This is a genomic window from Acidovorax sp. Root402, assembly GCF_001425125.1.
Lineage (GTDB): Bacteria > Pseudomonadota > Gammaproteobacteria > Burkholderiales > Burkholderiaceae_C > Acidovorax > Acidovorax delafieldii.
In genome coordinates this window covers 1-111,215 of the sequence record NZ_LMDQ01000017.1, presented here as the reverse complement: position 1 = coordinate 111,215, position 111,215 = coordinate 1, and the positions used below count along the sequence as shown (strand labels likewise).

Below are 111,215 nucleotides of genomic sequence, written 5' to 3'. Positions count from 1 at the left end.
GCGGCAGTGCGCGGGTGAAAAACCGGTGATTCTAGGCGCAGCGCTGTGGCGCCCGTGTCAGACAGTGGCCGATCCGTGGGAGGTCTCTATTTTTCCGGAACCGGTGTTTTCTATTCACGTAGCGGGGGTGCGGGAATAACCCCACCGCCTATAATCCCATTCCCGTCGAGCCGGCTACCCACCCTAGCCGGTTTTCTTTTTCCAGATGCGCCTTCACGGGCGCACCTCCCGCACTCTCTCTGTGGGGAGTCTTTAGGTCAGGTCACCCATGTCTGATTTAAGTCTTCAACTGCAGCAGGCCGCAAGCCAACTACCAGTTTCGAGCTACTTTGATGATGCGCTGTTCCAGCGCGAGCTGGAGACCATCTTCCAGCGCGGGCCCCGCTATGTGGGGCATCAATTGGCTGTGCCCAACGCGGGCGACTACTACGCACTGCCCCAGGAGGGCGAGGGCCGCGCGCTGGTGCGCAACGCCCAGGGCGGTATCGAGCTGGTCTCCAACGTCTGCCGCCACCGGCAGGCGGTCATGCTCAAGGGCAAAGGGTCGCTAAACACCCAGCAAAAGGGCAGCGCGGGCGGCAACATCGTGTGCCCACTGCACCGCTGGACGTACAACCCCAAGGGCGAGCTGCTGGGCGCACCGCATTTCGCGCACGACCCGTGCCTGAACCTGAACAACTACAAGCTGCGCGAGTGGAACGGCCTGCTGTTTGAAGACAACGGCTACGACGTGGCTACCGACCTCGCCCAGATGGGACCACGCGCCGACTTGGACTTTGACGGCTACGTGCTCGACCACGTGGAGCTGCACGAGTGCAACTACAACTGGAAGACCTTCATCGAGGTCTATCTGGAGGATTACCACGTGGGCCCCTTCCACCCGGGCCTGGGCAGTTTTGTCACCTGCGACGACCTGCGCTGGGAGTTCGGCAAGAACTACTCCGTGCAGACCGTGGGTGTAGCCAACCGCCTGGGCAAGGCCGGCAGCCCCGTGTACGAACGCTGGCACGAAGCCTTGCTGGCCTACCGCGAGGGCAAGCCGCCCGAGCATGGCGCCATCTGGCTCACGCTGTACCCGCACATCATGGTGGAGTGGTATCCGCATGTGCTCACCGTGTCCACGCTGCACCCCATCAGCCCGACCAAGACGCTGAACATGGTGGAGTTCTACTACCCCGAAGAAATCGCTGCGTTCGAGCGCGAGTTCGTCGAGGCGCAGAAGGCCGCCTACATGGAGACTTGCATCGAGGACGACGAAATCGGCGAGCGCATGGACGCGGGCCGCAAGGCCCTGATGGCACGCGGCGACAACGAGGTGGGCCCCTACCAAAGCCCCATGGAAGATGGCATGCAGCACTTCCACGAGTGGTACCGTGAGGCGATGGGCTCGGACACCGTCGACCCGACCACGCCAAACCGCTGAATACGGCGGCAAAACCCTGCCAATCTGCAGGCCCGCCGTGGTCTGCTCTCATTACAATAGCTGCCAGTGCTTAAAAAATAAGCGCTGGCAGCTATTTTCGTTTTTGCGCCCCACGGCGCGCTTCAAGAGATCACAACCCGATGCAAGCCCTCTGGATGGTGTTGGCCGCGTTCCTGTTTGCCAGCATGGGCGTGTGCGTCAAGATCGCCTCGGACTTCTTCAACTCCGCCGAGCTGGTGTGTTACCGGGGCCTCATCGGCATGTTGATTCTCTGGCTGCTGTCACGCTCGCAAAAAGTGACGCTGTCCACGCGGTACCCCGGCATGCACGCCTGGCGCAGCCTCGTGGGGGTGGCGTCGCTGGGCGCCTGGTTCTACGCCATTGCGCACCTGCCGCTGGCCACCGCCATGACGCTCAACTACATGAGCAGCGTGTGGATCGCGGCCTTCCTGGTCGGCGGCACGCTGCTGGCCTGGCGGCCCTCCGCCGCCGCGCCCCGGCCTGCCCTGCAAGGCCCGCTGGTGCTGACGGTGCTCACCGGGTTCGTGGGCGTGGTACTGATGCTGCGCCCCAGCCTGGACCAGAACCAGGCGTTCGCCGGGATGATTGGCCTCATGTCCGGCTTGTCAGCCGCATTTGCCTACATGCAGGTGGTGGCGCTGTCGCGCCTGGGCGAGCCTGAGTCGCGCACCGTCTTCTACTTTGCGGTGGGCTCCGCGGTGGCGGGCGGCTTTGCCATGCTCTTCACCGGCATGTCGGACTGGCCGGGCTGGCAAGCGCTGTGGCTGCTGCCCATCGGGGTGCTGGCGGCTGGCGGGCAACTGTGCATGACCAAGGCTTACGCCAGCGCCAAGACGCAGCGCGGCACGCTGGTGGTGGCCAATCTGCAGTATTCGGGCATCGTGTTTGCCGCCGTCTACAGCGTGCTGTTGTTTGGCGACAAGATCCCGCCCATCGGCTGGATCGGCATGGCCCTCATCGTGGGCAGCGGCATTGTGGCCACCATCTTGCGGGCCCGGGCCGCGCCCGGCGCACCGGCCGAAGAACACTGACCGATACAAAAACCAATGCGCGCAGGCGAGGACAGTCCCCATCGGGATGGCCACAATGGAGGCCTCCCCGCCCAACCGGTTGCTTTGCACCTGATCTGCCGATGACCACCTACACCACGCTCATCTCCGCCCCCGACCTGCAAGCCCTCATCGCCAGCGGTGCGCCGCTGATGGTGTTTGACTGCAGCTTCGAACTCATGCAACCGACCGCCGGCGCGCAGCAATATGCGCAAGCCCATATCCCCGGCGCCGTGTACGCCAACCTCGACAATGACCTCAGCGCCAAGCATGGCGCACCTGGGGCCACCGGCACTGTGACGGCGCAGGAGGCTGACCAGCCCGCATCCGGCGGCCGCCACCCGCTGCCCAGCCGCGAACGTTTTGCCATGTGGCTGTCCAGCGTGGGTTTTGCCAACAACATGCAGGCCGTTGTCTACGACCGCCAGGGCGCCAACTACTGCGGCCGCCTGTGGTGGATGCTCAAGTGGGCGGGCCATGACGCCGTGGCCGTGCTCGACGGCGGGCTGCAGGCCTGGCAGGCCGCAGGTGGTGCAGTCCACAGCGGAGAAGAGCCGTCGCACTTCCAGTCCCACTTTGCACTGAACGAGCCCTTGCGCCAGCTGGCCACGGCCAGCGATGTCCTGGCCCGCCTGCAGCGCCCCGCAGACCAGACCGTGATCGACGCCCGCGCCGGCGCCCGCTACCGGGGCGAGGTGGAGCCGCTGGACCCGGTGGCCGGCCACATTCCGGGCGCGCTCAACCGACCCTTTGCCGAAAACATCGGAGCTGACGGCCGCTTCAAACCCGCAGCCACGCTGCGCGCAGAGTTCGACGCCCTGCTGGCGGGCCGTGACCCGGCGACCGTGGTGCACCAGTGCGGCAGCGGTGTGAGCGCCGTCCCAAATCTGCTGGCCATGGAGATTGCCGGCCTGGGGCACACCGCGCTGTTTGCGGGCAGCTGGAGCGAGTGGTGTTCAGACCCCACGCGCCCGGTCGAAAAGGGTTGAAACACCCCACTTGCGGCGTCTAACGAACGCCGCCAGTTGCAAAAGCGCAAAAAAGATGGTTTTGCAGGCGCTATCAAAACCATGAGCAGAATTCCGGGGTGGGTGTCTGTCAATGCAGCAGACATGGCCCCCTGAAAAGCCAGCCGGCGCCTGATCTGCGCGTAGGGCAAATTCCTACACAGCCCACCGCGAAACCAGACACGCGGCACAGCCAAACCCCGACTTAATTTCTGATTGGGGCGGTTTCACAATCCATTTCAACGGATCACGCAAAACCTGCAGTCAGCAGGCCACGCAAGACCCGGTACTGGAAAAAAGGAAGCCGCCATGACCAACGAACAAATCCTCGCTGAAATCCGCGAAGCCAACCTCACCTACCTGATGCTGGCCCAAACCCTGATCCGTCAGGACAAGGCCGAAGCGGTTTTCCGTCTGGGCATGAACGAGGAGTCTGCCGATATTCTCGCTTCGCTGTCGGCTGCGCAAGTGATGAAACTGGCCTCCCGCAACACGCTACTTTGCAGCTTCCGCGTGGACGACAACCTGGTGTGGAGCTTGCTGACCAACCACTCGGCCAAGAAGGTGGGCAACGACGCCACCAACACCCTGCACGCCAACATCCTGATGGCCAGCCGCGTGTCGGAAGTGCTCTGAAGCACTAGCCCGCAGCGTTGTCCAGTTCTCACCGAAAGCCCGCCATGTCCTCCACCACCACCGCCGCCGCCAAAGCCCCTGTCAAAAGCGTTCTGAACGAATCCAAGCAGATCGAACGCGCAGCCATGCTGATCCAGATGGGCGCCCGCATGCAGGTGCTGGAGTCCGAGACCACGCTGTCGTATGAACGCCTGATCCGCCTGTACAAGGAGATCGCGGGCAAGTCGCCCTCCAAAGGCCAGCTGCCCTTCTCCACCGACTGGTTCCTGACCTGGCAAGAGAACATCCACAGCTCGCTGTTTTTGAACATCTACGAGTACCTGTCCAAGGGCGTGGACCTGGATTCGGTGGAGCTGCTGACCAAGGCCTACCGCCTGTACAACGAACAAGTCGCCACAGCCGAGATCGAACCCCTGCTGTCCTTCACCCGCGCCTGGCGCCTGGTGAAATTCGTGGACGCCGGCATGTTGACCCGCACCAAGTGCAGCCAGTGCAGCGGCCAGTTCGTGACCGAGCTGTACGAAAACCGCCATTTCACCTGCGGCCTGTGCAACCCGCCCGCCCGTGCCGGCAAGAGCAAGACCGCCGGCGCGCTGATGTTGCATTGACACCTTGGCTTGTTTTTTGAGCCAAAAGCGCCCGATGCGCTAGTGCATATTGCCGCTCTAGCTATTGATTAGATAGCAAACAAATAAGGCCCTATTCGGGGCCTTTTTGCTGTCTGCTGTCTGCCGATGGAATGTGGTGCGAGGGAGAACGCCGAGCCAGCCATCAACGCCCCGCAAGCAAGGTGCGCACGTTCTCGTCCACGGGCACCGCATAGTTGTGCGCCGCCATCACATGGTTGCCCACCGGGTTCACCAGCTTGAGGCTGATGTACACCACCGAGGCCGACACCGCGTACGTGCCCACGACCACGGCCTGCGCGTTCTGCGCCTGGCTGACTTCCCGCACCTCGCGCGACAGCAGCAACTCGCCCTGTTCGCGGTGCAGCACCAGGTTGTCGCGCAGCTTCACTTCCGTCACGCGCAGCCCGCGCTGCACCATGCGTCCCGCGATCTGCTCCGAAAAGATGCGCCCCAGCCGCGACGACTCGTTGAGCCGGTCCACATTGACCAGGGTGGCCACCAACAGCGGCTGGCTCGCGTCCAGCGGCGCGTTGAGGAGCAAGGCATCCGTTGCCCGGTCGTTCACCTCGATCAGGTCGGTGCGCGACACGCCACCCGCACTGTTGCCGTAGTAATAGCTGTGGACCGGGTTGGTCGAGCAGCCCTGCACCGCCAGGGCCGACACCACCACCATGCCCAAGCACCACGCGGACCTGAGCTTGCCGGGATGGAAACGGCGCATCATGGTGCCACCACCCGCCAGGTTTTAACGGGGGTGGGTGGGGGGGGCGGTGGTGGCGGAGGCGGTGGTAACTGCGTTTTGTACAGCGGCGAATCATCGGGCTCGACGTAGTACACGTCTGCGGTACTCGCCAGATAGCGGTCACCGCTTTCGAGTGACGTCGTGATGAGCACCTCTGTGCGCGTCGGCCCGCCTGCGGCAGATCCGTCGATGGCGTATTGCGTGAGGTCCGTCACCGCGCCAAGGGTGGCAACGCCCGCCAGCATCGACCCGACGCCCTGGCGGAACAGATACCAGTCTCGCGCCACACCGACGCCCAGCGCCAGACGCGTCCAGGGCATGGGCCCCCAGGTTTGCACGCGAGCATTGTGCTGGACCACCTGGGTCTCAAACGTGAGGGTGACCGCCGTGGGTTGTGTGGACAAAACGACCCCGCGATCCAGCAGGCGCGTGATGAGCAGCTTGCGAAAGCCGTTGTTGAAACTGGTGTCGCCAGGGCTCGGCGCCAGGTAGATGGGGTACTCGCCGGCTGGCCAGGCACTGATCTTGCCCGCGATGCGGCCCGCCACGTCGTCGGCCAACACATCCCAGTGGTGCACGGCGCGTGCTTTTTTCTGGTCGGTGGCCGGATAGTTGTCGGCACGCGGAACATCCAGCGACGAGCATCCGCCCAGCAACACCGCCAGTGCTGCCGTCGCGAGTACGCGCCCAGGGAGGGAGTGTTGAGGATTCATGCGCACACGCCCCTTGTCATGTTGTGATGCCGTCCAATTGCATCGCATCATCCTAATGGCCTCAGCAAAGCACCATCGCGGGAACAAAGCCCGTTTTCCGTCGCACTTTGCCAACGCCGCCGGCGTTGGGATGGCCACCTACAAAGCACGTACCCGGCCTGCCGCACAATCCGCGCATGACCGCGCCCTCTGCTGCTCCTTCCGCACCCACCAGCCCAACGACAGCCGCCGTTGACGATGGCAGCCCCGACCAAGCGGTGACCAGCCAGGTCGCAGCAGATGCCAGCCACACTCCAATCGCCGACGCGCACGCAGACGCACCCACAGTCCCTGCGCCTCCGGTTTCAGCACCAGCGCCTCACGCGCCCCTCATGCTCCACATGCCTGTGGACGTGCGCAACCTCTCCCTCGCCCTGCTGGCACTGTTCGCCAGCGTGGCGCTGCTGCACTGGGCCAGTGCGGTGTTCATCCCGATCATGCTGAGCCTGCTGCTGACCATTGCACTGCGGCCAGCGGTGGAGATGATGGCCCGGTGGCATGTGCCGCGGGCGCTGGGGGCGGGCTTGTTGCTGGTGGCCATCGTCGCCGGGCTGGCCAGCACGGCCTGGTCGCTGAGTGACGGGGCGGCCCAGCTGGTGGACTCGGTTCCTGTCGCCGCCAAGAAGGTCCGCGACAACCTCAAGGCACGCGCGGGTGGCAGCAGTCCGCTGGACACCGTGCAGAAGGCGGCCACCCAGATCGAGCAGGCCGCCAACGAAAACAGCGCCGCCAGCGCAGCGCCCCGCCGGGGCGTGCAGCGGGTGATCGTGGAGCGCCCGCCTTTCAACATCCGCGACTACCTCTGGAGCGGCACCATGGGCCTGATGTCGGCGCTGGGGCAGCTGATGGTGGTGGTGTTCCTGACCTACTTCGCTCTCGCCTCGGGCAACCTGTTCCGAGACAAGCTGCTGCGCATTGCGGGCACCAGCCTGGAGCGGCGCAAGGTCACCATCCATGTGCTGCAAGACATCACCCAGCAGATACAGCGTTATCTGCTGCTGCAAGTGTTCACCAGCGTGCTGGTCGGCCTGGCCACCGGCGCGGCCTATTGGGCATTGGGGCTGGAAAACGCCGCCGTATGGGGGGTGGTGGCAGCTGTGCTCAACCTCGCGCCATACATCGGCTCGGCGCTGGTCACAGGGGCCTCGGCCCTGGTGGCTTTCTTGCAGTTTGGCACGCTCGACATGGCCATGGCCATTGGCGGTGCCTCGCTGGTCATCCACACGCTGATCGGCAACCTGCTGACCCCCTGGCTCACCAGCCGCACCAGCAGCATGAGCCCCGTGGCCGTGTTCATCAGCGTGCTGGCCTGGGGCTGGCTGTGGGGCCTGTGGGGACTGCTGCTGGGCATCCCGGTGATGATGGCCGTGAAGGCCGTGTGCGACCGGGTGGAAGACCTGAAGGCGGTGGGCGAGTTGCTGGGCGACTGAGCGACTTGGCCACCGAGCGACGCAGCGTCTGCCACTGACGCCGTCACTGCGGCTCGGGCAGTCCGTATCTCTGCACCTGTTCCACACGTGGACTCTGGCCTCGCACCAGAGATGCAGCTCCCCGAATTACCGAACACCAGGGCGCAACTGCGCCACCCAACTGTCGTTGACGATTGTTTCCAACACTGGAACAGTTAGTTCGCGACTGAGTGGTTTTTTCCTGAACACCATCGGCGTACAGTTCATTCCATCGATGAGCCGAACCCGCAAGGCGACTCACCGAACCCGGTTCAGAAATGGTTTTTGACCCGGCTTTTTTGAGACGCTTTTTAACTTTCAAGGATTTTCGCCCGTTTCCTCTCCGTCGCCGCTGTTGCCGCTTTCGCCGCTTTTGGCGCCCATGCCGATGAAGCCGATGGCTCGCAATTTGCCCTGAAGTTCGACACGAACCGCACCCGCGCTGAAGTGGCTGCCGAAGCCGCTACCGTGGCACAAACACGCAGCATCGAGCCTGCTGGATCGCGTGTGGTGACCTATAAATCCACCGCTGACCGTGCTGCCGTGCGTGCCCAGGCTGCTGAAGCTGTGCGCACCGGCCAGATCCCTTCGGGCGAATTCAGCGCCATGTAATCGCATGACCGATTGACGCAGTTGCGGGACTTCCCATGGTGGTGGCACTTCGCGCGGTGCAGATGCTGCTGCCATGGGAGGTGTTTTAGACACACAGTTCCACACTGGCCAAACAAACTGGGCTCCCATTGGGAGCCCTTTTTGTTGTGGGTGCCTGCGATGGCAGCGAGCCGGAAAGTGAGGGTCCGGACCGCTGTGCCTGCGGATCAGCCCGTATTGCGCAGCCCCGCTGCAATCCCGTTGATGGAGATGTGAATCCCGGTCTGCACCCGCTCGTCGCCCTGCCCTGCGCGCCAGCGGCGCACCAGCTCGACCTGCAAGTGGTGCAGCGGATCGATGTACGGGAAGCGGTGCTTGATGGACCGCGCCAGCGCCGTGTTGTGCGTCAGGCGCTGCTTGTCGCCCGTGATGCGGGTGAGTGCATCGGCCGTGCGGTGCCACTCGGCCTCGATGCTGGTGAACACCTTCTTGCGCAGGCGCGCGTCGGTCACGAGTTCGCTGTAGCGTGACGCCAGGGCCAGATCACTCTTGGCCAGCACCATGTCCATGTTGGACAGCAGGGTGCGGAAGAATGGCCACTGGCGGTACATCTTCTGCAGCAGCGCCAGCTGGGCCTTGGGGTCCTTGCCTTCGGTGTTGATGAAGGCTTCCACAGCCGAGCCAAAACCGAACCAGCCGGGCAGCGTGAGGCGGCACTGGCCCCAGCTGAAGCCCCAGGGGATGGCGCGCAGGTCTTCGATCTTCTGGCTGGCCTTGCGGCTGGCAGGGCGCGAGCCGATGTTGAGCTCGGCGATCTCGCGGATGGGCGTGGAGTTGAAGAAGTAGTCGGTAAAGCCCGGGGTCTCGTACACCAGCGCACGGTAGCTGCCCATGCTGGCCAGCGAGAGCTGCGCAGCAGCATCCAAAAACGCCTTGGTGGCGGGCTTGGTGGGCTGCAGCAAGGTGGCTTCGAGCGTGGCGGCGACCAGAGTTTCCAGGTTGCGTCGGCCGATTTCGGGGTTAGCGTATTTGGAGGCGATGACTTCGCCCTGCTCCGTCAGACGGATCTGGCCGCGCACGGTGCCGGGCGGCTGCGCCAGAATGGCCTGGTAGCTGGGGCCACCGCCACGGCCGACAGTGCCGCCCCGGCCATGGAACATGCGCAGCTGGATGCCGTGGGTGGTGGCGAGTTCATCGAAGAGTTCGACGAGGGCGATCTCGGCGCGGTACAGCTCCCAGTTGCTGGTGAAAATGCCGCCATCCTTGTTGCTGTCGCTGTAGCCCAGCATGATGTCCTGCTCGCCGCCGCTGCGCTGCACCAGAGCTGCCACACCGGGCAGCGCATAGAACTCGCGCATGATGGGCGCGGCATTGCGCAGGTCTTCGATGGTTTCGAACAGGGGCACCACGATAAGGTGGTTCTTCGACTCGGCATCCAGCGTGCCGTTCATCAGCCCCACTTCCTTTTGCAGCAGCAGCACCTCCAGCAGGTCGCTCACCGTTTCGGTGTGGCTGATGATGTAGTGGCGAATCGCCTCATGCCCGAAGCGCTCGCGCATCACACGGGCGGTTTCAAAGATGGCCAGCTCGCCCTGGGCGTGCGCGGAATACTCGGCGCCTACCACGCGCAGCGGGCGCGCGTCGTTCAGCAGCTTGATCAGCAGTGCGCGCTTGGCGGCCTCTTGCAGGTTGGCATAGTTGGGCTCGATACGGGCCTTGGCCAGCAGCTCGGCCACCACCTCCTCATGCTTGTCGGAGCTTTGGCGCAGGTCCACCGTGGCCAGGTGGAAGCCAAACACTTGCACGGCGCGGATCAGCGGGTGCAGTCGCTCGGCAGCCAAGGCTTGGCCATGGTGGGACTGCAGCGAGGCCTCGATCACCCGAAGGTCGGCCAGGAACTCCTCGGCACTGGCATAGGCGTTTTGTGGCGCCACCGCATGGCGCGCGGCTTCGCCACCGGTCAGATCCTTGAGCGATGCGGCAAGGCGCGCGTAGATGCCAGTCAGCGCACGGCGGTAGGGCTCGTCCACGCGGTGTTCGTTGGTGTCGGGCGAGCGCTGGGCCAGGGCCTCCATCTCGGCCGACACCTGCACCAGGCGGGCCGACAGCGACAGCTCGCCGCCCAGGTAGTGCACCTCGGTCAGGTAGTGGCGCAGGGCCACTTCGGCCTGGCGGCTCAGGGCATATTGCAAGGTCTGCGCGGTGACGTTGGGATTGCCGTCACGGTCGCCACCAATCCACTGGCCCATGCGCAAGAAGCTGTGCACAGGGTACTGGCCCAGCTCGTTTTCCAGGTCCGCATAGATCTTGGGGATCTCACGCAGAAAGGTGGCTTCGTAATAAGAAAGCGCGTTTTCGATCTCGTCAGCCACCGTGAGCTTGCTGTAGCGCAGCAGGCGCGTCTGCCACAACTGCGCCACACGGGCACGCAGCAGGGCTTCGTTGGCAGCCAGCTCGCGCGGGGTGAGTGCGTCCTTGGCACTGTTGTAGAGCTGGGCGCGCACCTGGATGTCGTCGCGTGTGGCCAACAACTGGGCGATGTCGCGCTCGGCGTCCAGAATGCTCTTGCGCTGCACCTCGGTGGGGTGAGCCGTGAGCACGGGGGCCACGTAGCTGCCCGCCAGCGTCTGCGAAATCGTCTTGGGCGCAATGCCTGCCCAGCGCAGGCGCGACAGGGCGACCTCGATGCTGCCCTCTTGCGTGTCGCCTGCGCGCTCGTGCACAGCGCGGCGGCGGATGTGGTGGCGGTCTTCGGCCAGGTTGGCCAGGTGGCTGAAATAGGTGAAGGCGCGGATCACGCTCACCGTCTGGTCGCCCGACAGGGACTTGAGCAGCTTCTTGAGCGCGCGGTCGGCCTCCTGGTCGGCGTCGCGGCGGAAGGCCACGGAGAGCTTGCGGACCTGCTCGACCAGCTCATAAGCCTCCACCCCCTCCTGCTCCCGGATCACGTCGCCCAGAATACGGCCCAGCAGGCGGATGTCATCAATCAGGGGCTGGTCCTTGTCGGATCGTTTCATGCAGGAGTCTCCGGGATGGGTGGGATGGCCTGGCGCGTTGAGCCCGCATGGCCGCAGGCCGCACCAGCCCCAGTGCGGGCGCATGCTAGCATCCTGCGCCGCTGAATAATTACAAACAGGTTACGAACTTGAGCCCCTCGCCAACGCCCCTCATCGTCATCGCCACCCGCGAAAGTCGCCTTGCGCTGTGGCAGGCCGAGCATGTCAAAGCGCTGCTCGAAGCCCGTGGCCACAGCGTGCAACTGCTGGGCATGACCACCAAGGGCGACCAGATTCTGGACAAGTCCCTCAGCAAGGTGGGCGGCAAGGGCCTGTTTGTGAAAGAGCTGGAAGTGGCGCTGGAAGAAGGCCGCGCCCACATTGCCGTGCATTCGCTCAAGGACGTGCCCATGGAGCTGCCCGAGGGCTTTGCCCTGGCCTGCGTGATGGAGCGTGAAGACCCGCGCGATGCCTTTGTCTCCCCCCGCTACGAGAACCTGGACGCCCTCCCGCAGGGTGCCGTGGTGGGCACGTCGAGCCTGCGCCGCCAGGTGCTGCTGCAGGCTCTGCGGCCTGACCTGAAGATCGAGCCCCTGCGCGGCAACCTCGACACCCGTCTGCGCAAGCTGGACGAAGGCCAGTACGACGCCATCGTGCTGGCCGCCGCAGGCCTCAAGCGCCTGGGGCTGGAAGCCCGCATCCGCACCACGTTCGAGCCTAGCGCCATGCTGCCTGCTGCAGGCCAGGGCGCGCTGGGCATCGAGGTGCGCAGCGACCGGCAAGACCTGATCGACGCGCTGGCACCGCTGGCCCACCAGACCACCTGGCTGACCGTGGCCGCCGAGCGCGCCGTGAGCCGCGCCATGGGGGGCAGCTGCTCGATGCCCCTGGCAGCGCACGGCACCTTCACCCAGGGCGTGCTGCAGCTGGACGCCGCCTGGGGCGACCCCGAGGACAAAGCCCCGCTGGTGCGCGCCCAGGCCTCTGCCCCGGTCACCACACTGGCGCAAGCGGAAGCACTGGGCGACGCGATTGCGCAGCGCCTGCGTGCTGGGGGTGCGCGCGGCGTCACCCCGGCCTAAGAGCCTGAGATGGGCACCTCAGCGCCCCGGGTCATCGTCACACGCCCTGCCCGCGAAGCGGCGCATTGGGTGGCGCAACTGGGCGCACACGGCATACAGGCTGTGGCGCTGCCCCTGATTGCGATTGGCCCCTGCACGGACGCTGCCCTGCGACAGGCGCTGGACGAGGCCCGCGCCAACGTCGGCACCTACCGCGCTCTGATGTTTGTCAGCGGCAACGCCGTGGCGCACTTCTTTGAGCCAAATCACCCTGTAGTGCTGGATATTCATGCCCTGGCAGCTACAAAAACAAGAGCATGGGCGCCCGGCCCAGGCACCACCCGCGCGCTGGAGCAGGCGGGCGTGCCGCGCAGCGCCATCGACGGGCCCGCGCCCGACGCGCCGCAGTTCGACTCGGAAGCGCTGTGGCGCCAAGTGGCCCCCCAGGTGCGGCCTGGCGACCGCGTGCTGATCGTGCGCGGTCGCTCCGCCACGCCGCAGGGCGCACACGAATCGCCCCAGGGCAATGGGCGCGAGTGGCTGGCCCAGCAGATCGAGGCGCAGGGCGGTCAGGTGGAGTTTGTGGTGGCCTACCAACGCGGCGCGCCCCGCTTCACGGCCCAGGAGGTGGCGCTGGCGCAACAGGCGGCGCACGACGGCGCTGTCTGGCTGCTGAGCAGCTCCGAGGCGGTGGCCCACCTGGCCGAGGCCCTGCCCGGCCAATACTGGGGCGCAGCACAGGCGCTGACCACCCACCCGCGCATCGCCGAAGCGGCCCGCGCAGCGGGCTTTGGCACCGTGCGGGAATGCCGTCCGGCGCTGGAAGACGTGGTGGCCTCGATAGAATCGGCCGCATGAGTTCTGCGCCCCCCGACGATCTGCCCTCCACGCCCCCTGCAGCCCCTGTGGCCGCCGCTGTGGGCGCGCCAGCAGTGAGCCCGGCCCCCTCGGCCGCTGCGCCAGCCGCTGCCACCGGCCGCAGTGGCGCCATGACCTTGCTGTTGGGCACGGTGGCGGTGGCCGCATTGGTCAGCAGCGGCCTGCTGTGGCAAAAGCTCAGCGCCATTCAGGAGCAACTGGCCCGGCAGTCCGCCGACTCGGGCGCCCTGGCCATCGAGGCCCGCACCATGGCCCGCCAGGCCGAAGAGCTGGTGCGCGACACGGCGGCTCGCCTCTCGGTGGCTGAAGCCCGCGTGAGCGAGGTCGCCCTGCAGCGCAGCCAGCTCGAAGAACTCATGCAAAGCCTGTCGCGTTCGCGCGATGAAAACCTGGTGGTGGACATTGAGTCGGCCATCCGCCTGGCGCAGCAACAGGCCCAGCTCACCGGCAGCCTGGAGCCGCTGGTGGCAGCGCTCAAAAGCGCCAACCAACGCATCGAGCGCTCTGCCCAGCCCCGCCTGGCCCCCGTGCAGCGCGCCATCGGCCGCGACCTGGACCGCCTGACCCGCGCCACCGTGACCGACACCGCCGGCCTGCTGGCCCGCCTGGACGACCTGGTCCGCCAGGTGGACGACCTGCCCGTGCTCAATGCCGTGGCCCAGGCCGCCTCGACCAAGCGCCTGTCCGCCGGCCCCGCAGCCCCTGGCAGTGCCCCCGCCCCCACCGAGGGCCTGGCGTGGTGGCAAGCGGCCCTGCAGCGCAGCTGGGAGGTGGTGCGCGACGAGGCCCGCAGCCTGGTGCGCGTGAGCCGCATCGACCAGCCCGAAGCCATCTTGCTGGCCCCTGAGCAGACCTTCTTTTTGCGAGAGAACCTCAAGTTCAAGCTGCTCAATGCACGCCTGGGCATCCTGGCACGCCAGTTCGAGTCGGCCCGTGCCGACCTGACCGCGGCCACCGTGGCGCTCAACAAGTATTTCGACCCCGCATCGCGCCGCACCCAGAACGTGGCCTCCACCCTGCAGCAGGCCCAGGCCAGCATGAAGGCGGCCGAGCTGCCGCGCCTGGACGAAACCCTGTCGGCGCTGGCCACCGCCGCTGCGGGACGTTGACGATATGCGTGCTGCACTTTGGCTTTTGGCGTTGTTTGGCGTGGCGGTGGCGGCTGCGCTGTTTGCGGGCAACAACCAGGGCACCGTCACCCTGTACTGGCCGCCTTATCGCATCGACCTGTCGCTCAACATGGTGGTGTTGCTGTTGGTGGGCGGTTTTGTCACCGTGTATGCGGCGCTGCGGGCCCTGGCGGCGCTGCTGGCGCTGCCGCACCAGGCACGCCGCTGGCGCGTGCAGCAAAAAGAGCGTGCCATGCACGGCGCACTGCTCGACGCCTTGACCCACATGCTGGGAGGCCGGTTCATCCGTTCGCGCAAGGCCGCTGTGGCCGCGCTGTCGCAAGAACACGCGCTGGAGGCCAGCGGCGAGGCCGTGCCCCACGGCAAGCAGCTGCGTGCCCTGGCCCACATGATTGCGGCAGAAGCGTCTCACGCACTGCAAGACCGCGCAACGCGCGAAAGCCACTTGCAGGACGCACTGCAGGAAGCCCCCATGCGCGGCTCCATCAACGAGCAGGAAATGCACGAAGGCGCCCAGATGCGCGCCGCCCGCTGGTCGCTGGACGACCGCGATGCCAACGCGGCGCTCGACCGCCTGGCAGCCCTGCCCCAGGGAGCCGCGCGGCGCACCCTGGCGCTGCGCATCAAGCTCAAGGCCACCCGTCTGGCGCGCCAGACGCAAGAGGCGCTGGACACCGCACGCCTGCTGGGCAAGCACCGTGCGTTCTCACCCAATGCCGCACAGAGCATCGTGCGCGGCCTGGCCACCGAACTCATCAACAGCGCGCACGATGTCGCTCAGTTGCAGCAGATCTGGCTGTCGCTGGAGACCAGCGAGCGCAACATGCCCGAGCTGGCCATCCACGCCGCCCAGCGGCTGGCTGCACTGGGTGGCGATGCCACGCAGGTGCGTGCCTGGTTGCTGCCCGTGTGGGAACGCATGGTGGAGCTGCCCGATGCCTTGGCCGAGCAACACGCCCTCAAGCTGGTGCGTGCGCTGGAGGCGGGGCTGGATGCGCTCGACGGGCCCTGGCTGGCCCGCATCGAGTCCGCCCAGCAAGCTAACCCACGCGACGCCCGCCTGCAATACCTGGCGGGCATGGCCTGCCTCAAGCGCCAGCTGTGGGGCAAAGCCCAGCAGCTGCTGACCCAGGCAGCCCAGCAGCTCAACGACGCGCCAATGCGCGCCAGCGCCTGGCGCCACGTGGCTGAACTGGCCGAGCAACGCGGCGACGACAGCGCCGCCGTCAGCGCCTGGAAACAGGCCGCGCTGGCCCGATAACCCGGGCATTGCGGGGTGCGCCCGCCCCCGTACCGCCCGCCATCGCTGCACTTGATGCGGCCACCTCCCCCATTCGCCAAGGTGTCTCCACAAGGGCACCGGCGCACCAGCAAGGTTCAGGCAGGCGCCGCGCCGGTGCCCCGCAGATGCCAGCAAATAGCCGCTCCGCAGAAATTGCACAGCATTGGGGAACTTTGAGCGCTCAAGGCATATCGATTCAATAAATTTGAATCAAGGCATCAATCTGCCTGAAGCAGATCACGGCCAGCGCTTCCTACACTGCGCCATCGCCCAGCGCGTTGTGTCGCCAAGTCCGGCGGACCTTGCAGCCTTCGCTCACCTCATTTTTGCCCCGACCTCCAGATTCGCTGATGACAGCCACTTCCACGACGACCCTCGACACCCCGCGCCGGTACACGCGCACTGCCATGCTGTTGCACTGGGTGCTGGGCCTGGCGCTGATCGCTCTGTTTGGCGTCGGCGTCTACATGGCCGACCTGCCCTTTTCGCCCCAACGGCTGAAGCTTTACAACTGGCACAAATGGGCCGGTGTGACTATCCTGGTGCTGTCGGCGCTGCGCCTGCTGTGGCGCGCCACGCACCGCCCACCGGCGCTGCCCCAGGCGGTCGAAAAGACCATGCCCGGCTGGCAGAAGCTGGCACACCACGGCACCCACCACTTGCTGTACGTGCTTTTCTTCGCCGTGCCCCTGATTGGCTGGGCCTACAGCTCGGCGGCGGGGTTCCCCATCGTGTTCCTGGGCCTGTGGCAGCTGCCCGACTTTGTGCCGGTGAGCAAGGACCTGGCCGAGGCCATCAAGCCCTGGCACCAGTACACCGCGTTTGCATTGGCCGCGCTGGCGCTGCTGCACATCGCCGCAGCGCTCAAGCACCAGCTGGTCGACCGTGATGGCCTGCTGAACCGCATGCTCCCCGGGAAATAACCAGCCTCCACCTGCGGGGCGCCATGGCAACCCCTGGTGGGTGCCTTGCCCACCTCAAAAGTCGCTCGCCCCCCTGCGACCACCGCATCCACCTTTTTGTGAATTGAACGGAGTTTCTGCATGCATCTGTCTTCTACCTTGTCCCGCATCGTGATCGGCGCTGCCCTCGTTGCGGGCGCGCAAGCCGCCCTGGCCCAGCAGCAGCTGGTGCCCGCACAGAGCGAGGTGCAGTTCACCGCCCGCCAGATGGGCGTGCCACTGGAAGGCCAGTTCAAGAAGTTCAGCGCCCAGGTAGCGTTTGACCCGGCCAAACTGGCCACCAGCAAGATCGCCTTCACGGTGGACACTGGCAGCGCCACGCTGGGTTCGCGCGAGACCGATGCAGAGCTGCCCAAGCCCGCGTGGTTCAACGTGCCCAAATTCCCGCAAGCCCAATTCGTGTCGTCCAGCATCAAGGCGCTGGGCGGCGGCAAGTTTGAAGTGGCGGGCGCGCTCACCATCAAGGGCAACAGCCAGAACGTGGTGGTGCCCGTGACGCTGACCCAAAGCGGCCCCACCACCACCGCCACAGGCGCGCTGCCCATCAAGCGGCTGGCCTTCAAGATCGGCGAAAACGAGTGGGCCGACACCTCCATGGTGGCCGACGACGTGCAGGTCAAGTTCAAGCTCGCACTGACCGGCGTCGGCAAGCTCTGAGCGCCGCCCCTCTGCCCGGGCCCCACCGGCCTCCGCCTGCCGTCCGGGCACGGTCCCCGCGGCTGGTGCCTTCCCTTTTTCCCTTGTCCTTTCCTTTTTGATCTATCAGGAGTTTCCATGCGCAAGTCCCTCTTCGCCCTGGCCGCCGCTGCCACCCTGTTCGCCGGTGCTGCCCAAGCCCAATCGGCCAACTACGCCATCGACCCGACGCACACCTTCGCCTCGTTCGAGATCAGCCACTTTGGCGCTGCCGTGAACCGTGGCCGCTTCGACAAGAAGGAAGGCACCGTCCAGTTCGACAAGGCCGGCAAGTCGGGCAAGGCCGAGATCACGTTCGATGTGACCTCGGTGAACACGGGCACGCCCGCATTTGACAAGCACCTGCAAAGCGCCGACCTGTTCGACGCTGCCAAGCACCCCACGATGAAGTTTGTCTCCAGCAAGTTCGTCTTCAACGGTGACAAGGTCGCCAGCGTGGAAGGCCAGCTCACGCTGCTGGGCAAGACCGCCCCCCTGACCCTGAAGGCCAACCAGTTCAACTGCTACGACAGCCCCATGCTCAAGCGCGAAGTGTGCGGCGGCGACTTTGAAGCCAACATCGACCGCACCCAGTGGGGCATGAACTACGGCGTGGAATGGGGCTTCCCCAAGAACGTGCGCCTGGTGGTGCAGATTGAAGCCGTGAAGCAGTAAACCAGGCCGAGCGGACCTGGGGTGCAGCGGGCTGACTTGCTCCGCCCTGCCTCCGGCGGCTTGCGACCAGCCACCCGTGCGCCTTGCGCCGGGTGGCTTTTTCTTTGGGCCAGCCCGTCCTCATCTGCCAGCCTTCTGGGTATAAAAAATTAACTTAACGTAAATCAATTACGAATAGTAGAATTACGTTCACCGATTTGAGGAGACTCTGCATGAACGCCGTTCTGAACCCGACCGACCTGGCCAGCCTGCCGGCACCCGCCGCCATCCAGCAGTTGCACCACTACGCCTACAAGGCCCGCGACGCTGAGGAAACGCGCCAGTTCTATGAAGACATCCTGGGCTTGCCGCTGTACCACATCATCCAGAGCGACTATGTGCCCAGCACCGGCGAGTACTGCCCCTACACCCACTTCTTCTTCCGCCTGCAGGACGGCTCGTTCATCGCCTTTTTCGACCTGGGCGACGACGTGAAGGCCGAGCCCTCGCCCAACACGCCCCTGTGGGTCAACCACATCGCGTTCCGCGTGAACACCGTGCAGGAGCTGGAGAACACCAAGCAGCGCCTGGAGGCGCATGGTGTGGAAGTGCTGGGCGTGACGGACCACCACATCTTCAAGAGCATCTATTTCTTCGATCCCAACGGCATTCGCCTGGAGCTGTCGGCCCAGCTGGCCAATGGCGAGCAGATGGAAAAAGACAGCACCGTGGCCCACGCCCGCCTGCGCGAGTGGACAGCCCGCAAGGAGCAATGGCGCAAGGAACGCGCCGAAGGCAAGGTGGACGCGCCGCTCAAGCCCCAGCAAAACGACCGGCCGGAGTTTGTGCGCAAGTAAGCCGACCTGACCCCAGGCCTCCACGATCCACGGGGTCGGCTGCACTGGCTGTGGTGCGCAGCCCCGTCAAACGGCCCTCCCACCGCTTTGCGATGGGATTTTCGGCCCTACAGCGCTGAAGCGCTACATCCTATTGCCTCAGCAGCTATACAAAATATAGCAATCATCCCGCTGCCTGTTGCTGCGCACGCATGATCTGGTGGCGCTGCCAGTAGTGGCTGACCACCGCGTTGAACTGGTCCTTGTCCTTCTTGAGGCCGGGCAGCTTGATCTTGCTGGTCTTGGCGCCCAGGCCCAAGGCGTTCTTCTCGGGGTGGGTCACGATCAGCGCGTTGCCAAAGCTGCTTTCCTTGAATTCCAGCCCCTTGATGGCGTCCCAGAACACCGTGGTCTCATCGGCCGAGGTGCGGATACCATCGATACTCACCTCCACCGTCGTATCGCCCTTGAGGGCAAACACCACGGGCGGGAAGTACTGAAGCACCAGGGCACGCTCCTCGTCGTTCGCGGGCTCGTAGCGGTAGGCCAGGCTGCGCTCGTGGTCTTGCGCAAACTGCTGCTCGTAGGCGCTCCACAGCCGCTGCTCGATGGCGTCGGCGGTCAGGATCTCCTGCACCCAGGTGGTGGCAGGCACGCGCACGGCGATGGCGCCGTAGTCGCGCTCTTTCAGGGCCATACCCACGTTGCGCAGGCGCTCGGGCATGGCGGGGTGTGAGTCGAAGGGGTGCGGCACATTGGCCGTCTTCATCGCATCCACAAAGTCGGGCGATGCCGCGTACGGCGCCAGCCCCTGGGCCACAAAACTGGCAATGCCCAGCGTGCTGTTGTCGTGCCGCTCGTTGCGGCCAAACAGTTCATCCTCAATGCGGTAGCGGTACTGGGCATAGGCGGCAATCTTCACCAGCGACTGTGCAATCGCCGCCGGGCTCACCAGCTTGGCCGCCAGGCGGTCGGCCTTGAACTCACGCTCGCGGCTATCGCTGGCCAGGGCGATTTCGAAAATGGTGCGGTACAGGTCCAGCAGCGGCGACGCCATGGCCGACAGCCCGCCGGTGCGGATGGCGTGGCGGTAGTGGTCAAACTGCACCAGCTTGGGCCCCAGCTGCGCGCTGCGCCGCGTGTCGCCCCCGCGCAGGTGGGCCAGTTCATGGCCCAGCACGGCGTCGGCCTCGGTCTGGTCCAGGATGCGCAGCAGTGGCAGGCTCACAAACAGCGTGCGGCCCGTGAGGGTTTGCTGGCCCACGGTGATCGGGGCCTCGGTCACAAAGAAGTTGGCATCAATGCCAGCCACGATGTGCCGGGGCGGCTCTGTCTTCAGGCGCTGCGCCAGGTGGCGGATGCGCTGCCACAGCAGCGGCGCATCGGCCTCGGCCACCAGCTCGCCCACCACCTGGTTGCTGGACTGCACCCGCTTGAAGATGCCCGCCACCGCCACCAGCACCCCCGCCGCCACGGCAAACCCCACAAACAGCACCAGCTTGGGCGAGTACTTGTGGAAGAAAAACGCCGTCACCCAGAACGACAGCCACACTGCCATTGCCCCTTGCACCACCAGCGCCGTGGCGCTGGCCCAGGAGGTCAGGCGCCAGCCCGCCACAAAGCTCACGTACTGCAGCGTGCGGTCGGCAAACGCCAGCGCCCCCAGCCCCAGCACCGCCAGCAGCAGCGCCGCGCTGGCCACCAGCGTCCACAGCGACAGCTTGCGCGCCATGTGGAACTGCCAGACATCGGAGAAGGTGTCGCACAGCGCATCGCGGTACTCGCGGGCCTCGGGGTCTGCATTGCCGCAGATGGTGGACGGCGGGTTGCTGCGGTAGTAGTCCTTGCGCGCCTGTTTCTCGTCGGCGGGCAGGCCCTTTTCGGCATCGATGCGCTGGCTGATGCCAGCCACAAAACGGGTGTCCTGGTCGGTCTGAACATGGCGGGTGAACACGTAGGTCACCGCAGGCACCAGAAACAGCGCCAGCAGCGCATAGGCAAAGACCTTGACCAGGCCCAGGCGCCAGGCAGATTGAAACGTCATAGGTTCGGATGGTTGTGACGGCCCGGCACCGTGGCACCGGAAGGCTGAACGCCCCCGCAAGCCACCGCACCAGTCCTTGTTGTAAATCGTGATCCGTAGAACTTGGTCCGCGTTGCCGCGCCCTCCTCGCTCTGTGGGGCGGGATTATCAGGACGCATTCACCCGCGCACCCAGGCTCAAGGTAACCATTGGAAAGAATCGGCCGACAGACGGCGCGCAATGGCCAAACGGCCCAAGCCCCCGCGGGGCCAGCGCCGGGGTGGCGGTCCCTTAAAATGTGCGGTTCACCCTCTTGTTCGTCGGAGCGCTCCCTGCGGCCGCTCCGCCCCACTGCCCCCACTGCGACACCCCATGAGCACGCCCCAACCACAACCCGGCCTCGAAAGCCTGTCCAAGTCGTTTGAACCTGCCGCACTGGAAGCCCACTGGGGCCCCGAATGGGAAAAGCGCGGCTATGGCACCGCAGGCCACCGTGGCACGGGTCAGCCCCAGGCGGGCGAGCCCGCCTTCTCCATCCAGCTGCCCCCGCCCAACGTCACAGGCACGCTGCACATGGGCCATGCATTCAACCAGACGATCATGGACAGCCTCACGCGCTACCACCGCATGCGCGGCTTCAACACGGTGTGGGTGCCGGGCACCGACCACGCGGGCATCGCCACGCAGATCGTGGTGGAGCGCCAGCTGCAGGAGCAAGGCATCAGCCGCTACGACATGGGCCCCACCCCGCCCGAGGCGCGCAAGAACTTTGTGAGCAAGGTGTGGGAGTGGAAGGAAAAGTCCGGCAACACCATCACCACGCAGATGCGCCGCATGGGCGACAGCGTGGACTGGAGCCGTGAATACTTCACCATGGACGACAAGCTCTCCAAGGTGGTGACCGACACCTTCGTGAAGCTCTACGAGCAGGGCCTGATCTACCGCGGCAAGCGCCTGGTGAACTGGGACCCGAAGCTGCAGTCCGCCGTGTCCGACCTGGAAGTCGAGAGCGAAGAAAAAGACGGCTCGCTCTGGCACATCGCCTACCCGCTGGCCGATGGATCGGGCAGCCTGACGGTGGCCACCACCCGGCCTGAAACCATGCTGGGCGACGTGGCGCTGATGGTGCACCCCGAGGATGCACGCTACACCCACCTCATCGGCAAGATGGTCAACCTGCCGCTGTGCGACCGCCAGATCCCGGTGATCGCCGACGAGTACGTCGACAAGGAATTTGGCACGGGCGTGGTGAAGGTGACGCCAGCACACGACCAAAACGACTACGCCGTGGGCCAGCGCCACAAGCTGCCCATGATCGTGGTGCTGACCCTGCAGGCCACCATCAACGAGAACGCCCCCGCCAAGTACCAGGGCATGGACCGCTTCGTCGCCCGCAAGGCCGTGGTGGCCGACCTCGAAGCCCTCGGCGCGCTGGTCGAGGTGAAGAAGCACAAGCTCATGGTGCCGATCTGCACCCGCACCGGCCAGGTGATCGAGCCCATGCTGACCGACCAGTGGTTCGTGGCCATGAGCAAGGTGAGCGACCAGGACCCCACGGGCAAGAGCATTGCGCAAAAGGCCATCGACGCGGTGGCCAGCGGCGAAGTGACCTTTGTGCCCGAGAACTGGGTGAACACCTACAACCAGTGGATGAACAACATCCAGGACTGGTGCATCAGCCGCCAGCTGTGGTGGGGCCACCAGATTCCGGCCTGGTACGACGAAGAAGGCAACGTGATCGTGGCCCGCGACGAAGCCGAAGCCCAGGCCAAGGCGCCCGGCAAGAAGCTGCGTCGCGACGAGGACGTGCTGGACACCTGGTACTCGTCCGCCCTCGTGCCCTTCAGCACCATGGGCTGGCCCGACCAGGGCGACAGCGCCACCGACGACTTCAACCTGTACCTGCCCAGCACCGTGCTGGTCACGGGCTACGACATCATTTTCTTCTGGGTCGCCCGGATGATCATGATGACCACGCACTTCACGGGCCGCGTGCCGTTCAAGCATGTGTACATCCACGGCCTGGTGCGCGACGCGCAGGGCAAGAAGATGTCCAAGTCCGAAGGCAACGTGCTCGACCCGGTGGACCTGATCGACGGCATTGCGCTGGAGCCCCTGCTCGACAAGCGCACCACCGGCCTGCGCAAGCCCGAGACCGCGCCCACCGTGCGCAAGAACACGCAAAAGGAATTCCCCGAGGGCATTCCGGCCTATGGCGCTGATGCGCTGCGCTTTACCTTTGCCGCACTGGCATCGCTGGGCCGCAGCATCAACTTCGACAGCAAGCGCTGCGAGGGCTACCGCAACTTCTGCAACAAGCTCTGGAACGCCAGCCGCTTTGTGCTGATGAACTGCGAAGGCCAGGACTGCGGCCTGAAGGAGCACACCAAGGAAGAATGCCAACCCGGCGGCCCGGCCCACGGCTACATGCAGTTCAGCCAGGCCGACCGCTGGATCAGCTCGCTGCTGCAAAAGACCGAGGCCGAAGTCGCCAAGGGCTTTGAGGAATACCGCCTGGACAACGTGGCCAACACGATCTACGACTTTGTCTGGAACGAGTACTGCGACTGGTACCTGGAGATCGCCAAGGTGCAGATCCAGAACGGCACCGAAGCGCAGCAACGCGCCACGCGCCGCACGCTGATCCGCACGCTCGAAGCCATCCTGCGCCTGGCCCACCCCATCATCCCATTCATCACCGAGGCCCTGTGGCAGGTGGTGGCACCTGTGGCCGGCATCCCGGGCGAGTCGGTCAGCATTGCGCGCTACCCCCAGGCCCAGCCCGAGAAGATCGACGAGGCCGCGATTGCCCACATGGGCCGCGTGAAGGGCCTGGTGGACGCATGCCGCGCGCTGCGGGGCGAGATGAACGTGTCCCCCTCCACCCGCCTGCCCCTGTACGTGGTGGGCGACACCGAGTTCATGCGTGGCGTGGGCCCGGTGCTACAGGCGTTGGCCAAGCTCAGCGAGGTGAAGGTGTTCGACGACGAGTCCGCCTGGGCCGCCGCCGCGCAGGCCGCGCCCGTGGCCGTGGTGGGTGACGCCCGCATGTGCCTGTACATGGAGATCGACGTGGCGGCCGAGAAGGCGCGCCTGTCCAAGGAAATCGCCCGCATCGACGGTGAGGTCACCAAGGCCAACAACAAGCTGTCCAACGAGGCTTTCGTGGCCAAGGCCCCTGCGGCGGTGATCGAGCAGGAGAAAAAGCGCATTGCCGACTTCGGCGCCACGCTGGGCAGATTGCGCGATCAGCTGACACGGCTGGGCTAAAACCCGGGCCATACTGCGCCATGGCAGCCCGTCCCGTAGGGGCTGCCCGCCTCGTTTTCATGTTTTGCCGGTGTGGGTTGCGGGCTGCAGCGCAGCCCGGGCACACCGCCACCCATCCGTCCAGAGGAGCCCCATGACTGTTGCCACGACCGTTCGCAAAGCCGTTTTCCCCGTTGCCGGACTGGGCACGCGTTTTCTGCCCGCCACCAAGGCCAGCCCGAAGGAGATGCTGCCCGTGGTGGACAAGCCACTGATCCAGTACGCAGTGGAAGAGGCCTACGCCGCCGGCATCCGCCACATGATTTTTGTGACTGGCCGCAGCAAGCGCGCCATTGAAGACCACTTCGACACCGCCTACGAGCTCGAGGCCGAGCTGGAAGCAGCCGGCAAGAAGGAACTGCTGGAGCTGGTGCGCTCCATCCAGCCCAGCGACATGGACTGCGCCTTTGTGCGCCAGCCGCGCTCGCTGGGGCTGGGCCACGCGGTGTTGTGCGCGGAGCCTCTGGTGGGCAAGGAGCCCTTTGCCGTGCTGCTGGCTGACGATTTGATGGTGGGTCCCCAGGGCGGTCAGCCCGTCCTGGCGCAGATGGCGACCGCGTTCCGCCAGCAAGGCCGCTCGGTGATCGCCGTGCAAGAGGTGCCCGAGGACCAGGTGCACAAGTACGGCATCGTGGCGGGCGAGCCTGCCGGTGGCCCGTTGATCCGCATCCAGCGCATTGTCGAAAAGCCCAAGGCGGCCGATGCCCCCTCGCGCATGGGCGTGGCGGGCCGCTACATCCTCACGCCCGGCGTATTTGACGAGATCCGCAACCAGCCACGGGGCGTGGGCGGCGAGATCCAGCTCACCGACGGCATTGCGCGCCTGATGAACAATGAAGCCGTCTACGCGTTCCAGTACGAAGGCAAGCGCTACGACTGCGGCAGCAAGGAAGGGTTTCTGGAAGCGACGGTGGAACTGGCCCTACAGCACCCGCAGGTGGGGGCGCACTTCCGGGACTACCTGAAGAACCTGGCGCTGTAAACGCAGTCGGCCAAGCCCTCTAAAACTTCATAATCGATAGCTGCCCGTGCTTATTGGATAAGCGCTGGCAGCTATTTTTACGTTCAACGGCGGCGCAGGATGTGGATGAACTCCTCGCCCACGGTCTGTTGCTCCACCAGCTCGTTGCCGGTCTGCTTGGCAAACGCCTGAAAGTCGCGCAGCGATCCGTTGTCTGTCGCCACCACCTTGAGCAGCTGGCCGCTGGCCATGTCCGACAGCGCCTTCTTGGCCTTGAGGATGGGCAGGGGGCAGTTCAGGCCCCGGGTGTCGATTTCTTTGTGAATGTCCATGGTCATCAATCCTTTGGCGGCGTCGCGGCCGGGGCTTGTTCGTCCAGCCCACGGCGGCGTTCTGCATTTTCTTCGGCCGTGAAAAACACGGGCTCGTGGCCCCGTGTGCGCAGCCAGTCGGCCAGCGCGTAGCCCGTGCCCGCAGGCCAGCATTTGAGGTCTGGCAGATCGTACAGTCGGTAGTCCACCAGCTCCGGCGACAGTTGCACCTGCCCGGTGGCCACCACGTGGTAGGCAATGATGACCTGGTTCATGCGCAAAAACTCGTAGGCCCCCACCAGGGTGGCGGACTGCACATCGAGGTTGGTCTCTTCCTTGACCTCGCGCGCAATGCCCTCCTGGGGCGACTCGCCCGCCTCCATGAAGCCGGTGATCAGCGCAAACATCTTGCCGGGCCACGCCGCATTGCGCGCCAGCAGCACCTTGCCGTCGATCTCCACAATGGCAGCCAGCACGGGCGTGGGATTGTTCCAGTGCGTCCAGCCGCAGGCGGGGCAGCGCAGCCGCTCCTTGTCGCCGCCATCCTCGGCCAGCGTGATGGGCTGCAACTCGGTGGCACAGTGGGGGCAAAAACGAACTTCGTAGGGCATACGCTATCTTTTATGTAGCTGCTGAGGCATGTTCAACTAGCACAAGCAGCCATTCTGATTCAAAAACCTGCGAGGAGGCACCCGGCAATGCCCATGGAGCCCATTGCGCAGGCCATTCCACAGGTCACGCAGGAAACACCCCGGTCGACAAATACCGGTCGCCCCGATCGCACACGATGAACACGATGGTGGCATTGCTGTCGCGCGAAGCGATCTGCTGCGCCACCCAGCACGCGCCTGCAGCCGAGATGCCGGCAAAAATGCCCTCTTCGCGCGCGAGGCGACGGCACATGTCTTCGGCGCTGTCCTGGCTCACATACACCAGCTCATCGACCGTGCTGGCGTCATAAATCTTGGGCAGGTACTCCTGCGGCCACTTGCGGATGCCCGGGATGCGCGAGCCTTCTTCGGGCTGTGCACCAATGATCTGGATGGCAGGGTTCTTCTCCTTGAGAAACCGCGACACGCCCGTGATGGTGCCCGTGGTGCCCATGGCGCTCACGAAGTGGGTGATGCGCCCGCCGGTCTGCTCCCAGATCTCGGGGCCCGTGGTTTCGTAGTGAATGCGGGGGTTGTCGGGGTTGCCAAACTGGTCCAGCACCTTGCCCTCACCACGCTTTTGCATGGCCTCGGCCAGGTCACGGGCGTGCTCCATGCCGCCGCTCTTGGGCGTGAGTACCAGTTCTGCACCAAAGGCCTTCATGGTCTGGGCGCGTTCGATGGATAAGTCCTCAGGCATCACCAGCACCATGCGGTAGCCCTTGATGGCCGCGGCCATCGCCAAAGCGATGCCGGTATTGCCCGACGTGGCCTCGATCAGCGTGTCGCCAGGGCGGATGTCGCCACGCTCTTCGGCGCGGCGGATCATCGACAGTGCAGGCCGGTCCTTGACGGACCCCGCCGGGTTGTTGCCTTCCAGCTTGCCGAGCACCACATTGCCCCGCGCGGCGTTGTCCTGGGCCCCAATGCGCTGCAGCGCCACCAGCGGCGTGTTGCCTACCGCGTCTTCAATCGTCGGATATTTCATACGCCCTACTGTGCCATAATTCAGGGCTTCACATATTCCGCCCGGGTGGTGAAATTGGTAGACGCAGGGGACTCAAAATCCCCCGCCGCAAGGCGTGCCGGTTCGATTCCGGCCCCGGGCACCATAGCTTTCTAGCTATATTTTTTGCAGCATGTTCCGCGTTCGTTCGCCGGGGCGTTCCGCAAACGAAAGACAAAGGCCTCCAGGCATCAGCCTCGGGGCCTTTTTTCGTGGTGCCGAGCACGCCTCAAATCGCGCGAAGCTTGAGTCAGCTACCCGCCGCTTACACTGGCACAACGGAGGTCCAGATGTCATTTTTGGAGATGATTGCTGGTTGGGTTAGCCAAGCAGCCGGAGTGGTTGGCGGCATAGCGCGCAAGGTTTCTGCCGTTGCAGACGCTGTCACAGATATCGCTGATGCTGGGAGAAGCCTTCCAAATGGGGCGCTCCACTATCGTTCACCAACGTATCCTACCCAATCAAGGCAAATACCAAGGTTTCCGGAACGCATGGCTGGTGCTGCGACAGCTCTTCGTGTAGATGAAATATTGGAACGAGTAACTGCACTTGAAAGTGACACCAGTTTCAGAACCCAAAATCAGTCCATCGAGCTGGAATTCGTTGCATTGATTCTTGGCATGCAGTCACAGAATCGCTACGCCTCGAACATTCGACTGCACTCGGCGAACCTTCAAATCCATCTTCAAACCATACGAAATGTGACAGGCTTGCTGGATGACGTGAATCGCCAACGCCTTGCACTCAAGCGACTCATGCGTACCGTAAACCATCTGATCAACGTACAAGGTCTAAGAAGCAGGGTAGAGCCAATCGAAGGGGTAGATGTTGAGATGCGACGTGGCGCCATCTCGCTCAACAGCGCTTACCAAGCGTTCGAAAAAACACAAGAACTTCTGCGAACCGAGTTGCTCGCTTTTGGGCACTCAAACAATGACTTAACAATCAAAGCACAAACCCTTCTGAAGCAGGCAACTCCAGATCAGCGTCAATGGCTTACTCACGCTGTGCTTCCGGCAATGTCGAAAGCAAATGAGGCGGCAAAAAATCTGTATGACGAATTGCGTGACATGCCCCATTTGGAAAAAGAAACGCGCGCCGAACTGAGTGAGATTTAGCGCTGCACACTCTGATGGAGGACAGAGTCACTCGCCGAGCTTTTGTCGTGCCAAAAGATGGGCGCACTCAAAAAATACTTCTTCTGGAATCTCCCACTCGTCATTGCCGACTTTAGCTCCAGCAGTCGAGTCGCCGAACTCGATACGGAAAATTGCGTATTTGAGCGCGACAGGTAAGACGTCTAACTTCTGTGTCTGAATCTCAGCTCCAGGCATGCAAATGTCGACGGAAAAAGATCCAGAAGGCGTCCTTTTGATTGTGTAAGTGCCGGCCATGCGCTGCCCGTACGCCCTTATGGGTTCATGGCTAAAAAGCAAAAGCCCGAGACTTTCAACGCCACGGCCAGGAAGGGCCCCTCCTTGCGCACGGTGCCCGTGGCGGTGGAACTCACGGCATAGCCATCGTCTAGCGCGGCGAAGGTAAGGGGCTGGTCAGCCCAGGCGGGAATGCAGGTTGTCAGGATGGCGGCGGCCATGACATGGCGCATGAGGTCTCCAGTGCTGAATGTGCACCGATTCTCTACGGTGGCGACGGAAACTCATCTTCCACCAGTCCAATCATCTGAAGCTGCGAGCGGATCATGGAGAGATCACCCAGCGCGAAGACGATTTGAGCATCCTCCTCGAAGCTGCTGCGTTGCTGAATCCGGGAAAGTTGCTTGCAGGCGTCTTGCAGCTTCGCAAGACGGTCGAGGACGTAGGCATCAGACTGGCTGGCGCTAACCACAGCCAGTCGAATCCGAGTCAACAGAGGTAGAAGATCCCTGCGCCCTGCTTGCGTGCTATTCCTGAAGTTCGACCAGAAGGCTTCAAGATCAGACATCGCCTTCTCGGCGCGCGACTTTGTTTCATCAGGCCATTGCTTTGGGGTCATCGGTCACTCCTTGGTCGGGATGACGAATGATGCCCCCTGAAGGCCGAACAGCGCCTGCGGCCAAATTTCGCAGTTCGGCGCCCATTGCAGCAGGCGTGAGAAAAGCCCGCGCGGGGCGGGGTGCAAACCCCAGTGTGGGCGACTGGCACAAGCAATATCGCCTGCTAGAGTGCTGTATGGAGGTATTTCAATGAACCCAGCATCTCGAATAAGCGCAGTGGTGGAAGCATTCTTGCCGTTGTCCCACGGGGAAGCGCAGGTGTCCGGCTGGCATCGGTGGCTCTCTTCAGTAGGTGTGGATGTGTCCGACGACAGCGTGATACTGGCTCTACGTGCTATCCGCAAAGAACTCCGAACCCTCGAAACCAAGCTCAAGCTGTTGGAAGTCCCTGAGGCCCTTTATGCGAGGACGTTAACTGGTCTCAATGACGTTTTCCAGACCACACACCTTCATCAGGGATGGGGGTCTGTCCACGCCAAAGTCACCTCTGCGGAGGTTCGGGCAAATCTTGCCTGGATGGAGTGGACCCTTTCCAAGTTCGACGAAAACGACATTGACGCAGATGCTCTGGCAGCACTGATTCAAGCGATTGCTGATCAGGAAGACCTGCTCCGAAACGCAGATTTGCCGGATGGATTGAGAGACTTATTGGAAAGCCAAATAGAAGAGTTGCGCATCGCACTCATGCTCTACCGCCTGAACGGTGTCCAGCCCATCGTCGATGCCGTGAATAAGCAAGTCGGCGAAATGACAAACGCCCCTGAAGAACTGGTGACGGCCGTCGCACAGGCGGGGCCAGAAGCACAGAAGGCCGTATCTAAGGGTATGGACCTGATCTCCAAAGCCGCAAAGGTGGCGGAAACCGGATCCAAGATCGTGAAGTTTGGGAAAGATCTTTACGAACTTGGAGCGTCAGGATACGCAGCTTTTGGTCAGCTCTTTCTCCAAGGGCCGACCACAGGAGGAAGCTGAACAGCAAGCTTCTTCATCCCCCTGCCAGGCTGGTCATCTTCTGGATGATGTACGAGTCGCCCTCACCTCCTGCCAAGATCGCAAAGCGAACGGGAGGAACCCGAGGCATTTCCTTTCGCCCGAAGGCCGTGCTCTCGCGAGTGGTGTAGTAGAAGGCTTCGAGATCGAACAGCGCCTGCGGCCAAGTTTCGGAGATCCGTGCCCTGCCCAGCTGACTTGAAAAAGCCCGCTTGATAGCGGGCTCTACTTGCCTGACTTCTGCGACTCTTTCGATTGACCGTTAGGAAAAAGGCCCCGGATGACCCCGAGGAACGCAGCGAGAACGCTGACAGTGACCCCGGTTGTTACCGCGATGATGACCTTGTCACTCCAGAGATCTTGTCCTCGGACACCGTTAACTACTCCAGTAGCCAGGAGCATCATTCCCCACCCCCACAAGCATGCTGAGGCAAGCCAATGAGCCTTCTCTGCATATTTCTCACGCAGAAGCCGATTTGCCTCCATATCAGCTACGACCTGATCTTTGATTACATCAGCATCGCTTCCAGAGGGCGGAGTGTCTACCTTCGGAGGTTGTTCGCCTGCGCGAACCAATGCGTCATCAATCGCACTCGTAGGTGCAGATAGCAAAAATGTGCGCCAATCCGGGCTATCCAACGCACTCGGGACCGGTCCTTTTGGAGGCTCTTCGTCAACCATTACTGAATAGTTGGGTCAGCCAAAATCTCATCGGCAGTAATGGGCGACCCGTCAGCCGGCTTAGCAGCCCAAGCTGAATTCGGTTGATGCGTCAGAGCTGACAATGCAGGCCCATCAAGATGCCCGTATTTGGCAATGACTGCGTCAATCAGCGCCCAGGTATCCAAATCTGTTGGAGGGACAGTCGGAACATTCATTGCATAGCCATTTGGACTAAGCGATAACGTCGTGGCCAGCTTATCGATTGGTCGATAACCATAGGCCTTGAACTCATGGTAAATCGAAGGAATAACTGGTCCATGAGTCCAGCGCGCAAAACTGTCATCCAGAAGAGGCACTCTTCGCCCCTTCAAGTACCACGCATGCGCGAAAAACATCAGCTTCTGCAGCTTCATCGGGGAGAGATTGCGCAAATATCCCCCAGTCGCCCGCTGGACGAAAGCGTTAGCGACTGCATAAGCAGAATAAGCCATAGCAACTCCTCCAGTTGGTTAAAAGCTGTACAAATGCACAGTAGACAGCCTCAGATTCTAGCAGTATGGCTCATATTTGGGTAACCTACCGTGACATACAAGGGTGATGGCATCTTGCCGCATCGAACTAGAGGAGGCCCACTATAGGAACATTCAGCCCAACACACTGAGTCATCGTCTTGGTGATGATCACGCCGCTGCTGGTGGTGACCACCTCTGGCGCATCCTGCAGCGCGCCAACTTCACCGGTGCGCGGACTCTGTTGAGTCTCGGAGGGCTTCTCGCGTTCTACCAATCTGATTGCGAGGCGAACGCCGCCAATCGCTTGCTGGATTCTGCTGGTGAGTGGTTGCCTGGCCAAGCGTCAGTAGCATGAACGTCGGAGAATCACACCATGACACCCGAAAAGGAAATTTTCACCTCCGCAGAAGTCGCCCAGATGATGGGCTGTGCGACTTCTACTATTGATGAGCATGCCCGCAACCGCGTGTTACCAGGCATACGAATGGGGCACGAATGGCGGTTCCAGCGTGAGGCCTTCATGAAGGCCATCAACACCCTGGCCGTCACAGGGGAGCTGCATCGGGAGTCGCCAAAGCGCAAAGCCAAGGCGAAGGCCGCGGACAGAGCCAAGGGAGCAAAGCCCAGTCGCCGCAACCTCATCCCCGAACTACCTACACTGAGTTCAGTCGGATAGACAGATCCTCGCCTCTCAATGAGGCGTAGCGCAGCACCATGCAGAAGCTGTTCCAGCTTGGCACCGGTGGTGCTGGGGAATACGGTGGTGGATAGCCCCGCTGACCCGACCTCGCCAATCACAAAGCCATGCTCTGACATCGACGTATTCTTAGGCGGCCGCAAGAATGAGTCAGAACCCCAAACCCTCATAGAATCGAGAAACCACACCGGACTCAAAATCCCCCGCCGCAAGGCGTGCCGGTTCGATTCCGGCCCCGGGCACCACAGTCAACAAGGCCGGTAGCTTCCACGAGCTATCGGCCTTTTTGCTGGGCCAGCCGCTGTGGCGGCGGCATGTGATTTCTGCACACCTCCACACCCAGCCACCGCCATGACCGCCCAGGATCTGATCGCGCACGCCACCGTGCTGGCCTACCGGCTGGCGGGTTATGCCCTGCAGAACATGGCCGAGGATGCAGCCCTGCTGGCGATGATGTTCTGCTGACCTTCGCGTCGCGGCGGCAGCCTCTGCGCTTCGCCCCACCCTCGCGCTGCACCTCAGCGCGCAGCCAGCAACAGGAAGTCCTGCTCATAACCCTTGAGGGATTGCGCCGCACGCAGCCGGTGCGCAGGTGTCATGGCGTTGTGCAGGCGCGCAAACCCCTCGCAGCCCTCGGCCACCAGCGCTTGTGCGTAGCGCTGGTAGGCGCCATCCGGTGACGTCACCACGCGGTCCAGAAAGCCGAGCATCAGCGTGCGGGCCTGGGCGGTGTTGCCACGGTCGGCCTGGATGCTGCGCAGCACCTGCACCAGGTCTTTTTGCCGGCGTACGCGCTCGGCATAGGTCCGCTGCGGGTCGAAGGCCGACTGGGCGATAAAGGCGCGCAGCACGGCCTTCTGGGGCTCGTCCAGCGCGCCATAAAAGGTTTCGAGCCGCGACGAGAGGTCCTTGAAGCGGCGCTCGCGCATCTTGTCGGGCGATGGGTCCAGCCATTCGGATTTCCAGTCAGCGTTGCTGTCGGCCTGCTTGCGCTCCAGATTGCGGATCTGCGCCTCGGACAGCTGCGAGGCCAGCCACACCACCTTGGGCTCGGCATGGGCCAGCACCTTGTCCAGCTGTGTACGTGCCTCGTCATAGATGCGGCAGGCCTGCTCGGGGGTGATGGTCGCAGGCAACTGCTGCTGCACCTTTTGCAACAGCTCGGCATGCTGGGGCAGCATGGTGTCGCGGTGCCAGCGGTGCAGGTCGCCCAGGTCGCCCCGCACGCGCTCCGTCTGCGCGTCCGACAGGTCAAGGTAACGGTTCAGTTGCCAGTACGCCAGGTGGGGCACCTGGTTGTACGCCAGCCGCACTGTGCTGCAACCCGCCAGCAGCACACCGGCAACGGCCAGCGCGGCGATGCACAGGGTGGTGCGCAAACGGGACATAGCGGGCACGGCGGCTCCAGACAAGGGGAATGGCACAGGATAGGCCCAACGCTGCACACGGCGGGCACAGGGCCCGGATACCCCAGCCCGCGCACCAGGATTTAGCCAAAGGCACCCACCCGCACGGAGGTCCCACGCCACACCCTGCGACGGATGCGCACAAGGGGCCGGCCGACGCGCGGGGTCAGTTGTCCTGTCGCCGGATCAACTGGCGGCCACTGGCAGTGATGGCCAGCTCACCCCCCGTCCCCTTGGTGATGAAGCCCCATTCGAGCAGTCGCCCCGACACATGGTCCTTGAGCGCGTGGGGCAGCGTGATGACTTCGCCCATCTCCAGTTGCTTGAGGGTCTCGATCTCGTCCACGGTGGGGTCGAAATGCGGAGCGTGGTAAGTGGTCATGGTGGTCGCTCTCCAACAAGGTTGCTGAATGAAAGACAGACTTCCGCGCGGCCAGATTAGTTCACAGCCCCCGTGGGCGCAAGCGCGTCATCCCGCAACCGGCGGGCTACCCACCTCGGCCATGTTCTGGAGCCAGCGCGCAAACGTGGCCAGCACCGGGGGCTGGGCCTGTGCGGGGCTGATGAGGTAGTACGCCCGCTCGCCGCGCAGCGGGCGGTTGCAGGCCACCACCAGCTCGCCGCTGGCGAGTTCGGCCTCGATGAGCAGCGGCGGGATCAGCGCCACGCCCATGCCATGCGTGGCGGCCACGGCCAGCATGGAGAACAGCTCGTAGCGCGGGCCATCCAGCGCGTGCGGTGCCTCCACCCCCATCGCATCGAACCACTGGCGCCAGCCGTACGGGCGTGTGCTTTGCTGCAGCAGCGGCAGCTCGGCCAGCGCCTCGGCGGCCACGGGCTGGTGGGCGCGGCCCCGGCCCCGGGGCGCGGCCGATTCGAGCAGGCGCGGGCTGCACACGGGCACCACGTCTTCGTGCATCAGCAGTTGCGCCTGTACGCCGGGCCAGTTGGCGACCTGCTCGGGCGTGCCGGCATACAAGGCGGCATCGAAGGTGGTGTCGGCAAACAAGAAGGGGCGTGTCTGCGTGTCGATGTGCACCACGATATCGGGATGCGCCTGCGCCAGGTGCGGCAGGCGGGGGATGAGCCACCGCGTGGCAAAGGTGGGCACCGCGGCCAGCGTAAGGGTGCCGCCCTCGCCCTGGTGGGCCATCACGTCCAGCGTATCGCGCTCCAGCCCCTGCAGCCAGCGCGCCACCTGGCGGCCATAGTGCGCGCCCGCAGGCGTCAGCACCACGCCGTGGCGCGTGCGGCGAAACAGTGCCACGCCCAAAAACTCTTCCAGCGCCTGGATCTGGCGCGAGACGGCGCTTTGGGTGAGCGACAACTCCTGCGCGGCGCGGGTGTAGCTCTCGTGGCGGGCGGCCACTTCAAAACAGGCCAGGGCCTGGGTCGATGGAATGTTGCGGCGCATGATGAAGAGGAATTTTTAAGTGACCAGCCACGCCTTGGCTTAGCGAGCCGCCAGTATTCCATACATTCCATAAACGCATGTCTGGATGAAAAGAACTCGCTTGCGGGCCACCACCCCAAGGCCTACGATGCGTCCCATATTCGTTTTTTTCTTCCCCCACTTTCCGACCTGGAGACACACATGGCCCACGCCGCTTTTCAATGGGATGACCCGTTCCTCCTGAGCCAGCAACTGACCGACGACGAGCGCGCCATCCGCGACGCCGCCGCAGCGTATTGCCAGGACAAGCTGGCACCCCGCGTGCTGGACGCCTTCCGCCACGAAAAGATGGACGTGAGCATCTTCCGCGAGATGGGCGAAGTGGGCCTCTTGGGCCCCACCATCCCCGAGCAATACGGCGGCCCCGGCCTGTCGTACGTGGCCTATGGCCTGATCGCCCGCGAAGTGGAGCGTGTGGACTCGGGCTACCGCTCGATGGCCAGCGTGCAGTCGTCGCTGGTGATGGTGCCCATTTATGAATTCGGCAGCGAAGCCCAGCGCCAGAAGTACCTGCCCAAGCTCGCCAGCGGCGAGTGGATCGGCTGCTTTGGCCTGACCGAGCCCGACCACGGCTCCGATCCCGGCAGCATGGCCACGCGCGCCTACAAGGTCGACGGCGGCTACAAGCTCAAGGGCAGCAAGATGTGGATCACCAACAGCCCCGTGGCCGACGTGTTCGTGGTCTGGGCCAAGGAAGTGTCCGAAGGCGGCGCCGTGGGTCCCATCCGCGGCTTTGTGCTGGAAAAGGGCATGAAGGGCCTGACAGCCCCCGCCATCCACGGCAAGGTGGGCCTGCGCGCCTCCATCACCGGCGAGATCGTGATGGACGACGTGTTCGTGCCCGAAGAAAACGCCTTCCCTGAAGTACAAGGCCTCAAGGGCCCCTTCACCTGCCTGAACAGCGCGCGCTACGGCATCGCCTGGGGCGCCCTGGGTGCGGCCGAGTTCTGCTGGCACACCGCCCGCCAGTACACGCTGGACCGCAAGCAGTTTGGCCGCCCCCTGGCTGCCAACCAGCTCATCCAGAAGAAGCTGGCCGATATGCAGACCGAGATCGCCATCGGCCTGCAGGCCTGCCTGCAGTTTGGCCGCATGAAGGACGCGGGCACGGCCAGCGTGGAAGGCACTTCCATCATCAAGCGCAACAGCTGCGGCAAGGCGCTGGACATTGCCCGCCTGGCCCGCGACATGATGGGCGGCAACGGCATCAGCGACGAGTTCGGCGTGGCCCGCCACCTCGTGAACCTGGAAGTGGTGAACACCTACGAAGGCACGCACGATGTGCACGCGCTGATCCTGGGCCGCGCCCAGACGGGCATCGCCGCGTTCGCCAACTGATCGGCCTGCGCTCCGAAAACCGGCAAAAACACCGCCTTTGCGGTGTTTTTGCCTTGTAGCGCTAGTCAATCATGCGCTGACAGCTATCAATTTCATAGTACACCACACCATGACCACCCCCTCTACCTCCCCCGGCGCCCTCGCAGGCATCAAGGTGCTCGACCTCTCCCGCGTGCTGGCCGGGCCATGGTGCACGCAGGTTCTGGCCGACCTGGGCGCGGACGTGGTCAAGGTGGAGCGCCCCGGCGTGGGCGACGACACGCGCCAGTGGGGCCCGCCCTTCTTGAAAGACGCCGAGGGCAACGACACCAACCAGGCCAGCTACTACACCGCCTGCAACCGCAACAAGCGCTCCGTCACCATCGACATGGCCTCGCCCGAGGGCCAGGCGCTCATCAAGCAGATGGCGCAAGAGGCGGACATCGTGGTGGAAAACTTCAAGGTCGGTGGCCTCAAGCAATACGGCCTGGACCACGAGAGCCTGCGCGCGCTCAACCCCCGCCTCATCTACTGCTCCGTCACCGGCTTCGGGCAGGACGGACCCTACGCCGAGCGTGCGGGCTACGACCTCATGGTGCAGGCCATGACCGGCCTGATGAGCATCACCGGCCAGGCCGACAGCCAACCCGGCGGCGGCCCGATGCGGGTGGGCGTGGCCGTCATTGACCTGTTCACCGGCCTGTATGCCAGCAACGCCATCCTGGCCGCGCTGCACGTGCGCGACAACGCCACCAATGGCACCGGCCAGGGCCAGCACATCGACATGGCGCTGCTGGACGTGGGCATGGCGGTGCTGGCCAACCAGGCCTCGGGGTTCCTCGCCACCGGCAAGGCGCCTGGCCGCATGGGCAACAGCCACCCCAGCCTCGCGCCCTACCAGGACTTCCCCACGCAGGACGGCAACATGCTGCTGGCCATCGGCAACGACGGCCAGTTCCAGCGCTTTTGCGCCGCCGCCGAGCAGCCCCAGTGGGCCAGCGACCCGCGCTTTGCGACCAACACCCTGCGCGTGCAAAACCGCACCGCGCTGATCCCCGCCATGGAAGCCGTGACCCGCACGCGCACCACAGCCGACTGGATCGCGCTGCTGGAAGACAAAGCCGTACCCTGCGGCCCCATCAACACCATCGCCCAGGCGTTTGACGACGCGCAGGTGCAGGCCCGTGGCCTGGCCGTGACGCTGCCGCGATGGAAGGACGGCGAGGCCGCCACCGACAACGTGTTGCAGATCACCGGTGTGGCCAGCCCGCTGCGCCTGTCGGCCACCCCACCCGTGCTGCGCAATGCGCCGCCGGCACTGGGCCAGCACACCGACGAGGTGCTGCGCGAGATGGGGCTGGACCCAGCGCGCATCGCGGCACTGCGGGCCAGCGGGGTTTTGTAGCCAGACCCTCGCGGCATCGGCCTGCGCCATGCCCTGACCACTGCACGGCCTTGCCCTCACCGGCAAGGCCGTTTTGTTTGTGCTGTCTGCATTGCATCGGCCCCTGGCGCTTATCTGGCTCGCGCTATGCGCTATTCGCTATCCATCGGATGACAAAGCGTGCGACTGACGGAGCCCGCTTGCCTCGGCCCACGGCAAAAAAGACATGTACAAAAAATTACATCCGTCTCCATAATCCCAAAGACACCCTGTCTGCGGCCCCGCGCACGGCGCGCCGCTGGACCAGGGTGCTGGGCCCATGGCCCAGCACTGCGGCGTTTCTGGACCCTCAAGGAGTTCCTCATGAAGCTCAGCCTCAAGCTCCCCCTGGCCTTCACCGTGTCGCTGCTATTGCTGTTTGCAGCGGCCCTGTTTGGCATCAGCCGCCTGAACCAGGCGCTCGACACCTATCAGACCACCGTGGCCCAAAGCTTCGAGCACGAGCGCATGGCGGCGGGCATGCTCAACAACTTCAAGGTGCAGGTGCAGGAATGGAAAAACGTGCTGCTGCGCGGCAAGGACCCGGCCCAGCTCACGCGCTACTGGGCCGCGTTTGAAAAGCAGGAACAGGCCATCAAGGACGAGGCGCAAAAGCTCGTAGCCGCCCTGCCTCCTGGGGAGGGCCGCGAACGCGTGTTGCAGTTTGCCCAGGCCCACGAACGCATGGGCACCGCCTACCGCAAGGGGTTTGAAGCCTTCAAGGCGGCCGACCACGACCCGCAAGCGGGCGACAAGGCCGTGGCGGGCATGGACCGCGAGCCCTCACAACTGCTGGACCAGGCAGGCGACCTGATCGCCAAGGCCAGCAGCGCCGTGGCCGAACGTGCCGCCGCCACTGCGCAGCGGGCCACCACCATCAGCCTGGTGGTGATGCTGGTGGTGTGCGCGCTGGGCATAGCAGGCGCCATTGCCTTCAGCCGCACCGTGGTGAACCCGCTGGACAACGCGGTGCGCGTGTCGCAGGCCGTGGCCAGCGGCGACCTGACGGTGGCGCGGCACGTGCAGGGCAAGGACGAGATCGCACTGCTGCTCAATGCCTTGCACGACATGCAGATCAGCCTGTCGCACGTGGTGAGCAATGTGCGCAACAACGCCGACAGCGTGGCCGCCGCCAGCACCGAAATCGCACAGGGCAACAACGACCTGAGCGCCCGCACCGAACAGCAGGCCAGCGCGCTGGAGCAAACATCGGCATCGATGGAAGAACTCAGCTCCACCGTGCAGGCCAACGCCGAAAACGCGCGCACCGCCAACCAGCTGGCCGTGAGCGCCAGCACCGTGGCCGTGCAGGGCGGTGATGTGGTGGGGCATCAACGACAGCAGCCGCAAGATCGCCGACATCATCAGCGTGATCGATGGCATCGCCTTCCAGACCAACATCCTGGCGCTGAACGCGGCTGTGGAAGCCGCCCGCGCCGGCGAACAAGGCCGGGGCTTTGCCGTGGTGGCGGGCGAGGTGCGTAGCCTCGCGCAGCGCAGTGCCGAGGCCGCCAAGGAGATCAAGACCCTGATCCACGCCAGCGTGGAGCGCGTGGAACTGGGCACCACGCTGGTGGACAAGGCAGGCGCCACGATGAACCAGGTGGTGAGCGCCATCCGCCGCGTGACCGACATCGTGGGCGAGATCAGCGCCGCGAGCAGCGAGCAAAGCGCAGGTGTCGCCCAGGTAGGGGACGCCATCACCGAAATGGACCAGGCCACGCAGCAGAACGCCGCGCTGGTCGAACAGAGCGCCGCCGCCGCCGACAGCCTCAAGGTGCAGGCGCAGCAGCTGGTGCAGGCAGTGGCGGTGTTCCGGCTGGCAGACACCGACGCCAACACCCCCAGACAGGCCAGCATGCCCACGCCGGGCCATCACCAGCCCCGGTTGGCCGCAGGCTGAAGCGGAGCAGCCATTTCAAGCCTAATCGGCTTGAAGCGCTAGTGCATCATGTGCCAACAGCTACATAAATAGTAGCAACTGGCGCCTTCTCAGGCTTCAGCCAGCGCAGGGGTTGCCTGCTGCACGGTGGCCAGCGTGGGCGAGGCCAGCTTGCGCAGGTAGGCCATGGTCTGCAGGCAGGCCTGGGCCACCTCGGTGCCCTTCTTCACAAAATGCTCGCGGAAGAAGCGCACGTGGTCCTCGTGGTCGTGGAAGTCGCGCGGCGTGAGCACGGCCGACATCACGGGCACCTCGGTGTCGAGCTGCACGCGCATCAGGCCGTCGATGACAGCGGTGGTGACGAACTCGTGGCGGTAGATGCCGCCGTTGACCACCAACGCACAGGCCACGATGGCGTCGTAGCGCCCGCTGCGCGCGAGCTTGCGTGCCAGCAGCGGAATCTCGAACGCACCGGGCACATCGAACAGCGCCACCTGCGCGGGGGGCAGGCCGTGGCGGTCAAACTCGGCCAGGGCCGCGTCGCGGGCCTGGTGCACGATGTCCTGGTGCCAGCTGGCACTGATGATGGCCACGCGGGCGCCACGGTGGGCGGCGACGGGAGCCAGGGGGGAAACGGAAGGTGAAGAAGACTGATTCATGGGTTCCTCAAAACAGGTCATACCAGAATCAGGGCGCGCGCGAACACGGCGCCTGCACAGGGCGGCGCAGGCCCTGCGCCACGCCAGCGTGCGAGTAAACACGAAGGCAAACGCCGAGGGCCCAGCCACCCATGGCGGGAGCTGTGGGTTTCGCGATCTCTTTCATCCGGACTGTGACCGTCGGCTCTGGTTTCGCACCAGATCTGCTGACCCTGCAGGCCGATCCGAAGAACGGCACCGCAGGCGCTCGCGGGCTCTTGCGGGCTTTTCAGCCAACAAATACCGCCGGTGGGGAATTCCGCCCCGCCCTGAGAACGCTGTCGGCCCCGAAGGTCATCCGGGGCCGACGGGTGGGATTTTAGGCGGCGGGCACGCAGTACGCCGTCGCGCAGGCGATTGCCTGCACTGGCAGTGCCGGTTTCTGCGGCTGTGGGCTGTATTGAATGCCGAAGTCTGCTCAGCGCACGCGCTGAAACCCGCCTTCGGCCCAGGCCGCTGCGCTGGCGGGCGTGAGCTTGAAGGTGGGCGGCGCGGACGCACGGGCAACCTCTTCACCCAGCTCGTCCTGCGCGCTCAGCGTGGCCGTGGCGCCTTCCTCATCGGGCACGATGGCCAGCGCCACGCGCAGGCGCTGGCCGTCTGCGGTGGTGATGTGCACGCTCTTGTTCAGCTGCGCATGCAACTGCTGCTCATGGCGGCGCACCACTTCGCTCGCGGTCTTGACCAGGGTGTGGAAGGCCGACACATCGAGCGGCTTGGGGTTCTTCTTGTCGCGGCCCATGGTCCAGGGGCCCACCAGTGCGGGTTCGGCCTCGCCCTTCAGCGTCATGGACACGGCCCAGCCATCGTCGTCTTCGTTCTTGATGACCTGCGCCATCCAGCGCCCATCGCTCCAGCAGCGGGGTTCCTGGATGGTGTCGGGCGTGTCGGGTGCGTCGGTCATGGAGAAAAAGGCCTGGGTTGCGGGAAAGGGCGCAGAGCATAACGGCAGGGCCTGGCCGCCCCAATTTCCAATAACCATTGGTTATCGAAAGAGGCCAGGCATAGCGCGGGCCTGGTCACTCCCCCACAACGTCCGGCGCCACACCCGCCGTGTCGCGCAGCACGTCGATAAAGGCCTGTGCCGAGGGTGTGGGCGGCTCGCCCAGGCGGGTGATGAGGCCATAGCTGGGCATGCGGTTGGGCAGCTCGACGGGGATGCGCGAGAGCAGCCCCCGGTCCACATATTTCTGGATCAGCGCGGCGGGCTGCAGCGACATCATGTGGGTGGTGTTCATCAGCTCCAGCGCAAACAAAAAGGAAGGCGTCTCCACCACCCCCGCCGTGAGCGCCAGGCCCGCGCCACCGAACAGGTCGTCCGACACCTTGCGCACCGCCGTGGAGGCGGGGTACAGAATCCAGGGCCAGTGCGCCAGCTCGGTCAGCGACAGGTCGGTGGCGCCGCGCAGCGGGTGGTGCTGTCCGCCCACCACATGCAGCGGCTCGGCGGACAGGTGCTCGTAGTGGAATTGGCTGCGCTGGTCCTCGGTGGTGAAGCGGCCGATCATCAGGTCGATCTTGCGCTCGGCCAGCCAGGCGATGAGCTGGTCGCTGCTCTGCTCCAGGATCTTGATGACCAAGAGGGGCCGCAGGCGGTGGATCTCCACCACCGAGGCCACCAGCACATGCGCGGCCGAGCCGGTGATCGCCCCCACCGTCACATGGCCATGGCCGCCCTGCTTGAGGGCGTTGAACTCGTCGACAAACTTGCGCTGCCCATCGAGCGCCGCGCTGGCGTAGCGCAGCGTAAAAAGCCCCAGCTCGTTGGGCCGCATGCCGCGCGAAAGGCGGTCGAACAAGCGCGCCTCCAGGATCTCCTCGATGTCCATGAGGATCTTGGTCGCCGCAGGCTGCGTGACATGCATCTGCTCGGCCGTGAGCCGCAGGTTGCGCGTACGGCCCAGGATGTCCAGAAACTGCAAATGCCGAAAGCGCAGCCGCGCGCAGGCCTGCGCCAAAGACAAGGGTTTACCCGGAAATTCGTCTGGACTCATAAGCGTTTGGAATGGATTGTCGCAAAACATTCAGTGGACCCGCAGGGGCGCGAAACCTAACCTTCGCTTTGCGTTCATGACGGCTTGCCAAAAAGCTGCATACGCCGACGGCCTCGCCAGCGGGGTCCCGCCATTCCAACGGAGACAAGACACCATGCAATTCCATTCCCTCGCCAAATCCTTGGCGCTTGCCGCCACGCTGCTGGCCGCCCTTACCGCACCCGTCGCGGCCCAAGTCAAGGAACACACCTTCAAGGTCGGCATCGGCCTGAGCGACGACCACCCGCAGGCCCAGGCCGTGCGCCACTTTGCCGAGCGCCTGCAGGCCAAGAGCGGCGGCAAGATGAACGCCAAGCTGTTTGCCAGCGGCGCGCTGGGCAACGACGTGAGCATGACCTCGGCCCTGCGCGGCGGCACACTGGAGATGACGATTCCGGACTCGTCCACGCTGATGTCGCTGATCAAGCCCTTTGGTGTGCTGAACCTGCCGCTCACCTTCAACACCGAGGCAGAAGCCGACGCCTTGCTCGACGGCCCCTTCGGCCAGAAGCTGCTGGCCATGCTGCCCGACAAGGGCCTGATCGGCCTGGGCTTCTGGGAAAACGGCTTCCGCCATGTGACCAACTCGCGCCGCCCCATCAACAAGGCGGACGACCTGGCGGGCCTGAAGCTGCGCGTGATCCAGAGCCCCCTGTTCCTGGACACCTTCAACGCACTGGGCACCAACGCCACGCCCATGCCGTTCACCGAGCTGTACACGGCCATGGAGCAGTCTGCCGTGGACGGGCAGGAAAACCCGCCCGCCACCATCCTGGCCAGCAAGTTCTATGAGGTGCAAAAGCACCTGGTGCTGTCGCGCCACATGTACAGCGCCTGGGTGCTGCTCATCTCCAAGAAGACCTGGGACGGCCTGTCGGCCGACGAAAGGAAGATCGTGCAGGAGGCTGCGCGCGAGGCCACGCTGTTCGAGCGCAAGACCATCCGCGCCTTCAGCGAAACCGCCCTGGGCGAGCTGAAGAAGGCGGGTATGCAGATCACCGAGCTGCCCGCCGCCGAGCAGGCCAAGCTGCGCACCAAGCTGCAGCCCGTGCTGGCCAAGTACGGCAAGGAGTTTGGTGAAGAGACCACCAGCGAAATGATGGGCGAGCTGGCCAAGGCGCGGGGCAGCAAGTAAGCGCTTGGTTCGTTCCCCTGGGCGCAGCTTCCAGCTGCGCCCAGCCCCTCTTTTGCGACGCCCCGACCCCATGACCCAAACACCCCGCCGCCCCTTCCGCTCCCGCGAATGGTTTGCCGCCCCCGAGCGCTCGGACATGACCGCGCTGTACCTGGAGCGGTTCATGAACTACGGGCTCACGCCCGAAGAGCTGCGCTCGGGCCGGCCCATCATCGGCATTGCGCAGACGGGCAGTGACCTGTCGCCCTGCAACCGCATCCACCTGGACCTGGCGCGCCGCGTGCGCGACGGCATCCGCGATGCAGGTGGCATACCGATGGAGTTCCCCGTGCACCCCATCTTTGAAAACTGCCGCCGCCCCACCGCCGCGCTGGACCGCAACCTGGCCTACCTGGGGCTGGTGGAGATCCTGTACGGCTACCCCATTGATGCCGTGGTGCTGACCACGGGCTGCGACAAGACCACGCCTGCGGGCATCATGGCCGCGTCCACGGTGGACATCCCGGCCATCGTGCTCTCGGGCGGGCCGATGCTCGATGGCTGGCACGAAGGGCAACTGGTGGGCTCGGGCACCGTGATCTGGCGCAGCCGCCGCCAGCTCGCGGCGGGCGAGATTGACGAAGAAGAATTTCTACAACGCGCCTGCAACAGCGCGCCCTCGGCCGGGCACTGCAACACCATGGGCACGGCATCGACCATGAACGCGGTGGCCGAGGCGCTGGGGCTTTCGCTGCCGGGCTGCGCGGCTATTCCTGCGCCCTACCGCGAACGCGGCCAGATGGCCTACGAGACCGGGCGGCGCATCGTGGAGATGGCGTACGAAGACCTGCGCCCCTCCCGCATCCTGACGCGGGAAAGTTTCTTGAACGCGCTGTCAGTGGTGAGCGTGGCGGGCGGCAGCAGCAACGCGCAGGTGCACATCATGGCCATGGCGCGCCACGCGGGCGTGCAGCTGGACGCGCAAGACTGGACCAACCACGCCTACGACCTGCCCCTGCTGCTGAACATGCAGCCTGCGGGGCAGTTTCTGGGTGAACGCTTCTTCCGCGCAGGCGGCGTGCCCGCGCTGATGTGGGAGCTGCAGCAGGCCGGCAAACTGCATGCCGACTGCGCCAGCGTGACCGGCAAGACGGTGGGCGAGAACCTGCAAGGCCGCGAGACCCACGACCGTGAGGTGATCCGCCCCTTCAGCAACCCGCTCATGCACAAGGCGGGGTTCATGGTGCTCAGCGGCAACCTGTTCGACTTCGGGATCATGAAGACCTCGGTGATCTCCGAAGCCTTTCGCCAGCGCTACCTCAGCCAGCCGGGCGCGGAAGGCATCTTTGAAGCCCGTGCTGTAGTGTTTGAAGGCGCGGACGACTACCACGCCCGCATCAACGACCCGGCACTGAACATCGACGAAGGCTGCATCCTGGTGATGCGCGGCGCGGGCCCCATCGGCTGGCCGGGCTCGGCCGAAGTGGTGAACATGCAGCCGCCCGATGCGCTGATCCGGCGTGGCATCAACACCCTGCCCACGCTGGGGGACGGACGCCAGTCAGGCACGGCAGACAGCCCTTCCATCCTCAACGCATCGCCCGAGAGCGCCGTGGGCGGGGGCCTGTCCTGGCTGCAAAGCGGCGACACCATCCGCATCGACCTGAACACCGGTCGCTGCGAGGCGCTGGTCGCCCCCGAGGAAATCGCGCGCCGACAACGCGACCTGCCCGCCCCACCCGTGCCCGCGAGCCAGTCGCCCTGGGAGGCGCTGTACCGCGAGAAAACGGGGCAACTGGCCGATGGCGCCACGCTGGACTTTGCGCTGGAATTTCAGCGCATTTCCGAAAAGACGCCACGCCACAACCACTGACAACGACCAGGTGGGGCACTCGCGCTCACCCGGCTTTTTTCAAAGGACTTTCCATGAACAACATGACGGCAGCGGCAGTTGCCGAACGGGCCCGTGCGCCCCAGGCCGCATTGCAAGTGCTTCCCGACGACGGCCTGCAAGGCACGCTGGTGGGCCGGGTGTGGGTGCCCAATGGTGCCGTGCCCGGCCCGGCCGTGGTGGCACTGCGGCCCGAAGGTGTGTTTGACCTCAGCGCGCACTACCCCACCATGAGCACGCTGCTCGACACCCTGGCGCCGGCAGAGGCTGTGCGCAGTGCCACCGGCCAGTACCTGTGCAGCGTGGAAGACCTGCTGGCGAACAGCCTGCCCGGCACGCGTGACGCCAGCCGCCCCTGGCTGCTGGCCCCGTGCGACCTGCAGGTGGTGAAGGCGGCGGGCGTGACGTTTGCGGCCAGCCTCATCGAGCGCGTGATCGAAGAGCAGGCGCGCGGCGACGCCACCCGCGCGCAGGGCCTGCGCAGCCAGGTGATCGGCCTGATTGGCGAGAACCTGGCGGACATCCGCCCGGGCTCGCCCGAGGCCATGCGCCTGAAAGCGCTGTTGCAAGACAAAGGCCTGTGGTCGCAATACCTGGAGGTGGGCATTGGCCCCGATGCCGAGGTGTTCACCAAGGCGCCGGTGCTGGCCTCGGTGGGCTGCGGCGACGACATCGGCATCCGCTCCGACTCGGCCTGGAACAACCCCGAGCCCGAGGTGGTGCTGGCGGTGAACAGCCGGGGCCAGATCGTGGGCGCCACGCTGGGCAACGACGTGAACCTGCGCGACATCGAGGGCCGCAGCGCCCTGCTGCTGGGCAAGGCCAAGGACAACAACGCGTCGTGCGCCCTGGGCCCATTCATCCGCCTGTTTGACGGCAGCTTCGGGCTGGAGCAGGTGCGCAATGAAACCGTGCACCTGCGTGTAGCTGGCGCGGACGGCTTTGAGCTGCGCGGCATCAACACCATGGCCAGCATCAGCCGCGACCCCACCGACTTGGTGGCACAGACCCTGGCCGCGCACCAGTACCCGGACGGGTTCGTGCTGTTCATGGGCACGCTGTTCGCCCCCATCGAAGACCGCGACCAGCCGGGCGGCGGCTTCACCCACCACCTGGGCGACCTGGTGTCCATCCAGAGCGCCTGGCTGGGTGGGCTGCACAACCGCGTGGCGCACAGCGAGGCCGCGCCGCCCTGGCGCTTTGGCCTGCGCGCCTTCATGGCCAACCTGGCGCAGCGCGGGCTGCTGCAGGGCACAGCGCTCTGAGTCAAAAGAAAACAGGAGACAACCCCATGCTCAATGCCTTCATCGACCGCTGCTGCCGCTGGATCAACCTGCTCATTGCCCTGGCGCTGGCCGCGATGGTGGTGATGGTGTTTGGCAACGTGGTGCTGCGCTACGCGTTCAACTCCGGCATCGCCATCAGCGAGGAGGTGTCGCGCTGGCTGTTTGTGTGGATCACCTTCCTGGGCGCCATCGTGGCGGTGCGCGAGCGGGGCCACCTGGGCACGGACTTTCTGCTGGCGCGCCTGCCGCCGCTGGGTCAGCGCATCTGCCTCGCCATCAGCTACGCGCTGATGATCTGGTGCACCTGGCTGCTCTTCAGCGGCGCGCTGGCACAGGCGCGCATCAACTGGGATGTGGATGCACCAGTCACCGGTGCATCCATGGCCATCTTCTATGCGTCGGGTGTGGTGTTTGCCGTGGCGGCGGGGCTGCTGCTGGCGCTGGACCTGTGGCGGATTGTGTCGGGGCAGATGCCGGACAGCGAGCTGGTGCAGATCTCCGAATCCGAAGAACTGGCCGCCGTGGGCAGCCAGTTGCCGCACACAGCCCCCGCGCCCATGGCCTCACGCCAGTGAGCCCCCCACCGCAATGACCTGGAGCGCTCTTTCATGACCGTTTTTATCTTCCTCGGCTCCCTGCTGGCCGCCATGGCCATCGGCGTGCCGATTGCGTACGCGCTGCTCGTGTCCGGCGCGGCCCTGATGTGGCACCTGGACCTGTTCGACGCGCAGATCCTGGCGCAGAACGTGATCAACGGCGCGGACAGTTTTCCGCTGCTGGCCGTGCCCTTCTTCATGCTGGCGGGCGAGATCATGAACGTGGGTGGGCTGTCGCAGCGCATCGTCAAGCTCGCGCTCACGCTGGTGGGGCACAAGCGGGGCGGGCTGGGGTTCGTTGCCATCCTGGCGGCCTGCATGCTGGCGGCGCTGTCGGGCTCCGCCGTGGCAGACACGGCGGCACTGGCAGCACTGCTGCTGCCCATGATGGTGAAGGCCGGGCACGACAAGGCACGAGCGGGCGGGCTCATCGCTTCAGCGGGCATCATCGCGCCGGTGATTCCGCCCTCCATCGGCTTCGTGGTGTTTGGCGTGGCGGCCAACGTGTCGATCAGCAAGCTGTTCCTGGCGGGCATCGTGCCGGGGCTGCTGATGGGAGTGGCGATTGCCATCACCTGGTACTGGGTCTCCCAGCGCGAAAACGTCACACCGCCACCCAAAGCCTCCACCGCCGAAAAGCTGCAGGCGCTCAGGGAATCGACCTGGGCACTGTTCCTGCCGGTGATCGTGATCGTGGGCCTGAAGATGGGCGTGTTCACCCCCACCGAAGCGGCGGCGGTGGCGGCGGTCTATGCGCTGCTGGTGGCCACTCTGGTCTACCGCGAGCTGCACTGGCGCCAGCTCACCGACGTATTCATTAGCGCCGCCAAGACCACGGCGGTGATCATGTTCCTGGTGGCGGCCGCCATGGTCAGCGCCTGGCTCATCACCGTGGCGGATATCCCGCGTCAACTGGTGAGCCTGCTCAAGCCCTTGATGGAACACCCCACGCTGCTGCTCATCGCCATCATGGTGCTGGTGATGGCCGTGGGCACCGCCATGGACATGACGCCCACCATCCTCATCCTCACGCCCGTGCTGATGCCGGTGGTGAAGGCGGCAGGCATCGACCCGGTCTACTTCGGCGTGCTGTTCATCATCAACAACGCCATCGGGCTCATCACACCACCCGTGGGCACGGTGCTGAACGTGGTGGCGGGCGTGGGCAAGATGCGCATGGACGACGTGACGCGGGGCGTGATCCCGTTCATGGTGGCGCAGTTCGCGGTGATGTTCCTGATGGTGCTGTTTCCATCGATCGTGCTGGTGCCGATGCGGTGGTTCATCGGGTGAGAGACCCCGCCCAACGCGCCTGCAGATGTATCTGTGGGGCGCGTTGGGGACTATTTCACGCCCAGGCGTTTGGCGATGCGGCTGGACCATCCAGCTGAGGAGAAGATGATCCTCCCCGCATCGGTCAACGTTTTCCGAGACAGGTGAGCGGGATGACCAACTACCAGCATCCCGGAGAGGCGCTTGATCTCGACATTGAAACGGCCGTTTTTTCTCACTACCAGGCAACAGCTGCTCGTGGGCAGGTCCCTGATCCCGGTGCTACTCGTCTGGCAACTCAATGGCTTTTACTTACCGGCCCTGGGAAGCAGGGGAGCACCGATCTTCTGGGCGGTTGACGGGCTTCAATGGGTAGTGCTTCCGGCTCTCTTGCTGGGACTGCTCGCCCACAAAGCCGCATTACACCCACCACACTACGGACTCGTTCCGCCCGGAAAAAACCTGTGGCCCCTTGCAGGACAGGGGCTGATGGTGTTCGTCACCGCAGGGCTGGCCTTTCTGGTGGCGAGAAACTTGTCGTGGCGGGTACTCGGCCCGTCGCCTGGCAGCTTCCAGTTGGTGCAACTTTTCCCTCAGGGCCTGGCGGGTGTGGCGGTGCAAATCTATGCGGCAGTCAGCGCCGGGCTGGTGGAGAGCATCTTTTTCATTGGGCTGCCATGGCTGCTGTACGCCAGTGCACGCCAACATCCTTCAGAAATGCGCTTCACACTCTGCGTATCAACCATCTTTGCGCTGGCGCACTGGGAGCACGGCAGGCACGGCGTGATCGCGGCCTTCTTTGCGCATGGGGTGATGTGCCGCTGGTTCCTGCACTGGAGAACCCTGTGGCCCATAGTGCTGGGCCACACACTGATCGACCTGGCGGCTTTTTCCTGAAGTCACAAAGAAAAGGGCTGCGCCCACTGGACGCAGCCCCTGTCAATCCGAAAAGGCTCAGTTCGCCACCGTGAACCGCTTTTGCACGTGGCGCGGCGTTTCCAGCTCGTCCACGATGGCCACGGCCAGGTCCGCCACGCTGATGCTGCCGGGCTGTTCGCCGTTCATCAGCGGGGCTTCGTCGCCCAGGCGGTACTGGCCGGTGCGCTCGCCAGGCTGCAGCAGGATGGGGGGCGAGAGGAAGGTCCAGTCCAGCGTGTTTTCGGTACGGATCCAGTTCAGCGCCTCGCGCGCGGCCAGGGCGCCCTGCTTCCATTCGGCCGGGAACTGGGGCGTGTCCACCAGCTGCACGCCGGGCGCCACGAACAGGCTGCCTGCGCCGCCCACCACCAGCAGTCGGCGCACACCGGCGGCCTTGGTGCCGTCGATGATGGCGCGCGTGCCTTTCAGGAACTGGTCGTGGATGTCTGGCACTGTCCAGCCGGGGTTGTAGGCGCTCACCACCGCGTCGTGGCCCGCAACAGCCTGGGCCACCTGGGTGGCGTCCTGCGCGTCTGCGGCGACCACCGTCAGCGCCTCGCGGGCAGCGAGTTTGCCCGGGTTGCGGGCCAGCACGGTCACACGGTGGCCGCGTTGCAGCAGTTCGTTCAGCACGGCCGAGCCGACAAAACCGGTGGCGCCAATCAGGGCGATGTTCATATCGATGTCCTTGGGGTCAAAGTTGTGATGTAGTGAGAATAGGAGCTTGTCAAAACAGGCGGTAGATGGCTAAAACTGCCTTATCTTTGAAGCTGTGCTTCACAATCAAACGCATGGAAGACCTCAAACGCATGGCTGTTTTTGCCTCGGTGGTACAGCACGGCTCGATGAGCGGCGCCGCGCGCGCACTGGGCATGAGCACTTCGGCGGTGAGCCAGCAGGTGCGCAAGCTCGAAAGCGACGGCGGCGTGACGCTGCTGCACCGCTCCACGCGCAAGTTGGCGCTCACCGAGGCGGGCCAGCGTTACCACGCGCGCTGCGCTGCCATGTGGGCGGCGGCGGAGCAAGCGCGCGCCGAGCTGGCCGCCTCCCGCGATGCGCCCAGTGGCGAATTGCGGATGTCGGCCACCGTAGGGTTTGCGCGGCACATCGCACCCGCCCTGGGTGAACTGCTGGCCGCGCACCCGGCGCTGCGCCTGCGGCTGCTGGTGGACGACTCCACCATCGACCTCATCAACGCACGCATCGACCTGGCCGTGCGTTACGGGCGCCTGGCGGATTCGACCTGGGCGGCCCGGCGCCTGGGGGGCATGAGTTGGTACCTGTGCGCATCACCCGAATGGGTGGCCGCACACGGCGTGCCCCAGCACCCGGATGCGCTGCTGTCCCATAGCTGGCTGGGCTTCGCGCGAGAGGGGGGCGGGTTGCTCATCGACCTGCGCAGTCCCAGCGGCGAGCCGCGCGCACTGCGGGTGGAGCCGCGCATTGCCAGCAACAACCAGCTCTCGATCCAGCAGATGTGCGAGGCCGGGCTGGGCCTGGCGCTGGTGGGCAGCATGGATTCGCACGAAGCACTGCAGGCCGGCCGGCTGGTGCGCCTGCTGCCCGACTGGTCGTTTGGCACGCTGGACATCTGGGCCGTCACGCCCCAACGCGATGCCCAGCCCGCCAAGGTGCGCCAGTCGATTGCGGCACTGCACACCTACCTGCGGCAGGTGCCCGGTATTTCGGACTGAAAGCGACCAACAAAACGCTTCTGGCGTCGTTGCCGCATCTTGTCGTACTGCTCGCACTGCCTGCGACGCAGCGCCTGGCCAGAACCGCTACGCTGGGTTTTGTGAGCCGCTCCGAGCCTTGCTCGTCGGCACCCATCGATTTTTTATCGCACGGACCCACAAATTCCATCGTTGTGTGGGCGCCGTGCTCTGCCTACAGTTGCGGCTCCCTGGCCAGGGTTTGTTTGATGGATTGACCCCACCACCCACCGGAGACCCGACATGACGACCAACCCGCCACTGATCTTCCCCATCGACCGCGTGCTGACCGCCTTCGAGCAGCAGGACGTCCCCACGCTGCTGGCCACCATTGCCGACGATGTGGACTTCCGCATCGACCACTACCGCGACGATGCCGACACCAGCTGGCAAATCGCCCGCAACAAGGCCGAGGCGATGGCCGTGGTGCAGCGCTTGGGGGTGGAGGTGTTCCCGCGCGGCACGGAAATCCTGCACACCCACAGCCAGCCGCTGGGCAATGACTGGGTGCTCACGCACTTTCACCAGCGCTTCTTTTATGCGGTACAACAGCGCGAGGTGGAATCCGTGACCTGGATCACCAGCCATTCGCAGAACGGCCAGGTGGACTATTTCCGCGAGACCGTCACCACCATCACCCCGGTCTGACAACCTGATCCAAGAAAGGCTCCGTCACCATGCTGTTTGACCTGCGCGCCCTGGGCTACTTTGTAGCGGCCTATGAAGAGCGCTCGGTCACTGCCGCCTCGCGCCGCTGTTTTGTGGCGCAGCCGTCCATCAGCATGGCCATCAAGGGGCTGGAGGATGCGCTCGAAACCACCCTTTTCGAGCGCAGCCGCCAGGGCCTGGCGCCTACGCCCGCCGCGCACCGGCTGTACCCCCGCGCCTGCAGCCTGCTGGCCCAGTCCAGCGCCATGGTGCGCGACTTTCGCGATGCACCACGTGAAACCCTGGGCATCTTCCTGCAGGACGACCTGATGGTGCAGCAGGCCACGCCCCTGTTCGCACACATCGCGCAGGAGCTGCCCCACACCATGGTGCGGCTCACCGCCAGCGCGCAAGAGGCGCGGCTGCGCATGGTGGCCGAGCACTGCAAGCCGCCGGGCGACACCTTTGTGCCGCTGTGGCACGAGCCCTATGTGATGCTGGTGCCCGAGCAGCACCCGCTGCGCTTCAAGAAGCGCTTTGGCCTGGCAGACATTGAAAACCTGCCCCTCATTGAGTGGCCCTATTGCCCGCTGCACCAGTCCTTCATCCGGCTGCTGGCCGAGCGGGGGATTGCGCTGCAGATGCAGGCCAGCGCCGCGCGCGAGGAGCTGCTGCTGCACATGGTGGACGCGGGCATGGGCCTGGCCGTGGTGCCGCAGTCGCATGCAGCCCAGGCGCGCCGCGCGCTCACCCGCCCGCTGGACGGGCCCCTGGCCTTCTCGCGCAACATCGGCCTGGCCTGCGACGCGTCGGACGCGCCCCTGCTCGGTCTGCTGCACCGCCTGGCGGACGGCATGAAGGCCACCGCAGCCCAGCCCGAGCCCACGCAGCGCAGCAATGTGGTCTGATCCCCTGCCCCATCCACCCCTCTGGCCACCCCCATGATTCTGGAAATTGCCCACCTCACCATCCGCTCCGGCCAGAACAGCGCGTTTGAACAGGCGTTTGCCCAGGCGCAGCGCATCATTGCTTCCATACCCGGCTACCTGTCCCATGAGCTGGGGCATTGCATGGAGCGACCGCAGGACTATGTGCTGCTGGTGCGCTGGGCCACCCTGGCCGACCACGAGGTGGGTTTCCGCCAGTCCGCCCAGTACCAGGAGTGGAAATGGCTGCTGCACCATTTTTACGATCCGTTCCCCACCGTTGTGCACTTTGAGCCGGTCACGCCGGACAGGGTGTGACGGCGCCGCCACGCACGGATGCTGCAGCGCACTATTCGGGTATTGCCTGAAGATTTAGCGCACTGCGCGTGCCGTTTGGGTCCTAGAATTTGTAAAAGCGCGTATCTTCGTATCTTCATTACCGCGCGAAGGATCCAACATGAAAGCCATCCAGCAGGACATCGACGAGCGGACCAACCTCACCAGCACCAACAAGTTCGAGCTGCTGCTGTTTCGCCTGGGCATCGACAGCGCCTTGGGCAAGTCCGAGCTGTTCGGTATCAATGTCTTCAAGATCCGCGAGATCGTGGCCATGCCCAGCATCACGCCGATTGCGGGCACCACGGCCCATTCGCTCGGGGTGGTGAACCTGCGCGGACAGGTGATTCCGGTGCTGGACCTGCCCTCCATCGTGGGTTGCAAGCCACAGACGGGCCTGAACATCATGCTGGTGACAGAGTACGCGCGCACCACCCAGGCGTTTGCGGTCGAGTCGGTGGAAGACATCGTGCGCCTGGACTGGAAACAGGTGCTGTCGGCGGAAACCAGCGGCGCTGCTGGCAAGCTGGTGACCAGCATTGCCCGTCTGGACGGCAACACCGACGAGTCCCGCCTCGCGCAGGTACTGGACGTGGAAGCCATCCTGCAGATGATCTCGCCCTCTGACGGTCACGAGGTCACAGAGGAAAAGGTGGGCGCCAAGCTCAAGCTCAAGCCTGGTTGCATCATCCTGGCGGCGGACGACTCGTTCGTGGCCCGCTCGCTCATCGAGCAAGAGCTCAAGGTGCTCAACGCGCCATATGAAATGGTGAAATCCGGCAAGGAGGCCTGGGACCGGCTCAATGCCATCGCCAAAAGTGCCGAGGCCGAGGGCAAGACGGTGCTTGACCGCGTGGCCATGGTGTTGACCGACCTGGAAATGCCGGAGATGGACGGTTTCACGCTGACGCGCAACATCAAGCAGGACGCCCGCTTTCATGGGCTGCCGGTGGTCATCCACTCCTCGCTGTCGGGCTCGGCCAACGAAGACCATGTGCGCAGCGTCGGGGCCGATGGCTATGTAGCCAAGTTTGTGGCGGAAGACCTGGCGGAGACCATCCGCCGCGTACTACCCAAGTAAACCAGCGCCCTATCCGCTAGAACACAACGGCCTTGCGGGGCCGTTTGTTTTTTGCGGGTCCGTTTTTTTGGTTGAATCAGTTGATTGCGTCCGTCAAACGTACTCTGATAGCTATCATTTTTGACGATATCAAGCAGCAGGCGTGCCCCATATTCACGGGTTGTTACAGCCTCCATCGGCACCTGTGCATGCGCCGAGTCAACCAAAAGCCGTCCCCGCGCGCTAAAGTGATTGGCCCCCTGTGCCAGACCCCTGAAATTTGTAACGCTCCACCGGAGCGCTTTTCATGGGCTTTACGGACAAGGCGGAACGCGCCCACCCGGCCGGAGTCTGATCACCATGACCTACACCATCACCCGCATTCTTTCCGCCACGGTCCTGGGGGCCCTGGTGACGGGGTGTGCCACCGTGCCGGGCGACCCTTATTACGACTCTCCGCGCTACCCGGTGTACGAACAGCCAGGCTACATCTACAGTGCCCCGCCGCCGGTGTACCAGGCGCCGCCTGTGTACCGTGCGCCTGGCGTGATCTATTCGGCCCCGCCGCCACCGCCCGCCATCTACTACGGCGGACGTGACCGCGACGACAACCGGTGGGACAACGACCGCAACCGCAATGACTGGCGCGAAAGAGAGCGTGACCGTGACCGCGCTGAGCGCGACCGGGCAGCACGCGAACGCGAACGCCGCGACCAGCAGGCCCGTGAACTGGATCGCCGAGCCCGAGAACAGGACCAGGCCCGCCGGGAGCAGGCCGAACGGGATCGCCGCGCTGCCGAAGACCGCCGCAACCGCGAAAACCGCCCCGGCCGCCTGGCACCCGACAGCTACACCCCGAGTCCGTACGACTGGCGCTCCCGTCAGCAGTCCAACAGCCCGGACAAGCCGTGATGGCCTGGCGCTGACCCCGCTACCCCCCACAACTCTCCAGCCACCATGAAACCACGTACCCATACCCTCATCGCTGGCCTGTGCGTGGTCTTTCTGGGCGCACTACCTCCATTGGGTGCCCAGGCGCAGGTGGTGCGCTGCACCGACGCTGCCACGGGCAAGGTCACCTACACCGACGGCAAATGCGCCAGCGGCACCACCGTGCGTGAGGTGGAGGCCCGCAAAACTCCGCAGGAGATCCAGCAGGAGCGCGAAGAAGCCGCCGAGGCGCTGGCGCGCAAACAGCAGCGCTTGCAGGCCGAGGCGACCGCCGCCGAGACCGAATCACGGCGCAATACACAACGCGACCAGACCGCTCCTGCCAAAACCACAGACTACGCACGCTCCCCGGAGTGCGCCCGTTCACGGCGCAACCTGGATGTGGTGTTGAGCAGCGTCACCGGCGGCGGCTACGAACAAAACCTGCGGGTGGAGGCGGCGCAGCGGCAGGTCGACCTGGACTGCCTGGGCCCTCAGGGCTATGCGGAGGTGGAGAAGTCCCGCCCACGGTCAACTAGCACCACGACGCCGGTAGTCGTCGTGCCCCCACCGCATTACCCGGTGCGGCCTACGCCCGTGCAGCCGCCGGCGCCCACCCCCAAAAAATTCACGCAGTGCAACGTGTTCCGCTGCTACGACGCCCAGGGCAATAGCTACCCCCGCTGATCGGGCGCCCATGTGGGCAAGGTGAGGAGAGCGCGGATTTCTCCAGCCTCTCAGGCTCGCAACCCCTCGGCCACACTGGGGTAGCGCAACCGCAGACCCAGCTCTCGCAGCATGCGCTGGTTGTCCAGCCGGCGCGATTCGCTCATGAAACTCAGCAGCATCAGCGACAGCTGCTCTTGCGCCGTGCTGCGAGGCACGCGCGGCGGGCGAGGCAGGTCATACAGATCAGCCGCCAGATCAAAGTAGTCGCCCATCTTCATGTGGGTGGAGTCGCTCACGTTGTAGGCGCGCTGCGGACGCCCCTTCCACACAGCCGCCATGCAGGCGCGCGCCAGGTCTTCGGCATGGATGTGGTTGGTGAACACATCGTCCTCGGCCACCAGCACGGGCGTGCCCCGGCGCAAGCGGGCCTCAGGCGTACCGCCCTCGCGGTCGGGGGCGTAGATGCCCGGAATGCGCAACACGGTGGCCCGCACGCCGGCACGGCCCAAGTGGCGCACGGCGCGCTCGGCATTCACACGGCGCTGGGCGCGAGGTGTGCCGGGGGCCACGGCCCGAGTCTCTGGCACCAGGGCCCCCTGGCAGTCGCCATACACACCGCTGGTGGACGCGTAGGCCAACGACATTGGCAAGGTGCGCAGCCGCAGCGCGCGGGTCAGCGCCACGGTACGGGGGTCACGCCACCAGGCATCGCCCCCTGCGCCCTCCCCCGGCGGGGGCGCCAGATGCAGCACCCGCGTCGCCAGGCCGGACAGCCTGCGCAAGGTGCCCGCATCGTCCAGATTGCCCACCAGAGGCCGGGCCCCTTGTGCCCGCAGCTCCGCCACCCGCCCAGCGCTGGAGGTCAGTGCCAGCACCTGCATGCGCCCGGCCCCGGGGCCCGTCTGCAGATGGCGCAGCACCCGTTGACCTACATCACCACAGCCCACGATGAGCAGGCGTTCGCGACGAAAGCGCGCTGGCAGCGCGCCGAGGGGGTTCTGGTTTGAGGGCAAAATCGGGTCCGTTTGCTTAGCTAGAGACGACTCCAAGGATACCCACACATGACCAGCGCCGAGGCTGCCACCACCGCAGCGTTTCAGATCACCGTGCAGCCCAGTGGCCGCGCTTTCAGTGCCAATGCGGGCGAAGCCATCCTGGCCGCCGCCATCCGCAGTGGCGTGGGCCTGCCCTACGGCTGCAAGGACGGCGCCTGTGGCTCGTGCAAGTGCAAAAAACTCAGCGGCACCGTGCAGCACGGCGCCCACCAATCCAAGGCCCTCACGGCCGATGAAGAGGCCGCAGGCCTGGTGCTGACCTGCTGCGCACAGCCACTGTCCGACGTGGTGCTCGAATCGCGCCAGGTCACCGACGAAAGCGCCTACCCCGTCAAGAAGATGCCAGTGCGCGTGGCCTCGCTCCAAAAGAAATCAGACGATGTGATGCAGGTGCGCCTGCAGCTGCCTGCCGCAGACACCTTCCGATACCACGCGGGCCAGTACATTGAGTTCATCCTGCGCGACGGCGCCCGACGCGCTTACTCGATGGCCAACGCGCCGCACACCCAGGCAGAGGCACCGGGTGTGGAGCTGCACATTCGACACATGGCCGGCGGCAAGTTCACCGACCATGTGTTTGGGGCGATGAAGGAGAAGGAAATCCTGCGTGTCGAAGGTCCGTTTGGCAGTTTTTTCCTGCGCGAAGACTCCGACAAGCCCATCGTTCTGCTGGCATCCGGCACCGGCTTTGCCCCCATCAAGGCGCTGATCGAGCACCTGCAGTTCAAGGGCATCAGCCGCCCCACCGTGTTGTACTGGGGCGGCCGTCGCCCTGGCGATCTGTACCTGGCCGACTGGGTGCAGGCCCGCGTGGCCGAATTGCCGTGGTTGCGCTACGTTCCGGTCATTTCCAACGCACTGCCCGAGGACGGCTGGACCGGCCGCACAGGCTTTGTGCACCAGGCGGTGCTGGACGACTTTACGGATCTCTCAGGTCACCAGGTCTATGCGTGTGGCGCGCCCATCGTGGTCGAGTCCGCCCGTGACGCCTACAGCGCCCAGCGCGGCCTGCCGTCGGAAGAGTTTTTTGCCGACGCATTCACGTCGGAAGCCGACAAACACGGCGGCTGACACGCCCCCGCAAGGCCGATAAAGACACCTGGACCACGACCCATGGTGCGTGCAGCGCCCGCCCCGCCAGCCCCGCAGGGCGCGCCCCGCCGCTGGCATCAAGTCCGGCGCGGAGGCTTCATTGCCACGCTGCTGTGCCTGGCGGCCCTGCTGGTGTGGGGCGCGGGCGAATGGGCAGAACAGAGCGAACGCGACGCCCAGTGGGACAACCTGCGCCGCCTGGGCGAGGTGCAAGCCCTGGCGCTGCGTGGAGTGGCCACGCGCTACAACTACCTGCCCTTCACCACCGCGCAGCACCCGCTGGTGCGCCAGTTATTGCAGGAGCCTTCATCGCAGGCCGTACGCGACGCAGCCAATGTCTACCTGCAGGCGGTGAACCAGCATGCGGGCTCCGACATGCTGTATGTGATGGACCCGCAGGGCCTCACCCTCGCGTCCAGCAACTGGGACACCCCCAACAGCTTTGTGCACCAGAACTACGGCAACAGGCCGTACTTTCGCGATGCCCTGGCGGGCCAGACGGGCCGCTTTTATGGCGTGGGCAAGACCACGGGCGAACCCGGCCTGTTTGTCTCGGCCCCCGTGGTCGATGCGGGCCGCGTGATCGGCGTGGTGGCGGTCAAGGTGCGCATGGAACCCATCTCGGACCCATGGGCCCAGCTGCGCGATCCAGTGTTCGTGACGGACGAGCGGGGCATCGTCTTTCTCGGCTCCGTGCCCGGCTGGCTCTACCGCACCAGCCGGCCCTTGCCCACCCCACTCGTGCAGCAGCTGCAGCACAACGAACAGTACGGCACAGGATGGACCCCGCGCGCCGTGCCCTGGACCCTGCGCCCCCAAGACGACCCGCCCGGTGCCGAACTGCGCCTGGACGGCACGGGCGGCAAAAGCTACCTGGCGTTCGAAGAGAAGCTGCCCGACCTGGGCTGGACCCTCACCGTCACTGCCGACAGCCGCGTGGTGGCCCTGGCGCGGCAACAGGCCTGGGCGCTGGCCACGCTGGCGTCGGGCCTACTGGTGCTGGGTGCGCTGTACTGGCAGTTGCGCGAGCGGCGCCTCGCCGAAAACCGGCTGGCCCGCATCGAACTGGAGCAGCGCGTACAAGAGCGTACCCACGCGCTGCAGCAGGCACAGGCGTTCCGCCAGTCCATGGAGGACTCGCTGCTGGTGGGCATGCGCGCCCGCGACCTCGAAGGGCGCATCGTCTATGTCAACGCGGCCATGTGCGATATGGTGGGCTACCGGGCCGACGAACTCATCGGCCAGCTGCCGCCCTACCCGTACTGGCACCCTGACGAGCTGGACCGACACTGGAACGACAGCGACACCGTGCTGGCTGGCAACGCGTTTCCGCAGGGGCGGGAGAACCGGCTGAGGCACCGTGACGGGTCGGACGTGTACACGATGTTCTACACCACACGCCTGATCGACGGCAGCGGCCAGCACATCGGCTGGATGAGTTCGGTGGTCAACATCACCGCGCAGAAGCGGGCCGAAGAGCAGCAGCAGCAGCGCGAGACCCAGCTGCAGCGGGTACAGCGCGTGATCACTGTCGGCGAGATGGCATCCACCCTGGCCCACGAGCTGAACCAGCCGCTGGCCGCCCTGGTCAACTATGCGGCTGCCGCACGGGCGCTGGCCGCCCAGGGCAAGACCGGCCCCCTCCACGACAGCCTGGAGGCCCTGTCGGCCCAGGCGCTGCGGGCCGCCGACATCGTGGGTCGTATCCGCCGCTGGGTGCGCCAGCACCCTGAAAGCCGCGAGCCTTGCGATCTGTCTGCCATCGTGGAGCAGTCGCTGGAGCTGCTCTTGCGCGCCGAGGCTCGCCGCCAGGGGATCCCTGTGCGTGTGGAACAAGCCGGCGCCCCTTTGCCGGTGAACGCAGACCGCGTGCTGTTGGAGCAGGTGGTGATCAACCTGGGCCTGAACGCCCTGCAGGCCATGCAGACCCACCAGCCCCCGCCCGGCGGGCACGAATTGCGGCTGCGCATAGCCGCAGACGATGGCCAAGCGCTGGTGCAAGTGCTGGACCGGGGCCCAGGCCTGCCGCCCGGCATCGCAGAGCGCCTGTTCGAGCCTTTCTTCACCACACGTTCCGACGGTCTCGGCCTGGGTCTCAACATCTGCCGCTCCATCATTGAAAGCATGGGGGGCCAACTACAGGCCCGCAATCGCGAGGGCGGCGGCGCGGTCTTCGAGATCCGCCTGCCCTGCCCCCCCGCCACCGAGAATGCCACCGCGCCATGACCTACGACACAGCCCCCATCGCCGCTGACTCGCTGGACCCCACTGTGGTCTACATCGTGGACGACGACGAAGGCGTGCGCCAATCGCTGGCCGCACTGCTGCTCGCACGCGGGTACACGGTGCGAGCCTTTGACGGCGGCGAGGCCTTTCTGGCGCAAGCTGCAGTGGACCACCCCGGCTGCGTGCTGCTGGACCTGCGCATGGAAGGCTTGAGCGGGCTGCAGGTATTCCACGAACTCGGCCAGCGCCACAGCGCGCTCAAGACCGTGTTCCTATCGGCCCACGGTGAGCTGTCCTCCGCCGTGGCAGCCGTCAAACAAGGGGCGGTGGACTGGCTCGAAAAACCGTGCAACGAAGCCACCTTGCTGGCCGCTGTCGAAAAGGCATCCACGCTGTCGCAAACGCAGGCACGGCAGACACAACGGCAGCACCAGCTGCGCGAGCGCTGGAACGCCCTGAGCCCACGCCAGCAAGAGGTGGCCCAACTGCTGGGCACGGGCCTCAGCAGCAAGGAAGTGGCCCGTGCGCTGGCGCAGCGTGACCCGGAGCGCCCCATCGACCCGCGCACCGTGGACACGCACCGGTCCGCCATCTTCCTGAAGCTAGACATCCGCTCGTCGCACGAACTGGGCATGCTAGTGGAAGACCTGGGCGTGGCGCTCAGCGCGCCTCGCACGGCATGAACGTCCCCGCCTAACCATCACCCCCTCAGGGCTTCATAAGCTTTCTTACGATTTTTTTGCACAATGGCGCCCATGAACCGCAGAAACCTCCTCCTCGCCACCGCCGCTGCTACCGCAACGGCTTTTTCGTCCCCGGCCGTCTGGGCTCAGGATGCCGGCCAGCCCATCCGCCTGATCGTGCCGTATGCCCCGGGCGGCCCCATCGACGTCACGGCCCGCGCACTGGCCGAGCGCGTGCGCGAATCGCTGGGCACGGTCATCATCGACAACAAGGGCGGCGCGGGCGGCAACATTGGCGCCGACGCGATTGCCAAGGCTGCACCCGATGGCCTGACCATTGGCATCGCGGCCACCGCCACCCACGCAGTCAACCCCTGGCTGTATGCCCGCATGCCCTATGACGCAGGCAAGGACTTTGCCGGCATCACGCAGATGGTGCGCGTGCCCAATGTGCTGGTCATGAACGCCGCCAAGGCCGAGCAGCTCAAGATCCACACCGTGACCGACCTCATCGCCTACGCCAAGGCCAACCCCGCCAAGCTCAACTACGGCAGTGGCGGCAACGGCAGCGCGGGCCACCTGGCGGGCGAGATGTTCAAGCAGCGCGCCGGCATCTACGCACTGCACATCCCCTACCGGGGCGCCAACCCGGCCCAGCTGGCACTGCTGTCGGGCGAGGTGGACTTCAACATCGACAATCTGGCCGCCGCAGCGCCCAACATCCGCGCGGGCAAGCTCAAGGCGCTGGCCGTGACCTCGCTCGACGCCTCGGCCTCGCTGCCAGGCGTGCCACCGCTGTCCGCGACTTTCAAGGGTTTTTCCATCGACACCTGGTGGGGCCTGGTGGCGCCGGCCGCCACGCCCAAGCCCATCATCGACAAGCTGAACAAGGCTTTTGTGGCGGCACTGAACGCGCCCGAAACGAAGACCCGCTTTGCCGCATTGCTGGCGGAGCCCGTGACCACCACGCCGCAGCAGTTCGACAGCTTCATGGCCAGCGAGCGTGCCAAGTACCAGCAGGTGGTGAAGGCGTCCGGGGCAAAAGTCGATTGACTCTCTGAGACGCAATCCGCTCGGTGCTGCCGCCTGAGGCGGCACCTCTTCGATGCCGTCCACGCCTGCGCGGGCGGGCTTGCGGCTGCGGCCTCCCAGCCCCCGAGAGAGACGCCACCCGAAGCCCGGCGGAGCCGGTTCCACGGTGCCACTGGCGTTGGACCGCGTCAGTTTCATCTGTCGCACGAAAAGCCAATGCAGACGGGATTATTTTTAAGTCTTTTCAGGCCCTGGCGCTTATCTATAAAGCGCAAAAAGCTCCCAATTTAGGAGCAAATTATTCACCCGACAAAGTGCCCACCCAAGCCGGGCCTTCCAGCTGGTGGATGTCCTGAGACGCTACGGCCTGCAACGCCGACGCATCCACCCGCCCAGGCACCAGATCGGCCAGGGGACGCAGCACGAACGCGCGCTCGGCCATGCGGGGGTGGGGCACGGTGAGTGTGGGGGTGTCGATCACCTGGTCGCCAAACCACAGAATGTCGAGGTCCAGCGTGCGCGGCGCGTTGCGGTAGGGGCGCTCGCGGCCGGCAGATAGCTCGATGGCTTGCAGGGCACCCAGCAGGGCCTCAGGTGCCAGGGTCGTTGTCAGCTCGGCCACGGCGTTGAGGTAGTCCGGGCCACCGGCATCGACCGGTGCGCTGCCATAGAGCGGCGACACGCGCAGAACCCGTGTACCGGGCAATTGACCCATGGCCGCCAAAGCCTTGCGCAAGGCGGCTTGCCGCTCTCCCAGATTGGCCCCCAGGCCCACATAGACCCGAGAGGGCCGCTCAGCCTGCTCCCCCACGTCCGGCAAACTCACTCGCCAGCCGCAGCAGGTGCTGCACCTTCGCCGCCACCACCACCGGGCTTGCGGCGACGGCGGCGGCGCTTCTTGGGCGCGCCGCTTTCGGCAGCCCATTCGGTCTCGCCGCCCGCATGGTCAGTGTCTTGGACGGTGCCAGGGGCACGTGGTGCCGCAGCAGGTGCACTGCGAGGCACACGCTTGACCACAGGCTGCGCTTTCTGGCGGGCCTTCTGCTCTTCCTTGGCCTGATCCATCAGGTCGTCGCGGCGCTCATCGTCCGCCGCCTGGAAGTCCTGCCACCACTCGGCCAGGGCTTCCTCGACTTCGCCCACATCGGCGCGCAGGCGCATGAAGTCGAACCCGGCGCGAAAGCGCGGCTGCATGACCATGCCGAACGGCGTGTTGCCCACGCGCTTTTCAAACCGCGGCTGCATCACCCAGATCTCACGCATGTCGGCGGCCAGCTTGCCGCGGCCCGACACGTCGCCAATGCGTTTGTCGAACACCTCGTCGATGGCCTCTTGCAGCGCGGGCAGCGGGTGTTGGCGCTGGTTCAGGCGCTCCTGCCATCCATTGCGCACGTCTTCCCACAGCACGCAGGCCAGCAAGAAGCTGGGGGCCACGGGCTTGCCTTCGTTCACGCGGCGGTCGGTGTCCACCAGGGCCGCTTTGACAAACGGTGTGTCGGCGCGCTCCACGGCCACGTCCAGCAGCGGGTAGATGCCCTTGGACATGCCCAGCTTGCGCAGCTGCTCGATGGTGGCGATGGCGTGCCCGGTCTGCAGCAGCTTGAGCATTTCGTCAAACATGCGGCTTTGAGGCACCTCGGCCAGCAGGGCCTGCGACTGCACCAGCGGCGCGGCCGACTTGGCATCGATGCTGAAGCCCAGCGGGCTGAGCTTGGCCGCAAAACGCACGGCGCGGATGATGCGCACCGGGTCTTCGCGGTAGCGCGTGGCGGGGTCGCCAATCATGCGCAGCGTCTTCTTCTTCGCGTCCTGCAAACCCTTGTGGTAGTCGACCACGATCTGGCTGACCGGGTCGTAGTACATGGCGTTCACGGTGAAGTCGCGGCGCGTCGCGTCTTCGTCCTGCGGGCCCCAGACGTTGTCGCGCAGCACGCGGCCGCTGGCGTCCACGGCATGCTGCATGCCCGACAGCTGCGCCTTGCTGGTCTTTTCGTTGCCAGCCACCTGACCCGCTGCGGCATTGTCGAGGTAGGCGCGGAAGGTGGAGACCTCGATCACCTCGTGCTCGCGGCCCCGGCCGTGCACCACATGCACGATGCGAAAGCGCTTGCCGATGATGAACGCGCGGCGAAACAGGCCCTTGACCTGCTCGGGCGTGGCGTTGGTGGCCACGTCAAAGTCCTTGGGACGCAGGCCCAGCAACAGGTCGCGCACAGCGCCACCCACGATGTAGGCCTCGAAGCCGGCGTCTTTGAGCGTCTGCACCACCTCGGCGGCGCGGCGGTCCACCAGCTCGGGGTTGATGCCGTGCACGCTGGCGGGCACCTCTTCGCGCTTGCCGAAATGGGGCTTGCCGCCGGAGGTCCCGGGCGTCGATTTGCCCAGCAGTTTGTCGATGAACTTCTTGATCATGGGTAGGGAGATATCAGGGGACTGCGAGCGCAGGGGGTCAGGAGGCCGTCTGGCTGGCAGGCTCGGCAAACAGGTCCAGTATGCGCCAGCCGCGCTCCTGGGCCAGGGCGCGCAGGCGCGGGTCGGGGTTGGTGGCGACCGGGTGGTTCACCTTCTCCAGCAGGGGCACGTCGTTCATGGAGTCGCTGTAGAAGGTGCTCTCCACGTCGGCCCAGCTGAGCTGCCGCTCGGCCAGCCATTGTTCCATGCGGCGCACCTTGCCTTCGCGCATGGTCGGGATACCGTCAATCTCGCCGGTGTACCAGCCGCTGGCGTCGCGCACCAGCTGCACGGCCAGCAGCTGCGGCACCCCCAGCGCCTGGGCGATGGGGGTGGTCACGAACTCGTTGGTGGCAGTGACGATCACCACCTCGTCGCCCGCTGCCTGATGCTGGCGGATCAGGTCGAGCGCCTGGGGCTGGATGGCGGGGGTGATGACCTCGCGCATGAACTGCTGGTGCGCCGCCGCTGCGGCCTCGGGCCCGCGCAGGCGCACGGCCTCGGTCGCAAAACGCACGTAGTCGTGTACATCGAGCGTTCCCGCCTGGTAGTGGGCATAGAACTCGTCGTTGCGGCGCGCGAACTCCACCGGGTCGTTCCAGCCGATGCGGATGGTGAACTCGCCCCACTCGTAGTCAGAGTCGAGCGGCAGCAGCGTGTGGTCCAGGTCAAACAGCGCCAAGCGAAGGCGGCTTCTTTGCATTTCAATCATTCAATAAGTTACGCTGCGCGAGCGGTTGCAAAAACTGTCGCTGCCCAAACCCAGCGGCCGCCGCGCAAGGGCCGCCCCGCCGCGCTGGCGGCGTCCTCCTTCCCGCGGTGCTCAGCACAGCGAGAGAAGGGGGAAGCGGCGCAGCCGCTCAGGGGGTTGTCCCTCATTTTTTATTCCGATTCGAGCATTGTCTTGAGCAGCGGAATCGTGATGGCACGCTGGGTGCGCAAGGCAAAGGCGTCGAGCTGGTCCAGCAGCTGCATCAGGCTGCCCAGGTCGCGCGAAAAGCGGTTGAGCATGTAGTCCATGACTTCGTCGCCCAGGAACACGCCGCGCGCATCGGCCTCCTGGCGCAGCACGGCGCGGCGCTCGGCCTCGCCCAGCAGTTGCAGCTGGAACACATGGCCCCAGCCCAGACGGCTGCGCAGGTCGTCGCGCAGCGGCAGGTCGGCGGGGGGCAGATCGCCAGCCGCCAGCACCCAGCGCTGGCTACCGCTGGCGGGGCTGATGGCATTGACGAACCAGTTGAAGGCCGTGGCCTGCTGGGCGGTGCTGTACAGGTGCACGTCGTCCATGACCACGGCGGCCCAGCGTTCATCAAAATCGGGCGGCTCGCCCACCGAGGGGTCGAGCCAGCCCACGCTGGAGCCCTGCTCGCGCAGGGCCTGGCGCACGGCCTGGAGCAAATGGGTCTTGCCGCTGCCCGGCTCGCCCCAGAGGTAGGTGGGCACCGGGGAGCGGGTGGCTTCACTGCTGCCCGCCCCGGCGGCCAGGCGCAGGTGCTGCAGCGCGGCCTCGTTGGGCCCGGCAAAAAAACGCTCCAGAGTGGGCCCGGTGGCCAGGCCGATGTCCAGCGCCAGTTGCTTCATCGTCATGCGCGGCGCCCGCACAGTGCAGGCTGAACCGTGGCGGAAGGTGCGGAAGCGGCGGTCAGGAAGAGGGTCAGCAGCGGCATCACAAGTGGGTGGGAAGGCACCGGGCCGTCGATGACTGCGGCCAGGCGCGGCGACAAAGTGGCATACGGCGCGTGGTCACCGACCGGCTCCCTCGCAGGGGCTGGGCGACAATGGCCGCGATTTTAGTCTGCTGCCAGCCCCCTGGGCCGCCGCCCGGCACCACCGTCTCCTGCCTTGCACCATGACACCTCCCGCCGCCCCCGCCAAGCGCCTGCCCGCCAGCATCTGGGCGCTGGGCTTCGTCAGCCTGTTGATGGACGTGTCGTCCGAGATGATCCACAGCCTGCTGCCGGTGTTCCTGGTCACCACGCTGGGCGTGAGCATGCTCGCGGTGGGCCTGATCGAGGGCGCGGCCGAGGCCACAGCGCTGGTACTCAAGGTGTTTTCGGGGGTGTTGAGCGACTGGTGGGGGCGGCGCAAGCCGTTGGCGGTGCTCGGCTACGGGCTCGGGGCACTGTCCAAACCCCTGTTTGCGATCGCTCCCACCGTGGGCCTGGTGGTCACGGCGCGCCTGCTCGATCGGGTGGGCAAGGGCATACGCGGCGCGCCGCGCGACGCGCTGGTGGCCGACCTTGCACCGCCCGGCATGCGGGGCGCGGCATTCGGGCTGCGGCAGTCCCTGGACACCGTGGGCGCCTTTTTGGGCCCACTGCTGGCCATGGGGCTGATGCTGCTGTGGGCCAATGACTTCCGCGCCGTGTTCTGGGTGGCCGTGATTCCGGCCGCCCTGTGCGTGGCACTGCTCCTGGTGGGCGTGCGCGAGCCCGAGCGCGCCGCCAGCGCCGTGCGCACCAACCCCATCCGCCGCGAGAACCTGCGTCGCCTGGGCGGCGCCTACTGGTGGGTGGTGGCGCTGGGCGCCGTGTTCACGCTGGCACGCTTCAGCGAGGCGTTTCTGGTGCTGCGCGTGCAACAGGGTGGCCTGCCACTGGCCTGGACGCCCCTGGTGCTGGTGCTGATGAACGTGGTGTTTGCACTGGGCGCCTACCCGCTGGGCAAACTGGCAGACAGCACCCGCCACACCACGCTGCTGGCCTGGGGGCTGGTGGCGCTGATCGCTGCCGATGCGCTGCTGGCCCTCAGCGACCGGGGCGCCGCCGCCTGGCTGGGGATTGCGCTGTGGGGCCTGCACATGGCCATGACGCAAGGGCTGCTGGCCACCATGGTGGCCGACACCGCACCGGCCGACCTGCGGGGCACGGCGTTTGGCATGTTCAACCTGGTCAGCGGCGTGGCGCTGCTGGTGGCCAGCGGCCTGGCAGGCCTGCTGTGGGACCGGCTGGGCGCCAGCGCCACGTTTGGCGCCGGAATCCTGTTTGCCACGCTCGCGCTGGCGGGTGTGCTGGTGCAATCTGCCCGGCACGGCCGCGCCCCAAAGCCCCCTGCCACACAGGGCTGAGTGAGGGCGCCGAGGCGTGCCCCTTAAAATCCCCGGATTCCAGCCCGCCCGGCGGGCCTACCAGCACCACACCACCCATGAGCTCTTCTGCCCCCTCCACCCCCATCTCCTACAAAGACGCCGGCGTTGACATCGACGCGGGCGACGCCCTGGTCGAGCGCATCAAGCCGCTGGCCAAGAAGACCATGCGCGAAGGCGTGCTGGCGGGCATCGGCGGCTTTGGCGCGCTGTTTGAAGTGCCCAAGCGCTACAAGGAGCCCGTGCTGGTCTCTGGCACCGATGGCGTGGGCACCAAGCTCAAGCTGGCGTTTGAATGGAACATGCACGACACCGTTGGCATCGACCTGGTGGCCATGAGCGTGAACGACGTGCTGGTGCAGGGCGCCGAGCCCCTGTTCTTCCTGGACTACTTTGCCTGCGGCAAGCTCGACGTGGACACGGCTGCGGCCGTGGTCGGCGGCATCGCCAAGGGCTGCGAACTCTCCGGTTGTGCGCTGATCGGCGGCGAAACGGCCGAAATGCCCGGCATGTACCCGGCGGGCGAATACGACTTGGCCGGCTTTGCCGTGGGCGCGGTCGAAAAGTCCAAGATCCTGACCGGCAAGGACGTGGCCCCTGGCGACGTGGTGCTGGGCCTGGCCAGCCACGGCGTGCACTCCAATGGCTTCTCGCTGGTGCGCAAGTGCATTGACCGCGCTGAAAGCCAGGGCACCGTGCCCGCCACGCTGGACGGCAAGCCCTTCAAGCAGGCCATCATGGAGCCCACCCGCCTGTACGTGAAGAACGTGCTGGCCGCGCTGGCCGCTCACCCCATCAAGGCCCTGGCCCACATCACGGGCGGTGGTTTGCTGGAGAACATCCCCCGCGTGCTGCCCGACGGCACCGCCGCGCACCTGAAGAAGGGCAGCTGGCCCCAGACCGAGCTGTTCGCCTGGCTGCAGAAGACGGCGGGCATCGACGACATCGAGATGAACCGCACCTTCAACAACGGCATCGGCATGGTGGTGGTGGTGGATGCGGCCAACGCCGAAGCCACGGCCGCCACGCTGCGAGCTGCCGGTGAACAGGTCTACGCGATTGGCACGATCGCAGCGCGTGGCGAAGGCGCCGCCGTGGTGGTGGCCTGATACCCGGCCAGCAACACCGCCCCCTCACCGCGCATGGCGCAGCGCCCCGCTCCACCCCCCTCAGCGCAACCTGAGCCCACGCCCACCACCCTGCCCCCGCGCGCCCTGAACCAGGGCATCGTGGTGGCCAGCTATCTGCTGGTGGCCGCTGCGCTGCTGCTGGTGATGTGGCGTGGCCTGCTGCCCGGCCTGCTGTGTGTGTGCCTGGGCTTTTTGCTCACCCGGGCGCTCACGGGCTGGTTTGCAGCGGGGCTGGGCCGGATCCAGCGCCAAGCCGCCCCATCCCCCACCAGCCTGCGCGTGGCCCAGGTCACGGCCGCTGGTCTGGTGATGCTGCTGCCCCTGGCGCTGCTGGCGCTGGGCCTGACCCATTCGCGTGGGTACCTGGTCAGCGCACCGCAGCAGTACCAGGAACTGCTCACCTACATGGCCCGCACGGTGCTGGAGCTGCGCCTGAAGCTGCCCGCCGACATGGCCTCCCACCTGCCCGAGGGCGTGGCCGACATCCAGCGCATCATTGCCAGCTACCTGGGCGCCAAGGCCGGTGCGCTGGCCATGGCGGGGCGGGCCTGGCTCGCCGGGGTGCTGTTTGCCTATGTGGGCCTGCTCATCGGCGCGCTCGCCGCCGTGCGCCCGCCGGTGCTGGCGCGCGGCCCGCTGGCCCAGCAGCTCAAGCTACGCATCACGCTGTTTGGCGAGGCGTTCCGCCAGATCGTGGCGGCGCAGTTCTGGATCGCGGCGTTCAACACCCTGCTCACCGCCCTGTTCCTGCTGTTCGTGCTGCCGGTGTGGGGGCTGCAGCTGCCTTACACGCCGGTGCTGATCACCTTCACCTTCGTGGCCGGGCTGGTGCCCATTGTGGGCAACCTGGTGTGCAACGTGGTGATCACCATCGTGGGGCTGTCGGTGTCGCCGCTGGCGGCCGCCGCCTGCCTGGGGTTTTTGATCCTGATCCACAAGGCCGAATATGTGATCAACGCCAAGGTGGTGGGCCGCCGCACCCAGATGGGTGTGTGGGAGCTTCTGAGCGTGATGTTCGTAGCCGAGGCCGTTTTTGGCCCTGCGGGGCTGGTGGCGGCGCCGCTGTTCTACGCCTACCTCAAGAAGGAACTGGTGGCCGCTCGGCTGGTGTGACCGCAGCCAGGCAGTGGCCTGCGGGCACCCCGGAGCCACCCGCACGGATAGTCACTTTTTGATAGCAGCAAGCACAATCAGCACTAGCGCTTGGGGCCATTTCCTTGACTATTTTGCGAATTGACGGGCCACAAAGGCCCAGATGAGCGCCGACGCATCGGGCCCGGCCGGGTCGCTGTAGGGCAACTGCGCGGCGCCGCCGCTCCAGGCATGGGCCAGCCCGACCACCTCACGCAGCGCCACCACTGTACGGCCTCGGGCCTTGAATTCGGTCACTCGCATGGGGTATCGCTGGCCCCTCTGCAAGGTGCGGATGGCACCCGCCCGCGCCCCCAACGCACCGGCCCACAACAAGGCGGTCGCCGCCGCGTTGCGCACCGACACCACACCATCGGCATCGCCATGCACGATCAGCAGCGGTGGCAGGGCCGCAGGGGCGCTGACGGGCAGCACGGTAGCGTCCGTCAGTGCGACCGCAGCGGCAACCGCAGGAGGGTCCGGCAGATGGGCCTCGCGGCGGCCATGCATGGCTGCCAGGGCCGTGGCGGCGGATTCGGCCGTGCCGGGCGCCACACCGGAATGCATGGCCACCGCGCAGAACCGGTGGGGGTAAAGCGCCGCCATCAGCACCGCCATGCTGGCGCCTGCCGACAACCCGGCCACCGCCACCCGCGCCAGGTCCACCGGCAGGCGGCGCGCCACCTTGTCCACGGCGGCCAGCAGCGTGGCGGCTTCGGCCTCGGCCCGGCCATTGCGGCGTTCAAACCAGTTCCAGCAGCCGTGGGCGTTGGCCATGCGCTCCTGCTCGGGGTACAGCACCACAAACCGATGGCGCGCCGCCAGCCGGTTTATGCGCGACACGGCGGCAATGTCCCGCCCCGTCTGGCCGCAGCCGTGCAGCATGACCAGCAGCGGCAGCTTTTCGCCCGGGCGCAGGGCCAGCCCGGCAGGCACATAGGCATGAAACCGTCGCGCCCCCGCCGGGCCGGGGGCCACGCCAGACATCCACTCGCCCCGCGACGGCACCGGCTTGCCTGCGGGGCGCGGTGTGCGGGCCGTGGAGGGCATCTTGGCAACCGCCGCCTTGCGCGGCGCTGTCCGCAGTTTGGACGCTGCCTTGGCCCGCACCGGCCGGGTGCTGGCCCGCGCAGCCCGCGCGAAGGCCTTGAGATTGCGCTGGTAGGCCCGCGTCAGGGACGACAGCGAGAACAGGCGGGAGCGGCGGGGCATAGGCGGGCAGGTGGTCTGGCGGTCGATGTTCAAAAATCAGGGAAAACCCTAGCCACCTTAACAGCTTCCCGCATAGCTCGGATAGCGCTATGTCTTTGATAGCTTGAAAGGCAATATGTACCGTCGCATAACGCTGACCTGGCTCCAAAACACGCTTCACAGGGCAAGCGCAGCATCTGATATGGCCTGGGGCGTCAGCCAGGCCTGCCATTCGCTACAGAATGATGGCTGAAATTGATCGAATCCTGTCTCCGTCAGTTCGGACCGTCTGCCGCTGTGCAGCGAACATAAGCACATCCAAACCACTGCCTCTGTGAGCACACCATGAAAACCTGTCTGATAGTGATTGATGTCCAGGAATCGTTCCGCCACCGCCCCTTTTTCACCGAACACGACCTGCCTGCCTACCTGCAAGCGCAGAACGCGCTGATCGACGGGTGTGTCGCCCAGGGTATCCCGGTGGTGCGCGTGTTCCACAGCGACGGCCCCGAAGTCGCCGAGAACCCGTTTTCGCAGGCCTCGGGCCAGGTGCGCGCCCTGGAGGGTCTGGCCAGCTTCGACGCGGCCGCCACCTTCACCAAGTCGCGCCACAGCGCGCTGGTGGGCACGGGCCTGGACGTGTGGCTCACGCGCCATGGCATCCAGCGCCTCATCATCAGCGGCATCCGCACCGAACAGTGCTGCGAAACCACCACCCGCCACGCGTCCGACCTGGGCTGGGACGTGGACTACGTGACCGATGCCACGCTGACCTGGGACATGGTGCAGCCCGACGGCCAGGTGCTGGCGGCGGCCGACATCAAGACCCGCACCGCCACCGTGCTGCAAGGCCGCTTTGCGACCCTGTGCACCGTGCAACAGGCGCTGGACCGGGCGGCCGCATGAGCAGCGCCCAGCCTTTGCAGGTCGCCATCCTGGTGTTCGACGACGTGGAGGCCCTGGACCTGGGCGGGCCCTATGAGGTCTTCACCACCGCCAGCCGCATGCACCAGCGGCAACATCCCGGCGCGCCTGCACCGTTTGTGGTGCAGTGCGTGGCCCGCAGCCTGGACCCGGTGCGCGCCCGGGCGGGTTTGCGCGTGTTGCCCGATGCGGACTTTGCCAGCGCCACCGCGCCCGATGTGCTGATCGTGCCCGGCGGCGTGGTCGATGCCGCTGCGGCCTGCCCTGCCACCCGCGCCTGGGTCGCCCAGGCGGCAGGCCGTGCGCAGATCACGGCCTCGGTGTGCACAGGGGCCTTCATCCTGGCCGCAGCCGGTGTGCTGACCGAAGGCCCGGCCACCACCCACTGGGAGGACACCGCCGACCTGCGCACGCAGTACCCCACGCTCGACGTGCAGGAGAATGTGCGCTGGGTGGACCGGGGCGCGCTGGTCACATCAGCTGGCATCAGCGCTGGCATCGACATGAGCCTGCACCTGGTCACCCGGCTGCTGGGCACGGCGCTGTCCGAGCGCACGGCCCGCCAGATGGACACGCCCTGGAACCCCCAGCCCTGACACGCTTTTAGCCTCACCCAAAGCCATCGATGCAGAACCCGGCCTCCTCCCCCATCCACGTCTATTTCGCCCTGCTGCCGGGCAGCCTGGTGCTGGACTGGGCGGGCCCGGCCGAAGCGCTGCGCATCGCCAACCAGACCCTAGCCAAGCAAGGCCAGCCCGAGCGGTTTGTGCAGCACTTTGTGAGCCCCACGCCCGAGTCTGTCTCGTCGGTAGGTGCCGTGCTGACCCAGCTGGAGCCGCTGCCTGCCAACCTGCCCAGCCCCGCCTGGGTGGTGCTGGTGGGCCTGGCCGGGCAACACATCGCGGTGGATGGTGACGAGGCCCGCGCGCTGCTGCACTGGCTGCGCGGGCTGCGGCCCGTGGCGGGGCAGCTGGAGCTGATCACCGTGTGCGCGGGCTCGGTGCTGGCCGCCCATGCCGGCCTGCTGACGGGGCGCCGTGCCACCACCCACCACCAGCATCTGGACGAGCTGGCCGCCGTGGACCCGCGCTGCGACGTGGTGGCCAACCGCGTGTTTGTGGCCGATGGCGCCGTCTACAGCAGCGCTGGCGTGACCACGGGCATCGACTTGCTGCTGCACCGCATCTCGGACACCTGCGGCCCCGCGCTGGCCGCGCAGGTGGCGCAGGCCATGGTGGTGGCCCTGCGCCGGGGGCCCAACGACCCGGAGTTCTCGCCCTTTCTGCACCACCGCAACCACCTGCACCCGGCCCTGCACCGCGTGCAGGACGCCGTGGGCCAGCAGCCCCAGGCCGACTGGAGCGTGCCGCAGATGGCCGAGGTGGCCCACACCTCACCCCGGCATCTGACGCGGCTGTTTCTGGAACATGCGGGCATCGCCCCGCTGCAATACCTGCGCCGCATCCGCCTGGCCACGGCCGAGGCCGCGCTGCGGTCCGGCCAGAACGTGACGCAGGCAGCGCTGATGGCGGGGTTCAGCTCCGACACGCAGCTGCGCCGGGCCTGGCACCAGTTCGGGCGCGGCGGCACGCCATCACAGGGCAGTGCGCGCAGCCACTGAGGGACCAGTCCGGTGTGATGCCGCGCGATGCACGCGACACGGCCCCCGCCCATAATCAAGCCCTTTGCCGCACCACCCGCCGGGTCGCCACCATGCAAGAACCACCACGCCCCGCCAACGAGCCCGACCGCCTGCAGGCGCTGCGCCAGCTACTGATTCTGGACACGCCGCCCGAAGAGCGGTTTGACCGCCTGACGGCCTTTGCGGCGCAGGAATTCGATGTGCCCACGGCGCTGCTCTCGCTGATCGATGACGACCGCCAGTGGTTCAAGTCGCGGGTGGGTATGGACCAGTGCGAGACCTCGCGAGGCATCTCGTTCTGCGGCCACGCCATCCTGCAGGACGACATCATGGTCGTGCCCGATGTGAACCAGGACGAGCGCTTCATCGGCAACCCGCTGGTCACCGGCGAGCCCCACATCCAGTTCTATGCCGGCGCCCCGCTCAAGCTGCCGGGCGGGCAGAACGTAGGCACGCTGTGCCTGATCGATAACAAACCGCGCACCCTGGACGACATCGATCTGGCCATCCTGGGCTCGCTGCGCGACCTGGCAGTGGAAGAGCTGGTCCGGCGCCAGCAGGGAGCCTCGGCCCCATGAGTGACCACAGCCCCCAGGACATCCTGCTGATCGAACCCAGCTCGCTGACGGGCAGCATCATCGTCTCCACGGCCCGCCAGCTGAACCTGCCCGCCGTGCGGCAGGTGAACAGCGTGCGCATGGCCCAGCAGCGGCTGACACACCAGGATTTTGCGGGTGTGATCGTCTCGATCGATGAGCACCAGCAGGAGGCCGTCGCCCTGCTGGAGCAAGTGCGCAACGACACGCTGGCCGTCAGTGCCAGCGTACCGGTGGCGGTGACCACCACGCAGGTCGATGCCTCCACCGCCGTGAAAATGAAGGCCCTGCAGGTGCGACGGGTGCTGATCAAGCCCTTCAAGGTGCGGGATGTGATCGCCACCATTGCACTGCTGAAGGACGCGTAGCCTCCCTCGGCCCCGCAGGGGGCGCGCCAGATGTCTCAGTAGATCTCCGGCACGTACATGCTGGCAGGCACGGGCTGGCGCAAATACTCGGGGTTGCGCACGCGGTCGGGCAGCACCACGGGCGGGTGTGGCACCTCCTGGTAGGGCAGCTGAGACAGCAGGTGCGCAATGCAGTTCAGGCGCGCCTTTTTCTTGTCCACCGCCTGCACCACCCACCAGGGTGCTTCGGGGATGTGGGTGCGCTCCAGCATCGTTTCCTTGGCCTTGGTGTAGGCCTCCCAGCGCACGCGGCTTTCCAGATCCATGGGGCTGAGCTTCCACTGCTTGAGCGGGTCGTGAATACGGCCCAGAAAGCGCAGGTGCTGCTCTTCATCGGTGATGGAGAACCAGTATTTGACCAGCGTGATGCCCGAACGCACCAGCATCTTTTCAAACTCGGGCACGGTGCGGAAGAACTCTTCGTATTCGTCGTCGGTGCAAAAGCCCATCACCCGCTCGACGCCCGCGCGGTTGTACCAGCTGCGGTCAAACAGCACCATCTCGCCCGCCGCAGGCAGGTGCGCTACATAGCGCTGAAAGTACCACTGCGTGCGCTCTCGGTCGTTGGGTGCGGGCAGTGCCGCCACCCGGGCCACACGGGGGTTCAGGCGCTGCGTGATGCGCTTGATGACGCCCCCCTTGCCCGCCGCATCGCGCCCCTCGAACAGGATCACCACCTTCTGGCGGCTGTGCTGCACCCAGTCCTGCAGCTTGACCAACTCGCCCTGCAGGCGGAAAAGGTCCTTGAAGTACTGCTGGCGCGCCAGCTTGTCGCCAGGGCTGGGGGCGCCGATGTCATCGACCTCGCGGTCTTCGATCTCCAGTTCCAGCTCTTCGTCGTAGCTGTCGATGAGGTCGTTGGCGATGCGTTGCATCAGCTCCTGCGTGTCAAGGGCGTTGTTGTAGAACATGGGCAAGCATCCGGCGGTAGTGCAAATCAGATGCGCGATGGTGGACCGCTGCAGTGACAGCGCCATGACACTGGTGTGATCTGTCACAACGCTGTCATGCCCAGAGGCCAGCATGCGAGGCCGTGCCGCCCGCAGACCACCCCGCCGCTTTGTCAAATCCCCTCGCCCCCAACGCCAGCCTGAACTACGGCGGAGATGCCGCCGGGCTGATCTGCGGCTACCTGCTGGGTACCGACACCCCGCCGCAGGAGGTGGATTCGGCCCAGGCCGCGCAATGGCTGGCCGGCCTGCAGGCAGGCGCCGCGCCGTCAGGGCAGTTTCTGTGGCTGCACTTCAACCTGAGCCACGCGCAGGCGGTGCGCTGGATGGAGCGGCATGCCCATCTGCCGGAAGCCTTTTTTGATGCGCTCAAGGACCGCTCGGTCTCGACCCGCATCGAGCGCGACGACGACACGCTGATTGCCGTGCTCAACGACGCACACTTTGATTTTGCGTTCGAGCCTTCGGACATTGCGACCCTGTGGACCAGCGTGGCGCCGCACCTGATGGTGACCGGCCGCACGCGCCCGCTGCGGTCGGTGGACGTGCTGCGCACTGCCGTGCGCACCGGCAATGCCCCCTGCTCCAGCGTGGCGCTGCTGGCCGAGCTGATGCGCACCCAGGCCTCGGGCCTGGTGGACATCGTACGTGGCGTGACACAACGCATCGACGATGTAGAAGACGCACTGCTGGCCGGGCGCCTGGACCACAAGCGCGCGCGGCTGGGTGTGCTGCGACGCTTGCTGGTGCGACTGCAGCGGCTGCTGGCGCCCGAGCCGGCAGCGCTGTTTCGCCTGCTGCAGCACCCGCCCGCGTGGATGGGCGCCGACGATGCACAGGAGCTGCGCGATTCGACCGAGGAGTTTTCGGTGGTGCTGCGCGACATGCAGGGCCTGCAGGAGCGCATCAAACTGCTGCAGGAAGAAATCGCCGCCAGCGTGCAGGAGGCCAACAGCCGCAGCCTGTTTGTGCTGACAGTGGTGACCGTGCTGGCCTTGCCCATCAACATTCTGGCCGGCCTGTTTGGGATGAACGTGGGCGGGGTGCCGCTGGCCGACAACGGCCACGGCTTCTGGATCATCGTGGCCGTGGTGGCGGCTTTCACGGCGGTTGCGGGCTGGCTGGCCCTTCGGGGCACACGCGATCAGTAGGTGGGACCGTGCGGCAGGTGTGATCGCCCGACAGGCCCGGTGGCAAGCCCCACTACAATGCCGCCCCTTGCCCAGCTCCCCGGACCCCCTGCCACCATGAACATCGTCGTCAACGAAGAACTCAAAGCCTACATCGAACCCCTGACCCCCGACGAACACGACGCGCTGGAACGCAGCATCCTCACCGAAGGCTGCCGCGACGCACTGGTGCTGTGGGGCGATGTGCTGGTGGACGGGCACAACCGCTACGGCATCTGCCAAAAACATGGCCTGCCGTTCCAGACCGTGCAGAACCCGCGCTTTCAGACGATGGAAGACGTGCACCTGTGGATGATCGACCAGCACCTGGGCCGCCGCAGCGTGTCGGATTTCCAGCGCGGCGTGCTCGCCCTGCGCAAGCGCGAGATCATGGCCGAGCGCAAGGCCCGCGCAGCCACCTCCACAGAGACCGCCGAAGCCACCCCCACGGCTGACGTGCCCGAGGCAGCAGCCGCCCTGCCCGCCCCCGACCCTTTGAGCAGCCGCGAGGCCATTGCCAAGGCTGCGCGGCTGAGCAGCAGCCAGGTGGTGATGATCGAAAAGATCCAGAAACAGGCGGCCCCCGAGCTGGTGGCCGCTGTGAAGTCCGGCACCATCTCCATCAACGCCGCAGCCGCTGTGGCCACCCTGCCCGCCGAGGAACAGGTGGCAGCGGCCGTGGCCGGCAAGGACGAACTCAAGCAGGCGGCCAAACGCGTGCGCGAACTCAACAAGCGCAAGCCGCGCGAGGAGGCTCCGGCAGAAGGTAGCCCGGCAGACACCCCCACGGACTCCGTTCCAGCCAGCGACGAGTTGCACACACTGCGCATCCGTGTGGCGGAACTGACGGCTGAGAACACCGAGCTGCGCCGCCAGGTGGCACAGCTGCAGGCAGCGCTGCCTGCAGACAGCACGCCGTTCTAGAACTATTTTTGAGTCAGGCGCCGGACATCAGCCGTTGGCGTTGCGCAGCGCGCTCAGCCGGTCGGCGATGAGGTCGAGATCCAGCCCGTCTTCGCTGTGGGCCAGATAGGCCTCCAGGTCGGCCACCGCCTCGGCTGTGTTGCCACGCTCGGCGTGCGCCAGCCCCCGGTCGCGGCGCTCGCCCCAGGCCTCGGGCAGCAACACGATCAACCGGTCCAGCACGGCGACCAGCCGTTGCCAGTCCTGCTGGGTGCGGTGCACCTCCTTGAGGTTGCGCAGCATGCGCGCAATGATGTCGCGCGGTGTGGCGGCCTGCAGATACAGGCCGAGCGGTACGTCGTAGTCGTCCACCAGACCATTGCGGCGCTTGTAGGGCTCCAGCCGCTCGGCCAGCTCCTCGCGGCTGAGTGACTGGCCCGAGATCGGGTCCAGCACCACCTGGCCCTTGGGCAGCAGCACCTTGACCATGAAGTGCCCCGGGAACGCAATGCCCCGCGCATGCAAGCCCAGACCTTGGGCCAACTCCATCCACAGCACAGCCAGGCTGATGGGAATGCCCCGGCGCGTGCGCAGCACGGCGTTGAGGTAGCTGTTCTCTGGGTCGTAGTAGTTGTTGATGTTGCCGCCAAAACCCAGGTCGGCAAAAAAGAACTGGTTGAGCGTGCGCAGCCGCTGCAGCGCCGGCGCATCGGCAGGCAGGCGGCGCTTGATACGGGCCTGCAGCTGGTCCACATCGCCCAGCAGTTGCTGCACGTCGAACTCGGGGTATTCATCCTGCGCGAGGCTGGCGGCGGCTTCGAGCAGCGGAAAGTGGTCGTCGCTCTGCACCAGCGATGCAAAGTACTCCAGCGAGGTGGGCACGGAAAGGCTCAAGGACATGGCAGCTTTGTACGGGGCCGTCGCCATGGCGTCAAGCCACAGAAGAGCGGGCTTTGCGGGGTATTTCGGGGTCCAGGCCTGCCGCAGATATTCAGCGGCGCAGCAGCTGGCGCAGCTTCAGGCCGGCCGCCCACAGGGCGCCAAAGTACAGCACTGCGGCTGCAGCCATCATCGCGGCCAGCAGGCCGATGCGCTGCAGGCGCTGCGCCTTCATTTCCACCCAGTCGAAATGCTGGGCACCCCACGCCAGCAGCACTGCCAGCAAGGCGCTGGCCGCCACCACCTGCAAGGCAAACCGCCCCCATCCGGGCAAGGGCCGGTAGCTGCCGCGCCGCAGCAGCCCCACCAGCAGCCAGGTAGCGTTGATGACCGCCCCCACGCCAATCGACAGCGTCAGCGCCGCATGCTGCAAATAGGGCACCAGCACAAAGTTCATCATCTGCGTGAGCACCAGCACCGCCACGGCAATCAGCATGGGCGTGCGCATGTCGTGCTTGGCAAAGTAGCCCGACGCCAACACCTTGATGGCCACGATGCCCACGATGCCAACCCCGTAGCCCGCCAGGGCCAGCGTGGTCTGCTGCACGTCCCGGTCGGCAAAGGCGCCGTAGTGGTAGAGCACGGCCACCAGGGGCTTGGCAAACACCAGCAGCGCCACCATGCAGGGCACCGACAGCACCACCACCAGCCGCAGCCCCCAGTCGAGCATGGCCGAATAGCGTTCGTCGTCCTGCTTGGCGCGGGCACTGGCCAGCTGCGGCATCAGCACCACGCCCAGCGCCACGCCCAGCAAGGCGGTGGGCAGCTCCATCAGGCGGTCGGCATAGGTGATCCAGCTCACGCTGCCAGTGGCCAGGTGCGAGGCAATCTGCGTATTGATGAGCAGCGAAACCTGCGCCACGCTCACCCCCAGCAAGGCGGGCAGCATCAGGCGCGCCACCTTGCGGGTGGTCGGGTCCGCCCACGCCGCGCGGATGGCGGACCAGCGCACGCCAATGCGGGGCAGCAGCCCCAGGCGCAGCAGCGCAGGCACCTGGATGCCCAGTTGCAGCAGGCCACCCAGCATCACGCCCGCCGCCTGCGCGTAGATAGGCTCGATGCCATAGCGCGCAAACAAGGGCGCGCCCAGCGTGATGGACAGGATGAGCGCAATGTTGAGCAACACCGGCGAGGCTGCAGGCACCGCAAACTTCTTCCACGTGTTGAGAATGCCCCCCGCCAGCGCCACCAGCGACATGAAGCCGATGTAGGGGAACATCCAGCGGGTCATCGTGACTGCGGCGTCAAACCCCTGGGGCTGGAGCCCACTGGCCATGGCCCACACCATCCAGGGCGCACCCAGCACGCCCGCGATGCACAGCAGCACCAGCGTCCAGGCCAGCAAGGTGCCCACGTGGTCGATCAGCGCCCGGGCGCCCCCGTCGCCGTCCTCGGCCCGGGTGGCAGCCAGCACCGGCACAAAAGCCTGGCTGAAAGCGCCCTCGCCCAGCACCCGGCGGAACAGGTTGGGAATGCGGAACGCCACATTGAAGGCGTCCGTCATGGCACTGACCCCGAACACGGAGGCCATGAGCAACTCGCGCACCAGCCCGGTGATGCGGGAGACGAGGGTCAAGAGGGAGACGGTGGAGGCGGCTTTGAACAGTGACACCGCGGGGAGTGTATTCCCCCTGCGCCGCTTCGCGCCTTGGTACAGCTGCCACAGGCGGCAGCTTTTTCAGACCGTCCAAGCCTGCACAGGCAGGCACGAAGCCGTGCCCCTCAGCCGTCAAGGGCGATGCACATGTCGCGCTGACAGCGCCAGGTGCCACCGGTGCGGTGGCGATGGCGTTCCGCCGGTTCGGGCACAGGTATGGATACAGGAACTGCTCTGGGCTATAATCGCGGGCTTTGCTGGCATCATCCACAGACCCAAGGAACTAAACAATGGCATCCGCAAAACCCAAGAAGAAGAACCCGCGCCTGGCGTCGGGCCGCAAGCGCGTCCGTCAGGACGTCAAGATCAACGCTGCTAACACCTCGCTGCGTTCCAAATACCGTACCGCTGTCAAGAACGTCGAAAAGGCTGTTCTGGCTGGCGACAAGACCAAGGCGACCGAACTGTTCGCCAAGATGCAAGCCGTGGTGGACACCGTGGCTGACAAGGGCATCTTCCACAAGAACAAGGCTGCTCGCGACAAGAGCCGTCTGTCTGCCAAGGTGAAAGCCCTGGCAACGGCCGCCTGACCCACTTCAGGCAAACAGCCCGAACGGCACCTGCCGTTCGCCGTTTGTAACGGGTGCGCTGCCAGCAAAAAATCGAACAAACCGCCTTCGGGCGGTTTTTTCGTTGGGAGTTCAGAATTGCGCCGAGCGACCTGAAGTGCATCAAAGGGTGGATGGGGAGTGCCCGCTGGCTGCCGGGCGGGCATGCCCCTGCGCAGTGACGCCTCGGGCCCGACGCGGCAGGCAGCGCCGGAAGCCGGGCTGTGGCCAGTCAGGGCTTGGCGGGAGGAGGCGGGTCGGGCAGCAGGCAGGCCTCGGCCACCTGCAGGTTGTTGTCGCGGGCGAAATTGATCACGAAGTCCCAGGCCATGGGCTCGTGCCCCTGCAGGTCGCGGTGTACGACCACACATTTTACGCCGTTGAGCGTGGTGGGAATGCACCAGGGCGAATAGCTCAGATGGCTGCCTGGCCGGGCTCCACCGGGTCGAAAGCTGCTCATCACCCCGGCCAGCCGCTCGGCCCAGTCGCTGGGACGAAAGGTTTTCCCGTCATGGGTGATGCCCTGGATGAAGACTTCTTTGGAGGAGGGGGAAACCATCGGGGATTGGAGTGGTAGTGAGGGCACATACGCAGGATCACTGCATGTTGCACCGCAACGCGACATTCTAACTCTTATATAAGAGCTAGCTCCCTAATCCCTCCGGCGCGCTACACATAGGCACCCCAAAGAGGGTAAGGGCCCGGCATTGCAGTGATGCGCAATCGTCAACAGACCGCACCCCTGCTCCCCCTAGAATCGTGACTCGCTTTTTCGCCACCGTACCGTCTGGAGATTTCCGCATGACCGCTTCCATCCCGGCAGCTTCGCCCCACGTGATGAACACCTATGGCCGCGTACCCATCGCGCTGGCCCGTGGGCAAGGCAGCCGCGTGTGGGACGTGAACGGCAAGGAATACCTGGACGGCCTGGGCGGCATTGCCGTGAACACGCTGGGCCACAACCATGCCAAGCTGGTGCCCGCGCTGCAGGACCAGATCACCAAGCTGATCCACACCTCCAACTACTACCACTCCCCCCTGCAGGAGCAGCTGGCCGCGAAGCTGGTGGAGCTGTCGGGCATGACCAACGTCTTCTTCTGCAACTCGGGCCTGGAGGCCAACGAGGCGGCCCTGAAGATTGCCCGCAAGTTCGGCGTGGACAAGGGCATCGCCAAGCCCGAGATCGTGGTTTACGAAAAGGCCTTCCACGGCCGTTCGATTGCCACCATGTCGGCCACCGGCAACCCCAAGATCTACAGCGGCTTCGGCCCGCTGGTCGAGGGTTTTGTGCGCGTGCCGCTCAACGACATCGAAGCCATCAAGCAGGCCACCGAAGGCAACCCCAACGTGGTCGCCGTGTTCTTCGAAACCATCCAGGGCGAAGGCGGCATCAACCCCATGCGTGTGGAATACCTGCAGCAGCTGCGCAAGCTCTGCGACGAGCGCGGTTGGCTCATGATGATCGACGAAGTGCAGTGCGGCATGGGCCGCACCGGCAAGTGGTTTGCCCACCAGTGGGCTGGCATCGTGCCCGACGTGATGCCGCTGGCCAAGGGCCTGGGCTCGGGCGTGCCGATTGGCGCGGTGGTGGCCGGCCCCAAGGCTGCCAACGTGCTGCAGCCCGGCAACCACGGCACCACCTTTGGCGGCAACCCGCTGGCCATGCGCGCCGGGGTCGAAACCATTCGCATCATGGAAGAAGACGGCCTGCTGCAAAATGCCACCACGGTGGGTGAGCACCTCAAGGCGGCACTGCAGCGCGAGCTGGGCGGCCTGCCCGGTGTGAAGGAGATCCGGGGCCAGGGCCTGATGCTGGGCATCGAGCTGAACAAGCCCTGCGGCGCCCTGATCGGCCGTGCGGCCGAGGCAGGCCTCTTGCTGTCGGTGACGGCCGACAGCGTGATCCGCCTGGTGCCGCCGCTGATCCTCACCACCGCCGAAGCCGACGAAATCGTCGCCAAGCTGACCCCGCTGGTCAAAGCCATCCTGGCTGAATGAAGAATAGCCCCACTGCCATGACGACGCTGAAACATTACCTGCAGTTCACTGACCTCTCCGCCGACGAATACGCCTACCTGTTCGAGCGCGCCGCGCTCATCAAGAAGAAGTTCAAGGCCTACGAAAAGCACCACCCGCTGGTGGACCGCACGCTGGCCATGATCTTCGAGAAGGCCAGCACCCGTACGCGCGTGAGCTTTGAGGCGGGCATGTACCAGCTCGGCGGCAGTGTGGTGCACCTGACCACGGGCGACAGCCAGCTGGGCCGCGCCGAACCGATCGAGGACAGCGCCAAGGTCATCAGCCGCATGACCGATCTGGTGATGATCCGCACGTATGAGCAGGCCAAGATCGAGCGTTTTGCCGCCAACTCGCGTGTGCCAGTCATCAACGGCCTGACCAACGAATACCACCCCTGCCAGATCCTGGCGGACATCTTCACCTACATCGAGCACCGGGGCTCCATCCAAGGCAAGACGGTGGCCTGGGTGGGCGACGGCAACAACATGGCCAACACCTGGCTGCAGGCGGCGTCGCTGCTGGGCTTCAAGGTGCATGTGAGCACCCCGCGCGGCTACGAAGTGGACGAGAAATTGGCCGCTGGCGCCGGTGGAATCAGCGCTGACAGCTATCAATTCTTCAGCAACCCCATGGAAGCTTGCCGGGGCGCCGACCTGGTCACCACCGATGTGTGGACCAGCATGGGCTACGAAGCCGAGAACGAAGCGCGCAAGAAGGCCTTTGCCGACTGGTGCGTGGACACCGAAATGATGGCTGCGGCCCAGCCCGACGCCCTCTTCATGCACTGCCTGCCCGCGCACCGGGGCGAGGAGGTCGAGGCGGATGTGATCGACGGGCCGCAGTCGGTGGTGTGGGATGAGGCAGAGAACCGCATGCACGTACAAAAAGCACTGATGGAATATCTGCTTCTGGGCAAACTGGCCTAAAAGCCCCCATGCCCTGGCGCCGCCAGCCCGCGCACAGCGCCGAACTGCTGGCCCACTGGAACGCACTGGGCCAATCGCTGGGGCGCGACACGCCCGCCTGGCGGGCCGAGGGCCGGCGCCTGCTGCGCAGTTGGGCCCGCTGGCCCCGCGCCTACCACGACACCACCCACCTGCGGGCCTGCCTGCGGCACCTCCAGGCGGTGCAAGACCAGCAGCCCGGAGCGCTTCACACCCCCCATGCTGTGGCCCTCGCCCTGTGGTACCACGACGCCATCTACTGGCCGTGGAGTGGGCACAACGAGGCGCGCAGCGCCGACTGGGCGCGACAGTTCCTGCTAGGCCAAGGGCTGCCCACCACGCTGGCTGAAACCGTGCATCAGCATGTGATGGACACCCGCCACACCCCGGGCGCGCTCACCGGCGATGCGCTGTGGGTGGTGGACATCGACCTCGCCATCCTGGGCCAGAGTGACGCGGTGTACCGACAGTTCGAACGCAACGTGCGGCGTGAATACTTCTTTGTGCGCTGGCCGCGTTATGTGGCGGGGCGCAGCGCAGTGCTGCGAGGCTTTCTGGACCGCCCGCACATCTACGGCACGGACTACTTTGCGCAGCGCTATGAGGCACAGGCGCGCGTCAACCTGCAACAGGCGCTGATCGCGCTGGGCCAGGGCCAGCTGTACCAGTAGTTAATTGGAGCCAAAACGGCCTGTAGCGCTAGTGAATCATGCGCCAGAAGCTATACAAAAGATAGCAATCACTGAGAAGCAGACCCGCGACGAACAGGCATGGCCACGGGCTTTTCAGCACCTGTATCGGATTGCGCCGCGCAACTGCCGCAGCTGCTGCACCCACCATCGCCTCCCCCACAGCCCGGCGACTGGACGAGCCCCGGGTGGACCTTGCCCAACCCCCGGCGCCAGCGCCCGGGCAAATACCGCCAGAGCACATAGAGCGCTGCGGCAAGGACGATCAGACCGACGATGAGTTGCTGGACCATCACAACGTTTCCCCTCAGCCGCCGCCCAGCGCCAGCGCCACGCGGTAGGTCACAAAGCTGGCCGCATACGCCATGGCAAACAGGTACCCCACCATGAGCAGCGGGTAACGCCAGCCGTTGGTCTCGCGCCGCACGGCGGCGATGGTGGAGATGCACTGGGGCGCAAACACATACCAGGCCATCAGCGACAGCGCGGTAGCCAGCGACCACGAGCCCGCAATCAACGACCCCAGCTGGCTGGCCACCTCGTCGCCCGTGGCGGACAGCGCGTACACCGTGCCCAGCGCACTCACCGCCACCTCGCGGGCCGCCATGCCGGGCACCAGCGCAATGGCAATCTGCCAGTTGAAGCCAATGGGCGCGACGATGACCTCGAGCAGGCGGCCCAGCTGGCCGGCCAGGCTGTAGGTGATGGCAGGCTGTGTGGCGCCTTCCGGCGCACCGGGGTAGGTGGACAGGAACCACAACAACACCGTGACGGCCAGGATGATGCCGCCCACCCGCTTGATGAAAATCACCGCCCGCTCGTACAGGCCGTAGGCCAGGCCCCGCACGCTGGGCCAGCGGTACGCGGGCAGCTCCATCATCAGCGGCGTGGCCCGTGTATCGCTGCGGGCCAGCTTGGCCACCGCCGCCACGGCCATGGCGCTGACGATGCCCGCCACATACAGGGCGAACAGCACCACACCCTGCAGGTTGAACACCCCCGCCCCCGTGCGCTCGGGGATGAAGGCAGCGATCAGCAGCGCATACACCGGCAGGCGCGCCGAGCAGGTCATGAGCGGCGCGATCATGATGGTCACCAGCCGGTCGCGCCAGTGGGTGATGGAGCGCGTGGCCATCACGCCCGGCACGGCACACGCAAAACTCGACAGCAGCGGAATGAACGAGCGGCCCGACAGGCCCACCGTGCCCATCACGCGGTCCAGCAAGAACGCCGCACGCGGCAGATAGCCCGAGTCCTCCAGCGCCAGGATGAACAGGAACAAGAACAGGATCTGCGGCAAAAACACCAGCACCCCACCCGCGCCCGCCAGCACCCCGTCGGTCAGCAGGCTGCGCAAGGGGCCGTCGGCCATGTGGGCGTTGACCAGGGCCGCCAGCCAGCCCACGCCATCTTCAATCCATGACTTGGGAAGCTCGGCCCAGCTGAACACCGCCTGGAACATCAGGAACAGCGTGGCGGCCAGGATCAGCAGGCCCCACACCGGGTGCAGCACCACTGCATCGATGCGGTCGTCAGTCCGCAGGCTGACCACCGGCACGCGCACAGCCCGGTCCAGAATGCGCCGCACCTCCTGGTGGGTGCGGATCACGTCGTTCTGCGCCTCCAGGTCGCTCGCATCCAGGCGCGCCGCCGCATCGGGCGCCACCACCGGGCGCTGCAGCTGCTGCAGGTTGGCGCCATCCAGCCACTGCACCAGCTCCTGGGCGCCGTTGCCGCGCACGCCCACGGTGGCCAGCACAGGCATGCCCAGCTCGCGCGACAACGCCTCGCGGTCGATGGCGATGCCCTGGCGCTCGGCCACGTCCATCATGTTGAGCACCAGCACCATGGGCAGGCCCAGGGCGCGCGCCTCCAGCACCAGGCGCAGGTTCAGGCGCAGGTGGGTGGCGTCGGTCACGCAGACCAGCACATCGGGCACGGGCTCACCCGCGCGGCGCCCGCGCACGATGTCGCGGGTGATGGCCTCGTCCACGCTGTGTGCATGCAGGCTGTAGGCACCCGGCAGGTCCAGCACGCGCACGCGGCGGCCGGCGGCGGTCTGCAGCAGGCCTTCCTTGCGCTCCACCGTCACGCCCGCGTAGTTGGCCACCTTCTGGCGTGCGCCGGTGAGCAGGTTGAACAGCGCGGTCTTGCCGCAGTTGGGATTGCCCAGCAGCGCCACGCGCAGGGGCGCATCGGCGGCGGTAGGCTGCACAGTAGCCTGGGCGTTCATGCCAGCTCCTTGGCAGACAGGCTGGTGTCATCCAGCGGCTGCACCTGCACCATCGAGGCCTCCTGGCGGCGCAGCGCAAACGTGGCCTGCCCGACGCGCACCGCGATGGGGTCGCCGCCCCAGCCGCCGCGCGCGACCACCTGCACGGTTTCACCGGGCAGGAAGCCAATCTCCAGCAAGCGCAGCAGCATGCTGTGCTCTTGCGCGTCCTGTGCGGGCAACAGGCCCGTGACACGGCCCGAGGCACGGCGCGGCAATTGGTCCAGCCGCGAGGACAGGTTCTGCTGCGTAGGAAGATGCAACCGCGCCGCAGCGCCATCGTCCATGGTTTTCATGGTGACTGGCCTCGATACAAATAATAGTGATTCTCATTCTACCAATATCTGTATCGTGCTGGTTGCCGTCTCACTCTCTCCTTGACGCAGCGCAAGCCGCAGTCCCCGCCGCCCTGCCCGGGTGGTCAGTCACATCGCTCAAACCGCTTGCACTCCGCAGTAGCCCGGATGGATGTGAGCGTGTTTTCGCCGTCGATGTGCCGGGCAGTGAACTGCACCCAGGCCCCCTGCGGAATGCCGTGCAGCAAGGCAGGGTTGACCACCCGGAAGGTCTGTGTGGTGAACGGCAGCTTGGCGCGGGGCAGCAGCTTGAGCCGCACATGCGTGGTGTGGCCGCCCGCATCCGCCTCCACAGACACCAGCCGCGCCCGGGTGTAGACCAGCGGCGCCGCAGGCGCTGCATCTTCTGCGGCGACCGAGGCCGCACTCGCAGGGGCCACCGGCTGAGCACCTGTCGCACCAAACACTGCGGCCAGGGCCATCGCGGCGACCAGACTGCCGCCGCGCAACCCCCTGCGTACAACCAACGAAGCGACAGCCTGCCCCATCAGAACGCCCATGCACCCAGCTGGTAGTAGTCAAAACCGCTGGTCCGCCCCCCCAGGCATTGGGCGAGGAAGTCCTCGGTCTTGCGGTACATGGTGAGGTTGTTGGGCCAGCGCTGGTTGCCATGGCCATCCCCGGTGAAGGTGACGTAATCCACCGGCTTGCCCGCCTTGCGCAGGGCCGCCACCATCCATTCGGACTGCTCCAGCTTCACGCGCGGGTCGTTCACGCCGTGCATGATGAGGATGGGCTTTTGCGCATGCTCAGCCCGGTAGAGGGGCGACTTCGCGTCCATGCGCGCGCGGTCTTCCGGCACGGCCGGGTTGCCCACATAGCGGTGCCACCAGGGCAGGCCCAGCTCCCAATAGGGCGGAGCAGCTTCCAGCAGGCGTGCGATGTCCGTCACGCCCACCACATCCACGGCGCACGCAAAGACTTCGGGCGTGAAGGTGGCGCCTACCAGGGCCGAATAGCCGCCGTAGCTGGCGCCATAGATTGCCACGCGCTGCGGGTCGGCCACGCCGCGCTCCACCGCCCAGCGCACACCGTCCACCAGGTCGTCGTGCATGCGCCCTGCGAACTCGCCACGGGCCTTTTCCATGTGGTTGCGGCCATAGCCGCTGGAGCCCCGGTAGTTGACCTGCAGCACCGCATAGCCCCGGTTGGCCAGAAACTGCTGCATGGCACGGCTGGTGGCGCCATCGCCCCAGCGGTCACGCGCCCAGGGGCCGCCGTGCACCAGCAGCACGGTGGGCAAACGTTGCGGCGCCGCCCCCACGGGCAGCGTGAGGTAGCCGTGGATGGTGAGACCATCGCGCGCGGTGTAGGTGATGGGCGCGGTGGGGGCCAGGTCCTTGGCAATCAGGCTCAGCCGGTTCTCGCCCAGAAAGCGGGGTTCGTGCCCATCGCGCAGCAGGTAGGTGCGCGTGCCACGGTCGGTGGCCACCGCCACGGTGAGCACCTTGTCCGTCTGGTCCAGGCTGGTCACCAGCACCTCTGCGGGCTTGTCACCGGCCAGCGCGGACAGCCGGGCATCGAGCGCGGGGTCGAACACCTTGCGCGCCGGGTAGCCCGGCATGAAGTGCACCAGCAGCGGCTCGCGGGTGCGGCGGCTCAGCGTCACGCTGTCCAGATCCACGTCGGGCGAGGCAAACCGCTCTTCCTCGGAGCCCGTGGTCAGGTCCAGCCGCACCAGCGCCAGCTTGTCGCGCCCCCGGTTCGACAAGGCCCAGGCCTTGCGCCCCTCATCGTGCAGGCCAAAGATGTTCAGCGTGTCCCACCGGCTGCGCTCTGCCACCGTCACCCAGCTGCCCGGCTCGGCGCCAGGTCGCTCCAGCAGCACCTGGTCGCCCTTGATCTGTGCCCGGGCGCGCAGCTGGCCCGTGGTGTCCACACCCCACCAGCCCACGTTGCCGGGGTTGGTGGCCATCAGCACCGGTGGCCCGCCTGCAGGGTTCACGCGGTACAGGTCAAACACCTTTTTGTCGCGCTGGTTGGAGGTGACGATGAAGTCGGACGAAGCATCGACCGCCTCCGCAAAATGCGCCACCGAACGCGGTGCAGGCATCAGCTCGCGCAAGTCGGTCCCGGGGCCCTCGACCGGGCCCGCATAGATGCGGGTGTTTTCATCGCCCGTGGGGTCGGCCGTGATGCCGAGCCAGCGGCTGTCGGCACTGAAGCGGATGGCGCGCGCACGGATACGAAACGCCTTGGCGTCGCCACCATCGATGGACTGCACCCAGATTGCGGGCACCACGCCGTCGGTGCCAAACCAGGCGATGCGCTTTCCATCCGGCGACACGCGATACCCCCCGGTGGACTGCCGGCTGGCCACAAAGTCGCGCACGGGCACCAGGTCGGGCAATTGCGCCCCAGCCAGCGAAGGGTGCGTAGGCCCGGAGGCACAGCCCACCAAGGCCAGTGCAGCAGCAAGCGCTGCGCTGCCCCACCATCGCCGCACCATCGCCTGTTCGGTTGTCGATGCCATCGTTTTCTCCCCCATGTGTTGAGCCATTGAATGCGCCCATTGTGCAAAGTCCCGCCTTAAGGCCAGCCAAAGGTGGCGGCTGCGGCACTGCGCAACGGCCACCACTCCCGCCACAATCGCCCCATGCACATCCTGCTCATCGAAGACGACCTAGACCTGGGCCGCGCGCTGCAGTCCGCGCTGAAGGTGGAGGGGCTGACCAGCGAGTGGCTGCGCCGCGCGGTGGATGCGCCCGCCACGGTGGACGCCACAACGGTGGACTGTGTGCTGCTGGACCTCACACTGCCCGACGGCAGTGGCTTTGACCTGCTGGCGCGCTGGCGCAACCAGAGCGGACACAGCGGACAGGTGCCCGTCATCGTGATCACGGCGCGCTCGGCCGTGGAGGACCGGCTGGCGGGCCTGGACGGCGGGGCGGACGACTTTGTGATCAAGCCCTTTGCCACGGCCGAGCTGATGTCGCGCATCCGCGCCGTGCTGCGCCGCAGCGCGCGCCAGGCCAGCGAGCGCTGGGTGCTGGGCGAGCTGGTGATCGAGCCCCGGCGTCATGCCGTGCAGCGCGCCGGGCTTCCGCTGGAGCTGTCGCCGCGCGAGTTTCAGCTGCTGCTGGAACTGGCGCGCGAGCCCGGCGTGGTGGTGTCCAAAAGCGTGTTGTCGCAGCGGCTGGACCCGCTGGGCGAGCCCATGGACTTTGCCGCCATCGAAGTGCATGTGTCCAACCTGCGGCGCAAGATCGGGGCAGAGCTGATCCGAACCGTGCGTGGCGTGGGCTACCTGTTGCAAGCATGACCACGATGAAGCACGCGTTGCGCAGCGCATGGGCCTGGCTGGCCGAACCCACGCTGATGCGCCGCAGCGTGGCCTCGGTGCTGGTGGCGTTTGTGGTGGTGTGGGCGGTGCTGCTGGGCTACAACTTCGTCAACTACAAACACACCATCACCCGCGACCCGGGCCTGATGAAGTACGGCGACGCGGTGTTGGACTCGCTGGCCCAGGTTATCGATCCTGCACACGCCGCCGCGGCTGTGGCGGCCACCGACCACTGGACCAACGTCCGCCGCCGCCAGATCGGGCTGCTGCCCGGGGTGCAGATGCACGAGCTGCTCGATGCGGCATCGGGCCAGCGTGTATTTGCCTCGCCGGGGCTGCAGAACGTGGCCTTGCCGCCCGCCACGCCCCGCGCAGAGCCATTCATAGAGGAAGCCGCCCTGCAGGGCCGGTCGTTTCGCGTCTACACCGGTCGCAATGCGCGCTGGGTACTGCGGGTGTTCGAGACCAAGCGCACGGACTCCAACTTCCTGCAGTACAACGGCCGCGCCCTGCTGCCCTACCTGCTGCTGGCGTCACCCTTTGTGCTGCTGGCGGTGTGGCTCTCGGTACGCCACGGGCTGCGGCCGCTGCAGCAACTGGCCAGCCGCATTGCGCAGCGCGGGCAGGACGACCTCCAATCGGTGGGCTTCAACGCCCGCCACGGCGAACTCAAGCCCCTGGAGCAGTCGCTGGACCACCTCTTCGCCCAGCTGCGGCACAAGGTGGAGCGCGAGCGCGCCTTTGTGCAGGACGCCGCGCACGAGATCCGCACGCCGCTGGCCGTCATCACGGCCCAGGCCCACGTGATGGCCCGCTCGCCCATCGAAGAGGAACGCATGCAGGCCCAGGCGCACCTGGAGCAGGCCATCGCCCGCACCTCGCACCTGGCCCAGCAACTGCTGGACCTGGCCGCGCTGGACGACGCACAGCGCCCCGCACCGCGCGACCTGGACGTGGCGCAATGGCTGCGCGGCGCGCTGGCGCAGGCTGCGCCGCAGGCCATGGCGCGGCAGATCGAGCTGTCGCTGGACGCGCCCGACACCTTGCCCGCGCGGCTCGACCAGCCTGCGTTCGAATCCATCGCCCACAACCTCATCGACAACGCGCTGCGCTACACGCCCGATGGTGGCAACGTGGCAGTGACGCTGCGGCGTGGGGGTGCGGCGCTGCACCTATCGGTGCAGGACGACGGGCCCGGCATCCCGGCCACAGAGCAGCAGCGGGTGTTCGAGCGCTTCTACCGGGGCACGGGCCATGCCGCCAACGGCTCAGGTCTGGGCCTGGCCATCGTGCGGCAGGCGGTGCTGCGCATGGGCGGGCAGGTGCAGATGGGAGCGGGCCTGAACGGCCGGGGCGTGGGCTTTTTCGTTAGCATTGCCCTCCCGCACAGCGCCTGACGGCCCCGCCGCAGACCCACCGCCCGCCCCGAACGTCCGACGACGCGACCACGATGACCACCGCCGCTTCCACCCACCCGTGCCTGAGCTGCGGCGCCTGCTGCGCCAGCTTTCGCGTGGACTTTGCCGTGTACGAGATGCAGGCAATGGGCGGCACGGTGCCCGACGGTCTGGCCCGGGATGTGAACGGCAGCACCTGCCGCATGCGGGGCACGGAGCAGGTGCCCATCCGCTGCGTTGCGCTCACCGGCCAGGTGGGCCAGCAGGTGGCCTGCAGCATCTACGAACTGCGCCCCGCGCCCTGCCGCGAGTTCTCGGCGGGCGACTACGCCTGCCAGAAGGCGCGTGCGCGGCACGGGCTGGCGCCACTGGCGGAAGGCGCCATCTTGTGAGGTGACACGCTCCAGCAGCCGGGCTACTGCCGCATCAAAATAGTTTAGGCTTCAACAAAAATTCGATGGGGTGTTGGAAATAACCGACACCACGGGTTTTTCGGGACATGCAAACTTTGTCCCATGTCAACGCCTTCCTCCCCCACCGCCCGCCGGCTCTGGGACATCTCGCCGCCCGTGTTTGCGGGCAGCCCCGTGTTCCCCGGCGACACGGCCTACAGCCAGCAGTGGTGCGCCACCATCGGCCCGGGCTGCCCGGTCAACGTGAGCGCGATCACCATGTCGCCCCATGTGGGCGCGCACGCCGATGCGCCGCTGCACTATGACGCGCAAGGCGCCACCATCGGTGACGTGTCGCTCGATGCGTTTCTGGGCCCCTGCCGCGTGATCCACGCCATCGGCTGCGGCCCGCTCGTCACCTGGGAACACATTGCCCACGCGGTGAACAGCCCCCTGCCCCAGCGCGTGTTGGTGCGCACCTACGAACACATGCCCGTGGACCGCTGGGACGGCCAGCTGGCCGCCTATGCGCCCGGCACCATCGAGCGCCTGGCCGACCTGGGCGTGTTGCTGGTGGGCATCGACACCGCCAGCATCGACCCGGCCGACAGCAAAACACTGGAGAGCCACCAGGTCATCCGCCGCCGGGGCCTGCGCGTGCTCGAAAACCTGGTGCTCGACGCCGTGCCCGAGGGCGACTACGAACTCATTGCCCTGCCGCTCAAGCTGACCACGGCCGACGCATCGCCCGTGCGGGCCGTGCTGCGGGCGCTGGAATAGCGCAACACGCAGAATTTCAAGCATTTTTGGCTCGAAGCGCTAATAGAACATGCGCCAGCAGCTATCAATAACATAGCAACTATCTCCCCAACTCCCATGTCCATCACCCTTCAAGACTGCCGCACCCGCGACGCCCAAGACCCGCTGCGCGCCCTGCGCGACCACTTCGCCCTGCCCGCAGGCGTGATCTACCTAGACGGCAACTCGCTGGGCGTGGCCCCCAAGGCCGCAGCCGCGCGCGTGGCCGATGTGGTCACCCGCGAATGGGGCACAGACCTCATCAAATCGTGGAACACCGCCAGCTGGTTTGACCTGCCCCAGCGCCTGGGCAACCAGCTGGCCCCGCTGATCGGCGCGGGCCAGGATGAAGTGGTGTGCACCGACAGCACCTCCATCAACCTCTACAAGGTGCTGAGCGCAGCGCTCAACATCGCCCGCGAAGACAGCCCCGCGCGCAAGCGCATCGTGAGCGAGCGCAGCAACTTCCCCACCGACCTCTACATTGCCGAAGGCCTGTGCAAGGAGCGCGGCCTGGAGCTGGTGCTGGTAGAGCCCGAAGAGATCACCGTAGCACTCACCAGCGACGTGGCTGTGCTGATGCTCACGCACGTGAACTACCGCACCGGCGCCATGCACGACATGGCCACCATCACCGCCGCCGCGCACGCCCAGGGCATTCTGTGCGTCTGGGACCTGGCGCACAGCGCGGGCGCGGTGCCGGTCGATCTGAACGGCGCAGGCGCGGATTTCTCGATTGGCTGCGGCTATAAGTATTTGAACGGCGGCCCCGGCGCACCGGCCTTTGCCTGGGTGCACCCACGCCATGCTGACCGCTTCTGGCAGCCGCTGTCCGGCTGGTGGGGCCACGCCGCACCGTTTGCCTTCACCCCTGATTACCAACCCGCCCCGGGCATCACGCGCTACCTGTGTGGCACGCAGCCCATCATCAACTTGTCGGCCCTGCAATGCGGGCTGGATGTGTTCACCGCCGCACAAAGCCTGGGCGGCATGGCCGCGCTGCGCGCCAAGTCGCTGGCGCTCACTGATCTGTTCATCCAGCTGGTGGAGGAGCGCTGCGCAGGCCACGGCCTGGGCCTGGCCACGCCGCGTGACCATGCCCAGCGCGGCTCGCAGGTGTGTCTGACGCGCGATGAAGGCGCGGGCGTGAACGGCCAGGGCAGCGGTGCCTACGCCATCGTGCAGGCGCTGATTGCGCGCGGCGTGATCGGCGACTTTCGCAAGGGCGATGGCGGCACGGGCCGCCACAAGGACATCCTGCGGTTTGGCTTTACGCCGCTGTACCTGGGCTTTGAAGACGTGTGGAACGCTGTGGAGCACCTGCGCCAGGTGCTGGAGAGCGGCGAGTGGCAGAAGGCCGAGTTCAACCAGACGCACGCCGTCACCTGATCGGAAAGGCAAACCACCATGTGCCCTTTCTCGCAAACCCCTGCCGACGGCAACAACCCGGCGTCTGCCGCCCTGCCCGAATCCATCGTGCACGAAGAGCGCGCCCAGCTCGACTTCAGCAAGTCCATGAGCTACGGCGACTACCTGCAGCTCGACGCCATCCTCACCGCACAAAAGCCGCTGTCGCCCGCGCACGACGAGATGCTGTTCATCGTGCAGCACCAGACCAGCGAGCTGTGGATGAAGCTCATGCTGCACGAGCTGCGCGCGGCCATCGGCCACATTGCGCGCGACGAGCTGCCGCCCGCCTTCAAGATGCTGGCGCGTGTGAGCAAGATCATGGAGCAGCTGGTGCACGCCTGGGACGTGCTGGCCACCATGACGCCGCCCGAGTACAGCGCCATGCGCCCGTACCTGGGCCAGTCCAGCGGCTTCCAGAGCTACCAGTACCGCTGCATCGAGTTCTCGATGGGCAACAAGAACCGCGCCATGCTCAAGCCCCACGAGCACCGCGCCGACCTGCTGGCCCAGGTGCAAGCCGCGTACGAAGCCCCGTCGCTGTACGACGAGGCCCTGCGCCTGCTGGCCCGGCGTGGCCTGGCCATGCCGGCCAGCCACACCGAGCGCGACTGGACGCAGCCTTATGTGGAAAACGATGCGGTGGAGCAGGCCTGGCTGACTGTGTACCGCAACCCCGACAAGCACTGGGACCTGTACCAGCTGGGCGAGGAGCTGACCGACCTGGAAGACGCCTTCCGCCTCTGGCGCTTCCGCCACGTGACCACGGTGGAGCGCGTGATCGGATTCAAGCGCGGCACGGGCGGCACGGGCGGGGTGAGCTACCTGCGCAAGATGCTGGACGTGGTGCTGTTCCCGGAGATCTGGAAGCTGCGCACGGATCTGTAAGCAATTCAAGCTGCCCCAAAAAAGCAGGCCTGTTCACCACTCTGGTGAACAGGCCTTCTAAATGCTGCCTGCGCACTACAGGAAAGCGTTAGCAGCTATGGTTTTTTTAGTTCTCTCCCTGAGTCGCAACCGGCGGCGTTTCAGTCTCCGGCCCTGGCGAACACCTGGCCGCCCGAGAGCTGGTAGGCCACGTTGTCCACCTGCAAGCTGCGCTCGTTGGCAATGTCAAAGCGGCTGTACAGCCCGGGCGTGTCGCCGTTCAAGATGGCGGTAGACACCACCATGGAGCGCTGGGCCAGCGCGCCGGTGGTGGTGTTCACCTCCAGCCGCAAGGCACCCTGGTAGCCACGCACGGGCGGGGGCGTGCCTACGCCCGTGGGCGCTTGGTAAACGCGTGCAGGGAACGCTATGCGCACCTTGCCCTCCACCGCCTGCAGGTTGAGCACGGGGCGGGTGCTGTCGAGCGTAGTGATGCTGCCCCGGCCGCCCGCCGCCTGCGTGGCCAGCCGCTTGCCCTGCGCGGCATTGCGCACATCGAACACCGCGAGTTGGATGCCGTCGGCCACACCGCCCAGGGCGCTGTCCTTGCCCACGCCCAGCAGCAGTCCGTTCGGCAGCGGCACCAGGTGGTCGGCATAGCCGCCCGCAGCCAGCTCGCCCGCGACGGTCGGGTTGGCGGGGTTGGCCAGGTCCAGCACCCACACGGGTTCAGTGTTGGCAAAGGGGGTGGCATAGGCCCGGGCGCCTGCAAAGAACAGGTTGTCGATCTGCTGGTCGCCCCGCGCCGTGCGCAGCCGGATGGGCAGCTTGGCCTGCGGGCCCAGATAGCTGTCCCGACCGCTGTCGCGCAGCACAGTCAGCAGCGCGGGGGAGGCCTGCTGGGCCTGGATGGTCACCGGCGGCATGCCGCTCTGGCCCGTCTTGCCGGTGAAGGTCAGCACGCGCAGATCGTTCTGGTATTCGTTCAGGCGCGATGGCAGGCGGCGCAGGTCCCAGCCCAGGTGGCCGTCCACGCTGCCCGATGCGTCGTAGTCCACCTGCGCGCCCCGGAAGCTGAACTTGTGGATGTCGGTGCGGCTGTCGGCGGGGAACACAGCGTTGGCAACGTCACCGCCATAGCGGTACTGCCGCGAGCTGGCGACATACACGCTGCGCGCGCCCACATGCACCGCCTCGCTGCCGCCTGCAAAGCAGCGGCTGGTGCGCGCCAGACTGGACGAGGTGAGGTCGATGGCCGTGATGGACGTGAGCTGCAGCGACAGCGAGGCATTGCCCGTCTGCACCAGGCAGTCTGCCTCGTTGACCAGCGGCTGCGGCTGGCCGCCATCCACGCGCAGGGTGGGGATCAGCGCGGCGGTGTTGAGGTCCTTAAGTGCCGCGTCCACCGCCGATGCCGTGGCCCCTGCCGGCACGGTGAAGCGCGTAAGGTCGGGCGACCACGTGGTGACCAGGTACAGCATGTTGCCAATCAGGCGGCTGCCGACCAGCAGGCCATCGATGCGCATCTGCTTGAGCTGCGCGGGCGCAATGTCCTTGTGGATGGCAAACAGGTCCAGCGACAGCGTGCGGCTGTACTCCGGCAACACGGTGATGCTGGCGTCGGCCGCAGCCACCACGGGCTGGCGGTCGGCATACGGGTCTTGCTGCGACAGCACGGCAGCGCGCGTACCGCCGCCCGCCACATAAAAGCCCTGGGGGATGAACTTGGCGTCCAGCGTGGCGCGGCCCACGCTGGACAGGCTGCCATCGGCCGCTCGGGCCATGGCGGCCAGGCGCGGCGGCTCGCGGCCGGTGTCGGTGGCGTAGGCGCGGTGCAGGCCATACAGCATGTTGCCCTCGGACTTGATGAAGGCGTCTTCCTCCACCACCGCGCCCGCCAGTGGCGCGCCGGTGTGGGTGACCACGCTGCCCGCGCTGCTCAAGCCCCCCACGGTGGGCACAGTGATGGCCGTGCCCGGATAGCCCAACGCCACCCGCTGCGCAATCTTGGCCTTGAAGTAGGCCACCAGATCGCCGGAGCGCGCCACCTGCAGCCGCGCCTCGTTGGGGGTCTGCGGGTTGCCGCCGTCCCCGCCACCGCAGCCGGCCACGAATGCAGCGGTGGCTACGGCCAGCCATGCGGGCGACGCATGGGATATGCCTGCCAGTGTGTTCATCAACCCTCGGTTCTTCATCTGATTGTTCTCCCTGTGAATGCGGATACCCACGGCGCTGCGTCGGCTTCGGCCCACACCACACCGCAGATAAGTGGGATAATATCCCACATAATTTCAAACCGTCAACCAGATGACAATCACAGACTGACCCTGACACCCGCCGCGCCTCGGCCTTCTTTCATGCCCTCCCGCTCCGCCATCGTTCTGGCCTCTGCCCTGCACGTGCTGCGCCCTCTGGCGCGCCTGCTACTGCGAAATGGCGTGGCCTACCCCGCGTTTGCCGCGGCCATGAAGAAAGTGTTTCTGGACGCCGCGCATGACGAGCTGCAGCGCACAGGCAAGAAGACGACCGACAGCGCGGTGAGCCTGATGTCGGGCGTGCACCGGCGCGATGTGCGCAACCTCGGCCGTCTGGCCGAGCCCGCTGCTGAGGAAGAAGCGGGCGAAACCCCGTTGAACATGGCCAGCCAGGTGGCCGCGCGCTGGCTGAGCCAGACGGATTGCCTGGATGACGAGGGCCAGCCCCGCCCCCTGCCCCGCAGCGGCGAGCCTCCGCACTTCGATGGCCTGGTGGCCAGCATCAGCAGCGATGTGCGGCCCCGCGCGGTGCTCGACGAACTGGTCCGCCTGGGCATCGCCGAGGAAGGTGAGGATGGACTCATCCGCCTGCTGGCCGCCGGCTTTGTGCCGCGCCAGGGCTTTGCCGAGATGGCACAGCTGATGCAGGACAACCTGCACGACCATTTGGCGGCGGCCAGTCTCAACCTGGAGGGCGAGCACAACTACCTGGAGCAGGCCGTGTTTGTGGACCAGCTCAGCGAAGAATCAGCCCACCGCCTGCACGTCGTGGCCGCCAAGGCCTGGCGCCAAGCCTTCAAGACCGTGATGACCGAGGCCCAGGCCCGCTACGACCACGACCAGCAAAACACCCCGCCCGGCGAGCGCAACCGGCGCGCCCGCTTTGGCAGCTACTTCTATGCCGCAGACCAAGATGAACGTCCTTCCTGAACTCTGGGCCCGGGTGGGCCGGATGGCCCTGCTCACGGCCCGACGGCTGGTGGCTGTCACCACCCTGCTGGTGCTGGCCGCCTGCGGTCCCGGCACCGGTGGCACGGGCACCGGCCCGATCAACGGAGCGGTTTATTTTTCGGGCGCGGGCTTCACAGTGGGAGCCCCCTGCGCTCTGCATTGCGGTGGCACGGACCTGCTGTTGGAAAACGAGCGGGTGGAACTCAACATCACCTGCCAGCGCTTTGTGTTCACCGGCCCGTGGGAGATCGATGCACAGGGCCTGGCACTCCTGAAGGGCACCCTGGAAACCACGGAATTTCCCAACGGGGGCGAAGCCCAAACCCGCACTGTGGCTGCCGAGATGCAACTGCAGTTCAGCGACACCCGCGCCGACAGCAGCCGCGAGGTGGTCGTTACCGTGCGGGACGCACAGGGCAACCTGCTGGTCGCCCCCCGCACGCTGGAGCAGCGCCCTGCTTCTGCAGCAGCCGCCCCCGGGTCCTGCACGCCCGAGGCGCGCTGAAACGACACAGGGCCTGTGCAGACAGGCTACACAGGCCCTGAAAAAACCGAAATCCGAACCAGCCCCGAACAGGCCGGTGACAAAGAGGGGTGAGGTTACTGGACGCCCGCCACCATCATGCCGCGGTTGCTGCGGCACCAGATCGGTGCCAGGTGCCCAATCTGGATTGTCAGCTCATTGCCCTTGCCCAGCACCGTGGTGGGGCCGTTGCTGTAGGCGTAGCCGCTGTCGGCAGCCTGCTTGGGCAGCTCCACCGTCCAGCCGCTGCGGCGCATCACGCTGCGGCCTTGCTCGGGGTAGAACTGCATCTCCACTTTTTCACCGTTGCCGCAGGCGTATTGCATGCTGCTGCCATCGGTCGGTGCGCTGAACGCCTGCATCGCGGGGGGCTGGCTTGCGCAGCCCGACAACAAGAGGGTAGCCAACGCACCCGAACCCAGCAAAACCATCGTCTTCATCGGTCACTCCTGACATCGCGGCGCCGCCTGACGGCGCCCGACAACTTCCATCCAACGGCTTGTGGCCACCGGCCACCGGGACCCATTCAAAGCCCCGTGGTGATCACCCAAGCACAAACCTTGCCACTCACCACTGCCTGCACCATCCTGATTGCGAGAGACCGAAACTTGCGATTCCAGAGCCGTGACCAACACCCGGTGCAGCGCATGGACACAAGAGTGCCCCAGGCCCCCGGCACCGTCATTGGGGTGATCCCCACATCGAGAGCCTCCTCTAAAGTCTGCCCGCGCCCTGTGGCGCCCTCATGACGGCCCCAGCCACCTGCAGACAGGGCAGGATTGGAAGCACCGAAGCGCCCAATCAGCGGTAGAAACATCTGATTACAAGCACCCACACCCAAAAATCCGCAGCATCCGACGCGTTTGGTCGGTTATGGATGGGAGGGACTGGGACATACCCTAGGAGCCTGCCTGTACGGCTGCTCCGCCCACCGGGCCGGCTCCCCGCCGTCCATGGGTGACAGCAGCGCCCGTGCACAGCGGATAACCTCGCGGGGCCCAGTCGCCGGCAGAGAACCCCTCTCGACCGCCACGGGCATCCGCTCTGGAGACTTGCCCCCGTGCCCACCCCCTTGCCAGCTACCCCTCTCCTCGCCCCCCGCACTGCCTGGGCCATGCTGCTGGCGCTGGTGGCGGGCTTTGCGCTGAGCCAGGCGTTTCGCACCATCACGGCCATCATGGCGACGGGCTTGCGGGCCGAGTTCGGTCTGTCGGCGCAGGCGCTGGGGGTGTTTGCCGGGGCGTTTGCGTTTGCCTTTGGCACCATGCAGCTGTTCATGGGCATTGGCATCGACCTGTATGGCGTGCGGCGCACGCTGCTGGTGGCGTTTCCGCTGACCATTGCGGGCGCGGTGCTGTCGGCACTGGCGCCGGGCTATGGCGCGGTGCTGCTGGGGCAGGTGCTGATCGGTGTGGGCTGCGCGCCCGCATTTCTAGTGTGTACGGTGTTCATCGCACGCTACTTTCCGGCGTCGCGGTTTGCCATGGTGTCGGGAGTGGCCATGGGGGTGGGCGGACTGGGCATGCTGTTCACCGGCACGCCACTGGCCTGGCTGGTGCAGCAGTCGTCCTGGCGCATGGGGTTTGGCGTGCTGGCGGGCCTGGCGGCGCTGGCCTGGCTGCTGATCTTCTGGAAGGTGCATGAACCCGCACAACCCATCGATGAGGCCGCTCCGCGCGAATCGGTGCTGCAGGCGGTGCGCGGCTTCGGCGCGCTGTTCCTGCTGCCGCACACCGCCGGCATCATGCTGCTGGCGCTGATGACCTATGCCTCGTTCCTCACGCTGCGCGGACTGTGGCTGGGCCCACTGTTGATCGAGCGGCACGGCTATTCGCTGGTTGCCAGCGGCAATGTGGCCATGCTGTCGTCGTTGGTGTCACTGTTCAGCCCAGCCCTTTTTGGTCGGCTGGACCCTGGCCCCACGCGGCGCAGGCGCTGGCTGCTGGGCTTTACCGTCCTGCTGGCGGCCTTGTTTGCGGCCATGGGCTTTTTGCATGCCGAATGGCTGGACGTGGGCGGCTCCGTGGCCGTGGGCCTGCTGTCCGGCTACATGGTGCTGCAGTATTCGGACGTGCGCTCGGCCTACGCCCCTGCGGTCACGGGGCGGGCCATGGCGGTGTTCACCATGGCGCTGTTCCTGGGCGTGGCGCTGATGCAGTGGGTGACGGGCGTGGCGGCCTCCCTCGCCGCCGCACAGGGTGCAGACCCGTACGTGGCGGTGATGCTGACCATTGCGGCCATGCTGGTGGTGGGTGCACTGGCCTTCAGGCTGCTGCCCGCGCCCGCCCATTGACCAGTTCATTCACCCGCGCGGGGTCAGGCGGGCACAGCGCCGCACTGGCACCTGCTACACGCCACCATTGCAGCACGCCGAACAACAACTCGAAGGCGGTGAAACCCAGCACGATGGCATTGGCGCCGTGTGCCACCGCGTAGATCTGCCAGGCCGCAAACAGAAACCGCGCCACGCCATCCAGCCGCCCCAGCAGCACCGTGGGCGCCACGATTCGCGCCACTGACCACACCACCACCACCGAGCCCAGCAGGTTGGCCAGTAGCATGTGCGTGGTGTCCAAGGGGTGCAAGGTGCCGGGCGATGCGAGCGCCTGGGCCAACAGGTTCAGCTGGGCATAGAGCCAGGCAAAGGTCCAGGGCAAGGCAAACGGCCAGGTGACGAGCAGGTCGTACCATCCGCTGGCGCGCACGATGCGCAGATAACGGCCGGAAGCGAAAGCGGGGATGTGCATGACAGGAAACCTCTGTGAATGGATCAATGAGGCCCCGAGCTTCCACCTTGAAGTACGCTTCAGGGTCAAGCACTTTGTGAGGGGAGCGGGATCATGCTGATCGGTGAACTGGCCACGGCCTCGGGCCTGAGCCGCGAGGCGCTGCGCTTTTATGAACAGCAGGGCCTGATTCGCGCGCGGCGCCTGGACAACGGTTACCGGGACTACCCGCCCGAGGTGGTGACGCTGGTGCAGTACATCCGCACTGCGCAGCAGCTGGGCTTTACCCTGGCGGAGATCGGCGACCGGCTGCCCGTCATCTGGGACGCCGCCGAGCCCGGACCCGCATTGGCGCAGGTGCTGGCCGCCAAGCTGCAGGAGATTGATGACCGCATTGCCGCACTGCAGGCCCTGCGCCAGACGTTGGCCGAGCGTGTGGCCACCGACTGCCCGCTGCAGGCCCGGGCGCCACGGGCCAAGGCCTCTTCGCCCGCTTTTTGAGCCAAATCGGGCGGTAGCGCTAGTACATCATGCGCTGGCAGCTATCAAAAACAGAGCAATCTTTCTTCAACCGCCGCGCAGGTACCAGCGCAGCCCGGTCAGGTGGCTGAGGCGGGCACCTGGTGCAGCAGCACCGGGTGGTTGCCATCGGCGTCTGCACTCTCGATCTGCACCCCAAAGCCCCACAGCCGCGCCACGTGCTTGAGCACCTCCTGCGTGTCGTCGGCCAGCGGGCGGCCCTGGTACTGGGTGTGGCGCAGGGTCAGGCTGCGGTCGCCGCGCAGGTTCACGTTCCACACCTGGATGTTGGGCTCGCGCGTGCCCAGGTCGTACTGCTGCGACAGCATCTGGCGCAGGCTGCGGTAGCCGTTTTCGTCGTGGATCTCGCTGACCACCAGATCGCGCTCGCCAGCGTCGTCATGCAGCGCAAACAGGCGCATCTCGCGCATCAGGTGCGGACTGAGGTACTGGCCGATGAAGCTCTCATCCTTGAAGTTGCGCATGGCATGGTCGAGCGCAGGCAGCCAGGGGGTGCCAGCAATATCGGGAAACCAGTGCCGGTCCTCCTCGGTGGGGTGCTGGCAGATGCGCTGAATGTCGCGGTACATGGCAAACCCCAGCGCGTAGGGGTTGATGCCGCTATAGGCACGGTGCCCCACGGGTGGCTGGTAGACCACGTTGGTGTGCGAGCCCAGCCATTCGATCATCACGCCATCACTCAGATACCCCTCGTCGTACAGCGTGTTGAGCAGCGTGTAGTGCCAGAACGTGGCCCAGCCTTCGTTCATGACCTGGGTCTGGCGCTGGGGGTAGAAATATTGGGCGATCTTGCGCACGATGCGCACGATTTCGCGCTGCCAGGGCTCCAGCAGGGGCGCGTTTTTTTCGATGAAGTACAGGATGTTCTCTTGCGGCTCCCTGGGGAAGCGGTCGGCCTCTTGCGCCGCACCTTCCTTGCCGGGGCGCGTGGGCAGGGTGCGCCACAGCTCGTTCACCTGCTGCTGGGCGTAGGCCTCGCGCTGCGCGCGCTCCAGCCGCTCGCGCGCCAGGTTCTTCTTGGACGGGCGGCGATAGCGGTCCACGCCAAAGTTGGCCAAGGCATGGCAGGAGTCGAGCAGGCGCTCCACTTCACCCGTGCCGTAGCGCTCCTCACACTGGGCCACGTAGTCCTTGGCATACACCAGGTAGTCGATGATGCTGGACGCATCGGTCCACATGCGAAACAGGTAGTTGCCCTTGAAGAAGCTGTTGTGGCCATAGGCGGCATGCGCAATCACCAGCGCCTGCATGGCGGTGGTGTTCTCCTCCATCAGGTAGCTGATGCAGGGGTTGGAGTTGATGACGATCTCGTATGCCAGGCCCATGTGCCCGCGCCGGTAGCGCCGTTCGGTGGCCAGAAACTCCTTGCCGTAGCTCCAGTGCCGGTAGTTCACCGGCATGCCCACGCTGGAGTAGGCGTCCATCATCTGTTCGGCGGTGATGATCTCCAGCTGGTTGGGGTAGGTGTCAAGACCAAAGCGCTCGGCCGTGGCGGCAATGGCCGCGTGGTAGCGCTCGATCAGCTCGAACGTCCAGTCGCTCGGGTCGGGCAACGGCTCGGCCGGCCGCGCGCCTGCAGGCAGGGGCTGGCCGGGCACGGCACGGTGGCGGCGCTCGCCCACGGCAGCGGCCTTCCAGGGGTTGTCGCTGAGGCGGCGCTCCAGCACGGGGTACTGCACAACGTTGTTCATGCGGCCACCCCCTCTTTCTTGAAGAGATCGCGGAGTACCGGGTAGATGTCACCGGGTGCGGAGACCTTGCGCATCGCAAAGTGGGAGTACAGCGGCGCGAGCTGGCTGTACTCGTCCCACAGGTTCTGTTCTTCCTCGGCCACCTGCACATAGGCAAAGTAGCGCACCAGCGGCAGGATCTTGTCCACCAGCAGGTTGCGGCAGACGCCGCTGTCGTTGGTGAAGTTGTCACCGTCGCTGGCCTGGGCCACGTAAATGTTCCAGTCGCCCTGCGGGTAGCGCGCACGGATGATCTGGTCCAGCAGCACCAGCGCGCTGCTCACCACCGTGCCGCCGCTTTCGGTGGAATGGAAGAACTGCTCCTCGCTCACCTCGGCCGCCTGGGTGTGGTGGCGGATGAACACGATGTCGATGGTCTCGTAGTGCCGTGTGAGGAACAGGTACAGCAGGATGAAGAACCGCTTGGCCAGCTCCTTGCGCGTCTCGTCCATGGAGCCCGACACATCCATCACGCAGAACATCACCGCCTGGCTGCTGGGCACGGGCACCGGCGTGCGCGCACGAAAGCGCAGGTCGATGGGGTCCAGGTAGGGAATCTTGCCAATGCGCGCCGTGAGCGCATCAATGCGGCGCTGCAACTCAGCCACCGCCTCGCTGGTGCCGTCGTCCTGCGCCAGCAGGGCGTCCAATTCGGCCTGCAGCGCCAGCAGCTCGCGGTGCGCCGACTTGCCCAGTGCAATGCGCCGACCCAAAGCGCCGCGCATGGTGCGCAGCACGGCCAGGTTGTTGGGGATGCCATCCTGGCTGTAGCCTGCGCGGCGCGACTTCCACTGCGGGTTCTCGCCAATGTGGGTGCGCAGCAGGTGCGGCAGCGCGAGGTCTTCAAAAAAGAGCTGCATGAACTCTTCCTTGGTGAGCGTGAAGGTGAAGTCGTCCTCGCCCTCGCCGCTGTCGCTGGCCTGCGATCCACGCCCACCCGCACCGCCCTGGGGCCGCTCGATGCGGTCGCCGCGCACATGCTCTGCATTGCCGGGGTGCACGGTGTCGCGGATCCCGCCCTGGCCGTGGTGGAAGACGGGCTCGCTGATGTCCTTGCGCGGGATGGTGATGCTCTCGGCCTGCTCCATGTCGCGGATGCCGCGCTGCGAGACGGCACGGCGCACTGCATCCGCGATCTGTTCCTTGTATCGGCGAACAAATCGCTCGCGGTTGCCCACCGACTTGTTCTTGCCAGCGAGCCTGCGGTCGATGATTTGCAATGCCATCCGTTGCTCCCGTTCCCCATGCAGGGCCTGCGGCCCAGGCACTGACCCTAGCTACTCTTGCGCACGCGCAGGTACCACTCGCACAGCAGCCGCACCTGCTTGGGCGTGTAGCCCTTGTTCACCATGCGGGTGACGAAGTCCTCGTGCTTGCGGGCCTCTTCGGCGCTGGCCTTGGCGTTGAAGCTGATCACCGGCAGCAGCTCTTCGGTGTTGGAGAACATCTTCTTCTCGATCACCAGCCGCAGTTTTTCGTAGCTGGTCCAGCTGGGGTTCTTGCCCTGGTTGTTGGCCCGCGCCCGCAGCACAAAGTTGACGATCTCGTTACGGAAGTCCTTGGGGTTGGCGATGCCTGCGGGCTTCTCGATCTTCTCCAGCTCGGCGTTGAGCGCACTGCGGTCGAACACCTCGCCGGTGTCGGTGTCGCGGTACTCGTTGTCCTGGATCCAGTAGTCGGCGTAGGTGACGTAGCGGTCGAAGATGTTCTGGCCGTACTCGCTGTAGCTTTCCAGGTAGGCCGTCTGGATCTCCTTGCCAATGAACTCGGCATAGCGCGGCGACAGGAACTCCTTGATGTAGCCGGTGTACTTGGTCTCCAGATCGGTGGCGAACTGCTCGCGCTCGATCTGCTGCTCCAGCACATACATCAGGTGCACCGGGTTGGCGGCCACCTCGGCGCTGTCGAAGTTGAACACCTTGGACAAAATCTTGAACGCAAAGCGGGTGGAGATGCCCGTCATGCCCTCGTCCACGCCCGCGTAGTCGCGGTACTCCTGGTAGCTCTTGGCGCGCGGGTCGGTGTCCTTGAGGCTCTCGCCGTCGTACACCTGCATCTTGCTGAAGATGCTGGAGTTCTCGGGCTCTTTCAGGCGCGTGAGGATGGCGAACTGGGCCATCATCTTGAGCGTACCGGGCGCACACACGGCGTTGCCCAGCGACGATTCGCGAATCAGCTTTTCGTAGATGCGGATCTCCTCGCTCACGCGCAGGCAGTACGGCACCTTGACGATGTAGATGCGGTCGAGAAACGCCTCGTTGTTCTTGTTGTTGCGAAACGCCTTCCACTCGCTTTCGTTGCTGTGGGCCAGCACCACGCCGTCAAACGGAATCGCTCCAAAACCTTCGGTGCCCTTGTAGTTGCCCTCCTGCGTGGCCGTGAGCAACGGGTGCAGCACCTTGATGGGCGCCTTGAACATTTCCACGAATTCGAGCAGCCCCTGGTTGGCCAGACACAAGCCACCGCTGTAGCTGTAGGCGTCGGTGTCGTCCTGTGCAAAGGTTTCGAGCTTGCGGATGTCCACCTTGCCCACCAGGCTGGAGATGTCCTGGTTGTTCTCGTCGCCCGGCTCGGTCTTGGCAATGCCCACCTGCTTGAGCACGCTGGGGTAGCGCTTGACCACACGGAACTGGCGGATGTCGCCGCCGTACTCTTCCAGCCGCTTCACCGCCCACGGCGACAGCACACGCTGCAGGTAGCGGCGCGGAATGCCGAACTGCTCCTCCAGCACCGGGCCGTCTTCTGCGGCGTCGAACAGACCCAGCGGTGATTCGTTGACCGGCGAGCCCTTGAGCGCATAGAACGGCACCTTCTGCATCAGCGCCTTGAGGCGCTCTGCAATGGAGCTTTTGCCACCGCCCACAGGGCCCAGCAGGTAGAGGATCTGCTTGCGCTCCTCCAGCCCCTGCGCGGCATGGCGGAAGAAGCTCACCACCTGCTCGATGGACTCCTCCATGCCGTAGAACTCGGTGAATGCGGGGTAGCGCTTGATGACCTTGTTGGCAAAGAGCCGCGACAGGCGCGGGTCGTTGCGCGTGTCCACCATCTCGGGCTCGCCAATCGCTGCCAGCATGCGCTGGGCCGATGTGGCATAGGCCATGGGATCACGCTTGCACTCGGCGAGGTACTCGTCGATCGACATTTCCTCTTCGCGGCTACGGGCATAGCGCGCGGCGAAGTTGCTGATGGCATCCATACGACCTCCTGTAGCGGCACCCCTGGCGGGCTCAGGTGGTACCACGGTGTTGCATTGGCAATCGCTACCGGCTTGGCTCTTTGTAGCACCACGACCTGCGCTTGAACAGCAAATTCGCGGGCGCGTGACCGGCCTTTTTGTGGCATTGCCCACACAGGGATAGAGCGTGGCACACTGCGCAAAGTTCACCCTGCAAAACGCGCTCGCGGGTTGCACCGGATAGGGAATGTCCTGACAACTGGAATGTCCGGTTGATACCGCATGCATGGGCCATGCGCCAAGGGCTTATCCGCAGTGCGCCCCCGCACGCCAACCGTCACAACGAACTGGCGCTGGAGCCGTCGCCCCGGTACAACCAGGGCACATCCAGCAGGCGCTCGCCCAGCAGGCGCAGCGACAGGTCGCGCCCCCAGCGCACTGGCCCCGTGGCGTGGAAGATGCGGCCATTGCGCGTCGACCGGGCCTGCACCCGCGCGTTGCGCTGCCAGCGGTTGAGCGCATAGCGGCGCAGACGCAGCGGCACATCGAGGTCGTGCATGGCCAAAGCACGCTGCAACTCGGCCGCGTCTTCAATCGCCATGCCCGCGCCCTGGGCCAGGTACGGCCGCATGGGGTGCGCGGCATCGCCCAGCAGGCCCACCAGGCCTTGTGCCATCTCGTCCGCGCTGCGCACCGGCGGGCGGTCACACAAGGGCCACAGGCGCCAGCCCGCCCCACCCGCGGCACTCACGCTGCGCACCACGTCCTGCAGCGCGGTGCAGGTGCCTTGCAGTGCGTGCTCCAGGCCTGCAGCATTGGCGGCGTGGTCCCAGCTCTCCAGGTCTTGCGGTGCGGTCCCTTGCACAATGACCACCAGGTTTTGCAGCTCGCCCCGACGCACGGGGTACTGCACCGCGTGCAGGCGCGGGCCCAGCCAGGCGGTGACCTGCGCCGTGCGCAAGGCGTCGGGCAGCGCATGCTGCGGCACCAGCGCGCGGTAGGCCAGGTGCCCCGTCACGCGTGGCGGTACCGCGCCCAGAAGCTGGGTGCGCGTGCGGCTCCACAGGCCATCGGCACCAATCAGGGCATCGCCCTCAACCTGCTTGCCCCGGCTGGTGCGCACAGTGACCACGCCGTCGGCATCGGCAAAGCTGTCAATCGCATGCTCCAGATGCCATTGCGTGTCGGTGTACTTGGTCACGGCGGACAGCAACAGGCCATGCAGGTCCGCTCGGTGAATGGTGGCGTAGGCCGCGCCATAGCGCTCCACCGCCGTGGGGCCCAGAGGCAACACGGCCAGCTCTTGGCCGCTGACGGCGTTGCGCACCTGCAACCGGCTGGGGAAGGCAGCCACCGCCTGCAGCGGCTGCTGCAGACCCCAGGCCTGCAAGCGGCGCACCACGTTGGGCCCGATCTGCACGCCCGCACCCACTTCACTGAACGCGGCAGCGCGCTCGTACAGCCGCACCTCCCATCCGGCCCGGGATGCGCCCAACGCTGCGGCCAAGCCGCCAATGCCGCCACCGGCGACCAACACCTGTTTTTTCATGGCGCGATTGTGAACTGCGCGCGCTGGGTAGCCTTTGTCTTAGCGCAGGTCATAGCGCAGGCCGTAGTGCACGCTCCAGCACTTCGGCGGGCATGGGCCGGCCAAACAGGTAGCCCTGAAAGGCCTTGCAGCCGTAGCGCTGCAAGAACTCCAGCTGGCCCGTGGTCTCCACGCCCTCAGCCACCACCGCCAGGTCCAGGCTGTCGGCCAGGGCCAGGATGGTGCGCACAATGGCGGCGTCGTTGGGATCGGTCTGCAGGTCGCGCACAAAGCCCTGGTCGATCTTGAGCTGGTCAAGCGGCAGCCGCTTGAGGTAACTCAGGCTGGAATAGCCCGTGCCAAAGTCATCCAGCGAAAAGCCTACGCCATAGCGGCGCAGGTGTTCCATGCGCGCAATCACGTCCTCGACGTCGGCCATCAACAGGCTCTCGGTGAGTTCGAGCTTCAGGCGCTCCGGGTTGGCCCCCGTGGCGTCCAGCACGCCCAGCACCTGCTCCACAAAGTCGGGCTGGCGGAACTGCCGCACGCTCACGTTCACCGACAGGAAGAACTGCCGCGTGAGCGAGCTGCGCTGCCAAGCCACCAGCTGCGCACAGGCCGTCTCCATCACCCATTGCCCCAACGGCAGGATGAGCCCGGTCTGCTCCGCCAGCGGAATGAACTCCGCCGGGGACACCATGCCCCGTCGTGGGTGGCGCCAGCGCACCAGGGCCTCGGCGCCCTGCAGGCGGCCCTTGCCGTCCACCACCGGCTGGTAGTACAGCACCAGCTCCTTGTCTTGCAGGCCGCGGCGCAGGTCGGCCTCCAGGGCCGAGCGGTTGCTCACGGCCGCTTGCATGTCGGGGTCGAAGAAGCGCTGGGTGTTGCGCCCCGCCGCCTTGGCTTGGTACATGGCCAAGTCGGCATGTTTGAGCAGCTCATCCACGCTCACGGTCTGCTGGCCAAACAGCGCGATACCTATGCTGGGTGTGCTGTGGTGGCTGGCATCGCCCAGCGCATAGGGCTTGCCCAGTGTGGTGATGATGTGGCTGGCCACCAGCGCAGCCTCGGCGCTTGCGTGGGCGGGGTCGGGGCTGAGGCCCTCCACTAGCACCACGAACTCGTCGCCACCAAAACGGGCCACGGTGTCGGACTCCCGAACGCAGCCCTTCAGGCGCTGGGCCACCTGCAGCAGCAATTGGTCGCCGGTGTCATGGCCCAGCGTGTCGTTGAGGTCCTTGAAGTTGTCAAGGTCAATGAACAGCAGCGCGCCCTGGGTGTCAGAGCGCGCAACCGCCAGCGTGGCGTGTTGCAGCCGGTCCACCAGCAAGCGGCGGTTGGGCAGACCGGTCAGCGAGTCATAGAACGCCAAGCGTTCGATCTGGCTCTCGACCTGCTTGCGTTCGGTGATGTCGCGGCCCACGCCCCGGTAGCCACGCAGCGCGCCATTGGCATCAAGCACCGGCACGCCGCTGACCGAGATCCAGTGCATGCTGCCGTCCGCGCGCCGGCGTTGCAGCTCCAGGTCACGGAACGGCTGGTGCGCGGCCAGCACCGCGCGGTGCGCAGCCCAGTCGGCATCGGTCATGTTCAGGGCGCCGATCTCCCAGCGCGTGCGCCCCATCACGTCCGACAGCGGGATGCCGTTCACGCTCAGGTCGCCCGCCAGTTGCACAAAGCGGCCCTCGGCATCGTGCTCCCAGTACCAGTCGGACGACAGGTCGCTCAGGGACCGGAAGCGCGCCTCGCTCTCGCGCAGCTCGTTCTCCACACGCACGTAGTCGCTCACATCGGCAAACGTACGCACCAGGCTGCCATCGGCCAGCGTGGTGGTGCGGACCTCGAACGTACGGCCATCGCGTGTGGTGCGCCAGTACAGCGCCGGGGCCGCAGCGACAGCACCCTGTGCCACGTAGTCGTGTCCGCGCCGGTCCACCAGGCTATAGCCCTCGCCAAAGTCACCGCGCTCGGCCTGCACGCGCGTCAGGTCAGCCAGCGTGGGGCGGGTGGCCATCAGCGACTCGGGCAAGTTCAGCAGCTCCAGCACGCGCTCGTTGTAGACGGTGATACGGCCATCGGGCCCGGTCTTGAAGATGCCCTGGCTCATGCTGGCCAGCGTGGCCTGCAGGGCCGAGCGCTGCTCCTGCAGCATGGTCAGAGCCTCTTGCCAGATGCGGGCATCCACCATGCGCACGGGCTGGCCCTGCCCCTTGGCGCCTTGCACCAGCGCCACCAGGCGGTTGAGCAGCTCGCTCAGGTGCGCTACGCCATCGGCCTCGCGCAGCACATAGTCGCCCAGCCCGCAGCGAAAGGCGCGCGCAGCCAGGGCCTCTTGCGCTGCATCGATGCACATCAGCACCGGGCGGCCAGCGCACAGCTCCAGCAGGCCGGGCAGTTCCTGGTCGGTGGGCTTGAGGCACAGCACCACGGCATCCCAGGCCTGGCTGGCGAGGGGAGCCTTGGCAGTTTCTGGCGTGGGGCTGTTGACCACCCGCCAGTCGGGGTAACGCGTTGCCATGAGCCGCCGCGCGGCCGCCGCATGCTGGGTATCAATGTCCACCCACAGGATGCCCACACCGTTCATGGCTGCGGCTCCTTCGGTGCGGGCAGAGCGGTCGGCAGCGAGGGGGCTGAATGGCCCGGCAGATGCTCACGTTCGAACAACTCGACGGGCCCAGGCCTTCCAAACAGATACCCCTGGAACCCCTCGCACCCGTGCAGCCTCAGGAACGACAGCTGCCCCGTCGTCTCCACCCCCTCCGCCACCACCTCCAAATCCAGGCTCTTGGCCAGCGCCAGGATCGTCCGMACRATCGCCGCGTCGTTCGGGTCCGTCAGCACGTCCCGCACGAAGCTCTGGTCGATCTTCACCTGGTCCAGCGGCAGGCGCTTGAGGTAGGACAGGGACGAGTAGCCGGTGCCGAAGTCATCGAGCGCAAACCCCACGCCTTCGCTCTTGAGCTGCACCATGCGCGCGATGGTGTCTTCGATGTCGCCCAGCAGCAGGCTTTCGGTGAGTTCGAGCTTGAGTTGCCGGGGGTCTGCGTTGTGGTTCTTCAAGGTTTGCAGCACTTCGGCCACGAAGCCGGGTTGC

104 protein-coding genes, 1 tRNA gene, 1 pseudogene and 1 riboswitch are annotated in these 111,215 nt (G+C 65.8%); of the genes and pseudogenes, 65 read left to right on the top strand and 41 right to left on the bottom strand.

Translation table 11 applies throughout. The annotated features are described in order from the left end of the window. The first annotated feature begins 268 nt into the window (after window positions 1-268). The 5 genes from ASC83_RS20065 (at window position 269) to flhC (ending at window position 4,744) form a co-directional block, all read left to right on the top strand. Window positions 269-1,423 carry an aromatic ring-hydroxylating dioxygenase subunit alpha gene (locus tag ASC83_RS20065; RefSeq protein ID WP_056066862.1) on the top strand — a complete coding sequence of 385 codons (1,155 nt, stop codon included), beginning with the start codon at window positions 269-271 and terminating at the stop codon, window positions 1,421-1,423. Window positions 1,424-1,563: 140 nt separating this feature from the next. Further along, window positions 1,564-2,475: a DMT family transporter gene (locus ASC83_RS20060; protein WP_056066859.1), complete on the top strand. Its 912-nt coding sequence runs from the start codon at window positions 1,564-1,566 to the stop codon at window positions 2,473-2,475. Window positions 2,476-2,576: 101 nt separating this feature from the next. Further along, the gene (locus tag ASC83_RS20055; protein ID WP_056066857.1) at window positions 2,577-3,482 is read left to right on the top strand and encodes a sulfurtransferase; all 906 of its coding nucleotides are present in this window, start codon (window positions 2,577-2,579) and stop codon (window positions 3,480-3,482) included. 327 nt (window positions 3,483-3,809) lie between these two features. Then, window positions 3,810-4,136 carry a flagellar transcriptional regulator FlhD gene (gene flhD / locus ASC83_RS20050; RefSeq protein ID WP_015015270.1) on the top strand — a complete coding sequence of 109 codons (327 nt, stop codon included), beginning with the start codon at window positions 3,810-3,812 and terminating at the stop codon, window positions 4,134-4,136. A 44-nt stretch (window positions 4,137-4,180) separates the two neighbouring features. Then, window positions 4,181-4,744 (top strand): flagellar transcriptional regulator FlhC, encoded by a 564-nt coding sequence (flhC, locus tag ASC83_RS20045; protein ID WP_015015271.1) that lies wholly within the window; start codon window positions 4,181-4,183, stop codon window positions 4,742-4,744. 163 nt (window positions 4,745-4,907) lie between these two features. Here flhC and ASC83_RS20040 read toward each other — a convergent pair whose 3' ends face one another. Both ASC83_RS20040 and ASC83_RS20035 read right to left on the bottom strand, forming a co-directional pair. Then, entirely contained in the window at window positions 4,908-5,489 is a 582-nt protein-coding gene (locus ASC83_RS20040; RefSeq protein ID WP_056066854.1) for a FlgO family outer membrane protein, read from the bottom strand. Next, window positions 5,486-6,220 carry a hypothetical protein gene (locus tag ASC83_RS20035; RefSeq protein WP_056066852.1) on the bottom strand — a complete coding sequence of 245 codons (735 nt, stop codon included), beginning with the start codon at window positions 6,218-6,220 and terminating at the stop codon, window positions 5,486-5,488. The genes ASC83_RS20040 and ASC83_RS20035 overlap by 4 nt, the downstream gene beginning before the upstream one ends. Before the next feature lie 176 nt (window positions 6,221-6,396). On the opposite strand from ASC83_RS20035, the gene ASC83_RS20030 reads away from it, so the two are divergent. After that, window positions 6,397-7,689, top strand: coding sequence for an AI-2E family transporter (locus ASC83_RS20030; RefSeq protein WP_056066850.1), 1,293 nt, complete (start codon window positions 6,397-6,399; stop codon window positions 7,687-7,689). 342 nt (window positions 7,690-8,031) lie between these two features. Further along, window positions 8,032-8,319 carry a hypothetical protein gene (locus tag ASC83_RS24380; RefSeq protein WP_056066847.1) on the top strand — a complete coding sequence of 96 codons (288 nt, stop codon included), beginning with the start codon at window positions 8,032-8,034 and terminating at the stop codon, window positions 8,317-8,319. Window positions 8,320-8,525: 206 nt separating this feature from the next. On the opposite strand, the gene ppc is transcribed toward ASC83_RS24380, so the two are convergent. Beyond that, on the bottom strand, window positions 8,526-11,315 hold the full coding sequence (gene ppc, locus ASC83_RS20020; RefSeq protein ID WP_056066844.1) for a phosphoenolpyruvate carboxylase: 2,790 nt from the start codon (window positions 11,313-11,315) through the stop codon (window positions 8,526-8,528). 128 nt (window positions 11,316-11,443) lie between these two features. Here ppc and hemC point away from each other — a divergent pair, with 128 nt between their 5' ends. The 8 genes from hemC (at window position 11,444) to ASC83_RS19980 (ending at window position 18,794) form a co-directional block, all read left to right on the top strand. After that, window positions 11,444-12,376, top strand: a complete 933-nt coding sequence (gene hemC / locus ASC83_RS20015; RefSeq protein ID WP_056066841.1) for a hydroxymethylbilane synthase — start codon at window positions 11,444-11,446, stop codon at window positions 12,374-12,376. A gap of 9 nt (window positions 12,377-12,385) precedes the next feature. Further along, the gene (locus ASC83_RS20010; protein ID WP_056066838.1) at window positions 12,386-13,213 is read left to right on the top strand and encodes a uroporphyrinogen-III synthase; all 828 of its coding nucleotides are present in this window, start codon (window positions 12,386-12,388) and stop codon (window positions 13,211-13,213) included. Then, a complete protein-coding gene (locus tag ASC83_RS20005) occupies window positions 13,210-14,343 on the top strand; it encodes a uroporphyrinogen-III C-methyltransferase (protein ID WP_056066835.1) in 1,134 nt (377 codons plus the stop codon). Before ASC83_RS20010 ends, ASC83_RS20005 begins: the two co-directional genes overlap by 4 nt. A 4-nt stretch (window positions 14,344-14,347) precedes the next feature. Continuing rightward, complete coding sequence (locus ASC83_RS20000; RefSeq protein ID WP_056066830.1) at window positions 14,348-15,625, top strand: heme biosynthesis protein HemY; 1,278 nt, start codon at window positions 14,348-14,350, stop codon at window positions 15,623-15,625. A 371-nt stretch (window positions 15,626-15,996) separates the two neighbouring features. After that, on the top strand, window positions 15,997-16,569 hold the full coding sequence (locus ASC83_RS19995) for a cytochrome b (protein WP_056066827.1): 573 nt from the start codon (window positions 15,997-15,999) through the stop codon (window positions 16,567-16,569). A 120-nt stretch (window positions 16,570-16,689) separates the two neighbouring features. Continuing rightward, window positions 16,690-17,265, top strand: coding sequence for a YceI family protein (locus tag ASC83_RS19990; RefSeq protein ID WP_056066824.1), 576 nt, complete (start codon window positions 16,690-16,692; stop codon window positions 17,263-17,265). A 117-nt stretch (window positions 17,266-17,382) separates the two neighbouring features. Next, window positions 17,383-17,958, top strand: a complete 576-nt coding sequence (locus ASC83_RS19985) for a YceI family protein (protein ID WP_056066821.1) — start codon at window positions 17,383-17,385, stop codon at window positions 17,956-17,958. Window positions 17,959-18,170: 212 nt separating this feature from the next. Further along, the gene (locus ASC83_RS19980; protein ID WP_056066818.1) at window positions 18,171-18,794 is read left to right on the top strand and encodes a VOC family protein; all 624 of its coding nucleotides are present in this window, start codon (window positions 18,171-18,173) and stop codon (window positions 18,792-18,794) included. 163 nt (window positions 18,795-18,957) lie between these two features. Here the strand turns inward: ASC83_RS19980 and ASC83_RS19975 are convergent, their stop codons facing one another. Then, window positions 18,958-20,817, bottom strand: a complete 1,860-nt coding sequence (locus ASC83_RS19975) for a M48 family metallopeptidase (protein WP_056066813.1) — start codon at window positions 20,815-20,817, stop codon at window positions 18,958-18,960. Between the two features lie 351 nt (window positions 20,818-21,168). Here ASC83_RS19975 and ASC83_RS19970 point away from each other — a divergent pair, with 351 nt between their 5' ends. Continuing rightward, complete coding sequence (locus ASC83_RS19970) at window positions 21,169-24,066, top strand: valine--tRNA ligase (RefSeq protein ID WP_056066811.1); 2,898 nt, start codon at window positions 21,169-21,171, stop codon at window positions 24,064-24,066. A gap of 133 nt (window positions 24,067-24,199) precedes the next feature. Then, a complete protein-coding gene (gene galU / locus ASC83_RS19965) occupies window positions 24,200-25,087 on the top strand; it encodes a UTP--glucose-1-phosphate uridylyltransferase GalU (RefSeq protein ID WP_056066808.1) in 888 nt (295 codons plus the stop codon). 83 nt (window positions 25,088-25,170) lie between these two features. Here galU and ASC83_RS19960 read toward each other — a convergent pair whose 3' ends face one another. The 3 genes from ASC83_RS19960 to cysM form a co-directional block, all read right to left on the bottom strand. After that, window positions 25,171-25,398 carry a sulfurtransferase TusA family protein gene (locus ASC83_RS19960; protein ID WP_056067086.1) on the bottom strand — a complete coding sequence of 76 codons (228 nt, stop codon included), beginning with the start codon at window positions 25,396-25,398 and terminating at the stop codon, window positions 25,171-25,173. Window positions 25,399-25,403: 5 nt separating this feature from the next. Next, window positions 25,404-25,988 (bottom strand): NUDIX domain-containing protein, encoded by a 585-nt coding sequence (locus tag ASC83_RS19955; RefSeq protein WP_056066805.1) that lies wholly within the window; start codon window positions 25,986-25,988, stop codon window positions 25,404-25,406. Window positions 25,989-26,112: 124 nt separating this feature from the next. Further along, window positions 26,113-27,015, bottom strand: coding sequence for a cysteine synthase CysM (gene cysM, locus ASC83_RS19950; RefSeq protein WP_056066802.1), 903 nt, complete (start codon window positions 27,013-27,015; stop codon window positions 26,113-26,115). Window positions 27,016-27,054: 39 nt separating this feature from the next. Here cysM and ASC83_RS19945 point away from each other — a divergent pair. After that, window positions 27,055-27,139, top strand: a tRNA-Leu gene (locus tag ASC83_RS19945). A gap of 184 nt (window positions 27,140-27,323) precedes the next feature. After that, window positions 27,324-28,151: a hypothetical protein gene (locus ASC83_RS24040; RefSeq protein WP_156379572.1), complete on the top strand. Its 828-nt coding sequence runs from the start codon at window positions 27,324-27,326 to the stop codon at window positions 28,149-28,151. Between the two features lie 27 nt (window positions 28,152-28,178). Here ASC83_RS24040 and ASC83_RS19940 read toward each other — a convergent pair whose 3' ends face one another. Genes ASC83_RS19940 through ASC83_RS19930 form a run of 3 tightly spaced genes read right to left on the bottom strand, consistent with a single transcriptional unit; the run spans window position 28,179 to window position 29,025 of the window. Beyond that, window positions 28,179-28,427: a hypothetical protein gene (locus ASC83_RS19940; RefSeq protein WP_056066800.1), complete on the bottom strand. Its 249-nt coding sequence runs from the start codon at window positions 28,425-28,427 to the stop codon at window positions 28,179-28,181. A 17-nt stretch (window positions 28,428-28,444) separates the two neighbouring features. Continuing rightward, window positions 28,445-28,639 carry a hypothetical protein gene (locus ASC83_RS19935; protein WP_056066797.1) on the bottom strand — a complete coding sequence of 65 codons (195 nt, stop codon included), beginning with the start codon at window positions 28,637-28,639 and terminating at the stop codon, window positions 28,445-28,447. A 32-nt stretch (window positions 28,640-28,671) separates the two neighbouring features. Continuing rightward, window positions 28,672-29,025 (bottom strand): hypothetical protein, encoded by a 354-nt coding sequence (locus ASC83_RS19930; RefSeq protein ID WP_056066794.1) that lies wholly within the window; start codon window positions 29,023-29,025, stop codon window positions 28,672-28,674. Window positions 29,026-29,215: 190 nt separating this feature from the next. On the opposite strand from ASC83_RS19930, the gene ASC83_RS19925 reads away from it, so the two are divergent. Continuing rightward, on the top strand, window positions 29,216-29,998 hold the full coding sequence (locus ASC83_RS19925; protein ID WP_156379571.1) for a hypothetical protein: 783 nt from the start codon (window positions 29,216-29,218) through the stop codon (window positions 29,996-29,998). 698 nt (window positions 29,999-30,696) lie between these two features. Here ASC83_RS19925 and ASC83_RS23700 read toward each other — a convergent pair. After that, entirely contained in the window at window positions 30,697-31,170 is a 474-nt protein-coding gene (locus tag ASC83_RS23700) for a Panacea domain-containing protein (RefSeq protein ID WP_082522536.1), read from the bottom strand. Between the two features lie 394 nt (window positions 31,171-31,564). On the opposite strand from ASC83_RS23700, the gene ASC83_RS19915 reads away from it, so the two are divergent. Continuing rightward, on the top strand, window positions 31,565-31,867 hold the full coding sequence (locus tag ASC83_RS19915; protein ID WP_056066784.1) for a helix-turn-helix domain-containing protein: 303 nt from the start codon (window positions 31,565-31,567) through the stop codon (window positions 31,865-31,867). A 539-nt stretch (window positions 31,868-32,406) separates the two neighbouring features. Here the strand turns inward: ASC83_RS19915 and ASC83_RS19910 are convergent. The 3 genes from ASC83_RS19910 to ASC83_RS19900 all read right to left on the bottom strand — a co-directional run bounded on the left by ASC83_RS19910 (window position 32,407) and on the right by ASC83_RS19900 (window position 34,708). Beyond that, window positions 32,407-33,276: a DUF6279 family lipoprotein gene (locus ASC83_RS19910; RefSeq protein ID WP_235509429.1), complete on the bottom strand. Its 870-nt coding sequence runs from the start codon at window positions 33,274-33,276 to the stop codon at window positions 32,407-32,409. Between the two features lie 184 nt (window positions 33,277-33,460). Next, on the bottom strand, window positions 33,461-33,676 hold the full coding sequence (locus ASC83_RS19905; RefSeq protein WP_015015343.1) for a hypothetical protein: 216 nt from the start codon (window positions 33,674-33,676) through the stop codon (window positions 33,461-33,463). Window positions 33,677-33,763: 87 nt separating this feature from the next. Then, window positions 33,764-34,708: a LysR family transcriptional regulator gene (locus ASC83_RS19900; RefSeq protein ID WP_056066774.1), complete on the bottom strand. Its 945-nt coding sequence runs from the start codon at window positions 34,706-34,708 to the stop codon at window positions 33,764-33,766. 180 nt (window positions 34,709-34,888) lie between these two features. Between ASC83_RS19900 and ASC83_RS19895 the strand changes: the two genes are divergently transcribed. The 3 genes and pseudogenes from ASC83_RS19895 (at window position 34,889) to ASC83_RS19885 (ending at window position 39,390) form a co-directional block, all read left to right on the top strand. Next, window positions 34,889-36,085 carry an acyl-CoA dehydrogenase gene (locus ASC83_RS19895; protein ID WP_015015345.1) on the top strand — a complete coding sequence of 399 codons (1,197 nt, stop codon included), beginning with the start codon at window positions 34,889-34,891 and terminating at the stop codon, window positions 36,083-36,085. A 109-nt stretch (window positions 36,086-36,194) separates the two neighbouring features. Next, window positions 36,195-37,469, top strand: a complete 1,275-nt coding sequence (locus ASC83_RS19890; RefSeq protein ID WP_056066771.1) for a CaiB/BaiF CoA-transferase family protein — start codon at window positions 36,195-36,197, stop codon at window positions 37,467-37,469. 342 nt (window positions 37,470-37,811) lie between these two features. Continuing rightward, window positions 37,812-39,390, top strand: a pseudogene (locus ASC83_RS19885) (methyl-accepting chemotaxis protein). 89 nt (window positions 39,391-39,479) lie between these two features. On the opposite strand, the gene ASC83_RS19880 reads toward ASC83_RS19885, so the two are convergent. The 3 genes from ASC83_RS19880 to ASC83_RS19870 form a co-directional block, all read right to left on the bottom strand. Then, window positions 39,480-40,028 carry a 6,7-dimethyl-8-ribityllumazine synthase gene (locus ASC83_RS19880; protein WP_056066768.1) on the bottom strand — a complete coding sequence of 183 codons (549 nt, stop codon included), beginning with the start codon at window positions 40,026-40,028 and terminating at the stop codon, window positions 39,480-39,482. 150 nt (window positions 40,029-40,178) lie between these two features. After that, window positions 40,179-40,348, bottom strand: a riboswitch (FMN riboswitch). Window positions 40,349-40,485: 137 nt separating this feature from the next. Further along, window positions 40,486-40,971, bottom strand: a complete 486-nt coding sequence (locus ASC83_RS19875; RefSeq protein WP_056066763.1) for a hypothetical protein — start codon at window positions 40,969-40,971, stop codon at window positions 40,486-40,488. A 115-nt stretch (window positions 40,972-41,086) separates the two neighbouring features. Next, window positions 41,087-42,061 carry a LysR family transcriptional regulator gene (locus ASC83_RS19870; protein ID WP_056066760.1) on the bottom strand — a complete coding sequence of 325 codons (975 nt, stop codon included), beginning with the start codon at window positions 42,059-42,061 and terminating at the stop codon, window positions 41,087-41,089. A 154-nt stretch (window positions 42,062-42,215) separates the two neighbouring features. Here ASC83_RS19870 and ASC83_RS19865 point away from each other — a divergent pair, with 154 nt between their 5' ends. From ASC83_RS19865 to ASC83_RS24035, 6 genes are all read left to right on the top strand, one after another. Next, on the top strand, window positions 42,216-43,235 hold the full coding sequence (locus ASC83_RS19865; RefSeq protein WP_056066757.1) for a TRAP transporter substrate-binding protein: 1,020 nt from the start codon (window positions 42,216-42,218) through the stop codon (window positions 43,233-43,235). Window positions 43,236-43,305: 70 nt separating this feature from the next. Next, window positions 43,306-45,087, top strand: a complete 1,782-nt coding sequence (locus ASC83_RS19860; protein ID WP_056066754.1) for an IlvD/Edd family dehydratase — start codon at window positions 43,306-43,308, stop codon at window positions 45,085-45,087. Window positions 45,088-45,140: 53 nt separating this feature from the next. Further along, window positions 45,141-46,370, top strand: coding sequence for a fumarylacetoacetate hydrolase family protein (locus ASC83_RS19855; RefSeq protein WP_200938986.1), 1,230 nt, complete (start codon window positions 45,141-45,143; stop codon window positions 46,368-46,370). Window positions 46,371-46,396: 26 nt separating this feature from the next. Then, the gene (locus tag ASC83_RS19850) at window positions 46,397-46,966 is read left to right on the top strand and encodes a TRAP transporter small permease (RefSeq protein ID WP_056066749.1); all 570 of its coding nucleotides are present in this window, start codon (window positions 46,397-46,399) and stop codon (window positions 46,964-46,966) included. A gap of 33 nt (window positions 46,967-46,999) precedes the next feature. Continuing rightward, window positions 47,000-48,280, top strand: coding sequence for a TRAP transporter large permease subunit (locus ASC83_RS19845; protein WP_056066747.1), 1,281 nt, complete (start codon window positions 47,000-47,002; stop codon window positions 48,278-48,280). A gap of 183 nt (window positions 48,281-48,463) precedes the next feature. After that, window positions 48,464-49,156, top strand: coding sequence for a CPBP family intramembrane glutamic endopeptidase (locus tag ASC83_RS24035; RefSeq protein WP_156379570.1), 693 nt, complete (start codon window positions 48,464-48,466; stop codon window positions 49,154-49,156). A 57-nt stretch (window positions 49,157-49,213) separates the two neighbouring features. On the opposite strand, the gene ASC83_RS19835 is transcribed toward ASC83_RS24035, so the two are convergent. After that, the gene (locus ASC83_RS19835; RefSeq protein WP_056066741.1) at window positions 49,214-49,855 is read right to left on the bottom strand and encodes an NAD(P)-dependent oxidoreductase; all 642 of its coding nucleotides are present in this window, start codon (window positions 49,853-49,855) and stop codon (window positions 49,214-49,216) included. A gap of 113 nt (window positions 49,856-49,968) precedes the next feature. On the opposite strand from ASC83_RS19835, the gene ASC83_RS19830 reads away from it, so the two are divergent. From ASC83_RS19830 to ASC83_RS19800, 7 genes are all read left to right on the top strand, one after another. Then, window positions 49,969-50,871 (top strand): LysR family transcriptional regulator, encoded by a 903-nt coding sequence (locus ASC83_RS19830; RefSeq protein ID WP_056066738.1) that lies wholly within the window; start codon window positions 49,969-49,971, stop codon window positions 50,869-50,871. Between the two features lie 261 nt (window positions 50,872-51,132). Beyond that, window positions 51,133-51,537, top strand: a complete 405-nt coding sequence (locus ASC83_RS19825; protein ID WP_056066736.1) for a hypothetical protein — start codon at window positions 51,133-51,135, stop codon at window positions 51,535-51,537. Window positions 51,538-51,566: 29 nt separating this feature from the next. Continuing rightward, complete coding sequence (locus tag ASC83_RS19820) at window positions 51,567-52,445, top strand: LysR family transcriptional regulator (RefSeq protein ID WP_056066732.1); 879 nt, start codon at window positions 51,567-51,569, stop codon at window positions 52,443-52,445. Between the two features lie 33 nt (window positions 52,446-52,478). Beyond that, window positions 52,479-52,781, top strand: coding sequence for an antibiotic biosynthesis monooxygenase (locus ASC83_RS19815; RefSeq protein WP_056066729.1), 303 nt, complete (start codon window positions 52,479-52,481; stop codon window positions 52,779-52,781). 139 nt (window positions 52,782-52,920) lie between these two features. Continuing rightward, window positions 52,921-53,880, top strand: coding sequence for a chemotaxis protein (locus tag ASC83_RS19810; protein ID WP_015015359.1), 960 nt, complete (start codon window positions 52,921-52,923; stop codon window positions 53,878-53,880). A 339-nt stretch (window positions 53,881-54,219) separates the two neighbouring features. Next, the gene (locus ASC83_RS19805) at window positions 54,220-54,771 is read left to right on the top strand and encodes a hypothetical protein (RefSeq protein WP_056066726.1); all 552 of its coding nucleotides are present in this window, start codon (window positions 54,220-54,222) and stop codon (window positions 54,769-54,771) included. Window positions 54,772-54,816: 45 nt separating this feature from the next. Next, window positions 54,817-55,476 (top strand): DUF4124 domain-containing protein, encoded by a 660-nt coding sequence (locus tag ASC83_RS19800; RefSeq protein ID WP_056066723.1) that lies wholly within the window; start codon window positions 54,817-54,819, stop codon window positions 55,474-55,476. A 50-nt stretch (window positions 55,477-55,526) separates the two neighbouring features. Here ASC83_RS19800 and ASC83_RS19795 read toward each other — a convergent pair whose 3' ends face one another. Beyond that, window positions 55,527-56,471 carry an NAD-dependent epimerase/dehydratase family protein gene (locus tag ASC83_RS19795; protein WP_056066721.1) on the bottom strand — a complete coding sequence of 315 codons (945 nt, stop codon included), beginning with the start codon at window positions 56,469-56,471 and terminating at the stop codon, window positions 55,527-55,529. A gap of 48 nt (window positions 56,472-56,519) precedes the next feature. Here ASC83_RS19795 and ASC83_RS19790 point away from each other — a divergent pair, with 48 nt between their 5' ends. From ASC83_RS19790 to ASC83_RS19775, 4 genes are all read left to right on the top strand, one after another. Beyond that, entirely contained in the window at window positions 56,520-57,584 is a 1,065-nt protein-coding gene (locus ASC83_RS19790; RefSeq protein ID WP_056066718.1) for a CDP-6-deoxy-delta-3,4-glucoseen reductase, read from the top strand. 42 nt (window positions 57,585-57,626) lie between these two features. Further along, window positions 57,627-59,831, top strand: coding sequence for an ATP-binding protein (locus tag ASC83_RS19785; RefSeq protein WP_056066715.1), 2,205 nt, complete (start codon window positions 57,627-57,629; stop codon window positions 59,829-59,831). Further along, window positions 59,828-60,514: a response regulator transcription factor gene (locus ASC83_RS19780; protein ID WP_056066710.1), complete on the top strand. Its 687-nt coding sequence runs from the start codon at window positions 59,828-59,830 to the stop codon at window positions 60,512-60,514. The genes ASC83_RS19785 and ASC83_RS19780 overlap by 4 nt, the downstream gene beginning before the upstream one ends. 72 nt (window positions 60,515-60,586) lie before the next feature. Beyond that, window positions 60,587-61,567: a tripartite tricarboxylate transporter substrate binding protein gene (locus ASC83_RS19775; protein WP_056067082.1), complete on the top strand. Its 981-nt coding sequence runs from the start codon at window positions 60,587-60,589 to the stop codon at window positions 61,565-61,567. A 277-nt stretch (window positions 61,568-61,844) separates the two neighbouring features. On the opposite strand, the gene folK is transcribed toward ASC83_RS19775, so the two are convergent. The 4 genes from folK to hda all read right to left on the bottom strand — a co-directional run bounded on the left by folK (window position 61,845) and on the right by hda (window position 65,578). Beyond that, a complete protein-coding gene (folK, locus tag ASC83_RS19770) occupies window positions 61,845-62,372 on the bottom strand; it encodes a 2-amino-4-hydroxy-6-hydroxymethyldihydropteridine diphosphokinase (protein WP_056066707.1) in 528 nt (175 codons plus the stop codon). Then, complete coding sequence (gene pcnB / locus ASC83_RS19765) at window positions 62,369-63,958, bottom strand: polynucleotide adenylyltransferase PcnB (protein WP_056066705.1); 1,590 nt, start codon at window positions 63,956-63,958, stop codon at window positions 62,369-62,371. The genes folK and pcnB overlap by 4 nt, the downstream gene beginning before the upstream one ends. A gap of 37 nt (window positions 63,959-63,995) precedes the next feature. Continuing rightward, window positions 63,996-64,700 (bottom strand): HAD family phosphatase, encoded by a 705-nt coding sequence (locus ASC83_RS19760; RefSeq protein WP_225581034.1) that lies wholly within the window; start codon window positions 64,698-64,700, stop codon window positions 63,996-63,998. A gap of 179 nt (window positions 64,701-64,879) precedes the next feature. After that, the gene (gene hda / locus ASC83_RS19755) at window positions 64,880-65,578 is read right to left on the bottom strand and encodes a DnaA regulatory inactivator Hda (protein ID WP_056066700.1); all 699 of its coding nucleotides are present in this window, start codon (window positions 65,576-65,578) and stop codon (window positions 64,880-64,882) included. 268 nt (window positions 65,579-65,846) lie between these two features. Here hda and ASC83_RS19750 point away from each other — a divergent pair, with 268 nt between their 5' ends. The 3 genes from ASC83_RS19750 to ASC83_RS19740 all read left to right on the top strand — a co-directional run bounded on the left by ASC83_RS19750 (window position 65,847) and on the right by ASC83_RS19740 (window position 69,325). Continuing rightward, window positions 65,847-67,064: an MFS transporter gene (locus ASC83_RS19750; protein ID WP_056066698.1), complete on the top strand. Its 1,218-nt coding sequence runs from the start codon at window positions 65,847-65,849 to the stop codon at window positions 67,062-67,064. 77 nt (window positions 67,065-67,141) lie between these two features. Then, window positions 67,142-68,191 carry a phosphoribosylformylglycinamidine cyclo-ligase gene (gene purM, locus ASC83_RS19745; protein ID WP_056066695.1) on the top strand — a complete coding sequence of 350 codons (1,050 nt, stop codon included), beginning with the start codon at window positions 67,142-67,144 and terminating at the stop codon, window positions 68,189-68,191. A gap of 33 nt (window positions 68,192-68,224) precedes the next feature. Then, the gene (locus tag ASC83_RS19740) at window positions 68,225-69,325 is read left to right on the top strand and encodes an AI-2E family transporter (RefSeq protein ID WP_056066692.1); all 1,101 of its coding nucleotides are present in this window, start codon (window positions 68,225-68,227) and stop codon (window positions 69,323-69,325) included. 108 nt (window positions 69,326-69,433) lie between these two features. Here the strand turns inward: ASC83_RS19740 and ASC83_RS19735 are convergent, their stop codons facing one another. Then, a complete protein-coding gene (locus tag ASC83_RS19735) occupies window positions 69,434-70,555 on the bottom strand; it encodes a PHB depolymerase family esterase (protein WP_056066689.1) in 1,122 nt (373 codons plus the stop codon). 324 nt (window positions 70,556-70,879) lie between these two features. On the opposite strand from ASC83_RS19735, the gene ASC83_RS19730 reads away from it, so the two are divergent. From ASC83_RS19730 to ASC83_RS19710, 5 genes are all read left to right on the top strand, one after another. Beyond that, on the top strand, window positions 70,880-71,440 hold the full coding sequence (locus ASC83_RS19730) for an isochorismatase family protein (protein WP_056066686.1): 561 nt from the start codon (window positions 70,880-70,882) through the stop codon (window positions 71,438-71,440). Next, entirely contained in the window at window positions 71,437-72,054 is a 618-nt protein-coding gene (locus ASC83_RS19725; protein WP_056066684.1) for a DJ-1/PfpI family protein, read from the top strand. Before ASC83_RS19730 ends, ASC83_RS19725 begins: the two co-directional genes overlap by 4 nt. A gap of 29 nt (window positions 72,055-72,083) precedes the next feature. Next, on the top strand, window positions 72,084-73,079 hold the full coding sequence (locus ASC83_RS19720) for a GlxA family transcriptional regulator (protein WP_056066681.1): 996 nt from the start codon (window positions 72,084-72,086) through the stop codon (window positions 73,077-73,079). Window positions 73,080-73,171: 92 nt separating this feature from the next. Further along, on the top strand, window positions 73,172-73,678 hold the full coding sequence (locus ASC83_RS19715) for a GAF domain-containing protein (RefSeq protein ID WP_056066678.1): 507 nt from the start codon (window positions 73,172-73,174) through the stop codon (window positions 73,676-73,678). Further along, the gene (locus ASC83_RS19710) at window positions 73,675-74,064 is read left to right on the top strand and encodes a histidine kinase (RefSeq protein WP_056066676.1); all 390 of its coding nucleotides are present in this window, start codon (window positions 73,675-73,677) and stop codon (window positions 74,062-74,064) included. Before ASC83_RS19715 ends, ASC83_RS19710 begins: the two co-directional genes overlap by 4 nt. Window positions 74,065-74,099: 35 nt before the next feature. On the opposite strand, the gene ppk2 is transcribed toward ASC83_RS19710, so the two are convergent. Further along, complete coding sequence (gene ppk2, locus ASC83_RS19705; RefSeq protein ID WP_056067080.1) at window positions 74,100-75,014, bottom strand: polyphosphate kinase 2; 915 nt, start codon at window positions 75,012-75,014, stop codon at window positions 74,100-74,102. Between the two features lie 149 nt (window positions 75,015-75,163). Between ppk2 and ASC83_RS19700 the strand changes: the two genes are divergently transcribed. Both ASC83_RS19700 and ASC83_RS19695 read left to right on the top strand, forming a co-directional pair. Continuing rightward, the gene (locus ASC83_RS19700) at window positions 75,164-76,204 is read left to right on the top strand and encodes a transporter (RefSeq protein WP_056067078.1); all 1,041 of its coding nucleotides are present in this window, start codon (window positions 75,164-75,166) and stop codon (window positions 76,202-76,204) included. A gap of 96 nt (window positions 76,205-76,300) precedes the next feature. Further along, a complete protein-coding gene (locus ASC83_RS19695; RefSeq protein ID WP_056067077.1) occupies window positions 76,301-77,146 on the top strand; it encodes a hypothetical protein in 846 nt (281 codons plus the stop codon). Between the two features lie 27 nt (window positions 77,147-77,173). Here ASC83_RS19695 and ASC83_RS19690 read toward each other — a convergent pair whose 3' ends face one another. Next, entirely contained in the window at window positions 77,174-78,025 is an 852-nt protein-coding gene (locus ASC83_RS19690; protein ID WP_056066673.1) for a SirB1 family protein, read from the bottom strand. A 91-nt stretch (window positions 78,026-78,116) separates the two neighbouring features. After that, complete coding sequence (gene murJ / locus ASC83_RS19685; RefSeq protein WP_056066669.1) at window positions 78,117-79,676, bottom strand: murein biosynthesis integral membrane protein MurJ; 1,560 nt, start codon at window positions 79,674-79,676, stop codon at window positions 78,117-78,119. Window positions 79,677-79,951: 275 nt separating this feature from the next. On the opposite strand from murJ, the gene rpsT reads away from it, so the two are divergent. After that, window positions 79,952-80,251 (top strand): 30S ribosomal protein S20, encoded by a 300-nt coding sequence (rpsT, locus tag ASC83_RS19680; protein ID WP_056066666.1) that lies wholly within the window; start codon window positions 79,952-79,954, stop codon window positions 80,249-80,251. 250 nt (window positions 80,252-80,501) lie between these two features. On the opposite strand, the gene ASC83_RS19675 is transcribed toward rpsT, so the two are convergent. Beyond that, window positions 80,502-80,828: a DUF3579 domain-containing protein gene (locus ASC83_RS19675; RefSeq protein ID WP_056066664.1), complete on the bottom strand. Its 327-nt coding sequence runs from the start codon at window positions 80,826-80,828 to the stop codon at window positions 80,502-80,504. Between the two features lie 242 nt (window positions 80,829-81,070). Here ASC83_RS19675 and ASC83_RS19670 point away from each other — a divergent pair, with 242 nt between their 5' ends. The 3 genes from ASC83_RS19670 to ASC83_RS19660 are packed head-to-tail and all read left to right on the top strand — an operon-like array spanning window position 81,071 to window position 83,903. Beyond that, the gene (locus ASC83_RS19670; protein WP_056066661.1) at window positions 81,071-82,267 is read left to right on the top strand and encodes an aspartate aminotransferase family protein; all 1,197 of its coding nucleotides are present in this window, start codon (window positions 81,071-81,073) and stop codon (window positions 82,265-82,267) included. A 17-nt stretch (window positions 82,268-82,284) separates the two neighbouring features. Next, window positions 82,285-83,214, top strand: a complete 930-nt coding sequence (gene argF, locus ASC83_RS19665) for an ornithine carbamoyltransferase (protein ID WP_099730965.1) — start codon at window positions 82,285-82,287, stop codon at window positions 83,212-83,214. An 8-nt stretch (window positions 83,215-83,222) separates the two neighbouring features. After that, the gene (locus ASC83_RS19660; RefSeq protein WP_056066655.1) at window positions 83,223-83,903 is read left to right on the top strand and encodes a hypothetical protein; all 681 of its coding nucleotides are present in this window, start codon (window positions 83,223-83,225) and stop codon (window positions 83,901-83,903) included. Between the two features lie 325 nt (window positions 83,904-84,228). Here the strand turns inward: ASC83_RS19660 and ASC83_RS19655 are convergent, their stop codons facing one another. The 4 genes from ASC83_RS19655 to ASC83_RS19640 all read right to left on the bottom strand — a co-directional run bounded on the left by ASC83_RS19655 (window position 84,229) and on the right by ASC83_RS19640 (window position 89,022). Continuing rightward, complete coding sequence (locus tag ASC83_RS19655) at window positions 84,229-86,154, bottom strand: ferrous iron transporter B (RefSeq protein WP_056066652.1); 1,926 nt, start codon at window positions 86,152-86,154, stop codon at window positions 84,229-84,231. After that, window positions 86,151-86,480 (bottom strand): FeoA family protein, encoded by a 330-nt coding sequence (locus tag ASC83_RS19650; RefSeq protein WP_056067075.1) that lies wholly within the window; start codon window positions 86,478-86,480, stop codon window positions 86,151-86,153. Before ASC83_RS19650 ends, ASC83_RS19655 begins: the two co-directional genes overlap by 4 nt. Window positions 86,481-86,614: 134 nt before the next feature. After that, on the bottom strand, window positions 86,615-86,971 hold the full coding sequence (locus ASC83_RS19645) for a copper-binding protein (protein WP_235509425.1): 357 nt from the start codon (window positions 86,969-86,971) through the stop codon (window positions 86,615-86,617). Between the two features lie 65 nt (window positions 86,972-87,036). Continuing rightward, a complete protein-coding gene (locus ASC83_RS19640; RefSeq protein ID WP_162245501.1) occupies window positions 87,037-89,022 on the bottom strand; it encodes a S9 family peptidase in 1,986 nt (661 codons plus the stop codon). Window positions 89,023-89,145: 123 nt separating this feature from the next. Between ASC83_RS19640 and ASC83_RS19635 the strand changes: the two genes are divergently transcribed. From ASC83_RS19635 to kynA, 6 genes are all read left to right on the top strand, one after another. Continuing rightward, window positions 89,146-89,811, top strand: a complete 666-nt coding sequence (locus tag ASC83_RS19635; RefSeq protein ID WP_056067070.1) for a response regulator transcription factor — start codon at window positions 89,146-89,148, stop codon at window positions 89,809-89,811. 5 nt (window positions 89,812-89,816) lie between these two features. Then, window positions 89,817-91,229, top strand: a complete 1,413-nt coding sequence (locus ASC83_RS19630; protein WP_056067068.1) for a HAMP domain-containing sensor histidine kinase — start codon at window positions 89,817-89,819, stop codon at window positions 91,227-91,229. Window positions 91,230-91,282: 53 nt separating this feature from the next. Continuing rightward, window positions 91,283-91,621 carry a YkgJ family cysteine cluster protein gene (locus ASC83_RS19625; RefSeq protein WP_056066646.1) on the top strand — a complete coding sequence of 113 codons (339 nt, stop codon included), beginning with the start codon at window positions 91,283-91,285 and terminating at the stop codon, window positions 91,619-91,621. A gap of 123 nt (window positions 91,622-91,744) precedes the next feature. Next, window positions 91,745-92,401 (top strand): arylformamidase, encoded by a 657-nt coding sequence (kynB, locus tag ASC83_RS19620; protein ID WP_056066643.1) that lies wholly within the window; start codon window positions 91,745-91,747, stop codon window positions 92,399-92,401. 96 nt (window positions 92,402-92,497) lie between these two features. After that, the gene (gene kynU / locus ASC83_RS19615) at window positions 92,498-93,808 is read left to right on the top strand and encodes a kynureninase (protein ID WP_056066639.1); all 1,311 of its coding nucleotides are present in this window, start codon (window positions 92,498-92,500) and stop codon (window positions 93,806-93,808) included. 18 nt (window positions 93,809-93,826) lie between these two features. Then, the gene (kynA, locus tag ASC83_RS19610; protein ID WP_056066636.1) at window positions 93,827-94,714 is read left to right on the top strand and encodes a tryptophan 2,3-dioxygenase; all 888 of its coding nucleotides are present in this window, start codon (window positions 93,827-93,829) and stop codon (window positions 94,712-94,714) included. 140 nt (window positions 94,715-94,854) lie between these two features. Here the strand turns inward: kynA and ASC83_RS19605 are convergent, their stop codons facing one another. Beyond that, window positions 94,855-96,870, bottom strand: a complete 2,016-nt coding sequence (locus tag ASC83_RS19605; protein ID WP_056066633.1) for a beta-propeller domain-containing protein — start codon at window positions 96,868-96,870, stop codon at window positions 94,855-94,857. 180 nt (window positions 96,871-97,050) lie between these two features. On the opposite strand from ASC83_RS19605, the gene ASC83_RS19600 reads away from it, so the two are divergent. After that, window positions 97,051-97,878 (top strand): DUF6502 family protein, encoded by an 828-nt coding sequence (locus ASC83_RS19600; protein ID WP_056066629.1) that lies wholly within the window; start codon window positions 97,051-97,053, stop codon window positions 97,876-97,878. Next, a complete protein-coding gene (locus ASC83_RS19595; RefSeq protein ID WP_156379568.1) occupies window positions 97,862-98,404 on the top strand; it encodes a hypothetical protein in 543 nt (180 codons plus the stop codon). Before ASC83_RS19600 ends, ASC83_RS19595 begins: the two co-directional genes overlap by 17 nt. Before the next feature lie 95 nt (window positions 98,405-98,499). Here ASC83_RS19595 and ASC83_RS19590 read toward each other — a convergent pair whose 3' ends face one another. Further along, window positions 98,500-98,862: an MliC family protein gene (locus tag ASC83_RS19590; protein WP_056066623.1), complete on the bottom strand. Its 363-nt coding sequence runs from the start codon at window positions 98,860-98,862 to the stop codon at window positions 98,500-98,502. Between the two features lie 674 nt (window positions 98,863-99,536). Here ASC83_RS19590 and ASC83_RS19585 point away from each other — a divergent pair. Continuing rightward, window positions 99,537-100,715: a nitrate/nitrite transporter gene (locus ASC83_RS19585; RefSeq protein WP_056066619.1), complete on the top strand. Its 1,179-nt coding sequence runs from the start codon at window positions 99,537-99,539 to the stop codon at window positions 100,713-100,715. On the opposite strand, the gene ASC83_RS19580 is transcribed toward ASC83_RS19585, so the two are convergent. Beyond that, complete coding sequence (locus ASC83_RS19580; protein ID WP_056066616.1) at window positions 100,687-101,169, bottom strand: hypothetical protein; 483 nt, start codon at window positions 101,167-101,169, stop codon at window positions 100,687-100,689. The two genes, ASC83_RS19585 and ASC83_RS19580, sit on opposite strands and share 29 nt — an antisense overlap. Window positions 101,170-101,262: 93 nt before the next feature. Between ASC83_RS19580 and ASC83_RS19575 the strand changes: the two genes are divergently transcribed. Further along, a complete protein-coding gene (locus ASC83_RS19575; RefSeq protein WP_056066613.1) occupies window positions 101,263-101,649 on the top strand; it encodes a MerR family transcriptional regulator in 387 nt (128 codons plus the stop codon). Between the two features lie 98 nt (window positions 101,650-101,747). On the opposite strand, the gene ASC83_RS19570 is transcribed toward ASC83_RS19575, so the two are convergent. The 6 genes from ASC83_RS19570 to ASC83_RS19545 all read right to left on the bottom strand — a co-directional run. Beyond that, window positions 101,748-103,379, bottom strand: a complete 1,632-nt coding sequence (locus tag ASC83_RS19570) for a SpoVR family protein (protein WP_056066609.1) — start codon at window positions 103,377-103,379, stop codon at window positions 101,748-101,750. Then, window positions 103,376-104,644, bottom strand: a complete 1,269-nt coding sequence (locus ASC83_RS19565; RefSeq protein WP_056066606.1) for a YeaH/YhbH family protein — start codon at window positions 104,642-104,644, stop codon at window positions 103,376-103,378. The genes ASC83_RS19570 and ASC83_RS19565 overlap by 4 nt, the downstream gene beginning before the upstream one ends. Window positions 104,645-104,691: 47 nt before the next feature. Next, window positions 104,692-106,614 (bottom strand): PrkA family serine protein kinase, encoded by a 1,923-nt coding sequence (locus tag ASC83_RS19560; protein ID WP_015015409.1) that lies wholly within the window; start codon window positions 106,612-106,614, stop codon window positions 104,692-104,694. Window positions 106,615-106,930: 316 nt separating this feature from the next. Then, a complete protein-coding gene (locus ASC83_RS19555) occupies window positions 106,931-108,142 on the bottom strand; it encodes an FAD-dependent monooxygenase (RefSeq protein ID WP_056066602.1) in 1,212 nt (403 codons plus the stop codon). A gap of 49 nt (window positions 108,143-108,191) precedes the next feature. Further along, window positions 108,192-110,705 (bottom strand): bifunctional diguanylate cyclase/phosphodiesterase, encoded by a 2,514-nt coding sequence (locus ASC83_RS19550; RefSeq protein WP_056066599.1) that lies wholly within the window; start codon window positions 110,703-110,705, stop codon window positions 108,192-108,194. Then, window positions 110,702-111,215, bottom strand: a 514-nt coding sequence (locus ASC83_RS19545) for an EAL domain-containing protein (protein WP_156379567.1), incomplete at its 5' end; no start/stop codon positions are given. The genes ASC83_RS19550 and ASC83_RS19545, both read right to left, overlap by 4 nt.

Bases quoted from the DNA above. Each gene is read 5' to 3' on its own strand.
- ASC83_RS20065 (WP_056066862.1), top strand. From the start codon at position 269: ATGTCTGATTTAAGTCTTCAACTGCAGCAGGCCGCAAGCCAACTACCA.
- ASC83_RS20060 (WP_056066859.1), top strand. From the start codon at position 1,564: ATGCAAGCCCTCTGGATGGTGTTGGCCGCGTTCCTGTTTGCCAGCATG.
- ASC83_RS20055 (WP_056066857.1), top strand. From the start codon at position 2,577: ATGACCACCTACACCACGCTCATCTCCGCCCCCGACCTGCAAGCCCTC.
- flhD (WP_015015270.1), top strand. From the start codon at position 3,810: ATGACCAACGAACAAATCCTCGCTGAAATCCGCGAAGCCAACCTCACC.
- flhC (WP_015015271.1), top strand. From the start codon at position 4,181: ATGTCCTCCACCACCACCGCCGCCGCCAAAGCCCCTGTCAAAAGCGTT.
- ASC83_RS20040 (WP_056066854.1), bottom strand. From the start codon at position 5,489: ATGATGCGCCGTTTCCATCCCGGCAAGCTCAGGTCCGCGTGGTGCTTG.
- ASC83_RS20035 (WP_056066852.1), bottom strand. From the start codon at position 6,220: ATGAATCCTCAACACTCCCTCCCTGGGCGCGTACTCGCGACGGCAGCA.
- ASC83_RS20030 (WP_056066850.1), top strand. From the start codon at position 6,397: ATGACCGCGCCCTCTGCTGCTCCTTCCGCACCCACCAGCCCAACGACA.
- ppc (WP_056066844.1), bottom strand. From the start codon at position 11,315: ATGAAACGATCCGACAAGGACCAGCCCCTGATTGATGACATCCGCCTG.
- ASC83_RS20010 (WP_056066838.1), top strand. From the start codon at position 12,386: ATGGGCACCTCAGCGCCCCGGGTCATCGTCACACGCCCTGCCCGCGAA.
- ASC83_RS20005 (WP_056066835.1), top strand. From the start codon at position 13,210: ATGAGTTCTGCGCCCCCCGACGATCTGCCCTCCACGCCCCCTGCAGCC.
- ASC83_RS20000 (WP_056066830.1), top strand. From the start codon at position 14,348: ATGCGTGCTGCACTTTGGCTTTTGGCGTTGTTTGGCGTGGCGGTGGCG.
- ASC83_RS19995 (WP_056066827.1), top strand. From the start codon at position 15,997: ATGACAGCCACTTCCACGACGACCCTCGACACCCCGCGCCGGTACACG.
- ASC83_RS19990 (WP_056066824.1), top strand. From the start codon at position 16,690: ATGCATCTGTCTTCTACCTTGTCCCGCATCGTGATCGGCGCTGCCCTC.
- ASC83_RS19985 (WP_056066821.1), top strand. From the start codon at position 17,383: ATGCGCAAGTCCCTCTTCGCCCTGGCCGCCGCTGCCACCCTGTTCGCC.
- ASC83_RS19980 (WP_056066818.1), top strand. From the start codon at position 18,171: ATGAACGCCGTTCTGAACCCGACCGACCTGGCCAGCCTGCCGGCACCC.
- ASC83_RS19975 (WP_056066813.1), bottom strand. From the start codon at position 20,817: ATGACGTTTCAATCTGCCTGGCGCCTGGGCCTGGTCAAGGTCTTTGCC.
- ASC83_RS19970 (WP_056066811.1), top strand. From the start codon at position 21,169: ATGAGCACGCCCCAACCACAACCCGGCCTCGAAAGCCTGTCCAAGTCG.
- galU (WP_056066808.1), top strand. From the start codon at position 24,200: ATGACTGTTGCCACGACCGTTCGCAAAGCCGTTTTCCCCGTTGCCGGA.
- ASC83_RS19960 (WP_056067086.1), bottom strand. From the start codon at position 25,398: ATGGACATTCACAAAGAAATCGACACCCGGGGCCTGAACTGCCCCCTG.
- ASC83_RS19955 (WP_056066805.1), bottom strand. From the start codon at position 25,988: ATGCCCTACGAAGTTCGTTTTTGCCCCCACTGTGCCACCGAGTTGCAG.
- cysM (WP_056066802.1), bottom strand. From the start codon at position 27,015: ATGAAATATCCGACGATTGAAGACGCGGTAGGCAACACGCCGCTGGTG.
- ASC83_RS24040 (WP_156379572.1), top strand. From the start codon at position 27,324: ATGTCATTTTTGGAGATGATTGCTGGTTGGGTTAGCCAAGCAGCCGGA.
- ASC83_RS19940 (WP_056066800.1), bottom strand. From the start codon at position 28,427: ATGGCCGGCACTTACACAATCAAAAGGACGCCTTCTGGATCTTTTTCC.
- ASC83_RS19935 (WP_056066797.1), bottom strand. From the start codon at position 28,639: ATGCGCCATGTCATGGCCGCCGCCATCCTGACAACCTGCATTCCCGCC.
- ASC83_RS19930 (WP_056066794.1), bottom strand. From the start codon at position 29,025: ATGACCCCAAAGCAATGGCCTGATGAAACAAAGTCGCGCGCCGAGAAG.
- ASC83_RS19925 (WP_156379571.1), top strand. From the start codon at position 29,216: ATGAACCCAGCATCTCGAATAAGCGCAGTGGTGGAAGCATTCTTGCCG.
- ASC83_RS23700 (WP_082522536.1), bottom strand. From the start codon at position 31,170: ATGGCTTATTCTGCTTATGCAGTCGCTAACGCTTTCGTCCAGCGGGCG.
- ASC83_RS19915 (WP_056066784.1), top strand. From the start codon at position 31,565: ATGACACCCGAAAAGGAAATTTTCACCTCCGCAGAAGTCGCCCAGATG.
- ASC83_RS19910 (WP_235509429.1), bottom strand. From the start codon at position 33,276: ATGTCCCGTTTGCGCACCACCCTGTGCATCGCCGCGCTGGCCGTTGCC.
- ASC83_RS19905 (WP_015015343.1), bottom strand. From the start codon at position 33,676: ATGACCACTTACCACGCTCCGCATTTCGACCCCACCGTGGACGAGATC.
- ASC83_RS19900 (WP_056066774.1), bottom strand. From the start codon at position 34,708: ATGCGCCGCAACATTCCATCGACCCAGGCCCTGGCCTGTTTTGAAGTG.
- ASC83_RS19895 (WP_015015345.1), top strand. From the start codon at position 34,889: ATGGCCCACGCCGCTTTTCAATGGGATGACCCGTTCCTCCTGAGCCAG.
- ASC83_RS19890 (WP_056066771.1), top strand. From the start codon at position 36,195: ATGACCACCCCCTCTACCTCCCCCGGCGCCCTCGCAGGCATCAAGGTG.
- ASC83_RS19880 (WP_056066768.1), bottom strand. From the start codon at position 40,028: ATGAATCAGTCTTCTTCACCTTCCGTTTCCCCCCTGGCTCCCGTCGCC.
- ASC83_RS19875 (WP_056066763.1), bottom strand. From the start codon at position 40,971: ATGACCGACGCACCCGACACGCCCGACACCATCCAGGAACCCCGCTGC.
- ASC83_RS19870 (WP_056066760.1), bottom strand. From the start codon at position 42,061: ATGAGTCCAGACGAATTTCCGGGTAAACCCTTGTCTTTGGCGCAGGCC.
- ASC83_RS19865 (WP_056066757.1), top strand. From the start codon at position 42,216: ATGCAATTCCATTCCCTCGCCAAATCCTTGGCGCTTGCCGCCACGCTG.
- ASC83_RS19860 (WP_056066754.1), top strand. From the start codon at position 43,306: ATGACCCAAACACCCCGCCGCCCCTTCCGCTCCCGCGAATGGTTTGCC.
- ASC83_RS19855 (WP_200938986.1), top strand. From the start codon at position 45,141: ATGAACAACATGACGGCAGCGGCAGTTGCCGAACGGGCCCGTGCGCCC.
- ASC83_RS19850 (WP_056066749.1), top strand. From the start codon at position 46,397: ATGCTCAATGCCTTCATCGACCGCTGCTGCCGCTGGATCAACCTGCTC.
- ASC83_RS19845 (WP_056066747.1), top strand. From the start codon at position 47,000: ATGACCGTTTTTATCTTCCTCGGCTCCCTGCTGGCCGCCATGGCCATC.
- ASC83_RS19835 (WP_056066741.1), bottom strand. From the start codon at position 49,855: ATGAACATCGCCCTGATTGGCGCCACCGGTTTTGTCGGCTCGGCCGTG.
- ASC83_RS19830 (WP_056066738.1), top strand. From the start codon at position 49,969: ATGGAAGACCTCAAACGCATGGCTGTTTTTGCCTCGGTGGTACAGCAC.
- ASC83_RS19825 (WP_056066736.1), top strand. From the start codon at position 51,133: ATGACGACCAACCCGCCACTGATCTTCCCCATCGACCGCGTGCTGACC.
- ASC83_RS19820 (WP_056066732.1), top strand. From the start codon at position 51,567: ATGCTGTTTGACCTGCGCGCCCTGGGCTACTTTGTAGCGGCCTATGAA.
- ASC83_RS19815 (WP_056066729.1), top strand. From the start codon at position 52,479: ATGATTCTGGAAATTGCCCACCTCACCATCCGCTCCGGCCAGAACAGC.
- ASC83_RS19810 (WP_015015359.1), top strand. From the start codon at position 52,921: ATGAAAGCCATCCAGCAGGACATCGACGAGCGGACCAACCTCACCAGC.
- ASC83_RS19805 (WP_056066726.1), top strand. From the start codon at position 54,220: ATGACCTACACCATCACCCGCATTCTTTCCGCCACGGTCCTGGGGGCC.
- ASC83_RS19800 (WP_056066723.1), top strand. From the start codon at position 54,817: ATGAAACCACGTACCCATACCCTCATCGCTGGCCTGTGCGTGGTCTTT.
- ASC83_RS19790 (WP_056066718.1), top strand. From the start codon at position 56,520: ATGACCAGCGCCGAGGCTGCCACCACCGCAGCGTTTCAGATCACCGTG.
- ASC83_RS19785 (WP_056066715.1), top strand. From the start codon at position 57,627: ATGGTGCGTGCAGCGCCCGCCCCGCCAGCCCCGCAGGGCGCGCCCCGC.
- ASC83_RS19780 (WP_056066710.1), top strand. From the start codon at position 59,828: ATGACCTACGACACAGCCCCCATCGCCGCTGACTCGCTGGACCCCACT.
- ASC83_RS19775 (WP_056067082.1), top strand. From the start codon at position 60,587: ATGAACCGCAGAAACCTCCTCCTCGCCACCGCCGCTGCTACCGCAACG.
- pcnB (WP_056066705.1), bottom strand. From the start codon at position 63,958: ATGATCAAGAAGTTCATCGACAAACTGCTGGGCAAATCGACGCCCGGG.
- ASC83_RS19760 (WP_225581034.1), bottom strand. From the start codon at position 64,700: ATGCAAAGAAGCCGCCTTCGCTTGGCGCTGTTTGACCTGGACCACACG.
- hda (WP_056066700.1), bottom strand. From the start codon at position 65,578: ATGAAGCAACTGGCGCTGGACATCGGCCTGGCCACCGGGCCCACTCTG.
- ASC83_RS19750 (WP_056066698.1), top strand. From the start codon at position 65,847: ATGACACCTCCCGCCGCCCCCGCCAAGCGCCTGCCCGCCAGCATCTGG.
- purM (WP_056066695.1), top strand. From the start codon at position 67,142: ATGAGCTCTTCTGCCCCCTCCACCCCCATCTCCTACAAAGACGCCGGC.
- ASC83_RS19740 (WP_056066692.1), top strand. From the start codon at position 68,225: ATGGCGCAGCGCCCCGCTCCACCCCCCTCAGCGCAACCTGAGCCCACG.
- ASC83_RS19735 (WP_056066689.1), bottom strand. From the start codon at position 70,555: ATGCCCCGCCGCTCCCGCCTGTTCTCGCTGTCGTCCCTGACGCGGGCC.
- ASC83_RS19730 (WP_056066686.1), top strand. From the start codon at position 70,880: ATGAAAACCTGTCTGATAGTGATTGATGTCCAGGAATCGTTCCGCCAC.
- ASC83_RS19725 (WP_056066684.1), top strand. From the start codon at position 71,437: ATGAGCAGCGCCCAGCCTTTGCAGGTCGCCATCCTGGTGTTCGACGAC.
- ASC83_RS19720 (WP_056066681.1), top strand. From the start codon at position 72,084: ATGCAGAACCCGGCCTCCTCCCCCATCCACGTCTATTTCGCCCTGCTG.
- ASC83_RS19715 (WP_056066678.1), top strand. From the start codon at position 73,172: ATGCAAGAACCACCACGCCCCGCCAACGAGCCCGACCGCCTGCAGGCG.
- ASC83_RS19710 (WP_056066676.1), top strand. From the start codon at position 73,675: ATGAGTGACCACAGCCCCCAGGACATCCTGCTGATCGAACCCAGCTCG.
- ppk2 (WP_056067080.1), bottom strand. From the start codon at position 75,014: ATGTTCTACAACAACGCCCTTGACACGCAGGAGCTGATGCAACGCATC.
- ASC83_RS19695 (WP_056067077.1), top strand. From the start codon at position 76,301: ATGAACATCGTCGTCAACGAAGAACTCAAAGCCTACATCGAACCCCTG.
- ASC83_RS19690 (WP_056066673.1), bottom strand. From the start codon at position 78,025: ATGTCCTTGAGCCTTTCCGTGCCCACCTCGCTGGAGTACTTTGCATCG.
- rpsT (WP_056066666.1), top strand. From the start codon at position 79,952: ATGGCATCCGCAAAACCCAAGAAGAAGAACCCGCGCCTGGCGTCGGGC.
- ASC83_RS19675 (WP_056066664.1), bottom strand. From the start codon at position 80,828: ATGGTTTCCCCCTCCTCCAAAGAAGTCTTCATCCAGGGCATCACCCAT.
- ASC83_RS19670 (WP_056066661.1), top strand. From the start codon at position 81,071: ATGACCGCTTCCATCCCGGCAGCTTCGCCCCACGTGATGAACACCTAT.
- argF (WP_099730965.1), top strand. From the start codon at position 82,285: ATGACGACGCTGAAACATTACCTGCAGTTCACTGACCTCTCCGCCGAC.
- ASC83_RS19660 (WP_056066655.1), top strand. From the start codon at position 83,223: ATGCCCTGGCGCCGCCAGCCCGCGCACAGCGCCGAACTGCTGGCCCAC.
- ASC83_RS19655 (WP_056066652.1), bottom strand. From the start codon at position 86,154: ATGAACGCCCAGGCTACTGTGCAGCCTACCGCCGCCGATGCGCCCCTG.
- ASC83_RS19650 (WP_056067075.1), bottom strand. From the start codon at position 86,480: ATGGACGATGGCGCTGCGGCGCGGTTGCATCTTCCTACGCAGCAGAAC.
- ASC83_RS19645 (WP_235509425.1), bottom strand. From the start codon at position 86,971: ATGGCCCTGGCCGCAGTGTTTGGTGCGACAGGTGCTCAGCCGGTGGCC.
- ASC83_RS19640 (WP_162245501.1), bottom strand. From the start codon at position 89,022: ATGGCATCGACAACCGAACAGGCGATGGTGCGGCGATGGTGGGGCAGC.
- ASC83_RS19635 (WP_056067070.1), top strand. From the start codon at position 89,146: ATGCACATCCTGCTCATCGAAGACGACCTAGACCTGGGCCGCGCGCTG.
- ASC83_RS19630 (WP_056067068.1), top strand. From the start codon at position 89,817: ATGAAGCACGCGTTGCGCAGCGCATGGGCCTGGCTGGCCGAACCCACG.
- ASC83_RS19625 (WP_056066646.1), top strand. From the start codon at position 91,283: ATGACCACCGCCGCTTCCACCCACCCGTGCCTGAGCTGCGGCGCCTGC.
- kynB (WP_056066643.1), top strand. From the start codon at position 91,745: ATGTCAACGCCTTCCTCCCCCACCGCCCGCCGGCTCTGGGACATCTCG.
- kynU (WP_056066639.1), top strand. From the start codon at position 92,498: ATGTCCATCACCCTTCAAGACTGCCGCACCCGCGACGCCCAAGACCCG.
- kynA (WP_056066636.1), top strand. From the start codon at position 93,827: ATGTGCCCTTTCTCGCAAACCCCTGCCGACGGCAACAACCCGGCGTCT.
- ASC83_RS19605 (WP_056066633.1), bottom strand. From the start codon at position 96,870: ATGAACACACTGGCAGGCATATCCCATGCGTCGCCCGCATGGCTGGCC.
- ASC83_RS19600 (WP_056066629.1), top strand. From the start codon at position 97,051: ATGCCCTCCCGCTCCGCCATCGTTCTGGCCTCTGCCCTGCACGTGCTG.
- ASC83_RS19595 (WP_156379568.1), top strand. From the start codon at position 97,862: ATGAACGTCCTTCCTGAACTCTGGGCCCGGGTGGGCCGGATGGCCCTG.
- ASC83_RS19590 (WP_056066623.1), bottom strand. From the start codon at position 98,862: ATGAAGACGATGGTTTTGCTGGGTTCGGGTGCGTTGGCTACCCTCTTG.
- ASC83_RS19585 (WP_056066619.1), top strand. From the start codon at position 99,537: ATGCTGCTGGCGCTGGTGGCGGGCTTTGCGCTGAGCCAGGCGTTTCGC.
- ASC83_RS19580 (WP_056066616.1), bottom strand. From the start codon at position 101,169: ATGCACATCCCCGCTTTCGCTTCCGGCCGTTATCTGCGCATCGTGCGC.
- ASC83_RS19575 (WP_056066613.1), top strand. From the start codon at position 101,263: ATGCTGATCGGTGAACTGGCCACGGCCTCGGGCCTGAGCCGCGAGGCG.
- ASC83_RS19570 (WP_056066609.1), bottom strand. From the start codon at position 103,379: ATGAACAACGTTGTGCAGTACCCCGTGCTGGAGCGCCGCCTCAGCGAC.
- ASC83_RS19565 (WP_056066606.1), bottom strand. From the start codon at position 104,644: ATGGCATTGCAAATCATCGACCGCAGGCTCGCTGGCAAGAACAAGTCG.
- ASC83_RS19560 (WP_015015409.1), bottom strand. From the start codon at position 106,614: ATGGATGCCATCAGCAACTTCGCCGCGCGCTATGCCCGTAGCCGCGAA.
- ASC83_RS19555 (WP_056066602.1), bottom strand. From the start codon at position 108,142: ATGAAAAAACAGGTGTTGGTCGCCGGTGGCGGCATTGGCGGCTTGGCC.
- ASC83_RS19550 (WP_056066599.1), bottom strand. From the start codon at position 110,705: ATGAACGGTGTGGGCATCCTGTGGGTGGACATTGATACCCAGCATGCG.